Consider the following 115,336-nt stretch of genomic DNA (forward strand, 5'->3'; position numbering starts at 1 on the left):
ACGCACCGCACACGGAAGCCATAGAAGAAGAACCGTTGGATTCGGTAATTTCAGACACTACACGTACGGTGTACGGGAATTTGTCCATATCCGGCATTACTGCCAGCACGCCGCGCTTCGCCAGACGACCGTGACCAATTTCACGACGCTTCGGAGAACCGACCATGCCAGTTTCACCTACGGAATACGGAGGGAAGTTGTAGTGGAACAGGAAGGTGTCAGTACGTTCGCCCATCAGTTCATCAAGAACCTGTGCGTCACGTGCAGTACCCAGCGTTGCGGTAACCAGTGCCTGCGTTTCACCACGGGTGAACAACGCAGAACCGTGAGTACGCGGCAGCACGCCAGTACGCACATCCAGACCACGGATCATATCTTTTTCACGACCGTCGATACGCGGTTCGCCTGCCAGTACGCGGCTACGAACAACATTTTTCTCGATAGCGTGCAGAATTTCACCCAGTTCGTTTTCGTCCAGGGTTTCGTCTTCAGCAAGCAGCGTCGCGATGGTTTCAGATTTGATGACATCAACCTGCGCATAACGCTCTTGTTTGTCGGTGATGCGATAAGCATCGCTCAGACGAGCTTCAGCCAGCGCAGCAACGCGCGCGTTCAGCGCTTCGTTTACCGGCTCCGGCTGCCAATCCCAACGCGGTTTACCGGCTTCTTTCACCAGTTCATTGATGTTCTGAATAACAACTTGCTGTTGTTCATGACCGAACACCACTGCGCCCAGCATCTGGTCTTCGCTCAGCAGTTCAGCTTCAGATTCAACCATCAGCACGGCAGCTTCTGTACCGGCAACAACCAGATCCAGTTTGCTCTCTTTCAGTTCGTCCTGAGTCGGGTTCAGTACGTACTGGTCATTGATGTAACCTACGCGGGCAGCACCAATCGGACCATTGAACGGAATACCAGACAGAGAAAGTGCTGCGGAAGCACCAATCATCGCAACGATATCCGGGTTAACCTGCGGGTTAACAGAAACCACGGTGGCGATAACCTGAACTTCGTTGACGAAGCCTTCCGGGAACAGCGGGCGAATCGGGCGGTCAATCAGACGCGCGATCAGCGTTTCGCCTTCGCTTGGGCGGCCTTCACGACGGAAGAAGCTACCTGGGATACGACCAGCAGCGTAGGTACGCTCCTGATAGTTAACGGTCAGCGGGAAGAAGTCCTGACCTGGTTTGGCTTTTTTCTGACCAACAACGGTAACGAATACCGCGGTGTCATCCATGCTAACCATAACAGCGGCAGTAGCCTGACGAGCCATCATGCCGGTTTCCAGAGTCACGGTGTGTTGGCCGTACTGGAATTTACGAACGATCGGATTAAGCAATGTAATATCCTTTCTCTTTCTTAGACAGCACCTTACGGCACTGGTGTTAATACCCGATCTTCTGCGCATCCTCGCGACTAATGACAACCCTAACCCAGCCCAATGTGGGTAAAGCCTCTCATTAGCCGCGCGAACCTCTGCAACGGAAGATCATTCATAGCAACAATACATTAGTTTCCAGTGAATTGCTGCCGTCAGTTTGAAAAAAGGGGCCACTCAGGCCCCTTTTCTGAAACTCGCAAGAATTAGCGACGCAGACCCAGGCGCTCGATGAGCTGGGTGTAACGTGCTACGTCTTTACGTTTCAGGTAGTCGAGCAGTTTACGACGCTGAGAAACCATGCGCAGCAGACCACGACGGCTGTGGTGATCTTTTTTGTGCTCTGCAAAGTGGCCCTGCAGGTGGTTGATCTGTGCAGTCAGCAGTGCTACCTGAACTTCAGTAGAACCGGTGTCGTTTGCGTCACGACCAAACTCAGAAACGATTTTAGCTGTTGCTTCAGTACTTAGAGACATTTTAAAACTCCAAAGTATATAGAATGAAAGGACGCCGATCTCTAATTCAGCGATCCCAGTGTACGTTACGCAAAGTGTTAAACAATTTACGCGACGTTAAGCGGCAGTATTCTACTCGTAGCGACTTGTTATCGCAAGACGGTTAACATTACGCCGGGTATTCAACCACCAGGCGACGAGGCGCAACGCGGCCTTCATCGTCAATTTCGCCCATACCGATAAACTTGCCGTTCTCACCTTCTGTAACGCGAACCAGTCCTTCCAGCGGCGCACCGGATGTACGAACCGGGTTACCATTTTTGAAGTAAACAGAAGACGTTAACGGAAGATTCACCACCGGATAGTCCGAAGCTGGACTGTCCATTGGCATCAGTAATGGATCAAGTAACTCCGCTGCCGGAATATCCTGCTGTTCGGCTTGCTCAACCCGTTCACGCAGATGTTCCAGAGTCACCATCCGTTCAACCGGATATTTACTTACAGCCAGACGACGCAGGTAAATAACATGCGCGCCACAGCCGAGTTTTTCGCCGAGATCGTCAATGATAGTGCGGATATAGGTGCCTTTTGAGCAGTGAATTTCCAGCTCCAGTTCATTGCCTTCGTGGCGAATAAACAACAATTCATAAACGGTAATCGGGCGTGCTTCACGCGGGACTTCAATTCCCTGACGCGCATATTCGTACAGTTTTTTGCCCTGGTATTTCAGTGCTGAATACATCGAAGGGATCTGTTCGATATCACCACGGAAAGTATCCAGTGCCGCCGCCAGTTGCTCTGCACTAAAGGTTACCGGACGTTCTTCAACGATTTGTCCGTCAGCGTCAGAAGTATCAGTACGCTGTCCAAGACGCGCAATCACCCGATAGCGTTTGTCGGAGTCCAGCAGATACTGGGAAAACTTCGTCGCTTCCCCGAGGCAAATCGGCAACATGCCGGTCGCCAGCGGGTCCAGCGCACCGGTATGCCCGGCACGATTAGCGTTATAAATCCGTTTCACTTTTTGCAGTGCATCGTTGCTGGACATACCCTGTGGTTTATCCAGCAACAAAACGCCGTTAATGTCGCGACCGCGACGACGAGGACGACTCATTAGTCCTCCTTGCTGTCGTCCGGATTAACACGACGTTCTTCGTCATGTTTGACCACGCTGGTCACCAGGTTTGACATACGCATCCCTTCAACCAGCGAGTTGTCGTAGAAGAAGGTCAGTTCCGGCACGATACGCAGGCGCATCGCTTTCCCCAGCAGGCTGCGGATGAAACCAGAGGCTTCCTGCAACGCTTTGATGCCCGCTTTAACCGCGTCTTCATCTTTGTCGTTAAGGAACGTCACATATACTTTTGCATACGCCAGGTCACGAGACATTTCGACACCGGAAACGGTGGTCATCATGCCCAGACGAGGATCTTTAATTTCGCGTTGCAGGATGAGAGCGATCTCTTTTTGCATTTCCTGCGCTACGCGCTGCGGGCGACCAAATTCTTTCGCCATAATAAATTCTCCTGACAAAAAAGGGGCTGTTAGCCCCTTTTTAAAATTAATTTCAGGTGGAAGGGCTGTTCACGTAGCCTGATAAGACGCGCCAGCGTCGCATCAGGCAATCCATGCCGGATGCGGCGTAAACGCCTTATCCCGCATAGAACCCTAAAACCTTAAGCGATGGTACGTTGGATCTCGATGATTTCGAATACTTCGATCACATCGCCAGTGCGGACGTCGTTGTAGTTCTTAACGCCGATACCACATTCCATACCGTTACGGACTTCGTTAACGTCATCTTTGAAGCGGCGCAGGGACTCCAGCTCGCCTTCGTAGATAACCACGTTGTCGCGCAGAACGCGGATCGGATTGTGACGTTTAACCACACCTTCAGTAACCATACAACCTGCGATGGCACCAAATTTCGGTGATTTGAACACATCACGAACTTCCGCCAGACCGATAATCTGCTGTTTCAGTTCCGGAGACAGCATACCGCTCATCGCCGCTTTCACTTCGTCGATCAGGTTATAGATGACGGAGTAGTAACGCAGATCCAGGCTTTCCGCTTCAATCACTTTACGTGCAGAGGCATCAGCACGTACGTTGAAGCCAACCAGGATGGCGTTGGACGCCGCAGCCAGGGTAGCGTCGGTTTCGGTGATACCACCTACGCCAGAACCGATGATCTTCACTTTAACTTCGTCAGTAGACAGTTTCAGCAAGGAGTCGGAGATCGCTTCCACGGAACCCTGAACGTCTGCCTTCAGAACGATGTTCACTTCGTGAACTTCGCCTTCAGTCATGTTGGCAAACATGTTCTCGAGTTTCGATTTCTGCTGACGTGCCAGTTTAACTTCACGGAATTTGCCCTGACGATACAGTGCAACTTCACGTGCTTTCTTCTCGTCACGCACTACGGTAACTTCGTCACCCGCTGCCGGAACACCGGACAAGCCAAGGATTTCAACTGGAATGGACGGACCTGCTTCCAGCACTTCCTGACCCATTTCGTTACGCATTGCGCGAACACGACCGTATTCGAAACCACACAGAACGATGTCGCCCTTGTGCAGAGTACCTTCACGTACCAGAACGGTAGCAACCGGACCACGACCTTTATCGAGGAAGGATTCGATAACCGCACCGCTCGCCATACCTTTACGTACCGCTTTCAGTTCCAGAACTTCTGCCTGCAACAGGATAGCGTCCAGCAGTTCATCGATACCGGTACCTGCTTTCGCAGACACGTGTACGAACTGGCTTTCACCGCCCCACTCTTCCGGCAGGATGCCGTACTGAGAGAGTTCGTTCTTAACGCGATCTGGATCGGCTTCTGGTTTGTCGATCTTGTTCACTGCAACCACGACCGGCACGCCTGCCGCTTTCGCGTGCTGAATTGCTTCGATGGTCTGCGGCATTACGCCGTCGTCGGCAGCAACAACCAGGACTACGATGTCCGTTGCCTGCGCACCACGTGCACGCATTGAAGTAAACGCGGCGTGCCCCGGGGTGTCCAGGAAGGTGATCATGCCGTTTTCAGTTTCAACGTGGTATGCACCAATGTGCTGGGTAATGCCGCCTGCTTCGCCAGAGGCCACTTTCGTTGAACGAATGTAGTCCAGCAAAGAGGTTTTACCGTGGTCAACGTGACCCATGATGGTCACAACCGGCGCGCGCGGTTCAGCCGCAGCACCCGTGTCACGGTCGCTCATTACCGCTTCTTCCAGCTCGTTTTCACGACGCAGGATAACTTTGTGGCCCATCTCTTCAGCAACCAGCTGTGCGGTTTCCTGATCGATAACCTGGTTGATGGTTGCCATTGCGCCCAGTTTCATCATCGCTTTGATGACCTGAGAACCTTTAACTGCCATCTTGTTCGCCAGTTCGCCAACGGTGATGGTTTCGCCAATCACAACGTCACGGTTAACGGCCTGAGCTGGCTTCTGGAAGCCTTGCTGCAGCGAAGAACCTTTACGTTTCCCGCCTTTACCGCCACGTACTGCTGCGCGTGCTTCTTCACGATCAGCTTTTGATTCAGAGTGTTTGTTGCCTTTCTTCGGACGCGCTGCTTTCGCGTTACGACCACGGCCACGGCCGCCTTCGACTTCACGATCGCTTTCGTCTTCTGCCTGGCGAGCATGTTGAGAAGTAGTAACGTGATAATCGCTGGAATCTTCAGTCGGTTCCGCGTTATCAGTCCATTTGTTTTCTTCCGCCATACGACGTGCTTCTTCAGCAACGCGACGTGCTTCTTCTTCGAGTTTACGACGCGCTTCTTCTTCAGCTTTACGCTTGAGCTCTGCAGCTTCCTGCTCACGGCGGGCTTTTTCAGCCTGGGCGTTTTTAGTCATATCGTCTTGTTGATTGCTCACTTTGTCTTTTTCCGCAGCTTCACGTTTCGCTTGTTCAGCGGCTTCACGCTTAGCTTGTTCTGCGGCCTCACGTTCAGCTTTTTGTTGCGCCTCGCGTTTGGCCGATTCTTCTGCCTCACGACGGGCTTGCTCTTCCGCTTCACGCTGCGCCTGCTCTTCCGCAGCAAGGCGTTCAGCCTCTTGCGGATCGCGTTTCACAAAGGTGCGTTTCTTGCGGACTTCGATTTGTACCGATTTGCTTTTTCCACCGGTACCAGGAATGTTAAGGGTGCTGCGGGTTTTACGTTGCAGCGTTAATTTGTCCGGGCCTGAATTTTTCTGATTCAGGTGGTCAATTAAAGTCTGTTTCTCTTGTGCGGACACAGAGTCGTCAGCAGACTTCCGGATACCTGCATCAGCAAATTGCTGTACCAGGCGTTCCACGGAGGTCTGTCGCTCTGCGGCCAGCGTTTTAATCGTTACATCTGTCATGCTGTTCCTTCCTGCTACAGTTTATTACGCTTCGTCACCGAACCAGCAAATATTACGGGCAGCCATAATCAGTGCTCCGGCTTTTTCGTCGGTCAACCCTTCGATATCAGCCAGATCATCAATGCCCTGTTCGGCGAGATCTTCCAGCGTACAAACGCCACGGGCGGCCAGTTTGAATGCCAAATCACGATCTATCCCTTCAAGGTTCAGCAGATCGTCAGCCGGTTTGTTATCACCGAGGCTTTCTTCCTGGGCCTGTGCAATGGTGGCCAGTGCATTTTTAGCACGCTCGCGCAGTGCTTCAACGGTCGGCTCATCAAGGCCTTCGATTTCCAACAGCTCTTTCATCGGCACATAGGCCAGTTCTTCCAGCGTCGAGAAGCCTTCTTCTACCAGGACAGTCGCAAAGTCTTCGTCGATGTCGAGATATTTGGTGAAGGTGTCGATCGCTGCGTGCGCTTCTGCCTGATGCTTAGCCTGCAGGTCGTCAACGGTCATCACGTTGAGTTCCCAACCGCTCAGCTGCGAAGCCAGACGCACGTTCTGACCGTTACGGCCAATCGCCTGCGCCAGATTACCGGCTTCAACGGCGATATCCATGGTGTGTTTATCTTCATCCACCACGATAGAAGCAACATCTGCCGGTGCCATTGCGTTAATCACGAACTGCGCCGGGTTATCATCCCACAGGACGATATCGATACGTTCGCCGCCCAGTTCAGTAGAAACCGCCTGAACACGCGCGCCACGCATACCTACGCAAGCACCTACCGGATCGATACGTTTATCGTTGGTTTTCACCGCGATTTTCGCACGAGAACCCGGGTCGCGAGCCGCTGCTTTAATTTCAATCACTTCTTCGCCGATTTCCGGCACTTCAATGCGGAACAGTTCGATCAGCATTTCCGGCTTGGAACGGGTGACGAACAGTTGCGCGCCACGCGCTTCCGGGCGAACAGAATAGAGCACGCCACGAACGCGGTCGCCAGGGCGGAAGTTTTCACGCGGCAGCATATCTTCACGCAGGATCACGGCTTCAGCGTTGTTGCCCAGATCCAGAGAGATGTTGTCGCGGTTCACTTTTTTCACCACGCCGGTGATGATTTCACCTTCGTGTTCACGGAACTGATCAACCACCATCGCACGTTCGGCTTCACGCACTTTCTGCACAATAACCTGTTTTGCCGTCTGGGTGGTGATACGGTCAAAGGTAACAGACTCAATCTGATCTTCAACGTAATCGCCCAGATTCAGGCTTTCATCTTCAAAGCGCGCAGCTTCAAGAGTGATTTCTTTCGTTGGCTGGGTGACTTCATCAACTACCAGCCAGCGACGGAAGGTGTCAAAATCACCGCTTTTGCGATCGATTTGTACGCGAACGTCGATCTCTTGTTCGTATTTTTTCTTGGTTGCTGTAGCCAGCGCGCTTTCCAACGCTTCGAAAATTTTCTCGCGAGGCAGCGCCTTTTCATTGGAGACGGCTTCAACTACAGCCAAAATTTCTTTGTTCATCGCGGGCTTTTCACCTCATCCAGACTATTAAAAGTGGGGAACCAGGTTCGCCTTCTGGATATTACTCAGCGCGAACACTTCATCTTTACCTTCGACGGTAACTGTGATCATTTCACCGTCTACCGCTTTGATAACGCCCTGCCATTTACGACGGTTTTGTACCGCCATACGGAGAACCAGAGTCACCTCTTCTCCGACGAAACGGGCGTAGTGTTCAGCCGTGAACAGTGGGCGATCGAGACCCGGTGAGGAGACTTCCAGGTTATAAGCAACGGTGATGGGATCTTCGACATCCAGCACAGCACTTACCTGGTGGCTCACATCAGCACAATCATCAACATTGATGCCATCTTCACTATCAATATAGATGCGCAGTGTGGATGTGCGACCGCGAATAAACTCGATGCCAACCAGTTCAAAACCCAGGGCCTCAACTGGCGCAGTAATCATCTCTGTTAATTTTTGCTCTAATGTGGACAAGCCCACCCCCAAGACATAAAAAAAGGGCCTAAAGCCCAGTTATTCTGTAGTCAGATAACAAAAAACCCCGATAAATCGGGGCTTTATATAACTGAACCCTATAACCGCAACTGCGGTCTGGAGCACTTTCCAGAAGGATTTTTTCAAATCCCACTACGAAGGCCGAAGTCTTCACAGTATATTTGAAAAAGGACTCTAAGGGAAAGTGGTTGCGGGGGCCGGATTTGAACCGACGACCTTCGGGTTATGAGCCCGACGAGCTACCAGGCTGCTCCACCCCGCGCCTGAAACGTGGCAAATTCTACTCGTTTTGGGTAAAAAATGCAAATACTGCTGGGATTTGGTGTACCGAGACGGGACGTAAAATCTGCAGGCATTATAGTGATCCACGCCACATTTTGTCAACATTTATTGCTAATCGCGTGAATGAATATCCAGTTCACTTTCGTTTGTCGAATACTTTTGCCCTCTACTGCTCCTCCTTAAGCGCATTATTTTACAAAAAACACACTAAACTCTTCCTGTCATCGATAAAAGGTGATTAAATGAAAACTCATTTATTTTGCATAAAAATTCAGTGAGAGCGGAAATCCAGGCTCATCATCAGTTAATTAAGCAGGGTGTTATTTTATGACGACGATTCTCAAGCATCTCCCGGTAGGTCAACGTATTGGTATCGCTTTTTCCGGCGGTCTGGACACCAGTGCCGCACTGCTGTGGATGCGACAAAAGGGAGCGGTTCCTTATGCATATACTGCAAACCTGGGCCAGCCAGACGAAGAGGATTATGATGCGATCCCTCGTCGTGCCATGGAATACGGCGCGGAGAACGCACGTCTGATCGACTGCCGCAAACAACTGGTTGCCGAAGGTATTGCCGCTATTCAGTGTGGCGCATTTCATAACACCACCGGCGGCCTGACCTATTTCAATACGACGCCGCTGGGCCGCGCCGTGACTGGCACCATGCTGGTTGCTGCCATGAAAGAAGATGGCGTGAATATCTGGGGGGACGGCAGTACCTATAAAGGAAACGATATCGAACGTTTCTATCGTTACGGTCTGCTGACCAATGCTGAACTTCAGATTTACAAACCGTGGCTTGATACTGATTTTATTGATGAACTGGGCGGCCGTCATGAAATGTCTGAATTTATGATTGCCTGCGGTTTCGACTACAAAATGTCTGTCGAAAAAGCCTACTCCACAGACTCCAACATGCTTGGTGCTACACACGAAGCGAAGGATCTGGAATACCTCAACTCCAGCGTCAAAATCGTCAACCCGATTATGGGCGTGAAGTTCTGGGATGAGAGCGTGAAGATCCCGGCAGAAGAAGTCACAGTACGCTTTGAGCAAGGTCATCCAGTGGCGCTGAACGGTAAAACCTTTAGCGACGACGTAGAAATGATGCTGGAAGCTAACCGCATCGGCGGTCGTCACGGCCTGGGCATGAGCGACCAGATTGAAAACCGTATCATCGAAGCGAAGAGCCGTGGTATTTACGAGGCTCCGGGGATGGCGCTGCTGCACATTGCGTATGAACGTCTGCTTACTGGTATTCACAATGAAGACACGATTGAGCAGTATCATGCACATGGTCGTCAGTTGGGCCGTCTGCTGTACCAGGGACGTTGGTTTGATTCCCAGGCGCTGATGCTGCGTGACTCCCTGCAACGCTGGGTTGCCAGCCAGATCACTGGTGAAGTTACCCTGGAACTGCGCCGCGGGAACGATTACTCCATCCTTAATACCGTCTCAGAGAATCTGACCTACAAGCCAGAGCGTCTGACGATGGAAAAAGGCGACTCGGTGTTCTCGCCAGATGATCGTATCGGTCAACTGACCATGCGCAACCTGGATATCACCGATACCCGCGAGAAACTTTTCGGTTATGCCAAAACTGGCCTGCTCTCCTCCTCTGCCGCTTCGGGCGTGCCGCAGGTGGAGAATCTGGAAAATAAAGGCCAGTAATTCGACATCAACCCTGCCCTTCAGGGGTGGGGTTACCTTGCTTATCCTCAGTAAACTCCTTTCTTAGCATCACAAAATCGAAAACATCATGGTTTGCATCTACAACCCGTGAGTCTCCTTTATAGTGTGCAATCACTTCCTCCAGCGTTTGCGGCTGTTCCGGCTTTGTTACCCCCATCCACGCATTAATAAGGTAATTATTGTAAGCAGTGGAAAAGATATCGTTTTCCGTTGTGCGATCCACGCCATCCCCAAGAACGGGGCTATACCAGATAAACATCGGAACATGATATGCCTGCTGGCTGGCCTCCCTGCCTCCATGAAAATAAATGTTCTTCTTCGTCGGGTCGCGTTCCAGGCCATGGTCGGCAAAATACATGACCGAGGCTCGGCGATCTTTTAATAATTCAAAAACCTGACCTAGCAAACTATCTGTGTAATGAATGGAGTTGTCATAGCAGGCATCCTGATCGTCCTGTGGTTGAAACACGGCGCTGGATTGCGGATAGGCGCTACAAGCCGGTTCATGGCTTCCATTTAAATGAAGAACAATCAGTTTCTTTTGCTGCGTCTTTTGCTGTAACGCTTGCGATAAATGCGGCAACAACAATTCATCAAATCCTCTGACATAGACTGTTTCCATGGCGCGCATGGCGATACTGGTAACTGCTGTACCATTCTGCCGAAAAGCGGATTGCGAGCTTAGCCAGAAAGTCTGAAATCCTGCTTGATTAGCCATATTAATAATGTTGTCCGGGTAATTATGAATGTCATGACTCAAAACAGAATCAGCAGTTAAAGAAAGGGGAACCGACAGCGCAGTGTAAGGTGCACCGCTTATTGCTTGATTAAACAGTTTGATCTGTTTTCTTTGTGCTTCGACTTGCGGTGTCGTAGAGCGTGTATATCCATACAAAGACATATTGTCGACACGTACAGACTCCCCCACAATCAACACGTAGGTATCAATACCTGTATCCCTGACTGATAATTGAAAATACGGCACCGTGTTTGCAATTGATAGTAATCTTTGATGCTCTTTCGCTGCTAAAGCAAAATAATTGAGATTGAAAAACGGTGTATAGGTAGCAAATCGCGACGCTAGTATATATGGACTGAACGCTTTTTTATTTTTTGCATCTTTATAAGCAAATTGACAAGCGGAAAATAAACTGCCCGAAATGACAATCAGCAATAATATTCCTGTCACTTTTTTCGTCGGCAAGGAAACATCATATTTTATTATTACTGCCCAAAAAAGAAGGGATAAAAAGGCAAAAGCACATAGATAAGGGATATACATCCCCAGCATTTTGACAACTTCATCTGGATCACTCTGCAGCACACTAATCGCAAATCCATCATTGAAAGTTGTACCAAAGGTACACCATGAATAGAGGCTAATACTCATGTCTGCCGCTGTCAGTAACACAAATGGTGCGGCAACAAGCAGGCGAAGCGGAAGGGATGATATACGTTTAACAACCAGGATGGTCAGAACGAAGAACAGCAATCGCTGAACCATATGCGCTCCGGAAGAGGCGACTAAGTTCGTAATACCAAAAACAATAACACAAAGATACAACAACCAATGAGATTTAAAACTTCTAACAAATTTGTTGAATACTGTCATCCAGAAATCCAAGTTCACAACCAATATAAACAATTATCAACAATGTTCAATTTTATATCAGACATGTTTTTCAACGCTGAGCTATATCAGACCGAAACACTGTTAGTTTTTTCTTTTTAAATGATGCGGCCATTGTTCTCAGTAATTAAATAACATTATCAATGCGTCTCTAAACATTACGCAGAACGTAGCCATCAGTAGTTATACTGACAGGAGCAGGATGGTTTATCGAGAAGTAAACATATCCGTATTCGTACCGGAACTGGAGTTGACACAATAAAGTGCCAATTATGTCAGCAGTAGGGAAAAGTTTATAACTAAGGCGTACCGGCACCATCGTTTCAAAGTACCAGCTACGAGTAAAGCAACTGGACGAGATACAGATACCTGACAACCATTCCTCAGACCAGAACCAAAACGAAAAAAGACGCTTTTCAGCGTCTCTTTTCTGGAATTTGGTACCGAGGACGGGACTTGAACCCGTAAGCCCTATTGGGCACTACCACCTCAAGGTAGCGTGTCTACCAATTCCACCACCTCGGCACGGATACTACTTTTTAGTTCGGGATATCGCTGGTCGGCTTAGCCGGAGCAGCTGGCTGAGTTTGTTCGGTTTTGGCCGGTGCACTCAGGTTTTCCCATTCACTACCTTTATTGGTTTTGTTGCTATTGATGTTACCCAGCACCAGACTGATGATGAAGAATAACGTTGCCAGCAGCGCCGTCATGCGGGTCATGAAGTTACCAGAACCACTTGAACCAAACAGCGTAGCGGAAGCGCCTGCTCCGAAGGAGGCTCCCATATCAGCGCCTTTACCTTGCTGCAGCATGATCAGACCAACAAGGCCAATTGCCACAATAAGGAAAACTACTAAAAGAGCTTCGTACATAATCAACCTGTTCCTTGCGGAGTTGCCGCGTACCAATGCTTCAACCAATAAAGCGGGAATTTCTAATCTTTCCCACTGAAGCGGGTGTGAATACTAACCAAAGCGAATGACCTTCGCAAGGGCAATTTTATCGCATTGTATCAACTGCGGAAAAAAACAGCAAAACCGATATGTTCACCGAGAAAAAAGGCGACAATCGCCGCCTTTTTAGCCAGTTATATAACGCGTTAAACGGCTTTTACTGCATCGGCGATGCGGTGTGCAAATTCAGTCACCTGCGCTTCGTCTTCGCCTTCCACCATCACGCGAATTAATGGTTCGGTGCCGGATTTACGCAACAGCACACGTCCACGGCTACCCAGCGCCGCTTCAACTTCTGCGGTTACAGCTTTGACTGATTCATGCTCCAGCGGATCGCCACTACCTGCGGTGTAACGCACGTTAACCAGAATCTGCGGGAACATTTTCATGCCGCTGCAAAGATCGTGCAGGCTCATATGGTTACGCGCCATCGCCGCCAGCACCTGCAAACCAGCAACGATGCCGTCACCGGTTGTGGTTTTATCCAGCAGGATCACATGACCAGAATTCTCTGCACCGATACGCCAGCCTTTCTCCTGCATTTTTTCCAGTACGTAGCGATCGCCCACTTTCGCACGAGCAAACGGAATTCCTAGCTGTTTCAGGGCGAGTTCCAGCCCCATGTTGCTCATCAATGTACCCACCGCGCCACCACGCAGTTGGCCCTGACGCAGACCTTCGCGCGCGATGATATACATAATCTGGTCGCCATCGACTTTATTGCCTTCATGGTCAACCATAATCACACGGTCGCCGTCACCGTCAAAGGCGATACCAAGATCTGCTTTTTCAGCCAGTACGCGCGCCTGTAACGCACGAACATCAGTTGCCCCCACTTCGGCATTGATGTTTACGCCGTTCGGCTCACAACCGATAGCGATAACGTTCGCCCCCAGTTCACGCAGCACGTTCGGCGCGATGTGATAAGTCGCGCCATTTGCGCAATCCACCACAATCTTCAGTTCACTGAGGCTAAGTTCGTTCGGGAACGTGGCTTTGCAAAACTCGATATAGCGACCCGCAGCATCAACGATACGGCTGGCTTTACCCAGTTCTGCCGAATCAACACAGCTGATCTCTTTTTCCATTTCCGCTTCGATGGCTTCTTCAACTGCATCCGGCAGCTTAGTACCGTCAATAGAAAAGAATTTAATGCCGTTATCGTAGAATGGGTTATGCGATGCAGAAATTACAATCCCGGCCTCTGCGCGGAAGGTACGCGTCAGATAAGCCACGGCAGGTGTAGGCATCGGGCCTGTAAAGAGTGCGGAAAGGCCCGCAGCCGCCAGACCCGCTTCCAGTGCTGACTCCAGCATATAGCCAGAAATACGCGTGTCTTTACCAATAATGATCTTACGAGAACCGTGGCGCGCCAGCACTTTACCCGCGGCCCAACCCAACTTAAGCACAAAATCAGGGGTGATCGGCGCATCCCCTACACGACCACGAATCCCATCGGTACCGAAATATTTACGATTACTCATAGCGTTTGTTTTCCTTTGCAGACAGAGTGGCTTCCACCACCCGCATCGCTTCTACGGTTTCTTTGACGTCATGAACACGAATGATGTGCGCACCTTGCATTGCGGCAATGACCGCACAGGCCAAACTACCGCTCAGGCGCTCGGACGGCCCCACGTTCAGCAATTGCCCAATCATCGATTTTCGTGACATACCCACCAACAGCGGCAGGTTGAAATGGTGAAATTCAGCCAGGCGCGCCAGTAATGAATAGTTATGGGAGAGATTTTTACCGAAACCGAATCCGGGGTCGAGCAACAATTTCTCTTTTGCGATACCCGCCTGCTCGCAACGTGCTATTTGCTCAATAAAGTAGCGATTCACTTCCGCAAAGACATCGTCATACTTCGGGGCTTCCTGCATGGTTTTTGGATTTCCCTGCATATGCATCAGGCAAACTGGCAAACCGGTTTCTGCAGCAGCTTCCAGAGCGCCAGGTTCGGAAAGGGAGCGAATATCGTTAATAATGTGAGCACCAACTTTCGCTGACTCACGGATGACTTCTGGTTTGGAAGTATCTACCGAGATCCAGACTTCGAAGCGTTGAGCAATTGCCTCAACCACAGGAATAACACGCTGCAACTCTTCTTCAACGCTAACTTCCGCCGCCCCTGGGCGCGTGGACTCGCCACCAACGTCAATGATCGTCGCGCCAGCGTTAATCATCAGATTCGCATGTTTCACCGCATCTATCAGCGAGTTATGCGTGCCGCCATCCGAAAAGGAATCAGGCGTAACGTTGAGGATCCCCATTACGTGAGGATGGCTAAGATCCAGTGAAGTGCCCTGGGCAAAGAGTTTCATGATGTTATCCCTGGTATGAATTGATAAGAAAAAACCCCGGAGCACGCCCCGGGGTTTTCGGTACAAATACAGTCATCTAATGCGGGAACTTACTTGTCGCCTAACTGCTCTGACATGGTGTTACCCGGGTTCGGCGTACGCGGTTCATCAACCGGACGCGGAGCCTTTGGACTACCATTGTCGCCAGAATTGTTAGAAGCGCCTGGTTCTTCCCAGCCCGCTGGCGGACGTACATCACGGCGTGCCATCAGGTCATCAATCTGCGGTGCGTCGATAGTCTCATATTTCATGAGAGCATCTTTCATCGCATGCAGAATATCCATGTTGTCGGTCAGAAGCTGACGCGCACGATTATAGTTACGCTCGATCAGTGCTTTCACTTCCTGGTCGATGATGCGTGCCGTTTCATCGGACATATGTTTCGCTTTCGCTACGCTACGACCGAGGAACACTTCACCTTCTTCTTCCGCATACAGCAGCGGACCGAGTTTCTCAGAGAAGCCCCACTGGGTAACCATGTTACGCGCCAGGTTGGTCGCAACTTTAATATCGTTGGACGCCCCGGTAGAAACATGTTCTGGCCCGTAGATGATCTCTTCTGCCAGACGACCGCCGTACAGTGTAGAAATCTGGCTTTCCAGTTTCTGACGGCTGGCGCTGATTGCGTCGCCCTCAGGCAAAAAGAAGGTCACACCCAGCGCACGACCGCGCGGGATAATCGTTACTTTGTGCACCGGATCGTGTTCCGGCACCAGGCGACCGATAATCGCGTGACCTGCTTCGTGGTAAGCAGTCGATTCTTTCTGCGCTTCCGTCATCACCATGGAGCGACGTTCCGCACCCATCATGATTTTGTCTTTCGCTTTCTCGAACTCAACCATCGACACAACACGTTTGTTGCCACGAGCAGCGAACAGTGCCGCTTCGTTCACCAGGTTCGCCAGGTCAGCACCGGAGAAACCAGGAGTACCACGGGCAATGATTGCCGCGTCGATATCGGGTGCCAATGGTACGCGACGCATGTGAACTTTCAGAATCTGCTCACGACCGCGAACATCTGGCAAGCCAACCACAACCTGACGGTCGAAACGGCCAGGACGCAGCAGCGCCGGGTCGAGAACGTCCGGACGGTTAGTCGCAGCGATAACGATGATACCTTCGTTACCTTCGAAGCCATCCATCTCAACCAGCATCTGGTTCAGAGTCTGTTCACGTTCATCGTGACCACCGCCCAGACCTGCGCCACGCTGGCGGCCTACGGCGTCGATTTCATCGATAAAGATGATGCACGGAGCCGCTTTCTTCGCCTGTTCGAACATGTCACGAACACGGGATGCACCCACACCGACGAACATTTCTACGAAGTCAGAACCGGAGATAGTAAAGAACGGAACTTTCGCTTCGCCTGCAATCGCTTTCGCCAGCAGCGTTTTACCGGTACCCGGAGGACCGACCATCAGGACGCCTTTCGGGATCTTACCGCCGAGTTTCTGGAAGCGGCTCGGCTCGCGCAGATACTCAACCAGTTCAGCAACTTCTTCTTTTGCTTCGTCGCAGCCCGCAACGTCAGCAAAGGTCGTTTTGATCTGATCTTCCGTCAGCATGCGCGCTTTGCTCTTACCGAACGACATGGCACCTTTGCCACCGCCGCCCTGCATTTGACGCATGAAGAAGATCCAGACACCAATCAGCAACAGCATCGGGAACCAGGAGATGAAGATAGAAGCCAGCAGGCTTGGTTCTTCAGGCGGTTCACCGACAACCTTGACGTTCTTGGTCAACAGGTTATCCAGTAATTTCGGATCCTGAACCGGAATGTAAGTGGTATAACGGTTACTATCTTTCTTGGTAACGTTGATTTCACGTCCGTTGATACGCGCTTCACGAACCTGGTCGTTATTGACCTCTTGTAGGAAGGTAGAGTAATCCACCTTACGGCCATTAGACTCGCTGGGCCCAAAGCTCTGGAATACTGACATCAGCACAACGGCAATGACCAGCCAGAGAATTAGGTTTTTCGCCATGTCACTCAAGGGATTAACCTCTTATTACAACTGTGTTAAAAACAGCGTCAGGATACTCTATATCCAGCATCTTTCAAACTTTCGTCTGAAATCTCCCGGTTAGGGTTTACGCCCGGTCGCTACAATATACACTTCCCGCGAACGTGCACGAGAAGAGTCCGGCTTACGAACTTTGACCTTCGTAAACAGGGAGCGAATTTCCCTTAGATACTCATCGAAACCTTCGCCCTGGAACACCTTCACTACAAAACTGCCACCTGGCGCTAATACATCACGACACATTTCTAACGCCAGTTCCACCAGATACATGGCACGGGGGATATCCACCGCCGGTGTTCCGCTCATGTTTGGTGCCATATCGGACATGACAACCTGGACTTTGCTGTCGCCAACGCGCTCCAGCAGTGCTTTCATCACCAGTTCATCACGAAAATCGCCCTGAAGAAAGTCCACACCAACGATAGGATCCATAGGTAAAAGATCGCAAGCGATGATGCGGCCTTTGCCGCCAATTTGGGTGACCACATATTGTGACCAACCACCCGGAGCAGCACCAAGGTCGACAACCGTCATTCCCGGTTTAAAGAGTTTGTCACTTTGCTGTATTTCATCAAGTTTAAACCAGGCACGGGAACGTAACCCCTTTTTCTGTGCCTGTTGAACATATTTATCGCTAAAGTGTTCCTGAAGCCAGCGGCTGGAGCTGGCAGAACGCTTCTTACCTGTCATTTAACTTTCCCATGGGGATAACTCATCGTAACCAATTGCGTAAATTTTTACGCGCCTATTTGGTGATATATGGGAGATGGCGGTAGAATGACCCGTTTTCAATCCCAACGTAAGCAAAAAATACGATGAATCTGAGTACTAAACAAAAACAGCACCTGAAAGGTCTGGCACATCCGCTCAAGCCAGTTGTTCTGCTTGGCAGTAATGGTTTGACCGAAGGGGTGCTGGCCGAGATTGAACAAGCGTTAGAGCACCATGAACTCATCAAGGTGAAAATCGCCACCGAAGATCGCGAAACTAAAACCTTGATCGTGGAAGCTATCGTGCGCGAAACCGGCGCCTGTAATGTACAGGTCATCGGTAAAACGCTGGTGCTTTATCGCCCAACTAAAGAACGTAAAATCTCGCTGCCGCGCTAAGATTATCCTAAAGTTACACACATTTGCTGTGTAAAACGAGGGGTTTTCCGCAGGCAGGAGAGCAAAATGCCACGCTCTGTTCGTTGATAAAAGGCCGCATAGCGGCCTTTTTCCTTTCTTTACAATACATCAACATCTTGAGTATTGGGTAATTCTTACAGGTATTCCACCTTAATTACTTCAAATTCTACTTCGCCGCCCGGCGTTTTGATGACCACAACATCATCTTCTTCTTTGCCGATCAGGCCACGAGCAATAGGCGAGTTTACAGAAATCAGGTTCTGTTTAAAGTCAGCCTCATCATCGCCAACGATGCGATAAGTCTGCTCTTCGTCAGAATCCAGATTCAACACCGTTACGGTAGCACCAAAAATAACGCGCCCATTGTTAGGCATTTTGGTGACATCAATCACCTGCGCGTTCGACAGTTTGGCTTCAATATCTTTGATACGACCTTCGCAGAAACCCTGCTGTTCACGAGCTGCGTGGTATTCGGCGTTTTCTTTCAGGTCGCCATGCTCACGCGCTTCCGCGATAGCAGCAATGATTTCAGGACGGCGCACAGATTTCAGAAAATCCAGCTCTTCGCGTAATTTTTCAGCGCCGCGTAAGGTCATCGGAATAGCTTGCATTTGTTATACCTCTTGAATATTCCTGATGGGGCAAGTCTTCACCCACCCCGGCTGTTCGGCCTGCCCGGCAAAACTCCTCACCGGGACCAGAAGCAAAAAAATACCGACCCGGGTACAAGTCCCAGGTCAGCTACAATTCACATTTTGATAGTCATTTTACCCTGAAGTTCCCGAAGGGTCATCGTTTACTTTATAGGGCGTTGCGCCGTAGTATGACGGCTCGATTCCAGGTTGTTAGCGCGAGATTATGCGATTTTCCAGATTTATCATCGGATTGACCAGCTGTATAGCGTTCAGTGTTCAGGCCGCGAATGTTGATGAGTACATTACTCAACTCCCCGCTGGTGCCAACCTTGCCCTGATGGTGCAAAAAGTCGGCGCATCGGCCCCCGCTATTGATTACCACAGCCAGCAGATGGCGCTGCCCGCCAGTACGCAGAAAGTGATTACTGCGCTAGCGGCGTTGATTCAACTCGGCCCCGATTTTCGTTTTACTACTACGCTTGAAACCAAAGGCAATGTGGAAAACGGCGTACTCAAGGGTGACTTAGTGGCGCGATTTGGTGCCGATCCGACATTAAAACGTCAGGATATTCGCAATATGGTCACGACTTTGAAAAAATCTGGCGTCAACCAAATTGATGGTAATGTGTTGATAGACACCTCCATTTTTGCCAGCCACGATAAAGCCCCCGGCTGGCCGTGGAATGACATGACACAATGCTTTAGCGCTCCGCCTGCCGCCGCCATAGTTGACCGCAACTGTTTCTCCGTCTCGCTCTACAGTGCCCAAAAACCCGGTGATATGGCCTTTATACGCGTGGCATCTTATTACCCCGTTACGATGTTCAGCCAGGTACGCACCCTCCCCCGTGGTTCTGCCGAAGCGCAATATTGCGAGCTGGATGTGGTGCCAGGCGACCTGAACCGCTTTACGCTGACCGGATGCCTGCCACAACGTTCTGAGCCGCTCCCGTTGGCTTTTGCCATACAGGATGGAGCCAGCTATGCCGGTGCAATTCTGAAAGATGAGTTAAAACAGGCAGGTATCACCTGGAGCGGAACACTGCTGCGCCAGACTCAGGTTAATGAACCCGGAACGGTAGTTGCCAGTAAACAGTCGGCCCCGTTGCACGATCTGCTTAAGATTATGCTGAAAAAGTCAGACAACATGATTGCCGATACGGTTTTCCGCATGATAGGCCATGCGCGCTTCAATGTGCCCGGAACATGGCGGGCCGGGTCGGACGCCGTACGTCAGATCCTGCGTCAGCAAGCTGGTATCGATATTGGTAACACGATTATTGCCGATGGTTCAGGGCTTTCGCGGCATAACCTGATTGCACCTGCCACCATGATGCAGGTGCTGCAATACATTGCCCAACATGACAATGAACTTAACTTTATCTCTATGCTGCCGCTGGCAGGCTATGACGGCTCTTTGCAGTACCGTGCGGGCCTGCATCAGGCTGGCGTGGACGGAAAAGTCTCAGCAAAAACCGGCTCTTTGCAGGGGGTATATAACCTGGCGGGATTCATTACCACAGCGAGCGGGCAACGAATGGCGTTTGTACAATATCTTTCTGGCTATGCGGTAGAACCCGCGGATCAGCGTAATCGCCGCATTCCGTTAGTGCGTTTTGAAAGCCGTTTGTATAAAGATATTTATCAGAACAATTAGTCAAAAAGAAACCCCGGCACATGGCCGGGGCTTCAGATTATTGACAAAGTGCGCTTTGTTTATGCCGGATGCGGCGTGAACGCCTTATCCGGCCTACAAAATCGTGCAAATTCAACATATTGCAATTCTCTTGTAGGCCTGATAAGCGTAGCGCATCAGGCTTATTTGGCGTTTATCATCAGTGATTAACGCTTGTAAATGAACTCAACGCCTTCTTCGTCGTCTTCGTCCCAGTCGTCATCCCAGTCTTCATCATCCTCTTCAGCAATCTCTTCAAGCTGCTGACGGTGATAATCATCCCACATGAATTCGACTTTCTCTGGCTGTTTCGCTTCTTCGGCCTGCACAACTGGGTTTTCAATGATAAAAGTCATCACATCCCAGCAGAGATCTTTCACGCCCAGTCCGCTCGCCGCAGAGATCAGATAATATTTATCTTCCCAGCCCAGCGCCTCCGCGATCGCTTTGGCTTTCTCTTCAGCTTCTGCCTTATCCAGCAGGTCGATCTTGTTGAAGACTAACCAACGTGGTTTTGCCGCCAAATCCTGGCTGTATTTTTCCAGCTCGCTGATAATAATACGCGCGTTTTCAACCGGATCGGTACCGTCAATCGGATCGATATCGATGAGGTGCAACAAGACGCGGCAACGTTCCAGGTGTTTCAGGAAGCGAATCCCCAGTCCTGCACCTTCCGCAGCGCCTTCAATTAGCCCTGGAATATCGGCAACAACGAAGCTCTTTTCGTTGTCCATTCGTACCACACCCAAGCTCGGTACCAGAGTGGTAAACGGATAATCCGCCACTTTCGGTTTAGCCGCCGAGACCGCGCGGATAAAGGTCGATTTACCCGCATTCGGCATTCCCAGCATACCGACGTCAGCCAGCAGCATCAGCTCCAGCAGCAGCTCGCGCTTATCGCCCGGCGTACCGTTGGTTTTCTGCCGTGGCGTACGGTTAACGGACGATTTGAAGCGGGTATTGCCCAGACCGTGCCAGCCGCCCTTGGCAACCAGCAGACGCTGACCGTGTTTGGTCATATCGCCCATGGTTTCACCGGTACCCTGATCGATAACACGCGTACCTACCGGCACTTTAATCGTGACGTCTTTACCGCGCTTACCGGTACAATCGCGGCTTGCGCCGTTCTGACCGCGTTCTGCACGGAAAGATTTTTCAAAACGATAATCGATCAGCGTGTTCAGGTTCTCGTCGGCTTCCATCCAGACGTCACCACCGTCACCGCCGTCGCCGCCATCCGGGCCGCCTTTCGGAATATATTTTTCGCGGCGGAAACTCACGCAACCATTACCGCCATCACCTGCAACGACCAGAATCGATGCTTCATCAACAAACTTCATTTTATTCTCCGTAAATCATTCGCCTGCGCGGGGTTGCGATACCACCGTTGTATGCTTACGTAATCCGCCCCAAATACGATGACCAATGGCGGAATACATCGCGCCCGCAACCACGACAAACGCACCGAGATAACCTAAAAGGTTTAACATCGGTCTGGCGAAGAAATCGGGCCAGGCCAGTGATAAAAGATCTGAAAAAAACAGCGTAAACAGTGGGGTGAGCGTGATGATCGCGCTCACCTGCGCTGCCTGCCAGCGAGCCATCGCTTCCGCCAGGGCGCCATATCCTACCAATGTATTCAGTCCGCAAAAAATTAAACATGCGAGCTGCCAGTGGCTAAGCTGCGCTATCACTCCAGGATTTGCCAGAGGGAAGAGCGCAATTGTACATAAAGTGTACAGCAAAAACAGGATCTGCGGTGAGGCCAGCCGACGCAATAAAACCTTCTGCGCTACGCCATAACTCACCCAAACCGTCGCCGCACCGACCCCAAAGATAACTCCCCAGGTGTAATCGGTGAGCTTTGTAAATATCTCAACCAGACTGGTGTTAAAAAACATCACCAGGCCGCTCAGGAGCATCAATGCCCCCACTACCTGGGTGCTGCGCATTTTCTCTTTCAGGATAAATACGCTGGCAACCATCATGCCAACTGGCGAGAGTTGCCCAATCACCTGCGAAGCGGTCGGACTCAGGTATTGCAAGGATGAGCTGAACAGGATGAAGTTCCCAAACAGCCCGGCGGTCGCCACTGCCAACAAAATCAACCAGCGTGGCTTACGAAACACGCGTAATGGCGGCAACTTCTTCTTCACCGCAAGAATGGCACCAAGGCCAATACTCGCCATCAAGAAACGGTAAAACACGATTGTCGGAGGTTCCATCACCTCCAGCACCTGCTTCATTGCAATTGGCAACGCCCCCCAGCAAATTGCTGTGGTGAGCGCCAAAAGAATGCCAATGCCTGCCTGCTGCTTCATACCGTATTCCCTACAAAACGCATTTGCGAGTTAACGCCGCACGATGCGAATTTTTACCGGTTATCGAATGTAAAAAGCCCCGCAACGTGTTGCGGGGCTTTCATCCGTTACCGGGACGCGAAAAACTTATTCAGCTTCGATGCTGATAAATTTACGGTTTTTCGGGCCTTTAACTTCGAATTTCACTTTACCGTCTGCTTTAGCAAACAGAGTGTGGTCACGACCGCAACCTACGTTAGCGCCTGCGTGGAATTTGGTACCACGTTGACGAACGATGATGCTACCCGCCAGAACGGATTCGCCACCGAAACGCTTAACGCCCAGGCGTTTAGCTTCTGAATCGCGACCGTTACGTGTGGAGCCGCCAGCCTTTTTATGTGCCATTTGAAATCTCTCCTCAGGTCTTAGGCGCTGATGCCAGTAATTTTCACATCAGTGAACCACTGACGATGGCCCTGCTGCTTACGATAGTGTTTACGACGACGAAACTTAACGATTTTAACTTTCTCGCCACGACCGTGAGCAACAACTTCAGCTTTGATTACGCCGCCATCAACGAAAGGAACGCCGATTTTGACTTCTTCACCGTTTGCGATCATCAGCACTTCAGCGAACTCAACAGTTTCGCCAGTTGCGATGTCCAGCTTTTCCAGGCGAACGGTCTGACCTTCGCTTACTCGGTGTTGTTTACCACCACTTTGGAAAACCGCGTACATATAAAACTCCGCTTCCGCGCACACCTTTTCAATGATTCAGAGTGCGCTATAAATATTCACAATAGGGCGCGAATATTACGCAAAACGCACGCCTTTGACAAGTGCTACAGTCAATACACGAAGAAAAAAAACACAACTTGTACGGTAACGTTTATCTGTGCCATTTTTTCAGTACAATCACCCTATATTCCTAACCATAAACCCTAAGTTGCCTTTGTTCACAGTAAGGTAATCGGGGCGAAAAGCCCGGCTTTTGCGATGAATTTAGAAAAAATCAATGAGTTAACCGCGCAAGATATGGCGGGTGTTAATGCGGCAATCCTTGAGCAGCTTAATTCCGACGTCCAACTGATCAATCAGTTAGGCTATTACATCGTCAGCGGCGGCGGTAAACGTATTCGTCCGATGATTGCTGTACTGGCTGCACGAGCTGTTGGCTATGAGGGAAATGCGCATGTCACCATTGCTGCCCTGATCGAGTTTATCCACACGGCGACTCTGCTGCACGACGACGTTGTGGATGAATCAGATATGCGCAGGGGTAAAGCTACCGCCAACGCCGCATTTGGCAATGCCGCCAGCGTGCTGGTAGGCGATTTTATTTATACCCGCGCGTTCCAGATGATGACCAGCCTCGGTTCGCTCAAAGTGCTGGAAGTGATGTCTGAAGCCGTAAACGTCATCGCAGAAGGTGAAGTTCTGCAACTGATGAACGTTAACGACCCGGACATCACCGAAGAAAACTACATGCGCGTTATCTACAGCAAGACCGCGCGTCTGTTTGAGGCTGCCGCGCAGTGTTCCGGGATTCTGGCAGGTTGTTCGCCGGAGGAGGAGAAAGGCCTGCAAGATTATGGGCGTTATCTCGGCACCGCTTTCCAGTTGATCGACGATTTGCTCGATTACAATGCCGATGGCGAACAGTTAGGTAAAAACGTCGGCGACGATCTGAACGAAGGTAAACCGACGCTGCCGCTGCTGCATGCAATGCATCATGGCACACCAGAACAGGCACAGATGATTCGTACCGCCATCGAACAGGGTAACGGTCGTCATCTTCTGGAACCGGTTCTGGAAGCAATGAACGCTTGTGGCTCTCTTGAATGGACGCGTCAGCGTGCCGAGGAAGAAGCAGACAAAGCCATCGCAGCGTTACAGGTGCTCCCGGACACCCCGTGGCGAGAGGCACTCATCGGCCTCGCGCACATCGCTGTTCAACGCGATCGTTAATCCCCTCCCCCTCATCCCGCGCAGTGCGCGGGATGATTCCAATAAGTTCCATAAAAACACTTATTCAGCGTAATAACGCCTGAAAAACCAGTGTATGTATCTTTATATATTCTGAATATTCACACTCTTTACAGGAACTTTTTAGAGCAATAGGCCATCAGGAGTACAGTGATGCTCGACAGAAGAAGTGTTCTGAATGAAAGCGACTAACTTAAGGAGTGAGGAAAGATGGAAAGTAATTTCATTGACTGGCATCCCGCTGACATCATTGCGGGTTTACGCAAGAAAGGAACGTCAATGGCGGCGGAATCTCGTAGAAATGGTTTGAGTTCCTCAACGCTGGCGAACGCATTATCGCGCCCATGGCCGAAAGGAGAGATGATTATTGCGAAAGCCCTGGGAACTGACCCCTGGGTTATCTGGCCATCACGCTACCATGATCCGCAGACCCATGAGTTTATCGACAGAACGCAGTTGATGCGTAGCTACACTAAACCGAAAAAATGAGTGGTCTGGCGGTAGCCCCGCGAACGGGGCTGCCAGCTCTCGGACGATTACTCGCCTTTCACACGCTCAATATTTGCACCTAAAGCGCGCAGTTTGTCTTCAATACGTTCGTAGCCACGATCGATGTGATAAATACGATCAACCACCGTTGTCCCTTCCGCAATACAACCAGCCAGCACCAGGCTTGCTGAAGCACGTAGATCGGTTGCCATAACCTGTGCGCCAGAAAGTTTTTCAACACCGTGACAAATAACGGTATTACTTTCAATTTCAGCATGCGCGCCCATACGACTCAGCTCTGGTACGTGCATAAAGCGGTTTTCAAAGACCGTTTCGGTGATGAATCCGGTGCCTTCTGCCACCAGGTTCAGCAGTGTGAACTGGGCCTGCATATCGGTCGGGAATGCCGGATGCGGCGCGGTACGTACGTTAACAGCTTTCGGCCGTTTGCCATGCATATCCAGGCTAATCCAGTCTTCGCCGACTTCAATGTCCGCTCCAGCGTCACGCAATTTCGCCAGCACAGCGTCAAGAGTATCTGGCTGTGCGTTACGGCAGATAATTTTGCCGCGAGAGATCGCCGCAGCCACAAGGAAAGTACCGGTTTCGATACGATCCGGCAGCACGCGATAGACACCGCCGCCTAAACGTTCCACACCTTCGATGATGATACGATCGGTGCCCTGACCGCTAATTTTCGCACCCAGCGTAATCAGGAAGTTCGCGGTATCGACGATTTCCGGTTCACGCGCTGCGTTTTCAATAATCGTGGTGCCTTCCGCCAGGGTTGCAGCACACATGATGGTCACCGTTGCGCCAACGCTGACTTTATCCATCACGATATGTGCGCCTTTCAGACGACCGTCGACGGAAGCTTTAACGTAACCTTCTTCCAGTTTGATGGTCGCGCCTAATTGTTCGAGGCCAGAAATGTGTAGATCAACCGGACGCGCACCGATCGTACAACCGCCAGGCAGTGAAACTTGCCCCTGCCCAAAGCGCGCTACCAGCGGCCCCAGTGCCCAGATAGAAGCACGCATGGTTTTAACCAGATCGTAAGGTGCGCAGAATACATTAACCTCGCGGGCATCAATATGCACAGAACCATTACGCTCTACTTTCGCACCCAGCTGGCTTAGCAGCTTCATTGATGTATCAACGTCTTTCAGTTTCGGGACGTTCTGGATCTCTACCGGTTCTTCCGCCAGTAGTGCGGCAAAAAGAATAGGCAGAGCAGCATTTTTAGCGCCGGAAATTGTGACTTCGCCCTGGAGCTTCGTTGGCCCCTGAACACGAAATTTATCCATTTAGTTTGTTCTCAGTTAACAATTCATATCCGCTACCGGCGAATCGCCCATAGCTCAAAAGCCGTTCAGTTTGCGATCGCGCGCCCACTCCGCAGGGGTATACGCTTTGATCGACACAGCATGAATGCGGTTATCCGCAATATATTCCATCAGCGGGCCATAGACCGTCTGCTGTTTTTTAACCCGACTCATGCCGTCAAACAACTCACCCACGGCAATAACCTGAAAGTGGCTGCCATCGCCGGAAACGTGGACTTCCTGGAGGGAGAGAGCGTTCATCAACACGCTCTGAATTTCATTATTTTCCATGGGATCTTCAATCATCAGTTAATAAACCAGCGAAACATCTTAGAGCAAAGTTGCGCTGGCATAAATAAGCAAAAAGCCTCGCTGATAAATCAGACAAGGCTCAACTTGCAGGCAGGTTTGCCGGACAGGCGGTTAACGCCTTATCCGGCCTGAAAAAATTTAACGAGGCAGAACATCAGCAGGCAAATTATACAATTTCGCCAGGGTATACACTTTGTCGTTTACCCCCTGAAGCGTCACATTGTTGCCCTGCTTTTTCGCCAGATCGATAAGATGGAGCAGCAGCGCCAGTCCACCTGTATCAACGCGGGATACACGGCTAAGATCGATGCAGGTAATCCCCTTCACCGCCTCCTCACGCATTTCCCAAAGCGGTAGCAGAACGTCCTGATCCAGCTCTCCGGATAACGCCAGCGTGTCACCCGTCTGCATCCAGCTCAGTGACTCGCTCATTACTTTTTCTCTTCCAGAGTGATTTTCTGTTGAGAAATCGATTTCAGTTGCGCAGTCAGGCCGTCGATACCTTTGGTACGCAGCAGCGTCCCCCACTCATTTTGTTTGGTGGTGATCATGCTGACACCCTCTGCAATCATGTCGTAAGCCTGCCAGTTGCCCGTCTGGGAGTTTTTACGCCATTGGAAGTCCAGACGCACCGGCGGGCGGCCATTCGGGTCAATAATGGTCACGCGAATAGGCACAATGGTTTTATCACCCAGAGGCTGTTCTGGCGCGATCTGATAAGTCTGACCATGATACATCGCCAATGCCTGACCGTAAGCCTGCTTCAGATACTCACGGAAAGCGGCAAAGTAAGCATCACGCTGGGCGGGAGTCGCACTCTTGTAATACTGGCCCAGAACCAGAGCCCCGGCGTATTTCACCTGTACGTATGGCAGCAGTTCCTGATCAACAATGGTACGCAGATAATCCGGGTTGGCCCGAATTTGCGGTTGCTCATTCTTCAGGCGATCGAACGTTTTCTGCGCCGCCTCGTCCATCAGCTTATACGGATTGGTCTGGTCTGCCGCGGTTGCCGCACTCAGCGGTGCAATCACCAGCAAAGCGACCATCATTAAACGTTTAAACATGCGTCGGTTCTCCTGAAATTATTTCGTTGTACCCACAGGTTCAGTGGTTTCATTATTACCTGGCGCAGCAGCTGGCGCATCGCCACTATTCTTATTGTCATCGCCTTTACTACCGTAAAGGAACTGACCAATGAGATCTTCCAGCACCATCGCAGACTTAGTGTCCTGGATTGTATCGCCATCCTTCAGGATAGCAGTCCCCAGTTCCGGGTCTTCAAAACCGACGTTTAATGCCAGATATTGTTCCCCCAGCAGGCCGGAAGTACGGATGCTCAGCGAACTGGTATCAGGAATGTGGTTATAACGTTGTTCAATTTCCAGCGTTACGCGTGGCAGATAGGTTTTCGGGTCCAGCGTAATATCCGCCACCCGGCCCACAACAACGCCACCAATGCTGACCGGAGAGCGCGCTTTCAGGCCGCCAATGTTATCGAACGTCGCATAAAGCGTATAGGTCGGTTCAGTACGTATGGACGTCACGTTCGCCGCCTTCAGGCAAACAAACAGCGCCGCCAGCAGTGCTGCTAATAAAAAGATACCCACCCAAATTTCATTTTTTTTCGTTTGCATGAACTCAATTCCCAAACATCAATGCGGTCAGCACAAAATCCAGCCCCAGAACAGCCAGAGACGAGTGGACAACGGTGCGAGTGGTTGCCCGGCTAATCCCGGCAGACGTCGGGATGGCGTCGTAGCCGTTAAACAACGAAATCCACGTCACCGTGATGGCGAACACCACGCTCTTAATCAGACAATTGACCAGATCCATACGCCAGTCGACGGCATTTTGCATTGCCGACCAGAAGAACCCGCTATCAATGCCTTTCCAACTGACGCCGACCAGAGATCCGCCCCAGATCCCCACGGCGACGAAGATAACCGTCAACAGTGGTAATGAAATAACCCCAGCCCAGAAACGGGGAGAAATAACCCGACGCAACGGATCCACCGCCATCATCTCCATACTGGAGAGTTGCTCTGTAGCGCGCATCAGGCCGATTTCTGCGGTTAGCGCCGAACCAGCACGCCCGGCAAACAACAACGCGGCAACCACCGGCCCCAGTTCACGCAGTAGCGATAACGCCACCAGCATACCCAGACTGGTTTCCGCACTATAAGTGGTCAGAACCAGATAACCTTGCAGCCCCAGCACCATTCCGATGAACACGCCAGAAACCACAATAATCAGCATCGACAGGACGCCGACATTATAGAGCTGGCGCACCAGCAGCGGCGCATGTTTGCGAAATTCCGGTTTGCCGACCAGCGCATTGAATAACATTAACCCGGCCCGCCCGAACGTTCTCAGGGTTTTAATCCCTTTATGTCCGAGCGACGCCAGCGCATTTAACAGCATGAGTGGCTTAACTCCCTGGTAAAAGATCAGCGTGATAATCGCCGGCAGGATAGCGGAACGGAACAGGCCCGTCAGCTATCCCGTCCAGAAACTGACGTACGCGCGGATCAGGATTCGCCTGCAACGCCTGGGCGCTGCCATGAGCGACAATTTTTTTGTCCGCCAGGATCCAGGCGTGATCCGCAATACTTAACACTTCCGGCACATCGTGAGAAACCACCACGCAGGTCACGCCCAGCGCGCTGTTCAGCTCAGAAATCAGCTTCACCAGTACGCCCATGGTGATAGGATCTTGCCCAACAAAGGGTTCATCAAACATGATGAGATCCGGCTCCAGCGCAATTGCTCGCGCCAGCGCTGCACGCCGCGCCATCCCACCGGAAAGTTCAGAAGGCATTAGTTTAGCCGCTCCACGCAGCCCCACGGCCTCCAGCTTCATCATCACCGTACTATGCAACAATGGCGCGGGAAGTTGAGTATGTTCGCGCAGTGGATAGGCAACGTTGTCAAATACGTTCATATCAGTGAACAACGCCCCGGACTGAAATAACATGCTCATCCGTTTGCGCACTGTATACAGGCGCGAACGAGACATCGCCGGAATATTCTCACCATCGAAAAGGATCTCACCATGATCTGGTGCGATTTGCCCGCCAATCAGACGGAGTAGCGTCGTTTTACCGATGCCCGATGGTCCCATGATCGCCGTGATCTTCCCTCGCGGCACGGTCAGGGAAATATTATCGAAGATGCAGCGATTGCCACGCGTAAAACTGACATCGCGCATATCGACTAAATTCGCCACAGACTGCTCCATAATTCACCCTTCGTCTTGCGTTGATTTTCTAAGCATGGCGCTCAATTTAACCTTGAACCCAACATATTTACAGAATATTACCCGCCGTGGTTAGCGAAAGCTGGCATTTGTTTTACTTTTTAGCCGCATAAAGTCAAAATTAAGAATCCGTTACGGCTTTCTGAAAATCTTCAGCGGACCGGCGAGTATACCTGAAGAAAGGACGTTAGATGCTTTTAGCTACGGCACTGTTAATTGTTGGTTTACTTTTGGTCGTTTACAGTGCCGACCGCCTGGTATTTGCCGCGTCCATTCTTTGCCGATCCTTTGGCATACCGCCACTGATCATCGGCATGACGGTGGTCAGTATTGGCACATCGTTACCAGAAATCATCGTTTCGCTTGCCGCATCACTGCACGAACAACGCGATTTAGCCGTTGGTGTAGCCCTCGGATCAAACATTATCAATATTTTGCTGATCCTCGGTCTGGCTGCGCTGGTACGTCCTTTTACCGTCCATTCCGATGTTCTGCGCCGCGAATTACCCTTAATGTTGTTGGTCAGTGTGGTGGCCGGTTCCGTACTCTATGACGGACAACTTAGTCGCAGCGATGGTATCTTTCTCCTCTTTCTGGCTGTGCTATGGCTGCTGTTCATTGTTAAACTTGCACGTCTGGCTGAACGTCAGGGGACTGACAGCCTGACCAGAGAGCAGCTTGCAGAGCTGCCGCGTGAAGGCGGATTGCCCGTCGCGTTTTTATGGCTCGGCATTGCGCTGATCATCATGCCAGTGGCCACGCGGATGGTGGTTGATAACGCCACGGTGCTGGCGAATTACTTTGCCATCAGCGAGTTGACGATGGGTCTGACGGCAATCGCTATCGGAACCAGTCTGCCAGAGCTGGCAACCGCAATCGCGGGGGTTCGCAAAGGTGAAAACGACATTGCTGTCGGGAATATCATTGGCGCAAACATTTTTAATATTGTCATCGTGTTGGGTTTACCCGCGCTGATAACGCCTGGAGAGATTGATCCACTGGCGTACAGCCGTGACTACAGCGTGATGTTGTTGGTGAGCATTATTTTTGCGTTGCTGTGCTGGCGGCGCTCCCCGCAACCGGGCCGTGGTGTAGGGGTATTATTAACTGGCGGATTTATCGTATGGCTGGCGATGTTGTACTGGTTATCGCCAATACTCGTTGAATAACTGGAAACGCATTATGTCGCACGTAGAGTTACAACCGGGTTTTGACTTTCAGCAAGCAGGTAAAGAAGTCCTGGCGATTGAACGTGACTGCCTGGCGGAGCTTGATCAATACATCAATCAGAATTTCACGCTTGCCTGTGAAAAGATGTTCTGGTGTAAAGGGAAAGTTGTCGTCATGGGGATGGGGAAATCGGGGCATATTGGGCGCAAAATGGCGGCAACGTTTGCCAGCACTGGTACACCTTCATTTTTCGTCCATCCAGGTGAAGCTGCTCATGGTGATTTGGGTATGGTCACCCCGCAGGACGTGGTGATTGCTATCTCTAACTCCGGTGAATCCAGCGAAATCACGGCCTTAATTCCAGTGCTTAAGCGTCTTCACGTGCCGTTAATCTGCATCACCGGTCGCCCGGAGAGCAGCATGGCGCGCGCCGCAGATGTGCATCTGTGTGTTAAAGTAGCGAAAGAAGCCTGTCCGTTAGGGCTGGCACCGACCAGCAGCACGACCGCCACGCTGGTTATGGGCGATGCCCTCGCTGTCGCGCTGTTAAAAGCACGCGGCTTTACTGCTGAAGATTTTGCGCTCTCACACCCCGGCGGCGCACTGGGTCGTAAACTTCTGCTGCGCGTAAACGATATTATGCATACGGGCGATGAGATCCCGCATGTTAAGAAAACGGCCAGCCTGCGCGACGCGTTGCTGGAAGTTACCCGCAAAAATCTTGGTATGACGGTCATTTGCGATGACAATATGATGATTGAAGGCATCTTTACCGACGGTGATTTACGCCGTGTCTTCGATATGGGTGTGGATGTTCGTCAGTTAAGTATTGCCGATGTGATGACGCCGGGGGGAATACGTGTACGCCCTGGCATTCTGGCCGTTGAGGCACTGAACTTAATGCAGTCCCGCCATATCACCTCCGTGATGGTTGCCGATGGCGACCATTTACTCGGTGTGTTACATATGCATGATTTACTGCGTGCAGGCGTAGTGTAAAGATTCAAGGATAAACAACAATGAGCAAAGCAGGTGCGTCGCTTGCGACCTGTTACGGCCCTGTCAGCGCCGACGTTATGGCAAAAGCAGAGAACATTCGTCTGCTGATCCTCGACGTTGATGGCGTACTGTCAGATGGCCTGATTTATATGGGTAATAACGGCGAAGAGCTGAAAGCGTTCAACGTTCGTGACGGTTATGGCATTCGTTGTGCGCTCACCTCTGATATTGAAGTCGCTATCATTACCGGGCGAAAGGCTAAACTGGTAGAAGATCGTTGTGCCACATTGGGGATCACTCACTTGTATCAGGGGCAGTCAAACAAACTGATCGCCTTTAGCGATCTGCTGGAAAAACTGGCGATTGCCCCGGAAAATGTGGCTTATGTCGGCGATGATCTCATCGACTGGCCGGTAATGGAAAAAGTGGGTTTAGGCGTCGCCGTGGCCGATGCGCATCCACTGTTGATCCCGCGCGCCGATTACGTAACGCGCATTGCTGGCGGTCGTGGCGCAGTGCGAGAAGTTTGCGACTTATTACTCCTGGCGCAGGGCAAACTGGATGAAGCCAAAGGGCAATCGATATGAGTAAAGCCAGACGTTGGGTTATCATTGTGCTATCACTGGCGGTTCTGGTGATGATCGGCATTAATATGGCCGAAAAAGACGATACCGCCCAGGTGGTCGTCAACAACAATGATCCCACCTATAAAAGCGAGCATACGGACACGCTCGTCTATAACCCAGAAGGGGCACTAAGCTATCGATTGATTGCTCAACACGTTGAATATTATTCCGATCAGGCCGTTTCGTGGTTTACGCAGCCGGTACTTACCACGTTTGATAAGGATAAAATCCCGACATGGTCCGTAAAAGCAGATAAAGCCAAGCTGACCAATGACCGGATGCTCTATTTATATGGACACGTTGAAGTCAACGCACTCGTGCCGGACTCTCAACTTCGCAGAATCACGACGGATAACGCGCAGATCAATCTGGTGACGCAGGATGTTACCTCTGAAGACCTTGTCACGTTATACGGAACAACATTTAACTCCAGCGGTCTGAAAATGCGCGGCAACTTACGCAGCAAGAACGCCGAGCTGATTGAAAAGGTTAGAACATCCTATGAAATTCAAAACAAACAAACTCAGCCTTAATCTTGTGCTTGCCAGCTCACTTCTGGCCGCCAGCATTCCGGCATTTGCCGTAACCGGAGACACTGATCAGCCGATCCACATTGAATCGGACCAGCAATCTCTTGATATGCAAGGCAACGTGGTGACCTTTACCGGTAATGTCATCGTCACCCAGGGCACCATCAAAATTAATGCCGACAAAGTGGTCGTTACCCGTCCGGGCGGCGAACAAGGTAAAGAAGTGATTGACGGCTACGGTAAACCGGCAACGTTCTACCAGATGCAGGACAACGGTAAACCCGTTGAAGGTCACGCTTCCCAGATGCACTACGAACTGGCAAAAGATTTTGTCGTTCTGACGGGTAATGCTTATCTGCAGCAGGTCGATAGCAACATTAAGGGTGATAAGATCACTTACCTGGTGAAAGAGCAGAAAATGCAGGCGTTCAGCGACAAAGGCAAGCGCGTAACTACCGTTCTGGTGCCGTCGCAGCTGCAGGACAAAAACAACAAAGGCCAGACCCCGGCACAGAAGAAGGGTAATTAATTCGTTATGGCAACATTAACTGCAAAGAACCTTGCAAAAGCCTATAAAGGCCGCCGCGTGGTAGAAGACGTCAGCCTGACCGTCAACTCCGGGGAAATTGTCGGTCTGCTGGGGCCAAACGGTGCCGGTAAGACCACCACTTTCTACATGGTTGTTGGCATTGTGCCGCGCGATGCGGGCAATATCATTATTGATGATGACGATATCAGTCTGCTGCCTCTGCATGCGCGCGCGCGCCGCGGTATCGGCTATCTGCCGCAGGAAGCCTCCATTTTTCGTCGCCTCAGCGTTTACGATAACCTGATGGCGGTACTGCAAATTCGTGACGACTTGTCTGCTGAACAACGTGAAGACCGCGCGAACGAGCTGATGGAAGAGTTTCACATCGAACACCTGCGTGACAGCATGGGGCAGTCACTCTCCGGGGGTGAACGTCGCCGTGTAGAAATTGCCCGTGCACTGGCTGCGAATCCGAAATTTATTCTGCTTGATGAACCGTTTGCCGGGGTTGACCCGATCTCGGTTATCGACATCAAACGCATCATTGAGCACTTGCGCGACAGCGGCCTGGGCGTGCTGATCACCGACCATAACGTGCGTGAAACGCTGGCGGTTTGTGAACGCGCTTATATCGTCAGTCAGGGGCATTTGATCGCCCACGGCACGCCTACAGAAATCTTACAAGACGAACATGTTAAGCGTGTATACCTTGGGGAAGACTTCAGACTCTGATAGGGTAGAAGTTTGCGACGTTTTATCAGGAGAGTACGATTCTGAACATGAAGCAAGGTTTGCAACTCAGGCTTAGCCAACAACTGGCGATGACGCCACAGCTCCAACAGGCTATTCGTCTGTTGCAGTTGTCGACGCTGGAACTTCAGCAGGAGCTACAGCAGGCGCTGGAGAGTAATCCGCTGCTTGAGCAAATCGACACTCATGAAGAAATCGACACCCGCGAAACGCAAGACAGTGAAACACTGGACACCGCCGACGCACTCGAACAAAAAGAGATGCCGGAAGAGCTGCCGCTCGATGCCAGTTGGGACACCATTTACACCGCTGGTACACCCTCCGGCACCAGCGGTGACTACATTGACGACGAGCTGCCGGTCTATCAGGGCGAAACAACGCAGACCTTGCAAGATTACCTGATGTGGCAAGTCGAGCTGACACCGTTTTCCGACACAGACCGCGCTATTGCTACCTCTATCGTCGATGCCGTTGATGACACCGGTTATCTGACTGTTCCGCTGGAAGATATTCTCGAAAGTATGGGCGATGAAGAAATCGACATCGATGAAGTTGAAGCCGTCCTGAAGCGGATCCAACGGTTTGATCCGGTCGGCGTAGCGGCGAAAGATCTGCGTGACTGCCTGCTGATCCAACTCTCCCAATTCGACAAAACTACGCCGTGGCTGGAAGAGGCGAGACTGATCATTAGCGATCATCTCGATCTGTTAGCCAATCACGACTTCCGCACCTTAATGCGCGTCACGCGACTGAAAGAAGATGTGCTGAAAGAAGCCGTCAATCTGATCCAGTCGCTCGATCCACGCCCCGGACAGTCGATCCAGACTGGTGAACCGGAGTATGTTATTCCAGATGTACTGGTGCGTAAGCATAACGGTCACTGGACGGTAGAACTCAACAGCGACAGCATTCCGCGTCTGCAAATTAACCAACACTACGCTTCGATGTGCAATAACGCGCGCAACGACGGTGACAGCCAGTTTATCCGCAGCAATCTGCAGGATGCCAAATGGTTGATCAAGAGTCTGGAAAGCCGTAACGATACGCTACTACGCGTGAGTCGCTGTATCGTTGAACAGCAGCAAGCCTTCTTTGAGCAAGGCGAAGAATATATGAAACCGATGGTACTGGCCGATATCGCCCAGGCTGTCGAAATGCATGAATCGACGATATCTCGCGTGACCACGCAAAAATACCTGCATAGTCCACGAGGCATTTTTGAACTGAAGTATTTCTTTTCCAGTCACGTCAATACCGAGGGCGGCGGCGAAGCTTCCTCAACGGCAATTCGTGCGCTGGTGAAGAAATTAATCGCGGCGGAAAACCCAGCGAAACCGCTAAGCGACAGCAAGTTAACCTCTTTGCTGTCAGAACAAGGTATCATGGTGGCACGCCGCACTGTTGCGAAGTACCGAGAGTCTTTATCCATTCCGCCGTCAAACCAGCGTAAACAGCTCGTTTGACCCAACCGATAAGGAAGACACTATGCAGCTCAACATTACCGGAAATAACGTCGAGATCACCGAGGCACTGCGCGAATTTGTTACTGCTAAATTTGCCAAACTTGAGCAATATTTTGACCGAATCAACCAGGTCTATGTTGTTCTGAAAGTGGAGAAAGTCACCCATACCTCAGATGCAACACTGCATGTAAACGGTGGTGAAATTCATGCCAGCGCGGAAGGTCAGGACATGTACGCTGCCATTGATGGCTTAATTGATAAGCTGGCACGCCAGTTGACCAAACATAAAGATAAACTGAAACAACACTAATTGTCCGGGCAATTAGCATGTGCATGGCGGCCTGTTGTGCGGCACAACGGGCCATTTGTACAGTTAATGCTCCGAACCTGTTCCACCGTTTGAGTGAGCAGGTTCTTAGGTGAAATTATGACAAATAATGATACAACTCTACAGCTTAGCACTGTTCTTAACAGGGAATGTACGCGAAGCCGCGTCCACTGTCAGAGCAAAAAACGCGCCCTGGAAATCATCAGCGAGCTGGCGGCGAAACAACTTAGCCTGCCGCCTCAGGTGGTTTTTGAAGCTATCCTGACGCGGGAAAAAATGGGCAGTACCGGTATCGGCAATGGTATAGCCATTCCGCATGGCAAACTGGAAGAAGATACTCTGCGCGCCGTTGGCGTTTTCGTTCAGCTCGAAACGCCCATAGCTTTCGATGCCATTGACAACCAACCAGTAGATTTACTGTTTGCGTTGCTGGTTCCGGCTGACCAAACCAAAACGCACCTGCATACTCTGTCGCTGGTGGCGAAACGTCTGGCGGATAAAACCATCTGCCGCCGTTTACGCGCAGCCCAGAGCGATGAAGAGCTGTATCAAATCATTACGGATACCGAAGGTACTCCGGATGAAGCGTAGTTATTCGGTAATGTCTCTTTTAGACGTTGTGAGGAGAAACAGTACATGGTACTGATGATCGTCAGCGGACGTTCAGGTTCAGGTAAATCTGTCGCCCTTCGTGCGCTGGAAGATATGGGTTTTTACTGCGTGGATAACCTCCCCGTAGTGTTGTTACCCGATCTGGCTCGAACTCTGGCCGATCGCGAGATTTCTGCCGCCGTCAGCATTGATGTTCGTAATATGCCGGAGTCACCAGAAATATTCGAACAGGCGATGAGTAACCTACCTGACGCTTTCTCACCGCAACTCCTGTTCCTGGATGCCGACCGTAATACCTTAATTCGTCGTTACAGTGACACGCGCCGCCTGCATCCGCTTTCCAGCAAAAACCTGTCGCTGGAAAGTGCTATCGACAAAGAAAGCGATCTACTGGAACCACTGCGTTCGCGAGCGGATCTGATTGTCGATACCTCAGAAATGTCCGTTCACGAGCTGGCAGAAATGTTGCGTACCCGTTTACTGGGTAAACGTGAACGCGAACTGACCATGGTCTTTGAGTCTTTCGGCTTCAAACACGGTATCCCTATCGATGCAGATTACGTCTTTGACGTGCGCTTCTTGCCGAACCCGCACTGGGATCCAAAACTGCGTCCGATGACAGGTCTTGATAAGCCTGTCGCCGCGTTCCTCGACCGCCACACAGAAGTACACAATTTTATTTACCAGACGCGAAGCTATCTTGAGCTATGGTTACCTATGCTGGAAACCAACAACCGTAGCTACCTGACGGTCGCCATTGGTTGTACTGGCGGGAAGCACCGTTCGGTGTATATTGCAGAGCAGTTGGCAGACTACTTCCGTTCACGCGGTAAAAACGTCCAGTCACGCCATCGTACGCTGGAAAAACGTAAACCATGACCGTCAAGCAAACTGTTGAAATCACAAACAAGCTGGGCATGCATGCCCGGCCTGCAATGAAGCTGTTTGAATTAATGCAGGGTTTTGACGCTGAAGTGCTGTTACGTAACGATGAAGGCACTGAAGCTGAAGCCAACAGCGTTATTGCGCTGCTGATGCTGGATTCTGCCAAAGGACGGCAGATTGAAGTCGAAGCGACCGGTCCACAGGAAGAGGAAGCACTGGCCGCCGTTATCGCTCTCTTTAACTCTGGTTTTGATGAAGATTAATTTTCATCACTTTGACATACAAATCCCTTCAAGCTCCCCCCGACAATAAAAAAAGCGCGTACTGAAATCGTTATTAATGACGGAAATTGTACATTTTGTGCGCTTTTCACTTTCAGAAGAACCTTAAGAAAACCTTAAGAGGCATTGTTTAGGTTTTGTTTAAGTTATTCGACCATACTGGAGATCGTCAGAAAATATTTCCAGGAGATGGTATGATTCGCTTATCTGAAAAAAATCCCCTGGGCACCGGAAGACATCGGAAATGTTATGCGCATCCGGAAGATGCCCAACGCTGTATCAAGATTGTCTACCACCGTGGTGATGGTGGTGATAAAGAGATCCGCCGTGAGTTAAAGTATTACGCGCATCTTGGTCGCCGGTTAAAAGACTGGAGTGGAATACCGCGCTATCACGGTACCGTGGAGACGGATTGCGGAACGGGTTATGTCTACGATGTGATTGCCGATTTCGACGGTAAGCCCTCCGTTACGCTGACCGAATTTGCAGAACAATGCCGTTACGAAGAAGACGTTGCACAGCTGCGCCAGTTACTGAAACAGCTGAAACGTTATTTGCAGGATAACCATATCGTGACGATGTCGTTGAAGCCGCAGAATATCCTCTGTCACCGCATCAGTGAGTCAGAGGTTATCCCCGTCGTCTGCGACAACATTGGTGAAAGCACGTTGATTCCACTGGCGACCTGGTCAAAGTGGTGTTGTCAGCGAAAGCAAGAGCGGTTATGGAAACGGTTTATCGCCCAGCCGGCACTGGCTATTGCCCTACAGAAAGATCTGCAACCACGTGAGAGCAAAACGCTGGCCCTCACTTCGCGCGAAGCTTAATTCAGCTGGTGTTGTTGCATAAACGACTCACCGCCTAACTGATACATCTGCCGTAAAATCCACGCCTGACGGCTACGCACATAGCCCGATGGCGCGGAGACTTTGAAACGCAGTGGATTAGGTAATACGGCAGCCAGTAACGCAGCTTCCGACCGGGTAAGTTTGCTCGCGGGTTTGTGGAAATAACGTTGTGCCGCAGCTTCGACGCCAAACACACCGTCGCCAAATTCGGCGATATTCAGATAAACCGTCAGGATACGCTTTTTGCTCCAGACTGTTTCTATCCCCAGCGTTAATCCAGCTTCCAGCCCTTTTCGAACCCAGCTACGCCCATCCCATAAAAAGAGATTTTTGGCTGTCTGCTGAGAAATCGTTGAAGCACCGCGAATACGGTTTTCATTGCGCTCGTTGTGCGCCAGGGCTTGCTCAATGGAAGCGACATCAAAGCCCCAGTGCTCAGGAAACTTCTGATCTTCTGCGGCAATCACCGCCAGTCCCATCCACGGCGAGATTTGATCCATACTGACCCAGTCAGAATGTGCCACGTAACGAAAATTGCCATGCAGCCAGGCGCTGACTTGTCGCTCGGCCATTACCGCTGAGAAAGGAACAGGCGCAACGCTAAACAACGCGATGCCCCCGCCCCAGAAAACGGCGAGGACAACCATTAACCGTAGAAGAAAACGGCGAACGAAACTAAACACCGTTAAGCGGCTTTTACTCATTCAGTCAGAACCAGCACGCGGGAAACCAGCTTATCAATGCCGCTCGCCGCTTCTGCAATGTTCTGCGCCAGCATATATGCCGGGGTGGTGACAATCTTATTGTCTTCATCAATCACGATATCATCGACAGGACACGGCACATGCTCCGCGCCCATCTCTTCCAGCACTTCTGCGGTATCGATATCAGTACCAATGGTCAAACGCAGCGGGAAATCGAAAATTTTCGGCAGCATCGCCGGGGCAATACACATAAAACCAAGCGGTTTTCCGGCCTGATGCATCGCTTGTGCCAGCGCCTTTAATTCACGGTCAACGGTGCATTCGCTACCAAGACTGGCAAAATTGCTTAAATTCTTCGCCGCGCCAAACCCCCCCGGCACAATCAACGCATCCAGTTCAGCGGCATCGGCCTGAGCCAGAGGACGGATTTCACCGCGCGTTATTCGTGCCGCTTCAATCAGCACATTGCGCGTTTCCGTCATCGCTTCGCCAGTTAAATGGTTGATAACATCAACCTGCTGCTTATCCGGTGCAAAGCAGACCGCCTGCGCACCGCTGCGTGAAATAGCTAACAACGTCAACACCGCTTCATGAATTTCAGAACCGTCATAGACGCCGCATCCGCTCAGAATTACGCCAATTTTCTTCATTGTGATCATCCTTTCGCAATTGACTGAAACACATTAATTTTTTTAATAAAAATGCTACGCATCACACATTTAACTGATTCATGTAACAAATCATTTAAGTTTTGCTATCTTAACTGCGTGCGGCCTGAAAAAAAGTGCTGTGCCCTTGTAACTCATCATAAAAATTTACGGCGCAGCCAAGATTTCCCTGGTGTTGGCGCAGTATTCGCGCACCCCGGTCTAGCCGGGGTCATTTTTTTGTGGCTTTTGCCACCCACGCTTTCAACACGTCTACGTCGTGACGCCACTCTTCTTTCATCTCTTCAATCCATTCACCGACGTTATCTTCCCACGCAGGAAGGTCAGGAGACTGAATTTGCTGACCCAGCTGTTGCAGATGGCGTAACCCCACTGAACCCGCCGCGCCTTTAATTTTATGCCCTTCCTCGACGATGCCTTTTTTATCCTGCGCCGTCAGGTTCGACTCCAGTACACTCACATAGCCCGGCATCATCTTCTCAAACACCGCTAACCCGTCGGTAATCAGCTTCGGTCCTACAAGTTCGAGATACTGTTCCAGCATGGGAATATCGAGCAATGCTTCTGATTTACTGTTCTCTTCTGTCGTCACCGTGCTCTCCTCATCATCCTGGGTATCCCAGAATTTCTTGATCATCGCGGTTAGCGCTGGAACAGAAAGCGGCTTACTCAGCACATCATCCATTCCAGCATTGAGGTACTCTTGTTTGTCTTTCAGCACGTTAGCGGTTAAGGCTACCAGCGGTGGTAAATCCTCGCGCGGATATCGCTTCGTCAGTTCACGAGAGATATCCAGCCCGGTCATATCTGGCAACTGAATATCCAGCAACACCAGGTCGTATTCGCCCGGTTTAAACATCTCCAGCGCCGTCTTGCCGGTCATGGCGACATCAACGCTGTTACCTAATTTTTCCAGCACAGAGCGTGCGACAATCACGTTCAGTTCAATGTCTTCCACCAGCAGCACATTCAGCGCCGGTAAAGGCATATCGTCTTCATCAAACGCATCATCAACCTCTTCTGCTACCGACGGTGCGTGGATCGTCAACGTAAAGGTGGAACCTTTGCCCTGTTCGCTGGTAACCGTAATATCGCCGCCCATATTTTTCGCCAGACGACGAGAAACGGCCAGACCAATACCGGTGCCAGTGGCGGGCTTACCGCCGTGACTGTCTTTCACCTGGTAATACATGGCGAAGATTTTATCCAGCTCATCCTGCGGAATGCCGATACCAGAGTCTTCCACTTCAAAATGCAGCATATCGCCTTCATCGTAGCGCACGCGCACGGTAACCTGGCCTTGCTGGGTAAATTTGACGGCGTTACTGATGAGGTTCCACAGGATCTGCCGTAAACGCGTCCCGTCGGTAATGACCTGATGCGGTAATGGCAGCGTCGGCTCCAGATTAAAGCGCAATCCTTTCTGTTGCGCCTGCAATGCGGAGAGATTTTCCAGATCGGCAAGGAAGCTGGTGAAATCAACCGGCTGATTATCAAGCTGGACCTTGCGCCGTTCCATCTTATCCATGTCGATAATATCGTTGAAGATATTCCCCAGCGTGACGGCAGAAACATGGATGGTTTTGAGATATTTTTCCTGCTCGGCGGTGAGTTCGGTATCCAGCAGAATGCGGCTCAGGCCGACGATACCGTTCAGCGGTGTACGCAATTCGTGACTGATGGTGGAAATAAACGTCGTTTTGTCGCGGCTGGCGCGTTCAAGTGCATCCTGATACCGCTTACGCTCGGTAATGTCGCGACCAAAGCCCATCAAACCGTGACGTTTACCCACGCGGTCGTAGTACGGCACTTTACGGATTTCAAAGCAGGCTTTGCGTCCGTCGGGATAATCCAGCCACTGCTCATAGGTCAGTGACACATTATGACGGAACACTTTTTCATCGGTTTCAATGACTTTCGCAGCGGCTTCCGGTGAGTAAACATCAGCAGGTTTCAGGTGAACCAGTTGTTTTTCGCTTTTTCCGGTCAGCAGCTCCATCGCGCGGTTACAGCCGGAAAACTCTTTATCTTCGTTACGATAAAAAACCAGGTCGGGTGAAGCATCAAGGAAGGAACGTAAGAATGAGGATTGCTGCTCGAGCTGAATTTGTGTCTCTTCGCGCTCTTTAATTTCAATTTTCAGTTGGCCGAAGGTTTCCTGCAGTTCTGCTTCCGCTTTTTCACGAACGGCAATTTCCTGATTTAGCTGGGCAATATTATCTTTTAACTGAACGTTGAGGCTCAAATCGCGCTCGCGCATCTCCTCCAGTTTTTGCACCAGCCGTGACAGACGTTGTCGTGACTCCTCCAGTTGCTCGACGACCACCGATAGAAAGTAGACCGCCCACGGCGTAATCAGCAAACCAAAGAAGATAGAACGAATAACATCAATGCTTTCGACCTGACCATGCAGCACCATGGTCACTGCCATTTGTACCACAATGGCAAGAACGACGAGGGCCAGCGCCAGCAACATTGAGAAGCGCACCAGACCTAACTTCATCATCAGGTCAACATAATACTGCGCCAGCAGACGAATTTGCTTCATTAGGGAATTCCTTCACGACAACCTGCCCCAATAATACCCAATTCTGACAGTTACGTTATAAATTGTGTGAGAAATGCGGAATTCCCCTCAATGGCCTACGCCGTTGGAGGTAGCCACGGACGTCCCAGCGCCGATCCCTGTACGCCATGTTCATTCAGATAGCGATCCAGCTCGACCATTCCCGTCCATCGATTTTCGCACCACAGCGGAGCAAGCAGCGTCGGGCGACGGGCGCTGGCGGAAATGCGGTGGTAGATCACTTCCGGTGGCGTATGGCGAATCATTTCTCCGGCAGTGAGCGTGTAATCGTCCAGTTCAATACCGTTCAAACGCCCCGCTTCCCAGGCTTTCGCCATAATGCTGCCTTTTACTATATGTAGCGGATGCAGCTTTATGCCGTCCACGCCGGTTTCAACCACTCGCTCCAGCGTTTGCAAACATTCAGTCTGCCCTTCGCCAGGCAGGCCGACAATTAAGTGAGAACACACCTTCAGCCCGCGCTCACGCGCCAACTGCGTCGTGCGCTGATAGCAGGCAAAATCATGACCGCGATTGATGCGATGCAGCGTTTTGTCGTGGGCGGTTTGTAGCCCCAGCTCCAGCCACACTTCGTAGCCCTGGTCCTTATATTCGCAAAGCAGATCCAGCACCGCATCCGGCACGCAGTCCGGGCGGGTACCAACACACAAACCGACAATATTGGCCTGGCTCACCGCCTGCTGATACATAGAACGCAGCACCTGAACTTCCGCAAAGGTGCTGGTATACGCCTGAAAGTAGGCCAGATAGCGTTTAGCGCGGTTAACTAAATTCGCCTGGTGCGCCAGTTGCTCGGCAATGGAATGATGCTGCTGCGCTTCATCGGCAAACGAGGCAACATTACAGAATGTGCAGCCACCACGCCCGATGGTACCGTCACGGTTAGGGCAGCTAAAACCGCCGTGCAGCGTCAGCTTATGCACCTTTTGCCCATAACGACGGGTGAGATCACCACCAAACATATTGACTAATTTCTGTAACTGCATAATCTGATAGACCGCGCCTTGAAAAGAGGCCAAAGCCTGCCATTTTTAGCTCAATTCGGCGATGACCTGGATCAATCGTCCCGGCCTGCCTTTATCAACTGCATAATCAATCAAAATTACCGAAATTTCATTCATAATCACATAAATCACTTTTGCTTATCTTGTGTCAGATTTTTTTATCAGGTTATGGATTTTAGGCAAAAACAGTAGCATGAAACGTCATTACCAATTAATGCAGTATAAAATACTGCCTTTCTCGTCAGTTCAAGGCAGGATAAGGGTTAACACGCCTTTATGACAGTCAGGAATTGACTGTTTCCCTAACGACGCCTCTTTTCAACTTAATTAACAAATCCTTTTTAATTTCAATAAATTAATAAAGAATTTTGCGCTAAAGCACATTTCTGTACCAATAAGCTTGCCATTTGACCTGTATCAGCTTTCCCGATAAGTTGGAAATCCGCTGGAAGCTTTCTGGATGAGCAGCCTGCTCATCATATTTATGCAGTAATTGAGATCCCCTCTTCACCGTATTAATCGATGCGAAAAGGACAACAAGGGGGCGAATGCGAGGCGCGCGTATGAAACGCAAACCCCGTCGCCACGCTCTTTCTGTGCCCGTGCGCAGCGGTTCGGAAGTGGGGTTCCCGCAGAGCCTGGGGGAGGTTCACGATATGTTGTACGATAAATCCCTTGAGAGGGATAACTGTGGTTTCGGCCTGATCGCCCACATAGAAGGCGAACCTAGCCACAAGGTAGTGCGTACTGCAATACACGCACTGGCCCGCATGCAGCACCGTGGCGCGATTCTCGCCGATGGTAAAACCGGTGACGGTTGCGGCTTGCTGTTACAAAAACCGGATCGCTTTTTTCGCATTGTTGCGCAGGAGCGAGGCTGGCGTTTAGCGAAAAACTACGCCGTCGGGATGCTTTTCCTGAATAAAGATCCTGAACTCGCCGCGACCGCACGCCGCATCGTTGAAGAAGAGCTGCAACGCGAAACGTTGTCGATTGTCGGCTGGCGTGATGTCCCCACTAACGAAGGCGTGCTGGGTGAAATCGCCCTCTCCTCTCTGCCACGCATTGAGCAAATTTTTGTGAACGCCCCGGCAGGTTGGCGTCCGCGCGATATGGAGCGCCGTCTGTTTATCGCCCGCCGCCGCATTGAAAAGCGTCTCGAAGCTGACAAAGACTTCTACGTCTGTAGCCTGTCGAATCTGGTGAACATCTATAAAGGTCTGTGTATGCCGGCGGATCTGCCGCGCTTCTACCTGGATCTTGCGGACCTGCGTCTGGAATCGGCCATTTGCCTGTTCCACCAGCGCTTCTCCACTAACACCGTGCCGCGCTGGCCGCTGGCGCAACCGTTCCGCTACCTGGCGCATAACGGTGAAATCAACACCATCACCGGTAACCGCCAATGGGCGCGTGCGCGTACCTATAAATTCCAGACACCGCTAATCCCTGACCTGCACGACGCCGCACCGTTCGTCAACGAAACCGGCTCTGACTCCAGTTCGATGGATAACATGCTGGAACTGCTGCTGGCTGGCGGGATGGATATCATCCGCGCCATGCGTCTGTTAGTGCCACCCGCCTGGCAGAACAACCCGGATATGGACCCGGAACTGCGCGCGTTCTTCGACTTTAACTCCATGCATATGGAGCCGTGGGATGGTCCGGCGGGCATCGTGATGTCCGATGGTCGCTTCGCCGCCTGTAACCTCGACCGTAACGGTCTGCGTCCGGCGCGCTATGTCATCACCAAAGATAAGCTCATCACCTGCGCCTCTGAAGTGGGTATCTGGGATTACCAACCTGACGAAGTGGTGGAAAAAGGCCGCGTTGGCCCTGGCGAACTGATGGTGATCGACACCCGCGGTGGGCGCATTCTGCACTCGGCAGAAACCGATGACGATCTGAAAAGCCGCCACCCTTATAAAGAGTGGATGGAGAAAAACGTCCGCCGCCTGGTGCCGTTTGAAGATCTGCCTGATGAAGAAGTGGGTAGCCGCGAACTGGACGACGACACGCTTGCCAGCTACCAGAAGCAGTTTAATTACAGCGCGGAAGAGCTGGACTCTGTGATCCGCGTGCTGGGCGAAAACGGCCAGGAAGCCGTCGGTTCGATGGGCGATGATACCCCATTCGCCGTGCTCTCCAGCCAGCCGCGCATTATTTACGACTACTTCCGCCAGCAGTTTGCGCAGGTCACTAACCCGCCAATCGACCCGCTACGTGAAGCGCATGTTATGTCGCTCGCCACCAGCATCGGGCGTGAAATGAACGTCTTCTGTGAAGCAGAAGGCCAGGCGCACCGTTTAAGCTTTAAATCGCCGATTCTGCTCTACTCCGATTTCAAACAGCTCACGACGATGAAAGAGGAGCACTACCGCGCAAATACGCTGGATATCACCTTTGACGTCACTAAAACCACGCTCGAAGCGACGGTCAAAGAGCTGTGCGACAAAGCAGAACAGATGGTGCGTAGCGGCACCGTGCTGCTGGTGCTTTCTGACCGGAATATCGCTAAAGATCGCCTGCCGGTTCCGGCCCCAATGGCGGTTGGCGCGATCCAGACCCGTCTGGTCGATCAAAGCCTGCGTTGCGATGCCAACATTATCGTCGAAACCGCCAGCGCCCGCGATCCGCACCACTTCGCCGTGTTGCTGGGCTTCGGCGCGACGGCTATTTATCCATACCTTGCCTATGAAACGCTGGGCCGCCTGGTAGACACCCACGCGATTGCCAAAGATTATCGTACCGTGATGCTCAACTACCGTAACGGCATCAACAAAGGCTTGTACAAAATCATGTCCAAAATGGGCATCTCCACCATCGCGTCTTACCGCTGCTCGAAACTGTTTGAAGCGGTCGGTCTGCACGATGATGTAGTGGGCCTGTGCTTCCAGGGCGCGGTTAGCCGCATTGGTGGGGCAAGCTTTGAAGACTTCCAGCAGGATCTGCTGAATCTGTCGAAACGTGCCTGGCTGGCGCGTAAGCCCATCAGCCAGGGCGGCTTGCTGAAATACGTGCACGGTGGCGAATACCACGCCTACAACCCGGACGTCGTGCGCACACTGCAACAGGCGGTACAAAGCGGCGAGTACAGCGACTATCAGGAATACGCGAAGCTGGTTAATGAGCGTCCGGCAACCACGCTGCGCGATCTGCTGGCAATTACGCCGGGTGAAAACGCAGTCAACATTGCCGATGTTGAACCGGCAAGCGAACTGTTTAAACGCTTCGATACCGCCGCGATGTCTATCGGCGCATTAAGCCCGGAAGCCCACGAGGCGCTGGCGGAAGCGATGAATAGCATCGGCGGTAACTCGAACTCCGGTGAAGGTGGTGAAGATCCGGCGCGCTACGGCACTAACAAAGTGTCGCGCATCAAGCAGGTGGCTTCTGGTCGCTTCGGCGTTACTCCGGCGTACCTGGTCAATGCTGACGTCATTCAGATTAAAGTCGCCCAGGGCGCGAAGCCGGGCGAAGGCGGTCAGTTGCCGGGTGATAAAGTCACTCCTTACATTGCCAAACTGCGCTATTCGGTGCCCGGAGTGACGCTGATCTCCCCGCCGCCGCACCACGATATCTACTCTATCGAGGACTTAGCGCAGCTCATTTTCGACCTCAAGCAGGTTAACCCGAAAGCGATGATCTCCGTGAAGCTGGTTTCTGAACCGGGCGTTGGCACCATCGCGACTGGCGTGGCGAAAGCTTATGCGGACTTGATCACCATCGCAGGCTATGACGGCGGCACCGGCGCAAGTCCGCTTTCATCGGTGAAATACGCAGGCTGCCCGTGGGAACTGGGGCTTGTTGAAACACAACAGGCGCTGGTTGCCAACGGCTTGCGTCATAAGATCCGTTTGCAGGTCGATGGCGGCCTGAAAACAGGTGTCGATATCATCAAAGCGGCGATTCTCGGCGCAGAAAGCTTCGGCTTCGGCACTGGCCCGATGGTGGCGCTCGGCTGTAAATACCTGCGAATCTGCCATCTGAACAACTGCGCCACCGGTGTAGCAACTCAGGATGACAAGCTGCGTAAGAATCACTATCACGGCCTGCCGTTCAAAGTGACCAATTACTTTGAGTTTATCGCCCGTGAAACCCGCGAGCTGATGGCGCAACTGGGCGTAACGCGCCTGGTGGATCTGATTGGCCGTACCGACCTGCTCAAAGAGCTGGACGGTTTCACCGCCAAACAGCAGAAACTGGCGCTGTCGAAGCTGCTGGAGACTGCCGAGCCTAAGGCTGGTAAGGCGCTCTACTGTACCGAAAACAACCCGCCGTTTGATAATGGCCTGCTGAACGCGCAGTTGCTGCAACAGGCAAAACCGTTTGTCGATGAGCGTCAGAGCAAAACCTTCTGGTTCGATATTCGCAACACCGACCGTTCTGTCGGCGCGTCGCTTTCAGGCTATATCGCTCAGACGCACGGCGATCAGGGTCTGGCAGCCGATCCGATCAAAGCGTACTTCAACGGCACCGCAGGCCAGAGCTTCGGCGTGTGGAACGCTGGCGGCGTGGAACTGTATCTGACGGGCGATGCCAACGACTATGTCGGTAAAGGCATGGCGGGCGGCTTAATCGCCATTCGCCCTCCGGTTGGCTCAGCCTTCCGCAGCCATGAAGCAAGTATTATCGGCAACACCTGCCTGTATGGCGCGACCGGTGGTCGTCTGTATGCCGCAGGCCGCGCGGGTGAACGTTTCGGCGTGCGTAATTCCGGTGCTATCACCGTGGTAGAAGGCATTGGCGACAACGGCTGTGAATATATGACGGGCGGTATTGTCTGTATTCTGGGTAAAACCGGCGTTAACTTCGGCGCGGGCATGACCGGCGGCTTCGCTTACGTTCTCGATGAAAGCGGCGATTTCCGCAAACGCGTTAACCCGGAACTGGTCGAGGTCTTAAGCGTTGACTCCCTGGCGATCCATGAAGAGCATCTGCGTGGTCTTATCACCGAGCATGTTCAGCATACCGGTTCCCAGCGTGGTGAAGAGATTCTGGCTAACTGGTCAACCTTCGCCACGAAATTTGCGCTGGTTAAACCGAAGTCCAGTGATGTAAAAGCACTGCTGGGTCACCGTAGTCGTAGCGCAGCAGAGTTGCGCGTGCAGGCGCAGTAAGGGGTAGCAACAATGAGTCAGAATGTTTATCAATTTATCGACCTGCAGCGCGTTGATCCGCCAAAGAAACCGCTGAAGATCCGCAAAATTGAGTTTGTTGAAATTTACGAGCCGTTTTCCGAAGGCCAGGCCAAAGCGCAGGCTGACCGCTGCCTATCGTGCGGCAACCCATACTGCGAGTGGAAATGCCCGGTACACAACTACATCCCGAACTGGCTGAAGCTCGCCAACGAGGGGCGTATTTTTGAAGCGGCGGAACTGTCGCACCAGACCAACACTCTGCCAGAAGTATGCGGACGTGTCTGCCCGCAGGACCGTCTGTGCGAAGGTTCCTGCACGCTGAACGATGAGTTTGGCGCGGTGACCATCGGCAACATTGAGCGTTATATCAATGATAAAGCGTTCGAAATGGGCTGGCGTCCGGATATGTCTGGCGTGAAACAGACCGGTAAAAAAGTGGCGATTATCGGTGCAGGCCCGGCGGGTCTGGCGTGTGCGGATGTCCTGACGCGCAACGGCGTAAAAGCGGTCGTCTTCGACCGTCACCCGGAAATTGGCGGCCTGCTGACCTTCGGTATTCCGGCTTTCAAGCTGGAAAAAGAGGTAATGACGCGCCGCCGTGAAATCTTCACCGGCATGGGTATTGAATTCAAACTCAATACCGAAGTGGGCCGCGACGTGCAGCTGGACGATCTGCTGAGTGATTACGATGCGGTGTTCCTTGGCGTCGGGACTTATCAGTCAATGCGCGGCGGACTGGAAAACGAAGACGCCGATGGCGTGTACGCAGCGCTGCCGTTCCTTATCGCCAACACCAAACAGTTAATGGGCTTTGGTGAAACTCGCGAAGAACCGTTCGTCAGCATGGAAGGCAAACGCGTGGTGGTACTTGGCGGTGGCGATACCGCGATGGACTGCGTGCGTACTTCCGTGCGCCAGGGGGCAAAGCACGTTACCTGTGCCTATCGTCGTGATGAAGAGAACATGCCGGGTTCCCGCCGCGAAGTGAAAAACGCGCGGGAAGAAGGTGTTGAGTTCAAATTCAACGTCCAGCCACTGGGTATTGAAGTGAACGGCAACGGCAAAGTCAGCGGCGTGAAAATGGTGCGCACAGAAATGGGCGAACCGGATGCCAAAGGCCGTCGCCGCGCAGAGATCGTGGCAGGATCCGAACATATCGTTCCGGCAGATGCGGTGATCATGGCGTTTGGTTTCCGCCCACACAGCATGGAATGGCTGGCGAAACACAGCGTCGAGCTGGATTCGCAAGGTCGCATCATCGCCCCAGAAGGCAACGACAATGCCTTCCAGACCAGTAACCCGAAAATCTTTGCTGGTGGCGATATTGTCCGTGGTTCCGATCTGGTGGTGACCGCTATTGCCGAAGGTCGTAAAGCGGCAGATGGGATTATGAACTGGTTGGAAGTTTAAGCTCTGTCCCAGCGCCGCCTCCTCAGAAAAGAGTCGGCGCTGAAATTCTCCTTTCTTTCTGGAAAGCGCCTCGCATAATCTTAAGAAAACCAATGTAATACGCACATCTGGATTGTTACCGGCAGATGCCCGGCGTATAGCTGATTCCATTATTCAACACTGCGCCATATAAAGGGAAAGATAATGGAATCGCTCTCAGAAGGAACCACAGCAGGCTACCAGCAAATCCACGACGGCATTATTCATCTGGTCGATAGCGCCCGAACGGAAACGGTACGTAGCGTTAACGCGCTGATGACCGCGACATACTGGGAAATTGGCCGACGGATTGTCGAATTTGAACAAGGTGGTGAGGCCAGAGCTGCGTATGGTGCGCAGCTAATCAAGCGACTATCAAAGGATTTAAGTCTAAGGTATAAGCGTGGGTTCTCTGCAAAAAACTTACGCCAAATGAGGCTTTTTTACCTCTTTTTTCAACATGTTGAAATTCGCCAGACAGTGTCTGGCGAATTAACACCATTGGGAATTCCGCAGACACCGTCTGCAGAATTCCCATCGGCAAAGATTTGGCAGACGCTGTCTGCCAAATCCTTCCCACTGCCCTGGTCCACCTACGTCCGTCTACTTTCCGTTAAAAACGCTGACGCCCGCAGCTTTTATGAAAAAGAGGCGCTCCGCTGTGGTTGGTCTGTCCGCCAGCTAGAGCGGCAAATTGCGACCCAATTTTATGAGCGGACACTACTGTCATATGACAAATCAGCCATGCTGCAACAACACGCCCCTGCCGAGACGCATATTCTTCCGCAACAGGCGATACGCGATCCCTTTGTGCTCGAATTTTTGGAATTGAAAGATGAATACTCAGAATCCGATTTTGAGGAGGCGCTGATCAACCACCTGATGGATTTCATGCTGGAACTTGGGGATGATTTTGCCTTTGTTGGTCGGCAGCGAAGGTTACGCATTGATGACAACTGGTTTCGTGTCGATCTGCTGTTTTTCCACCGCCGTTTACGCTGCCTGCTAATCGTCGATCTAAAAGTGGGCAAATTCAGCTATAGCGATGCCGGACAGATGAATATGTATCTCAACTACGCCAAAGAGCACTGGACGCTACCGGATGAAAATCCGCCCATCGGTCTGGTTCTCTGTGCAGAAAAAGGAGTCGGAGAAGCGCATTATGCACTGGCTGGTTTGCCTAACACCGTTCTGGCAAGCGAATATAAGATGCAACTACCTGATGAGAAACGACTCGCAGATGAACTCGTTCGAACACAGGCGGTGCTAGAGGAAGGCTATAGACGCCGTTAATTTCAGCGGTTTCGAATTCTGCAGACAGTGTCTGCAGAATCTTTAAAACGAACTAAGTTTTAAGCCATTAAATCAGCCTTAACCTTCACTACCACCTTTTTAATCTCACCCGGCTCGCCGACAACGCATCCCGGCTTATGCGGTTCTCCAGGCATAAACACGGCGAACATTCCCGGTTTCAGGATGATGGTTTGCTCATTCTCAATGGCGCTGCAAAGCTGGTAATCATCTTCATGGTGGAACTCTTCACACTGACGCGCAGTGCCTGCCATGCCAAACAGGATCCGTTCCTCACCGTTTAATAACAGCTGGATATCAATGTATTGCTCGTGCAGCTCCGCTTTTTTCTCAACGGGCGATTGAGTGTTAAACGTCATGACATTCATAAAGATATTGTCGCCCTGTAATTCGTAACGACCCGGTGCTTTTTCTTGCGGCCTGGCGGCTAAGGCTAGTGTTAACGCGTCCTGTAACGCAGGATGCAATCCGGCAGACGGTAATGACTGTACTTCACCCATCATCATAATTTTTCTCCCTGGGCCAACAGCGCAGCCCCAAGTAAACCTGCATCGTGGCGGTAGTGCGCCGCCAGTAAATCAACATGAAATGCCGCTGGCTCCTGCGCCAGATACGTTTCCACCAACGCCAGATACCCTTCTGCCAGACCAACGCTGCCACCGACCACTACGCACTGACAATCAGTTGTGGCTTTAATATCAGCGATCAGCCTTGCCAGCACATGTGCGGAGCGGTGAATCAGTTGCTGCGCCTGCTCATCGCCCTGCCCGGCGTGCGTGAAAATAGTTTTCGCATTCGCACCAGCCAACTCCCCTTGCGCTGCCGCCGCAATGCCGCGACCAGAAGCAATCGCCTCCACGCAACCTGTGCGTCCACAGCCGCAGACTGGACCATGCGGATCGGCAAGCGTATGCCCGATGTGCCCCGCCAGACCTCCAGGGCCGGTAAGCAGTTTGCCGCCGCTCACTACACCGCCGCCGACGCCAGTGGAAACAGTGATAAACACCATCTCAGTTATATCGCCTTCCAGCGCCTGATACTCTGCCCATGCTGCGGCCTGCGCGTCGTTAATGGCAATGGTCGGCAAATCGGTAAGCTGCTCCAGTGTTTTGACTAACGGAAAGTGTAGCAATCCACCGAGATTATGCGGATTTAGCGCCAATAAGCTGCCGTCGCGAATAATTCCGGTTGAAGCGATAGCAACCCTCTGCGCATGAGCTTGCAACGGAGAGACTAATGCGGATAAGGCATCACGCAAGGCTTCTGGTGTCTGGCTGGCTGGCGTAGGAAGTTCACGACGATCGCGGATCTGCCCGTCAGCGCCAATCAGCGCGGCGGCAAGTTTAGTACCGCCGATATCAATCGCCAGTGTGGTCATAGCACCGCCTTTTTCATCGCTGTGTTGTACCACTGGCAAATGTGTTCAAGACGTGTGATAGCAGAACCGACCGTCACCGCCCATGCGCCGTGGCACATCGCATCCGCCGCCTGAGCAGGCGTGTTGTAACGCCCTTCGGCAATCACCCGACATCCGGCGTCGCTCAACGTTTTCACCAGCGCCAGATCCGGCTCTTCTGGCGTTTCAGGTGTGGTATAGCCAGAAAGCGTAGTGCCAATAATTTCGGCTCCCAGCTTTTGGCATGCCAGGCCGTCTTCCGGCGTTGAGCAGTCGGTCATCGCCAGTAAACCGTGATGGTGGATACGTGCCAGTAGCGTTTCAACAGGCACCGGACGCGGTCGGTCGGTGCCGTCAATCGCGATGATATCCGCGCCTGCCTGCGCCAGCGCATCGACATCTTCAATATATGCCGTGATGCGTACCGGAGAATCCTCCAGATCGCGTTTCACAATCCCGATAATCGGCACACTCACCACCGCACGCGTGGCTTGCAGATTTGCCACACCTTCAATACGAATGGCAACCGCTCCCGCCTGCTCTGCCGCTAATGCCATGGCGGCGACGATTTCAGGTTTATCGAGTGGGCTGTCCGGAACCGGCTGGCAGGAGACAATCAGGCCACCGTTAGCAGCGATTTTTTGATCCAGTTGTGCAAGTAACGACATACATCTTCCCTTAGCGAAAGGCCCGGTAGAAGACCGGGCAACAGGATTAACTTTTGGTTTTGACTAAATCGTTTTTAGCGCTGCCAAACGGCACGGCACCGCTAAATGGTTTGCCGTCGATAGCGTCATGAGTACGCAACGCTTCCGGGCGCAACCAACGCTGAACGCGAGAAGGCATATCCAGCCCAATCAGCAGGATCACCACGAACGTCAGGCTAAACGAAAGCGATGCCAGCGCAGTACCCAGATCCAGACGTTGAGCGATCAACGCGCCGATGATTGGGGCCAGTGCGCCGCCCAATGCGCCAACGTTGTAGGTAAAGCCCAGGCCCGCTGCACGCTGGTCGGTATCGAAATAACCGCCAATCAGTTTCGGTAAGATCCCGGCGATCCCTTGTCCAAGCATTTGCTGGAAGAACAGTAACAAACCGAGCACCCAGACGTTTGCGCCACCAATCGCAAATACCGGAATAATCAGCAGTTGCGAGGCCAGCAGGCTACAAACGTACGCTTTGCGGGTTCCCAGCCAGTCACCGAGGAAGCCGCCGACACAGCAACCCACAGCCGCCCCAAAGCCACTAAAGAACAGCACATTGGCGACAGTATGCGGGTCATAAGCAAGATCGGTTTTCAGATACGTTGGCAGCAGTGCCTGAATCGGCCATGAGTAGAGGAAAGCAAATAACACAACCACCATCAGCATTACGCCCGTTGGCCAGCGTTTGCCCGTACTCTGAACCATAAAGCTGATAAAGATTGCGGCACATAACAGCCCGAGAACAGCGACGATTGCGGCATTTTGCAGGTTACCAGCGAAGCAGAACCACAGCGCAGTAGCCGCCGCCAGCGTCATTACGATATTGGCAATGCGATGTTCACCACGGTAAAGAATGTCTACCATCGTGCGTACTGGTGCTTTACCTGCGTGTTTCTCTTTCCAGTCTTCCGCTTCCGGAATGTTTTTACGCAGCCAGAGAGCAAAGATGATTGGCAAAATGCCGATAAAGAACAGCGCTCGCCAGCCCCAGACCGGAACCACCAGGCTGTAGACCTGAGCGGCAACGACGGCACCCACCGAGAAGCCGGAAATCAGAAAGCCACTGGCTTTGTTACGCAGATGTTTTGGCCAGCTTTCAATGACATAGGTGGCGCTGGAGCCGTATTCTCCCGCCATCCCCATGCCGATGACCAGACGAGCAATAAACATGGTGATGTAGCCTGGCGCAAAGCCGCAGGCCAGCGTCCCGGCCGAGAAGAGAACGATACTGGTAACCATTGCCAGACGACGCCCGTAGCGGTCGCCCATAGCGCCAAGCATCAGGCCGCCGAACCAGCGAGAGATAAAGGCTGCGGAGATCAGACTTGCCGCCTGTACCGTCGTCAGCCCGAATTCACCTTGTACTTCGGTGAGTACCAGGGCGATTAAAACGAAATCAAAACCGTCAAGCAGATATCCCAACCAGGCAGCGGAAAATGCGCGCCATTGTGCGCGGTTGAGATGGCGATACCACGGGATATTCTGGGTTGTAGTACTCATTGTGAGTCTCCCGCGGTGGGCGATGCCCACACGCTTTGGTATAAAAATTGTAGGGTACAGATGCGTTTATTTCCCCTCACCCGGTAGGGGCGAGCGAGGGGAAACAACTCACCCGCGCTCTTGCATCAACTGCTGGGCTAGCGCCTTCAGTTCTGGCAGATATTTTTCATCGACCGGACCAAACGGTTTGCGGCACAGCGGCACAGAAACGACATCCATATAGTGCAGGACCGTTTTCAGGCCGCGGAATACGCCCGTTTTGATCAGTAAATCAATGACTTTATTACATTCGGTTTGCAGCTTCTGCGCGGTCTGGATATCGCCTTCTTTCAGCGCCTTCACGATACCCTGATAACGCCAGCCCATAATGTTGTAAGTACTACCGATACCACCATCAGCGCCCGCCAACAAACCAGAAGCAAAGATTTCGTCGTAACCGTTATAGAGCACCAGATCCGGATGTTCACGACGGATCTGCTCCATCTGATAGAGATCGCCAGAGGTCTGTTTCAGCGCGCCGACACCAGGCAACGTAACCAGAGTGTTAATCTGATCCAGGGTCAGTTTAACGCCGCTTAACGCCGGAATGTTGTACACCACCATCGGCAACCCATCCGCCGAATCAATAATTGCCCGATAGTGATCGCAGTGTTCTTCAAAGCTGAAAGGGTAGTAGAACGGCGTGACGGCGGAGACGGCATCGAAGCCATAACGTTTGGCTGAAGATGCAAGCTGTTGGCTTTCAGCAGTGCTGACGCAACCTACATGAGCGATGAGTTTAATCTTGCCTTTCGCCTCTTCGGCGACGATTTCCAGTACCTGTTCACGCTCGGAAAGGCTTTGTACAAAGGCTTCGCCGGTAGAACCACCCACGTATAAACCGTCGATGCCCTGCTGAATATTGAACTGAACCAGGCGACGCAGACTCGCTTTATCCAGTGCTTGTTGTTGATCAAAAGGAGTCAGGAGTGCGGCCATTACGCCACGTAAATTCGTTGCCATAAATACCTCTGAAGTGATGCTTGTCTGATAAACGATATACCTTTATACCTGTTATACCAGATCAATTAAGCAACACCCCATACAGAAAGCTTATAATGCGATCTGCTTCACTAAAGTGGCATTATTTCTTTTTGTTGGTGGTCTGACCGAAGGCGTGCCAGGTAGCAGAGACGCTGTTGAGATGCGATTGCAACGCGCGATCGGCTTCGTCAGGATCATGACGACGTATCGCGTCAACGATCGCAATATGCTGTTGATAGCTAACGTTGTTATGCTCGTGCAGAGCCTGATCAGCTACGGTTGGGCGCGCGGCGATCAGCCAATCGAGCAGGGCAACATGGATCGCCATGAAGATTGGGTTACCGGGGATCTCCGCCAGCACGCGGTGGAAATCAACGTCTGAACGAATGAATGCCGCGTTGTTATCAAGCGACTGACTGTTGATTTCCAGTGCTTTTGCCAGCAAATCGATTTGCTCATCGGTGGCGTGTTCAGCCGCATAGCGCACCAGGCTGGATTCAAAGAACAGACGTAATTGTTCGAAATGGGCAATTCCGCCAGGATGAGAAAGGAAATCTTTCGCCATGCCGGAAAGCTCGCCGATGATGGTGTCCGCTGAAGGACGCGAGACGCGGGCACGTTCGCCGTTGTTTATTTGCACCAGACCTTTGCGTTTTAACGCTGCCAGCGCTTCGCGCACAGAAGGACGCCCGACGTTAAAGAACGCCATCAGTTCGCGTTCAGACGGTAATTGTTCACCTTCGCCAAATTCACGGCGGCGGATCATCTGTTCCAGCTCTTCTTCCACCATTTCGGAGAGTTTCTTACGCGCCAGCGGGCGGCTACGCAAGTTGCGACCAATTGCAGGTGAAGAATCTTCGGTTTGCGAATCAAATGCGTTCATAAGGCCCATTCTGTAAGGTCAGTGTGATTAACATCATCAGTGACATCCTATCACAGGATTGAAAGTAGGGGGAAATGGCGGGATTTTCTCTTTGTGCCTCATCATTACTATAATTAACTGAATAATTAACTATTGCGAAAAATTAATGTAACGCAGATAAAAACATCACGATTGAATTATTCATAAGACTATTAACAAGTATTATGAATATTATGAATGTGTTCTTACAAAATAATCATAAGCGCATATTTTTTAATGAAAAATCACCTCACCTACAATTAAAAACACGACATCCGCACCATAAATAGCCTTGCAAAAAATATAACATCATTGTTTTCAATCTGCCGTTTATGGGATTGACCGTTTTCTTTTGACACGGAGTTCAACAATGTTCGGCATAATTATATCTGTCATCGTATTAATGACGATGGGCTATTTGATCCTGAAAAACTACAAACCTCAAGTGGTGCTGGCTGCCGCAGGTATCTTCCTGATGATGTGCGGTGTCTGGTTAGGATTCGGTGGAGTACTCGATCCCGCCAAAAGCAGCGGCTACTTGATCGTCGATATTTATAATGAAATCCTGCGCATGCTGTCCAACCGCATTGCCGGGTTAGGGTTGTCGATTATGGCGGTGGGCGGGTATGCCCGCTACATGGAGCGCATAGGGGCAAGTCGCGCGATGGTGAGCTTGTTAAGCCGCCCGTTAAAACTCATTCGCTCGCCGTATATTATTCTGTCGGCAACTTACGTCATCGGCCAAATCATGGCGCAGTTTATTACCAGCGCCTCCGGTCTGGGTATGTTGCTGATGGTCACCTTATTTCCGACACTGGTGAGTCTGGGAGTAAGTCGTCTCTCTGCGGTGGCGGTTATCGCAACCACGATGTCCATTGAGTGGGGGATTCTGGAAACGAACTCCATTTTTGCTGCCCAGGTAGCAGGAATGAAAATTGCCACTTACTTCTTCCACTACCAGCTTCCGGTCGCCTCTTGCGTCATTATCTCGGTGGCGATCTCCCACTTTTTCGTGCAACGCGCTTTCGACAAAAAAGATAAAAATATCAATCACGAACAGGCAGAGCAAAAAGCTCTCGATAATGTCCCGCCACTCTATTACGCCATTTTACCGGTGATGCCGTTAATCCTGATGCTCGGCTCGCTGTTCCTCGCCCACGTCGGGCTGATGCAGTCAGAACTGCATCTGGTGGTGGTGATGTTACTGAGTTTGACGGTGACGATGTTTGTTGAGTTCTTCCGCAAGCATAACTTGCGCGAAACAATGGACGATGTGCAGGCGTTTTTTGACGGCATGGGTACGCAGTTTGCCAACGTGGTAACGCTGGTGGTCGCGGGTGAAATATTTGCGAAAGGCTTAACGACGATTGGCACTGTCGATGCGGTTATCAGGGGTGCGGAGCATTCTGGTCTGGGCGGTATTGGCGTGATGATTATTATGGCGCTGGTCATTGCCATTTGTGCCATTGTGATGGGCTCAGGCAATGCGCCGTTTATGTCATTTGCCAGTCTTATTCCGAATATCGCAGCCGGACTACATGTACCAGCGGTTGTAATGATTATGCCGATGCATTTTGCCACGACGCTAGCGCGCGCTGTTTCGCCGATTACTGCGGTGGTGGTCGTTACATCAGGAATTGCAGGTGTTTCGCCTTTTGCAGTGGTGAAGCGGACAGCGATCCCCATGGCAGTCGGTTTCGTGGTGAATATGATTGCCACAATCACGCTATTTTATTAAGCGATAAAGAAGACAAAACAGGCCGCCAGGGCCTGTTTTCATTTTACTTCACAACGCGTAATGCCGGCCGACCACCGCGTGGTGGCTGCGGAGGTTCATCGTCAGGATGCGTTTCATCATCGTGATCTGGCTTGTCACCATCGATAACCGACATAACGGTTTCGTTGTCTGCCGATGCCTCTTCATCATTCATGATGCTGGCATCTTCATCGTAGGCAGCTTCAGGCTCAAACATCGTGCCTGCGCCATTTTCACGGGCGTAGATAGCCAGCACGGCAGCCAGCGGCACAGAAACCTGACGCGGAATGCCACCAAAGCGCGCGTTAAAGCGCACCTCATCATTCGCCAGTTCCAGATTGCCGACAGCACGCGGCGCAATGTTGAGTACGATTTGCCCGTCACGCGCATATTCCATAGGAACCTGCACGCCAGGGAGCGTCACATCCACCACCAGGTGCGGCGTGAGCTGGTTATCCAGCAACCACTCATAGAATGCACGCAGCAGATAGGGACGACGTGGTGTTAGCTGTGACAAATCCATACAGATTAACTCCGGCCCAGACGCATTTCACGTTCTGCTTCAGTTAAAGAAGCAAGGAAAGAGTCACGTTCAAAGACGCGGGTCATATAGCCTTTCAGCTCTTTCGCACCCGGACCGCTGAACTCGATGCCCAGTTGCGGCAGACGCCACAGCAGCGGAGCAAGGTAGCAATCGACCAGGCTGAACTCATCGCTCAGGAAGTACGGCTTCTGACCGAAGACCGGCGCAATCGCCAGCAGTTCTTCGCGCAGTTGCTTACGTGCGGCATCTGCTTCAGAAGCTGAACCGTTGATGATGGTGTTCATCAGCGTGTACCAGTCTTTTTCGATGCGATGCATGTACAGACGGCTTTCACCGCGAGCTACCGGGTAAACAGGCATCAGTGGCGGATGCGGGAAACGCTCATCCAGATATTCCATAATGATGCGAGATTCCCACAGGGTCAGCTCACGATCCACCAGGGTCGGAACGCTCTGATTCGGGTTGAGGTCAATCAGATCCTGAGGCGGATTGTCCTTTTCCACGTGTTCGATCTCGAAACTTACACCTTTCTCAGCCAGCACAATGCGGACCTGATGGCTATAGATGTCAGTAGGACCGGAAAACAGCGTCATTACCGAACGTTTGTTGGCAGCGACAGCCATGAAAACCTCCAGGTATAGTCAGAATTTTTACTGCTACCAGCCACCAGGTGGCCAGTCAGAAGTTGTGTTACCCAGTAAGGAACGACTCTCTTTGTTCGAAAATCAAACAAAAAATGAGCAATACCCGACATTTGGGCAGAAAATTGGATGATAGTTTACCAGATTTTGCGACCTTTGTGGTGAGTCGATGCCGGAAATGGGGAAAAAGAGATGCGCTTTAGTCTGAAATGGTTGACTTAGTCCCTTATCGGCGATGTGGTTTTTGTTTTCTGTCTGTCAGGCGACCGCAAAAATCAACATTCCTTTTTTTACGCTGATTCAGATTTTAGCCATAAAAAAACCCGCCGAAGCGGGTTTTTTCGCAAATTGTTTTCTGCCGGAGCAGAAGCCAATTAACGTTTGGAGAACTGCGGACGACGACGTGCTTTACGCAGACCGACTTTCTTACGTTCAACCTGACGAGCGTCACGAGTAACGAAGCCAGCTTTACGCAGTTCAGAACGCAGGGACTCGTCGTATTCCATCAGAGCGCGGGTGATACCGTGACGGATCGCACCAGCCTGACCAGAGATACCACCACCTTTAACGGTGATGTACAGGTCCAGTTTCTCAACCATGTCGACCAGTTCCAGCGGCTGACGAACTACCATGCGGGCAGTTTCACGACCGAAGTACTGTTCCAGAGAACGTTGGTTGATTACGATTTTACCGTTGCCCGGTTTGATGAAAACGCGAGCTGCGGAACTTTTGCGGCGACCAGTGCCGTAGTATTGATTTTCAGCCATTGCCTATAATCCCGATTAGATGTCAAGAACTTGCGGTTGCTGTGCCGCGTGGTTGTGCTCGTTACCCGCGTAAACTTTCAGTTTACGGAACATAGCACGACCCAGCGGGCCTTTTGGCAACATGCCTTTAACCGCGATTTCAATCACACGCTCAGGACGGCGAGCAATCATCTCTTCAAAGGTCGCTTGTTTGATACCACCGATGTGGCCGGTGTGGTGATAGTACACTTTGTCAGTACGCTTGTTGCCGGTTACAGCAACTTTGTCAGCGTTCAGAACGATGATGTAATCACCGGTATCTACGTGCGGAGTGTATTCCGCTTTGTGCTTACCGCGCAGGCGACGAGCCAGTTCAGTAGCCAGACGGCCCAGAGTTTTACCGGTCGCGTCAACAACATACCAGTCGCGTTTTACGGTTTCTGGTTTAGCTGTAAAAGTTTTCATTAAAAGCTTACCCAATAAATAGTTACACGTTGGTGAACACCCAAACGTCTTCAATTGTTGAGGTTCACACGACAAAGTCCGGCAAACCTACCCCTTCGAATAGCCTATGCCAGCACACAAAAAGTTTTGGGAAAAAAACTTTCTTGTAACGTGGGGTCGCAGGATTATAGAGAAGTCGGGGTCAAAGATCGACCCCTTTTTGTGATTTGTGGTAGGTTTTAACCCGCTAAATGCTCGCGCTTCAGATACTCTTCGCTTTGCATCTCTTGCAGACGTGACAGGCAACGCTGGAACTCAAACTTCAGCCGATCGCCCTGATAAATTTCATACAGCGGCACTTCTGCACTCACCACTAATTTGACATGGCGCTCGTAAAACTCATCCACCAGCGCAATAAAGCGCCGCGCCTCGCTCTCCATCAACCGCGTCATGACCGGCACATCAAACAACATGACCGTGTGAAAGAGACGTGAGAGCGCAATATAGTCATGCTGACTGCGGGCGTCGACGCACAGCGTAGTAAAAGAGACCGCCAGCGTCTGGTTCTCGACGCCCATTGTCGCCAATGGCCGATGGTTGATTTCTAACGTCGGTGAATTTTCTCGTTTCGCCCCCGCCAGCGCCAACCATAGTTTGTCCATTTGCGTCCGGGTTTCATCGTTGAGTGGCGAAAGCCACAGGTGCGCCTGAGTGAGCGTACGCAGTCGATAATCAACACCGGCGTCCACGTTCATTACATCACAATGCTGTTTAATGGCATCGATTGCAGGCAAAAAACGCGCACGTTGCAGGCCATTTCGATAAAGTTCGTCCGGCGGAATATTTGACGTCGCTACCAGGGTAATACCGCGGGCGAACAGGGCTTTCATCAGGCCGCCAAGTAGCATGGCATCGGTAATATCAGAAACAAAAAATTCGTCAAAACAGAGCACGTCAGTTTCTGCTTTAAAGCGATCGGCAATAATTTCCAGCGGATCGGTCTGCCCCTGCAAAGCAGTTAGCTCTTCATGTACCCGCAGCATAAAACGGTGAAAGTGCAGACGCTGTTTCCGCTCTCCCGGCAGGCTTTGATAGAAAAGGTCCATCAGCCAGGTTTTCCCGCGTCCTACCCCGCCCCACATATATAAGCCACGCACTGGCGTATGCTGTGTGTCTTCGCGTTTACCCCACAGCTTACCGACCCGCGCCATTAGCCCACTCGTCCTGGGGGCTGGAGGCGTGCTATTGATGAGTTCCTGATAAATAATTTCCAGGCGGCTGACGGCCTCTTTTTGAACGTCGTCGGGTTGATGGCTGCCTTCATTGAGCGCCTTCAGGTATTGCGATGTTGGGGTAACGCTTTGCATGATCTTATTGTTATTCCTTGAATAATCGGTGCGCCGTTGTTCACGGTTGACGAAAAAAAGGCCGTTCTACACTACGCGATATGCAGTCGGGATTCCACTTCTGTGGAATTAACGGTTATAGTGGCATAATCAGCCGCAGGCATGGAGCCTGAAGCCAACACCCTACGGAAACAAAAGACAACGGGAGATGTTCATGACCTGGGAATATGCGCTAATTGGGTTAGTCGTCGGCATCATTATTGGTGCTGTGGCCATGCGTTTTGGTAATCGTAAACTACGCCAGCAACAGGCGTTGCAGTACGAACTGGAAAAGAATAAAGCTGAACTGGACGAGTATCGCGAAGAGCTGGTTAGCCACTTTGCCCGCAGCGCGGAATTACTGGATACCATGGCGCACGACTATCGCCAGCTGTATCAACACATGGCGAAAAGCTCCAGCAGCCTGCTGCCGGAACTGTCTGCTGAAGCAAACCCGTTCCGTAATCGTCTGGCAGAGTCTGAAGCCAGCAACGATCAGGCACCGGTGCAGATGCCTCGCGACTATTCTGAAGGCGCGTCAGGCCTGCTGCGTACTGGCGCGAAGCGCGACTAATTTATTTTTCGGGCGCAGCCATTGCGCCCTCCTCTTCTTTCCCTCCCCGACTATCATTTAATCTGGTGTCTCATTGTTAGCCGTCTGAAAATTCAATAACATCAAACTGTTTTGAATCTCTTTTCTTATCATTCAGGTACGAGAGCAGGAATAATGAAAAAACAAACCCAGCTGTTGAGTGCATTAGCGTTAAGTGTCGGGTTAACTCTCTCGGCGTCATTTCAGGCCGTTGCGTCGATTCCAGGCCAGGTTGCCGATCAGGCCCCTCTCCCCAGTCTGGCCCCAATGCTGGAAAAAGTGCTTCCGGCAGTGGTGAGCGTACGGGTGGAAGGAACGGCCAGTCAGGGACAGAAAATCCCGGAAGAATTCAAAAAGTTTTTTGGTGATGATTTACCGGATCAACCTGCACAACCCTTCGAAGGTTTAGGCTCCGGTGTCATCATCAACGCCAGTAAAGGCTATGTGCTGACTAACAACCATGTGATTAATCAGGCACAGAAAATCAGTATTCAGCTCAATGATGGGCGCGAGTTTGATGCAAAACTGATTGGTAGCGATGACCAGAGCGATATCGCCCTGTTGCAAATTCAAAACCCGAGCAAATTAACGCAAATCGCTATTGCCGACTCCGATAAATTGCGCGTCGGTGATTTTGCCGTGGCGGTCGGTAACCCATTTGGCCTTGGGCAAACCGCCACCTCTGGCATTGTTTCCGCATTAGGCCGCAGCGGGTTGAATCTTGAAGGTCTTGAAAACTTTATCCAGACAGATGCTTCCATTAACCGCGGTAACTCCGGCGGTGCACTGTTAAACCTTAACGGTGAGTTAATTGGCATCAACACTGCAATCCTTGCGCCTGGCGGTGGGAGCGTCGGGATTGGATTTGCCATCCCCAGTAATATGGCGCGAACACTGGCGCAGCAGCTTATCGACTTTGGTGAAATCAAACGCGGTCTGTTAGGCATCAAAGGCACAGAGATGAGTGCCGATATCGCCAAAGCCTTCAACCTTGACGTACAGCGTGGCGCGTTTGTCAGCGAAGTGCTGCCAGGTTCTGGCTCGGCAAAAGCGGGCGTCAAAGCGGGCGATATTATTACCAGCCTCAACGGCAAACCACTGAATAGCTTTGCTGAGTTGCGCTCTCGTATCGCAACCACCGAGCCGGGCACGAAAGTGAAGCTTGGCCTGCTGCGTAACGGCAAACCACTGGAAGTAGAAGTGACGCTCGATACCAGCACCTCTTCGTCGGCCAGCGCTGAAATGATCACGCCAGCGCTTGAAGGTGCAACGTTGAGCGATGGTCAGCTAAAAGATGGCGGCAAAGGTATTAAGATCGATGAGGTTGTCAAAGGAAGCCCAGCTGCTCAGGCAGGCTTGCAAAAAGACGATGTGATCATTGGCGTCAACCGCGATCGGGTGAACTCAATTGCTGAAATGCGTAAAGTGCTGGCGGCAAAACCGGCCATCATCGCCCTGCAAATTGTACGCGGCAATGAAAGCATCTATTTGCTGATGCGTTAATGTGGTAAACCGGGCATCAGGCTGACGTGTGATGTCCGGTTAACTCGTGGTATGCTGCTGCCGTTCCCTTTTTTAATGACGCCTCCATCATGTTTGTGAAGCTCTTACGTTCCGTTGCGATTGGATTAATTGTCGGCGCTATTCTGCTGGTTGCCATGCCTTCGCTGCGCAGCCTTAACCCGCTTTCCACTCCGCAATTTGACAGTACCGATGAGACGCCTGCCAGCTATAATCTGGCGGTTCGCCGCGCCGCGCCAGCGGTGGTTAACGTTTACAACCGTGGTTTGAACACCAACTCTCACAACCAGCTTGAGATCCGCACCCTGGGATCCGGTGTAATCATGGATCAACGCGGTTATATCATCACCAATAAACACGTCATCAACGACGCCGATCAGATCATCGTCGCCTTACAAGATGGACGTGTATTTGAAGCATTGCTGGTGGGATCTGACTCTCTAACCGATCTGGCGGTACTTAAAATTAATGCCACTGGCGGTTTACCTACCATTCCAATCAATGCACGTCGCGTACCGCACATCGGCGATGTAGTACTGGCGATCGGTAACCCGTACAACCTCGGGCAGACCATTACCCAGGGGATTATTAGTGCCACGGGTCGAATCGGTCTTAATCCGACCGGGCGGCAAAACTTCCTGCAAACCGATGCTTCCATTAACCACGGTAACTCTGGCGGCGCGCTGGTGAACTCGCTGGGCGAACTGATGGGCATTAACACGCTGTCGTTTGATAAGAGTAACGATGGCGAAACGCCGGAAGGTATCGGCTTTGCGATTCCTTTCCAGTTAGCAACCAAAATTATGGATAAGCTGATCCGCGATGGTCGCGTGATCCGCGGCTACATTGGTATCGGCGGACGTGAGATCGCACCACTGCACGCGCAGGGCGGTGGTATAGATCAACTGCAAGGGATCGTGGTTAATGAAGTGTCACCTGACGGCCCGGCGGCGAATGCGGGTATTCAGGTCAATGATTTGATTATTTCGGTGGATAACAAACCGGCCATCTCTGCTCTGGAGACGATGGATCAGGTGGCGGAAATTCGCCCTGGCTCGGTGATCCCGGTTGTAGTGATGCGTGATGATAAGCAGTTAACGCTGCAGGTCACCATTCAGGAATATCCGGCAACCAATTAAGTCGTGCGCTCAAAACAAAAAACCGGAGTCTGTGCTCCGGTTTTTTATTATCCGCTAATCAATTACTTATTAACGAACTCTTCGCCCAGGGCGATATCTTTCTTCAGCGTATCCAGCATACCTTCCAGCGCGTTCTGTTCAAATGCGCTCAGGGTGCCGATAGATTTACGCTCTTCCACGCCGTTTTTACCCAGCAGCAGCGGTTGAGAGAAGAAACGTGCGTACTGACCGTCGCCTTCAACGTAGGCACATTCGACAACGCCTTGTTCGCCCTGTAGTGCGCGAACCAGAGACAGACCAAAACGTGCAGCTGCCTGGCCCATAGACAGGGTTGCAGACCCGCCACCGGCTTTCGCTTCAACCACCTCAGTACCCGCGTTCTGGATACGTTTGGTCAGTTCAGCCACTTCCTGCTCGGTAAAGCTAACACCAGGAACCTGTGACAGCAGCGGCAGAATGGTAACACCAGAGTGACCGCCAATTACCGGCACTTCAACTTCGCCCGGCTGTTTGCCTTTCAGTTCCGCAACAAAGGTGTTGGAACGAATGATATCCAGCGTGGTAACGCCGAACAGTTTGTTTTTGTCATAAACACCGGCTTTTTTCAGCACTTCAGCAGCAATCGCAACTGTGGTGTTAACCGGGTTAGTGATAATACCAATGCACGCTTTTGGGCAGGTTTTCGCAACTTGCTGTACCAGATTTTTCACGATGCCGGCGTTAACGTTAAACAGGTCGGAACGATCCATACCCGGTTTACGCGCTACACCTGCAGAGATAAGAACGACATCTGCGCCTTCCAGCGCCGGAGTCGCATCTTCACCAGAAAAACCTTTGATTTTCACAGCAGTAGGGATATGGCTCAAATCGACAGCCACACCGGGAGTCACTGGAGCGATATCATACAGAGAGAGTTCTGAACCTGAAGGCAGTTGGGTTTTTAACAGTAGTGCAAGCGCCTGGCCAATACCGCCAGCAGCGCCGAGGACTGCGACTTTCATCCTAAACTCCTTATTATATTGATAAACTAAGATATGTTGCTCCGCTGCCGCGACCTTAATCCACAAAATTGCCGTTTACAATGACCACATCTCAAGAATGTGTAGTCACGCAAGTTTAGCGTTTATGCATTTAATTGCCGTAATCAGGAACCTAACTTACGTAATTAACAGTCGCTTATGCATTAGCGCAACATTCCAACAGGTGGTGACAATATACCCTACCGTTCAGCCAAAACAACATCAATTTGATAACAATTAATTTACTTTTAAGCAGAATTTGCATGCCGTGACGCAGGCATGTTTCTCAATAACGAAATTTGATAAAATCCCGCTCTTTCATAACATTATTTCAGCCTTCTTCAGGGCTGACTGTTTGCATAAAAATTCATCTGTATGCACAATAATGTTGTATCAACCACCATATCGGGTGACTTATGCGAAGCTCGGCTAAGCAAGAAGAACTAGTTAAAGCATTTAAAGCATTACTTAAAGAAGAGAAATTTAGCTCCCAGGGCGAAATCGTCGCCGCGTTGCAGGAGCAAGGCTTTGACAATATTAATCAGTCTAAAGTCTCGCGGATGTTGACCAAGTTTGGTGCTGTACGTACACGCAATGCCAAAATGGAAATGGTTTACTGCCTGCCAGCTGAACTGGGTGTACCAACTACCTCCAGTCCATTGAAGAATCTGGTGCTGGATATAGACTACAACGATGCAGTTGTCGTGATTCATACCAGCCCTGGCGCGGCGCAGTTAATTGCTCGCCTGCTGGACTCACTGGGCAAAGCAGAAGGTATTCTGGGCACCATCGCTGGCGATGACACCATCTTTACTACCCCTGCTAACGGTTTCACCGTCAAAGACCTGTACGAAGCGATTTTAGAGCTGTTCGACCAGGAGCTTTAATCTCTGCCCCGTCGCTTCTGGCGGCGGGGAAAATGTTGCTTTTCCCTCTCATCCCCCTGCTTTCTCCTACGATTAATTTAACGAATAGTGCGTTTTAGCGCGACACATCATTCACATAATGAATACATGAGTTAAAAAAAGCACATTATGCAAAATTCATTATCTAATTGAAAATAATAGAATTAATAATAAATAACCGTGTTTTTAATTCTTTTTTGTTATTAAAACTCACACTTTTAACACTTAGTATCAACTGAAACAGTTAGCGTGGTATTAATTAGTTCAATAATTAGTGTATACTTGATTTTGTGATATGGGTCACGAAACAAAGGCCCAGCTAAAAGATTATGTCGAGGTAAAAATCATGAAAATCAAAACCACTGTTGCTGCATTAAGCGTACTTTCTGTTCTCTCTTTCGGTGCATTCGCTGCCGACTCCATTGATGCTGCACAAGCACAAAATCGTGAAGCAATCGGGACCGTATCCGTAAGTGGTGTGGCGTCTTCGCCAATGGATATGCGTGAAATGCTGAACAAAAAAGCGGAAGAGAAAGGCGCAACGGCCTACCAGATTACTGAAGCTCGTAGCGGTGACACCTGGCACGCTACGGCTGAACTGTACAAATAAACCCTCATCGTCTTGTCCGACGATATTGCCCCCGGTTCGGGGGCTTTTTTTTGCGCTAATGACGAACATTAAAACGCAAATGCCCTTCCAGCTCTTCCTCTGCCTCATCAAACAGCAATATTAATGCGCCAAAACGGCGACGCGTTTTCTCTCCCAGATGAACAAATTCAATCTCAAGTGGTAGCGGCAGGACATCGTTCATTAACACATCCCATAGAGAGTCGAGATCGCGTACTTTATCTTTTGCCAGACCAAAGGTTTGGCTAAAGTCGCGATAAAAATCCTCCTGACTCTCAATCTCATCAAAATCAAAGGTATAAATATTCATCTGTTGCCACCGTCACGTTTCGCGGCGAGTTCTGCCGTTCATTGCTAAGTATAGCCATGAAAAAACCGACGCTTTTGGCGTCGGTTTTGACTTAACTATCGGTCAACGCATGTTGATACTTATGGAGCATACCCGTAAGCCGATGTACTGGTTCCGTCACCTGCGGTGGTGCTTGCCAGATGCGTAGCTTTTCCTGGTAGATTTCCAGTTCTTCCAGCAACTGGCCAAAGTACCGACGACGTTTATCATCGCTACGGGCAGATATCACATGGTCTGCTGTGCGGCGCATTTGCCGGTGAAACGCCGATAAATCCTCGTTAACCGGGATCGGCGCATCACGCAGGCGCTGGTGCGCGATAATCATCGTCAGTGCCAGGCGAAATTTCGGCAAATCCCCTGGGAACTTATTCATCAGCAAAAACAGCTGCTGATAAAGTGCCGGGAGGTGATTCTCTTTACGACGTGCCACATTGGTAGTCATCGCGGAAACAGCGGCAGAAACAAACTGATTAAGCAGTACACGTCCAGTCCTGTCGCGCGATTTATCCCGCACCAGCAAAATAACGGTGAACGCGAGCACACAGCCGACGATTTGCCCTAATGCGCTGTCGAGAAACTGACTGAAATGGAAAGTCATCGGGTTATCCAGCACGATAATGTTTATGGTGCTGGCCAGCGCCCCCATCGAGCCCAATCGCCGTTTCTGTACTTCAATGCCAAGGAAGAATCCCAGCACTGCCAGGCTAATACACAGCAATAACATGCTTTGTTGGGTATTAGGGATAATCACCAAAAAGTAGAGTAGCCCTAACGGCAGCGCCGCCAGCGTCCCATAAATAAAGTCGATCGCCACCATGCGTGGATTCGGCAAACGCATTGCCAGTGACGTCACTACCGCAATCATCACCATTGCACCACTGCCGGAAGTCCAGCCCGTCCACAGCCAGAAAAGCGTCCCCAGAATGCAGGAAAGTGTGGTTCGCCAGAAGTTAACCATCGCATGATGACGTTCGGCTGACTCTACTTTGACTTCCGGTTCGCCTTGCAGGATCTCTTCTTCAGTAGCGTTGATTTTTGTGTTACTGATAACGCCGCGCTTGAGAAGCTGATAACGCGTTGCCGCCGCGACCCAGCTATAAATGGTGACAGGCGTTTCCCGTTCCCCGGTCCAGGCGATAACTCTCCGCAGGCGTTTGAGCTGCTTGTGGACGTCCTGCGCGGTTTCTACCGGCGTGTCAAAAAATTCGCGGAAAGTATCAGTGATCAATTCCGGGCGCGTATTCTGAATAAGATAAGTTTCGCAGGATTGGGTAATCAGCGTCAGCGATAGCGTATTGATCGCTTTTAAACGTCGATTGGCCCGCGCCCAGCGGGAAGATTCCATATTCAGGTTGCTGCGCATACCTTGTAACGCCGTGGTGCGTCGCACCAGATCGCCCCAGGCTTTATCGACAACTTCACCATCGCCATGCTTGATACAGAGTTGCATTAATTGATATTGCGCGACCAGCAAACTTTCCAGCTCTCGATCCACTTCTTGTTTGATCGATCGCGGAGAAAAGAGCAAATCCGCCATAATTGCACACACAATACCGATAACGATCTCGCTACAACGTTCGACGGCAAACTGCGGCGTAAGCAATGGTTCCGGCTGAATGGTGATCACAATGATCAGCGCGGTATAACCGGCCAGCCCCCACGCATACGAGTTTTCTATTCGTACCAGCGAGGATATCCAGGTACAAAAACCGGCCCAGATACAGCACACCAGAATCATCAATAATGGTGCGCGGATCATCGCAATGATGATCACCAGTCCGGCAATACAGCCAATAAATGTGCCGATGATGCGCAAAAAGCCACGATAGCGAATAGCGCCAGAATACGGTTCACCTCCCGCAGCAAAGGCCGGACCGGCGGCAACAATCGCCGCTGTCAGTACCGCCCAGCGTGGCGTTTCCAGCTGGAAGTGAAAGCCAACAAACAGCGCCAGTACAATGGCGGTCGCCAGTTTTACCGCAAAGCGAATATGTTGGTTAGCAATGGAGAAAATACCCATCGTGATTAACCAAACTCACGCAGGCGATGGGCCATTTTACGGAAGAACGAATCCTGGCTTTCGTCGCGATCTTGTTTGCCAGTGACTACCACCGTAGCAGTGGTGCCCGCAGGCCAGATGTTCTCTTGCTGGTTGTCGAGACGAATACGTACCGGAACACGTTGCGCCAAACGTACCCATTCAAGGTTAGAATCGATGGTCGCCATCCCTTTGTCGTCACGCGTGCTGCTGGCATTGGTGACCCCTGCGGCAACACTATCAACAGTCCCTTTCAGCACTTTGTTACTGCCAAGCGGCGTGATCTCTGCACGATACCCAGGGCGCACCCCTTCCAGCTTAGTTTCTTCCATATAGGCCAGTACATAGAAGGAGTTCTGTTTCACCAGCGCAACCGCCGTTGATCCACGGGTAATAAACTCACCGGTATAGACGTTGAGGTTGGTCACCCAGCCATCTGCTGGCGCGCGGATCACCGTGCGTTCAAGATCCAGTTTTGCCAGATCGCGGGTCGCCTGCGCTTTCGCTAACTGATGCAGAACCGTTTGTAGTACGTTGTTGGCCTGATCGATCTCTTCGCGAGACATAGCCTGCACACCGAGACGGTTACGACGTCCGGCCTCCTGGCGTTTCTCCTGTGCCAGTACCTGATAATAAGCAACATCGGCTTGCGCTTCCTCAAGCGCCTTTTGATAGCGCGGCTGGTCGATGGTGAACAGTACCTGTCCTTTTTTCACCAGCTGGTTATCATGAACATTCACCTGGGTAATGAGTCCAGAAACGTCCGGCGCGATCGCAACGACGTCAGCGCTAAAGCGCGCGTCACGCGTCCACGGGGATTCGGTGTAATAGACCCAGGCATTAAAAATTGCGATGAAGGCCAGAATGACTAATACGACCGTGATGGCCGTACGGGAGAATTTTCTTATTAGTGTTTTCACTTCAACCTCAAACGAACAGTCGCGATATCAAATAAAACAAGCAGCAATAGAGCGCGGTGTTGAACAACGCCGGATGCCAGACAAAGTCGTAGATACCTGTTGGCACAAGTACCCGGCGCACCAGCCAGAAAATCGCCAGTGATAAAAGCAATTCGAAAAATATCGGTGGGAAGGACAGCCCAAACACCACGATAACGGGAAACAGACTCATGTTGACCTTGGTTGTATAGAGAGAGCAGGCGTTATTATTTTCAGCATCTGTCGCCGCAGAGAAGGGCATGGAAAGCCGGGCGAGAGCAACATTGCTGTAGATTGATATTTAATATATTAACGTAACTGTTATGCTGTTATCTATATTATGTGATCTAAATCACTTTTAAGTCAGAGTGAATAATGGAACGACTAAAACGCATGTCGGTGTTTGCCAAAGTAGTTGAATTTGGCTCTTTTACCGCCGCCGCCAGACAGCTACAGATGAGCGTTTCGTCCATCAGTCAGACGGTGTCAAAACTGGAAGATGAGTTGCAGGTAAAGCTGTTAAACCGTAGCACACGCAGCATTGGCCTGACCGAAGCCGGTAGAATTTACTACCAGGGCTGCCGTCGGATGCTTCATGAAGTGCAGGATGTTCATGAGCAACTGTATGCCTTCAATAACACCCCCATCGGGACGCTGCGCATTGGCTGTTCTTCAACTATGGCACAAAATGTTCTCGCCGGGCTAACAGCCAAAATGCTGAAAGAATACCCAGGTTTGAGCGTTAATCTGGTTACCGGAATTCCTGCCCCCGACCTGATTGCCGACGGTCTGGATGTGGTGATCCGCGTCGGCGCGTTGCAAGATTCCAGCCTGTTTTCCCGCCGTCTGGGCGCGATGCCAATGGTGGTGTGCGCCGCAAAAAGCTATCTCACACAATACGGCATACCGGAAAAACCCGCCGATTTAAGTAGCCATTCATGGCTTGAATACAGCGTGCGGCCCGACAATGAATTTGAACTGATCGCACCGGAAGGGATCTCGACTCGCCTGATCCCGCAAGGGAGATTTGTGACTAATGATCCGATGACGCTGGTGCGCTGGCTGACGGCAGGTGCCGGGATTGCCTACGTGCCACTGATGTGGGTGATCAACGAGATCAATCGCGGGGAACTCGAGATCCTGCTGCCGCGTTACCAGTCAGATCCACGCCCGGTTTATGCGTTGTATACCGAAAAAGATAAGCTGCCGCTGAAGGTACAGGTCGTGATCAACTCACTGACGGATTATTTTGTTGAGGTCGGTAAATTGTTTCAGGAAATGCACGGGCGCGGGAAAGAGAAGTAATTCATATTGTACTGTTACGTTGTACAAACCTGTGCCAACGGGTTCCCCTCACCCTAACCCCAGAGGGGCGAGGGGACCGTTCGTACACGGAGAAGGATTAATTATCCTTCTGAAAATACTGAAATTATTACGCAGTACCGCCAACAGTCAGGTTATCAACTTTCAGCGTTGGCTGGCCCACGCCAACCGGTAAACTTTGCCCTTCTTTACCGCAGACACCCACGCCGTTATCCAGTTTCAGGTCGTTGCCCACCATCGAAATCTGCTGCATGGTTTCGATACCGGAACCAATCAACGTCGCGCCTTTCACCGGCTTCGTTACTTTACCGTTTTCAATCAGATACGCTTCTGATGTGGAGAAAACGAATTTGCCGGATGTAATATCCACCTGACCGCCACCAAAGTTCGGTGCATAGATACCGTACTCAACGGATTCAATAATTTCCTGCGGGGTCGATTTACCCGGCAGCATATAGGTATTGGTCATACGCGGCATAGGCAGATGAGCGTAGGATTCACGGCGACCGTTGCCAGTCGGCGTCATCCCCATCAAACGCGCGTTGAGTTTATCCTGCATGTAGCCTTTCAGAATGCCGTTCTCAATCAGCACGTTGTACTGGCCTGGCGTACCTTCGTCATCAATCGCCACCGAACCACGGCGATCGACCATCGTGCCGTCATCAACCACGGTACACAGTTCTGAAGCCACCAACTCCCCGACCTGTCCACTAAATACTGAAGTGCCACGGCGGTTGAAGTCGCCTTCCAGACCGTGACCCACCGCTTCATGCAACAGCACGCCCGGCCAACCTGCGCCAAGTACTACCGGCATGGTGCCCGCTGGTGCAGCAACGGCAGAAAGATTGACCAACGCCATACGCACTGCTTCTTTTGCCCACGCATCCGCACGGACTTCACCGTCGAGATCGGCAAGGAAGAACTCATAACCAAAACGACCGCCGCCGCCACTGGCACCGCGTTCGCGTTTGCCATCTTCTTCGACCAGAACGCTCACGGAAAGACGCACCAGCGGACGAACATCCGCCGCTAGTGTGCCGTCGGTGGCCGCAACCAGAATTAATTCATAGACACCACTGAGGCTGGCAGTCACTTCCTGTACGCGCTTGTCCGCTTCGCGGGCAACCTTATCGACGCGACGCAGGATATCCAGCTTCTCTTCACGGCTCATGCTTTGCAGCGGATCTACCGAGGTATACAACGGGCTATGCTCTACCGCGCCCAGCGTCTGTACTTTGCCATCACCACTATCACGGACGATGGTGCGCGCCGCTTGCGCACTCTGTTCCAGCGCCAGCAGGCTGATTTGGTCAGCGTAAGCAAATCCGGTTTTTTCACCACTGATTGCACGCACGCCAACGCCCTGATCGATGTTGTAAGAACCATCTTTAATAATGCGGTCTTCTAAAACCCAGGATTCGTGATAGCTCGACTGAAAATAGAGATCGCCATAATCAAGGCGACGTTCGGCCAGTTGACCGAGGATCGCGAACAAGTCCTGATGTTTCAGGCCGTTCGCCGCTAGCAATTGTTCACTTACCAGGTTCAGACTCATCGTTTTTGCTACTCGTTAGTTACTGCAGTAGAGGATTTTTTACGGCTGCCGGATGCGGCGTGAACGCCCTATCCGGCCTACGGTTATGTTCCGGCTCGTTGGCCTTTGGCAACGATTATCATATGAGATTGGGGCAATTACGCGCCCTCGTCAAATCATTGCGCTTTTTCTTTACGCGGTTGGCGCAACACTTCGTTGATTTGCGGATCGTCCAGCGGACCCGAAATGTGATAGCGCAAAATGGAGACTTTGCTCCACAGCGGCCCCAGCACTTTACTGGCTGCAAATACTGCCGCTCCAACAATGGGGTTAACCGCAAAAGCCGCAGCCACGCCCACCGTCGCAGAAATCTCTGGTGCGACAACCGCTTCCATATTCAGGTCGCGACGTACCAGATTTACCGACCCTTTCATAGCGATATCCGCCTCCAGGCCATCCACCAGCGTGTCGTCGGTGTGCATAACGCCGTCTTTAATCCACGCGGTGCTGCGAATGGAGTCAAAATAGAACCCTTCGCCAAAAGTGTCTCTGAAATCAAAACGCAGCTTACGCATCAGGGCATCTACGCTCAATAAGCGCAGCAATTGCCCGGCATGTCCGGTATTGATTTCGGTTATTTCGCCTTTACCCAGTTGAGTATGAATGATGCCATTCAACGTCGCCTCATCTGGCTGCCAGGGTGCTTTGCGCCAGTGTAAATCGTAATCCACATTAAATGACGACTGGCGTATGGGCGTCGTGACACCAAAAAATTCTGCGGCGGCATCAATTTTCTGCCCGCGCAGTTTTCCTTTCAGCGAGGTACGTTCATTCCCCGGATTGTTAACCCATTCACCATCGGCAGTGAGCCGCGAAAAACCAGTATCAATCAGTCCATTGGTCAGCGTTAACGTATCGCCAGAAATGGTGATATCACTGTCAATGCGACCGAATTTTTGCCCCCAGAACCAGCACTCTGCGCATCGTATTTGTGCGTCCGGCCAGCCACGGAAGTTAATGCGCTCCGTTGTCGGGAAAGGTGATGACTGCGTTGAATCACCACGAGTTTTCGCCTCGCTCGGGTTGTAATAAAGATATTTGATATTCGCCAGCCACGGCGCGTTATTACGCATCGCCAGCGTGGCGTTGATTTCACGCCCTTGCGCCTCAACCTGGGTGCCATTTGCCGTCGGTTGCGAAACAATACTCAGGTTATTCCATTGCTGATTTCCCAGCGACAACATAGGCGTACGTAACGTTATGTGTTGTGGGAAACTCGCTGCACCACCGACACTCTCCGCCGCACCTTTCTGGAACAGGGCCAGCCACTCGGCACCATTCATCGGCGGCATATTGAGTTCAACACCACTTTGTTCCGGCAACGGCGGGAGCGTTTTACTGTCTGCCGCCCAAATAGCACGGTCGAGCGTCAGCTTTTGACCGAGCAACCAGCGGCTATTGAAATGGTTATCCGCACCAGCCTGTCCGGTTAAATCAAAACTGTTGAGATTGCCATCAACCTTAACGTTTACCGGCAGTGGTTCACCCGCAGGTTTGGCTAACGGTGAAGGTAAGTGACTGCTCACATTCTTCAAATCGCCGTTTAGCTCTACGTTATACGTCGCGCCAGCATGATAAGGCAGCTCAATGCCCACTTTACCATCCCACGCCACGCTGCCACTTAATGCTTCGTTCACCGCTGCAGGCAGAACGCCGGTTTTCGCTGGTTGCCAGTTACCGTTGAGATTCACCGCGACCTGGTAGGCTTTTGCCCCTTCTTTGGTGGAGAAATCCACGTTCAACGGCTGATTAAACCAGCTTGCTGTCAGTGGTTCACTTTGCAGATCGCCATTGATAAAGCTGAATTTACCGCTCAAATTTTTCAGGGTGCTGTCGAGTGGTTTGATAAACAGACTGTTATTACGCAGCGTCACTTCCCCTTTCGCGGTTACCAACTCGCCGTTCAGCGGGATATCAAGATGTAAGCGAGCATTCACATCGCCGTCGAGCTGGAGTTCTTGCAGGGTCGCACCCAGGGAATCTTTCAGCGGTGTCTCATCAAAGTAAGGGCCAACGGCTTTACCCGGACCTTTAATGTCAGCGTCAATCAGCAGTTTTTCTTTTGAGTAGTCAGGGATCACTGCGGTGAGATTACTCGCGCGCACGCCGCCCAGATTAACGCCATCGGTTTTCATCCATAAACCGTCGTTAATAAAGTCCAGTTCAATATCAAGGTTAGTTAATGCAGGCCAGTCCGGCTGGAAGGCAAACTTCGCGTTGCGCAGCGGCACCAGCACTTCAAACTGACCTTCGTTGTGTTTATAGGGGAAGAGTTGCGGATTGCCACCATAAACCAGCGTCGCGTTATCCGCTTCACCGCCCTGAATCGCGCCACTTAAGTAATCAACCAAGTCTTTACCCATCAAGTTTTCCGGGAAATAGCGCCAGGCTTGTGAACCATCATCGGTACTGATGCCAGCCAGAATACCCAGCCAGGGTTCATCGTTAGCAGGTTGCAGGTAACGGAAACCGCCGTGCGCATGGACGGCTTTGGCTTTGACATCGATATTGCGACCATCCAGCTGAAAACCTTTGTCAGTGTTCAGCCAGCTTATCGTCGCCTGGCCGTCGGCGATTTCCAGTGGCGCACGGAATACCGTTTCGTAAGGCATCTTTGCCTGCTTCATCGACGCGGTAAGCAAACCATTTTCTACGCTGCCGGAAAGCGTCCCGGAGAAGTGTTCCGCACCTGGCAATAATTTCCATTGCCTCCAGGCCAGATCGCTCCACGATGCCTGAAAACGGGTCTTGTCTGCTGCCTGAAGCGGGATATCCAGCGCCAGCGTGTTTATCTTGCCGCTCGGTTGTGTGGCGCGCCAAACCTCACCCAACGCAGGTGAAAGTTTCGCGGCCAGCGGGCGTATGCCTTCCAGTCCAGCCAACTCCAGATTACTGGCGCGAATCCGAAGTTCGTCACTGCGTTTATTGTTTTTGCCGCCAACGTCCTGTTCAGGTATCCAGGCCAGCGTCAATGCTCCACTCGGCCAGGGTTTACCGTCCATCGTGATCCGTGTATCGGGAATAGAGAACTGCCAGCCCGGATTTTCACGCGTAATGTGCGCAGTCAGATTATCCACCGACAGCGTATGCGTTTGCTTCTCACCCAACCAGCTGGCACCGCCCTGTTTCAGCCAGACGTCGCCGCCGGTTACATCGCCTTTATCGATCGTCATCCAGCCTTCAAGGGAGAACTGTGCCGTTTCCAGCGCAATATTGTCCTGCATCCATTTACCCAGCCACGGCTTCAGGTCGATGTCATCCGCCTGGAGCCAGACACGACCGTTGCTTAACAGCCCTTCGTCATCACGCAGATCCATGCGCACCTGCATCACGCCGTGCTGTCCGGTAAGGCTGGAGAGGCTTACCTGGCCTTCCGCACGGTGTCGACGTGGATCGTTTAGCCAGGTGAGTTGTGGAATCGCCAGCTCAGCACGCTGACCGGATGGCGTCAGGAAACTGACTTCGCTGTCACGGAGATCGAAATGGTCGAATTGACGAAGAAACAGATCGCTGATGTGACTGGCTTCCAGGCTATCATTACCACCACCGCTGGTGATAGGAGTGTTGGTGCGAAAGCGCAGCTGCCAGAAAGTGAGATCACGAAACTGCCAGCGCATATGTAACAGGCTTTGCCAGACATCCAGCGCCAGCGTAACGCGTTTAACCGAAAATTCGCCGCCATCTTTTAGTTCTGCACGGATGTCGTGCGCTTCAAGCGTCGGGCCAAAATTCTGCCAGCTGGCTGAGAGCTGACTGGCTTCAACCGGCATGCCAGTCGCGGATTCTATTTTGTTGAGGATTTCCGGACGCCAGGCGTCAAGATGCGGTAAAGCAATACGCAGGCCGCTAACCAGCAGGGCAGCGATCACAACGAGCGCGGCTCCAGTAAGCAGTAAAATCCCCGGCAATCGCCTCACCCGTCACTCCTTGTCTGCTAAAAATGTGACTCAAAAACCCTTTGCCGGATGGCGGCCCAGCATCTGTTTACATCATTACGACGTCAAACTGCTCCTGGTTATAGAGCGGTTCAATTTGAACTTTAACCTGTTTGCCAACGAAAATTTCCACTTCCGCCAGCGAGTGTGACTCTTCGCCTTTCAAGGCTTCGGCTACTGCCGGAGAAGCATAGACCAGGAAACGGTCGGAATCGTAAGCATGGTGTACACGAACAATCTCGCGCATGATTTCATAGCATACCGTTTCCACGGTTTTCACCGTTCCGCGACCGTGGCAGGTTGGGCATTCGTTACATAGTACGTGCTCAATGCTTTCGCGGGTGCGTTTACGCGTCATCTCCACCAGCCCCAGCGCCGAAAAACCATTAACGCTGGTTTTCACCCGGTCTTTGCTCAACGCCTGCTCCAGCGAATGCAACACGCGGCGACGGTGATCTTCATTATTCATGTCGATGAAATCAATAATGATGATCCCGCCCAGATTGCGCAACCGTAACTGGCGAGCGATAGCCTGCGTCGCTTCAATATTGGTATTGAAAATGGTGTCGTCCAGATTGCGATGACCGACAAACGCTCCGGTATTGATGTCCACGGTGGTCATCGCTTCGGTCTGGTCGATAATCAGATAACCACCGGATTTCAGTTCTACTTTGCGTTCCAGCGCTCGCTGGATTTCGTTTTCGACATCAAAGAGATCGAAAATCGGCTGGCGTCCGGTGTAATGCTCCAGCTTGCTGGTCATCTCGGGAATGTACTCCGAGGTAAACTCCAGCAATGCTTCGTAAGTCAGGCGCGAGTCAACGCGAATGCGGTCCAGCTCAGCGTCGGCGAAATCACGCAGAACACGCTGCGCCAACGCCAGTTCGCCGTATAGCTGATAACGGGTCTGCGGGCGCTTTTTACGCTCCATGACTTTGGTCCAGACACGTTTCAGATAAGCGGCATCGGAGGCCAGTTCAGCCTCACCAACACCTTCCGCTGCAGTACGGATGATAAACCCGCCCTGCTCGTCGCAATACTCCGCGACCACTTTTTTCAGGCGTTCACGTTCGGATTCGCTTTCGATACGTTGGGAAACCCCAACATGAGAAGCACCTGGCATAAAAACCAGATAGCGAGATGGCAGAGTGATATCGGTGGTCAGGCGCGCACCTTTAGTACCAAGCGGATCTTTCACCACCTGCACCATCAGATCTTGCCCCTGACGGACCAGTTCCGAGATGTCGCGCACCGTGAATTGCTTTTGCTCTTCACCCGCCACACACTCAGTATGCGGCATGATGTCGGATGCATGAAGAAACGCGGCTTTATCCAGCCCAATATCTACAAAAGCCGCCTGCATACCCGGAAGTACACGACTTACACGACCCTTGTAGATATTGCCTACTATTCCGCGTCGCGCCTCACGTTCAATATGAATTTCCTGCAGAATACCGCCATCAATATACGCCACTCGCGTTTCCGAAGGCGTTACGTTTACCAACAATTCAGCCGTCATGTTTATCCCTTTTCTCACGCAGTGCGTTAAAATTACTTAATAATTCATACGTTTCAACCAGCGGTAAGCCGACTACGGCGTGATAGCTGCCATTTATCTTCCTGACAAAACAGCCACCCAACCCCTGAATACCGTATGCACCTGCTTTATCTAACGGTTCTCCGCTGGCGACATAACCCGCGATGTCTTCGTCTGTTAACGTTCTGAACGTCACATCGGTGACCACCAGGCAATCGAGAATGTGCTGACTGTCGGCCAACGCCACTGCCGTCATCACCTGATGGGTCTGACCCGATAGTTTGCGCAACATCTGCGCCGCATGATCTGCGTCGCGCGGTTTCTCCAGCACTTCTCCATTCAGGATAACGATAGTATCCGCACCCAGCACCGGGAGATCCTGCGCCGTGTGCGTGACACCCGCCTGTGCTTTCTCGCGCGCCAGACGCACAACATACTGTTGCGCGCTCTCCTGCGGCTGACGCTGCTCCTCAATGCCCGTAACAATACGTTCAAAGGTCACGCCAAGTTGCGCAAGTAACTCCTGACGACGCGGAGAACCGGAAGCTAAATACAGAGAAGTCATAGAAACCTTTATTGCACTGCAAACTGCTGACGGACTTTACGCATCAGCAAGAAAATCCACGGCCAGAGCACTCCATTGACTACACTACTCCAGAACACTTCCGGTCTGAAAGAGACGTTAATCACTAAAAACTCTGCCCAGAAAACAATAATATCCACCACCAGCGAAAGCAACATGACGACCAGCGCCTGCTGCCATAATGCGAGGTTGCGGAAAAGCTGGTATTTCAGCGCCACCAGGTAAGCAATGATGCTCATCGCCAATACGCGTACGCCAAGCGTCGAGCCGCTGATCAGATCCAGTATGGCACCCATCACAAAACCTGTGCCCACATTTACGCGATGAGGCAAGGCCAGGATCCAATACAACAAGATGAGTAACACCCAGTTTGGCCGGAAAACAATCAGGTTATCCGGCCAGGGCATGATTTGCAGCAACAGCGCAATGAGGAAAGAGAGCCAGATTACCCAGCGTCCCTGGCTACGATAGCTCGCCACTATTGCCCTCCCGGCGCACGCGCAGGCGGTTGAGCACCACTTTGCGGCGGCGTAGCCCTTTGTGGAGAGCGATTAGCAGCAGGCTGTGTCGGCGCAGCAGGCGCAGTAGCTGCATTTCCTGTCGCCGGTTGCTGCGGAGTCGGCTGAGCGATCCCCGTTGCCGGTTCGGGTAACTTTGGCCCCATCGCGTCTGGCGAAGGCAATACCTGCGGCATCATCTGCATCAGACGTTCATTAGCAACACGATGCACCTCTTCCGGCGTCATCGGGTTAGCGCCGTTACGATCCGCGCCCCACAGCAGCAGCAGATAACGCAAACGTTGCAGTCCCGCAGTCGGACGCGCCTGAATCACAGTATAAGCGCGCTGGGTATCGAGTTTTACGGAAGAGACAACCGCCACCGGATAGCCTTCCGGGAAACGACCGCCCAGACCGGAAGTCACCAGCACATCACCAACACGAATATCCGTATTCGCTGGCAGATGCTCAAGCTGCAAATCATCCGTACAACCGTTACCGGCTGCAATTACGCGGATATCGTTGCGCAGCACCTGGATTGGCAGCGCGTGGGTCGCATCACAAATCAGCAGCACGCGACTGGTCAGTTTAGCGACGGCCACCACCTGACCAACAACACCTTTGTCGCTGATGACCGGCTGGCCTTCATAAACGCCATTAACGCTACCTTTATCGATAACAACTTGATCGCTATAAGGATCGTTAACCGTAGAGATAACCTGAGTCACCATTTTCTGCTCATCCTGACGCAGCGGGGAACCCAGCAGCTCGCGCAGACGCGCGTTCTCCTGTTTGTATTGTCCAAGCATCAGCAGTTCACTGTTTTTCAGCAACAGTTCCTGACGTAACGCCCGGTTTTCAAGTTCTAGTTGGTCACGCGAGGCCAGCGTCTGCGATACGCCATCCAGCAATTCACGAGGAGCATTGGAAACAAAGTAGAAAGGACTGACGGCGGTATCCATATAAGTACGGATTTGACTGAACGTCCCCAGGCGGCTGTCGGCAATAATAATGCCGAGCGCCACCAGCACCGCCAGAATAAGGCGAATCTGTAGCGACGGGCCACGGCTAAAAATTGGCTTCATAAGTTATGCGTATTCTCGTATCAGACCAGGCAGGGTAAACAGACGCTTCCCCTGCCTGTATCCGATTACTCTTCGCTGAACAGGTCGCCGCCGTGCATGTCGATCATTTCCAGTGCTTTGCCGCCACCGCGCGCCACACAGGTCAGCGGGTCTTCAGCAACAACGACTGGAATGCCGGTTTCTTCCATTAACAAACGGTCAAGGTTACGCAGCAGTGCGCCACCACCGGTGAGCACCATGCCGCGCTCGGAGATGTCGGAAGCCAGTTCCGGCGGACACTGTTCCAGTGCAACCATTACTGCGCTCACAATACCGGTCAGCGGTTCCTGCAGTGCTTCGAGGATTTCGTTGGAGTTCAGGGTAAAACCGCGTGGAACACCTTCTGCCAGGTTACGGCCACGAACTTCGATTTCACGGACTTCATCGCCCGGGTAAGCCGAACCGATTTCATGCTTGATACGTTCTGCGGTGGCTTCACCGATCAGAGAACCGTAATTACGACGCACATAGTTGATGATAGCTTCGTCGAAACGGTCACCACCAATGCGCACGGAAGAGGAATAAACCACGCCATTCAAGGAGATAACGGCAACTTCAGTAGTACCACCACCGATATCAACCACCATAGAACCAGTCGCTTCAGAAACCGGCAGACCAGCACCAATTGCGGCAGCCATCGGTTCTTCAATCAGGAACACTTCACGGGCACCAGCGCCCTGCGCGGATTCACGAATTGCGCGGCGTTCAACCTGGGTTGCGCCAACCGGCACACAAACCAGAACGCGCGGGCTTGGACGCATAAAGCTGTTGCTGTGCACTTGTTTGATGAAGTGCTGGAGCATTTTTTCAGTCACGAAGAAGTCGGCGATAACGCCGTCTTTCATTGGGCGAATAGCAGCAATATTGCCCGGCGTACGGCCCAGCATCTGCTTCGCGTCATGACCTACTGCAGCTACGCTTTTCGGTGAACCGGCACGATCCTGACGAATGGCCACCACGGAAGGCTCATTCAATACGATGCCTTGTCCTTTTACATAAATGAGGGTATTCGCAGTACCCAGGTCAATGGACAAGTCATTGGAAAACATGCCACGAAATTTTTTCAACATACTAAGGGATAATCCTGAAAGCTGGGGCGGAAAAGAAAATCCGCTTACTTTACCAACCACACGCAGCAGCGACAAGGCGCAAAAATCATCTGCTACGGTGAAAATTAGTGCAGTTCGTTTCCTTTGTTACAAATCTCTGCCTGAGTCCAGAAAGGCTTAATGCATCAGCAGCATTCCTCGCCTGTTTGCAACCGCGTAAGGTCATTCATCTGCATATGTGCTGCAACAATCTGGCGAGCAGACAAGCACACTCCCATGAGACGCAGCGCGCGTTATTCTACGTGAAAACGGATTAAACGGCAGGTTAAACCGAGTATCTTTGTGAATATTTTTTCACGTTAGTATCAAGTGGCTGTGAGGACGCGAAAAAATCCCCTTGCCCACCTGTAACACCGCGCTGAATCAGGGTCTGCCACTCGCTTCGCGAACGCACGCCGGTGGCGTAAACCTGGGTGCTGGTCCCGGAGCAGGCTTCCACCAGGCTTTGAACCAGCAGCTGATTCTCCGTTCGCTTCTCAATGTTTCTGACCAGCCCCGGATGGAGCTTGAGTAACTCAACATTAAGTTCTTTGATCCAACTGGTGCTTACCAGCGTCAAACCAGCCTGGTTGACGGCTACCCGTACCCCTAAAGCATTCACTAAACGAATAACAGGTTGTAAACGACTGATATGTTGACCTACATCGGCCTCTGCAAGTTCAATAATTATGCGTTTTCGTTGCGATCTTTCACATTGCATTAACGTATCTCGCAGCCAACGCTGAAAACGCGGGCGAATCAGCGACTCAACGGTAACCTGAATCGCCAGATTTTCCTCCGGCCAGTAACGCAATAGTGGAATCAGACGGCTGATTTGCAGGCGGTCATACTCTTCCGATAAGCCAAACTGCAAGACCATCGGCATATACTCCGCCGAGCTAACCTCTTCATTACCATCGAAGATGCGGCACATGAGTTCGCGATGATGAACCTGACCTTCGCGAGTAACCGCAGGTTTTTGATAAAGGCGCGGGCCGCCGCGACTCAGCATTTGCTCGATAAGCGTACGCCAGCGAACATTACCGCGTCCTTTTTCAGGCAACGAGTCATCGTAAATAGCCCAGCTATTGCCGCCCTGCAATCCCGCATTACGCGTGGCAGACTCTGCATGTTCCATTACCTGCTCGGTATCCTGACCACTACGCCAGGCACAGATACCAATGTGGATCATATCGTCGCGATCGAGCATTTTATTGTTCGGCAAGGTATCGACGGCTTTGATTAACTGACTGGCTATGCTCTCAGCCTCTTTTAACGTCCGGTGCGGCAACAGCGCAGCAAAATCACTGCGGTGGTAACGCGCCAGCAGTGCGCCAGGGTAGCGCATCATAAATGTCGACAGCAGATTCGTCAGAGTGAAGAACTGTTCTTCAACCTGGCTGTGCCCCCAGGTATCGCTCAACATATTGAAATCCGGTAGACGAATCATCATCACGATCCCGTGGGTACCTACTTTCTCCTGATCTTCCAGTAACGTTGCTAACTGATTATCGAAGAAGAGTCGGTTATTGAGGCCGGTTTTCATGTCCTGGGCGGCATAAGAGCGGATCAGCGTATCAAGACGGCTGTGTTGTTCGCGTGCGTTCTGAATTTCACGAAGCAGCGTATCCAGCGCACTGCTGGTTCTGGGCGGCCATTCATAGATGGTTCCCAACACATTAGAGCCACGCTCACCGTTTAAGATACGAGTAGCCCGGGTTTCCAGTAATTCTTGCCCGGCAAGTTGCCGTTGTAACCAGCGTACCGCCAGGAAGAGCATAAGAATGATAAAGCCAATCGCCCCCGTGAGCGGCGCGGTGGTCATCAACGAATGGAAATAGTTGCCCATCGGATCCTGATAAACCAGACGCAGCGACATCCCCGGATGCTTTATCAACGGAACGCTCAGTTCGCGAAACAGATCGCTGGTGCCAACCGGACGATAACTACCATTTCTGGCGAGGGTATAAACCTGTTTATCACCATGCAGCAGGTCTACACGAACGATATCTGCTGACATCATTAATTCGGTAATTTGTGGCCTTAATGCGCTGAAGTCATTCGACACAAGGTGGGTATCAATCGCCGTCGCCACCGCCTGAACGCGATGACTAAACTTATACTGAATGGCGTTGTAGAAACTTAGCGAACAGCCCAACAAAGTCACAAAAATTGTTAACCCGGTGAGCAGCGTAACAAAGGCCGAAAATTTCGTCGTTAATCTCATCCTTGTGTTAACTCCGATAGTGAGGAAGCGGGCATACTAGCAAATCAGATTTATCTCGCAATTTATTGCGCTTCATCGGCTTTGCTTTTCCATTAGCGAGTATAGTCTTCAGAAATTATTTTCCAATCCATCATGCACATGAGGACCACTTATGCAGGCGTTACTTTTAGAACAGCAGGACGGCAAAACTCTCGCATCGGTACAGACTCTGGACGAAAGTCGCCTGCCGGAGGGCGATGTCACGGTTGATGTTCACTGGTCGAGCCTGAACTACAAAGATGCGCTGGCAATTACCGGTAAGGGAAAAATCATCCGTAATTTTCCGATGATTCCTGGGATCGATTTTGCCGGAACTGTACGCACCAGCGAAGATCCGCGTTTTCATGCCGGTCAGGACGTATTACTCACTGGCTGGGGCGTTGGTGAAAACCACTGGGGTGGGCTGGCGGAGCAGGCGCGAGTGAAAGGTGACTGGCTGGTTGCCATGCCACAAGGGCTGGACGCGCGTAAAGCAATGATTATCGGTACTGCCGGTTTTACCGCCATGCTGTGTGTGATGGCGCTGGAAGATGCCGGTGTTCGCCCGCAGGACGGCGAGATTGTCGTAACGGGTGCCAGTGGTGGCGTCGGCAGTACCGCCGTGGCGCTGCTACATAAGTTGGGTTATCAGGTCGTTGCCGTTTCCGGTCGCGAAAGTACCCATGAATATCTGAAAAGTTTAGGTGCCAGCCGTATTCTCCCTCGCGATGAGTTTGCCGAATCCCGTCCTCTGGAAAAACAACTCTGGGCTGGAGCAATTGACACCGTCGGCGACAAAGTGCTGGCGAAAGTGCTGGCGCAAATGAATTACGGAGGCTGCGTGGCAGCTTGTGGTCTGGCGGGTGGTTTTACTCTGCCAACAACGGTCATGCCATTTATTCTGCGTAATGTCCGTTTACAGGGGGTGGATTCAGTGATGACGCCACCAGCACGCCGCGCACAAGCCTGGCAGCGACTGGTCGCCGATTTACCGGAATCATTCTATACCCAGGCGGCAAAAGAGATATCTCTGGCAGAGGCACCGAAATTTGCCGAGGCCATCATTAATAACCAGATCCAGGGTCGCACGCTGGTGAAGGTTAACTAACCATTTAGCAGGGAATAATAAGAGAGGGAACTCATTTTGAAATCATTATTCAATCGGTTAACGGGAAAAGCGGTTAGCCGGACAGCTTTCGTCGAACATCTTGGTCATGAAGTTGTACAACATCATCCAAACTGGAAAGTCATGATTTCGACTGACCATAAATTGATGCGCATTGATACGGGTCACCAAACGGTGGAAAACCCCCTTGATACTCCACTAAATAGTCATTATTGATACGTCCCGTCGTCTGTTAGGTTTAAGGCGCTTTGCCTGGGTGACGCTACGCTTAATCTGTACCTTAACTCGGATCCCAGGGGTGAATAATCTGATTTTATTTGATTATAAATTAACCACTCAAAGCTATTTGATGCTGAGCATTGTCAGTTTGTTGATTTTGCGTGCTTTAGCATTGACGTTTATCCAGACGATGCAGTGAAAATTGAGTAATCACCAGCAACCGCTGCGTAATGTCGTCTATCTTGCCGCGATCCTGACATCCCTACATTATTTGTGGTCTGTGAAGATTATCTCATTGCAGCCCCTCATCTTCGCAGGGCTGGCTTTACAGCTTTTAGCCTTACGTTATAAGAAGTTCCGTCGACGATAGCGCTAATTTCGTGAATTGTGCGGCTTGTTGCAAATTACACGGTGTTGAAGGTTATTTACATGTTAGCTGTTGATTATCTTCCCTGATAAGACCAGTATTTAGCTGCCAATTGCTACGAAATCGTTATAATGTGCGACCTCGTCCTCCCTGACGCAGTTTTTGCGCTGCGGAAAAGGTGACATTGGCGCAACGAAGGTATATTTTGTTTTTTGCCGGAGGATAGCAGCAGATCGCTGCACAATGTCCGTCAAGTCTAACATTGACACTCTGGGGCAAAATAGACCGGCGTCCCGGCCTGCTGGAATTTATCGCTATGCATACAGCTGTCGGGGCATACGCTTTACAGACGGCGGTGAAACGCCTGTCACAATCACACTAAACAAAGAGTACGGAACCCACTCATGGATATTCGTAAGATTAAAAAACTGATCGAGCTGGTTGAAGAATCAGGCATCTCCGAACTGGAAATTTCTGAAGGCGAAGAGTCAGTACGCATTAGCCGTGCAGCTCCTGCCGCAAGTTTCCCTGTGATGCAACAAGCTTACGCTGCACCAATGATGCAGCAGCCAGCTCAATCTAACGCAGCCGCTCCGGCGACCGTTCCTTCCATGGAAGCGCCAGCAGCAGCGGAAATCAGTGGTCACATCGTACGTTCCCCGATGGTTGGTACTTTCTACCGCACCCCAAGCCCGGACGCAAAAGCGTTCATCGAAGTGGGTCAGAAAGTCAACGTGGGCGATACCCTGTGCATCGTTGAAGCCATGAAAATGATGAACCAGATCGAAGCGGATAAATCCGGTACCGTGAAAGCAATTCTGGTCGAAAGTGGACAACCGGTAGAATTTGACGAGCCGCTGGTCGTCATCGAGTAACGAGGCGAACATGCTGGATAAAATTGTTATTGCCAACCGCGGCGAGATTGCATTGCGTATTCTTCGTGCCTGTAAAGAACTGGGCATCAAGACTGTCGCTGTGCACTCCAGTGCGGATCGCGATCTAAAACACGTATTACTGGCAGACGAAACGGTCTGTATCGGCCCTGCTCCGTCAGTAAAAAGTTATCTGAACATCCCGGCAATCATCAGCGCCGCTGAAATCACCGGCGCAGTAGCAATCCATCCGGGTTACGGCTTCCTCTCCGAGAACGCCAATTTTGCCGAGCAGGTTGAACGCTCCGGCTTTATCTTCATCGGCCCGAAAGCAGACACCATTCGCCTGATGGGTGACAAAGTATCCGCAATCGCCGCGATGAAAAAAGCGGGCGTTCCTTGCGTACCGGGTTCTGACGGCCCGCTGGGCGACGATATGGATAAAAACCGCGCCATTGCAAAACGCATTGGTTACCCGGTGATTATCAAAGCCTCCGGCGGCGGCGGCGGTCGTGGTATGCGTGTAGTACGCGGCGACGCTGAACTGGCGCAATCCATCTCCATGACCCGTGCGGAAGCGAAAGCCGCTTTCAATAACGACATGGTTTACATGGAGAAATACCTGGAAAATCCTCGCCACGTCGAGATCCAGGTACTGGCGGACGGTCAGGGCAACGCTATCTATCTGGCGGAACGTGACTGCTCTATGCAGCGTCGTCACCAGAAAGTGGTCGAAGAAGCGCCAGCACCGGGCATTACCCCGGAACTGCGTCGCTACATCGGTGAACGTTGTGCTAAAGCGTGTGTTGATATCGGCTATCGCGGTGCAGGTACTTTCGAGTTTCTGTTCGAAAACGGCGAGTTCTATTTCATCGAAATGAACACCCGTATTCAGGTAGAACACCCGGTTACTGAAATGATCACCGGTGTTGACCTGATCAAAGAACAGCTGCGTATCGCTGCCGGTCAACCGCTGTCGATCAAGCAAGAAGAAGTTCACGTTCGCGGCCATGCGGTGGAATGTCGTATCAACGCCGAAGATCCGAACACCTTCCTGCCAAGTCCGGGCAAAATCACCCGTTTCCATGCACCTGGCGGTTTTGGCGTGCGTTGGGAGTCTCATATCTACGCGGGCTACACCGTACCGCCGTACTATGACTCAATGATCGGTAAGCTGATTTGCTACGGTGAAAACCGTGACGTGGCGATTGCCCGCATGAAGAATGCGCTGCAGGAGCTGATCATCGACGGTATCAAAACCAACGTTGATCTGCAGATCCGCATCATGAATGACGAGAACTTCCAGCATGGTGGCACTAACATCCACTATCTGGAGAAAAAACTCGGTCTTCAGGAAAAATAATTTGTGACGCGCGGTGTTTTCATCGCGCTTAGCAAAGAACGTAATCAACGCCGGGCCTGTTAACGCTGCCCGGCGTTTTTATTGCCGTTAGCTAACGGTAGCTTGCAATTTCCGCTTTCAACGCGCTAATTTCAGCATCGCCATCAACAATTCCCAGCTCAAAGCAGTATGTCTTTGTTTCCCCTGGCTCTATAAAGGGCAGACGCCCCTGCGCTCGTTCTTTATCACGACCGTCAGGAAAACTATTGCTGACCTCCAGCCCCATAACATATTCACCCGCGCCTAAATTTTTCCACTGGATAAAGTTGGGTAGCTGCATGGTGTCGAATTTCTCGTAAATTCCCCACCCCAGTTCGGCGTTCACCAGCGCAACTTTACTCATCCCCTGACTGTCGCTATTCAACGTGAGATAGTAAACCTGCTCGTCAAAACTGGGCTGTGGGGTACAAATCTCCAGATGACTGGTTAACCCTTCCGCCGCATGCGGGGTTCGTGGCGTTACGCTTTTAGCCGACAGCAAGATTTCTGCCTGTGGCGATAATAAAGGCCAGCCGTAATTAAAGTGATAAAGAATTTGCAGCGGCTGGCGGGTGAAACCATGATTAGTCACCTTGTCTTCAATGCGCAGCACATTTTCGCCATAACGGCAGCGAATGGTCCTTTCCAGCGTCAGATTTTCACCGAACAATCGTGTTTCCCGTACTTTGCCATTGATGACAAATTCAATGCCGTCGTCGGTCCGTTCTGTGCGATACCCCACCTCTTCTGCTGGAGTCGCAGCCAAACGCCCGTGTAACCCCAGCGTTTCTCCGTTATCCTCACAGGGCGTCCCAATGTAGCTAAGTCCGCAGGTAGTCAGTAACCCCGCGTAGAAGCTACGTAAAAACCCGTTGCCCTGAGACTCAAAAAAAGCGGGGGCAACAATGCCGTTGGGGGTGATAAAAGAGAGCGCAGTGTCCTTGTAGCTGGCCCATGCAATATCCAGCGCGCGATCTTTTACCACCGTAAATGCCAATCCCGCACCAGTACGGACATCAAACGCTTCTGTCCCCTTTGATCTGCCACTACGTAACTCATAGTGTTTAATTCCGGCAACCTGCGAGAGATCGCCAATCCACGACCAAATTTCGTTTTTCATTGTGCTGCTTCCCGAATGGACATGTCATGGCGCTGGATGAACGCTTCGATTTCCGCAAGGCGAGACGTTCCTTCCATGGGGCCACGTCGGGTTACCGCCAGTGCACCGCAGGCGTTGGCATATTGTAATGCCCGATGGGCGTCAAACCCTAGCTGGCGGCAGGCAATCCATGCGCCACCAAAACAGTCTCCCGCACCGGTCGGGTCAACTTCTTCCACCGGATAGCTCTCAACATGAAATTGCTCATTCGCGGAGTAGTAACTGGCACCTTGATTGCCGCGCTTCACAATCACCTCTTTAACACCTTCTTCAAGAAAACCAGCGATTGCACGCTCCGGTGTCGAGTGTGGCGACAAGAGCAACACTTCTCCCTCGCTGGGCATATAGATATCTGTTAACTCAAGAACAAAGTGGAGGGCGTCACGCATTTCTGGAATATCGAGCATCTCTTTCCGAATATTAGGGTCGAAAGAAATAACGCCACCATTCTCCTTTACAATGGTTACCGCTTTCTTTACTGCGTCTACCATATGGAATGAAAACAGGGATGAACCCATAATATGAAAATGGGTACAGTCCTTCAGAATATTTTCATCAACATGCTGCGCCGATAATTTACCGCAAGCGGCATTCTTGATATTAAAAATAAAATCGCGATCGCCAGAGTTATGATAAGTAACAAAGGCACTCCCGGTAGCTTCCAGAGGTAAGACTGAAATCCCCCTGATATCCACACCGTCAGCAGCCAGACGATGTATATTAATATCACCAAAGCCATCATTCCCCACACAGCTAATGATGCCGCACGGAACGCCAAGACGTGTCACCTGGTCGATAAAAATAGCGGGCGCACCACTGGGATAAGGGCCGTTCCAGATACCTGGTTGATCAAATGGCTGGCCGATTTTACTCGCCATAATTTCAACAAGAATTTCTCCAATTGTGAAGACCTTACTCATATAATTAATTCCTTGAAATGATTAGCTACGTTTTCTTTTATTTCTTACGTCAAAATAAACGGCTACAAGAATGACTAATCCTTTAACCACCATCTGATAGAAATAGGGAACGTTCATTAAGTTCATGCCATTATTAATAACGCCGATGGTTAATGCCCCGATTACCGTCCCCACCACCGTTCCATAGCCGCCGTTCAGGCTGGTGCCTCCCAGTACAGCCGCGGCAATAGCATCCAGTTCGTAGCTCAACGCGGAATTCGGTTGCCCGGAATAGAGGCGTGAGGCGAGGATCATCCCGCTGATACCTGCCAGCACGGCTGTAATCATAAAGACTTTAATTTTCAAGCGGGTGACATTTATCCCTGAATAGACTGCCGCTTCTTTATTACCACCAGTGATATAAATTTTTCGTCCAAAGGTTGTTTTAGTAAGGATGAAATGATTAATCAGCAATAAGATCATTAATATCCAGATAGGAATCGGTATATAAAGAAACTCTCCATTCCCCAGCGCCAGAAAAGCATCATCTTTAATCATGATGGGCATACCATCAGTCACTATATAAGCGATACCACGGAAGATCCCCATAGTAGCAACGGTGACAATAAACGAAGGGATACCCGCTATAGCCGTCAAGCCACCATTTATCATCCCCAGAACCAGCGCTGCAATAATGGACAATGGGACCAATAAAATAAATGGAATGCCCCATGAAGCCCCAAGCGCAGCAAATGTGCCAATCAATGCAATGGTTGAACCGACCGATAAATCAATATCGCCAAGCAAAAGCACATAAGTCATTCCATAGGCGGTAATTGCAATTATCGAAACCTGAAGAATAATATTGGTGATGTTATTAGCGGTGAAAAAACTGTCATTAATAAAACTGAACAGAATGATTAACACCACCATTCCACTGAGGATACCGCCATATTGCCTGAAGACTTTTTTAAAATTATTTGCAATGGGAATTTCCGAAGGTTTCGGACTGGCAAGAGTTTTCTCTGTCATTTAACGTACTCCTGTTGCAGCGGTCATTACCTGTGTCTGCGTTAAATTTTCACATGAATAAATATCGGCAATCGTTTTATTACGCATTACCACCAGACGATCGCTAAGTGCCATGACCTCTGGCAGTTCAGAGGACACCAGAATAATTGCTGTCCCTGCCGCAGCCAGTTGACGTATCACGTTATAGATTTCAAATTTTGCGCCGACATCCACTCCGCGCGTTGGCTCATCGAGCAATAAAATACGCGGAGTTTTCTCCAGCCACTTGGATAACACGATTTTCTGTTGATTACCGCCGCTCAGCGCTCCCACTGCCTGATGTACTGAACTCACTTTAGTGTTCATTCTGGCAATAGATTGCAGCGTCTTCGCCTCTTCTTGTCGGTGATTGATGAGTCCCATCCGCGAAGCGTTATATTGAAACGCCACATGGTGCGTGTTCATATTGACGTCGTGCATCAGCACTAACCCTTCTTCCTTGCGGTTTTCGGTCACAAAAGCAATGCCATGATCAATAGCCTGTTTGGGATTAGCGATCCTGACTTCCTTACCATCGATCAACACTGTCCCGTGATACGAAACGAGGCCAAATAGCGCCTTCATCACATCGGAACGCCCGGCCCCCACCAGGCCAAAAAATCCGAGGACTTCCCCCGGACGCACAGCGAAACTGACCTCTTTAAAAAGCGAAGGATGGGAAAGGTTTTTTACTTCCAGTTTTGCAGGAACATTTTCATCCGGCTTTTCCCCAAGACGTGCTGGCCAAATATTTTTCATTTCCCGACCAACCATTTGGGCAATCAAATGCTGGATATCACTGTTTTTCTTTTCATGCGTAGCGATATACTCACCGTCGCGGATCACCGAAATATCATCTGAAATCCGCATAATTTCATCCATGCGATGAGAGATATAAATAACCGCACAACCTCGCTGCTTTAATTTCTCAATAATGTTAAACAGAATCTCTGCTTCATTATCACTTAGCGAAGATGTCGGTTCATCCATAATCACGACATCTGCTGCATAGCTTAAGGCTTTGGCAATTTCTACCAGTTGCCTATGTGCCATCGACATATTGCCGACCATTTCCAGCGGATCCAGTGGGATGCCCAGTTCCGCGAGGAGATTCTGGCAATCTGCGAGCATTTTTTTATCGTTAATAATGCCAAAACGTCGCGGTTCATTATTGGCATAAATATTTTCCGCCACGGTCATATTATTACTCAGGCTCAGTTCCTGAAAAATAATCGCAATCCCTAACTGGCGAGAATGCTGCGGATTATTAATGGTGATGGTTTCACCACGTAGTGTTATCGTTCCCTGGGTTGGCGGATAAACACCGGCGAGTATTTTCATTAATGTCGATTTACCGGCACCATTCTCGCCTAATAAAGTATGCACCCGCCCTTTACGTAAAGAGAGGGTAATATCTTTTAATGCCTGAACATGACCAAATGTCTTCGCAATATGCGAAACATCAAGAATAACATCCGTCATAATGACCTCGGTGTCACAACAAAACGTCGATAACGTTTTGTTGTGAAATGAAGATGTTTATTATTTACCTGTATAAACGCCGGGTTGTACCGGGATCATTTTTTCTACCGGTTTACCATTGAGGTGATCAACAGCGGCATCAATGGCTTTAGCACCCATTTGATCGGGATATTGCCGAATCACGGCCGCAAACGTTTTTTCACTGTCAACGGCATCACGCGCTTCTTTCATGCCGTCAAAACCAATGATTTTGATGTTGTCGTTATGCGCAGATTTCGCTGCGATAACCGCTGCCAACGCCGCATCATCACCAAAGCCAAACAGACCATTCAGGTTGGCGTTGGCCTGCATAATGTTTTGCGCAGTCGTTAACGCTTCAGCCCGCGTTATACCCGGCTGTTCAGCAACAATTTTAATATCCGGTGTCTCGCTTAACCCTTTCTTAAAACCATCAACGCGCGCAACCACCGATTGTAGTGCCGGATAAGAAATAATGGCTACAGTACCTTTACCATTCAAAAGTTTGCCCATTAACTTGCCTGCTTCAACGCCTCCCGCATAGTTATCGGTCGCAACGTGCGATACGACCGGAACGCCTTCCGCAGCGACGTCAACGGTGATAACGGGAATACCGGCCTTATCGGCTTTAATTATCGCCGCCTGGACGCCTTTCGAATCAACCGGAGAGATAATAATGGCATCCACTTTTTTAGTAATAAAATCCTCAACATCAGAAAGTTGTTTGTTTAAATCCTGATTGGCAACAGAGACACTTAAATTGACATTGTCTTTTTTTGCCTCTTCTTTCATGGCATTCGCAAGATCAATATAGAAAGGATGTTGCTGTGTTAATAATGACGCACCAATTTTATACTCTTTTGCCAATGAACTTTGCGAGAATAATGCCAGGCTCACCAACATAGCTGAACCAAGTAATTTAATATTTTTCATAAACAATCCTCATTGTTTTTGTAGGGTACAACGTATTAAATTTTTCCTTCACTACCACAGACGCCAATAATACGAGTTACGACTTCTTTCATGGCGGCCTTTGCGGGCTGCATATAGTGGCGAGGATCATTTGCCGCAGGATTGTTGTAGAAATATCCTTTTAACGCATCGGCAAACGCAATTTTCAATTCTGTCGCGACATTTACTTTACAAATACCGTGGCGAATACAGAGCTGAACGTCCTGTTCCGATAGGCCTGAAGCTCCATGCAACACCAGCGGAATTTCTACCAGCTGGCGAATTTGTTCCAGCCGCACAAAATCCAGACGTGGTTCATGCGCATATAAACCATGTGCAGTGCCTATTGCTACCGCCAGAGAGTCAATTTGGGTACGTTGAACAAACTCTGCAGCTGCGGCTGGTGAGGTATAAGCTGAATCTTTTTCATCCACCAGCAGATCGTCCTCCTGACCGCCAAGACGCCCTAGCTCGGCCTCAACGCTAACATCAAAGCGATGGCAAAAGGCGGTAACTTCTTGCACTCGCGCAATGTTGTCTTCAAATGGCAAATGGGAACCATCAATCATGACAGAACGGATCCCTGCGCGGACCTTGTTAAAAATGTCATCGCACTCTTCATGATGATCGAGATGCAGGACTAACGGTAGGTTGTACTCGCGAGCCAGCGATTGTACTAACGAAATCAAACTTCCCACGCCGCCATAACGATAAGTACCCGGTGTTCCCGCCAGCATAACGGGAGAGCGAAGTTGTGCAGCGCTCTCAACAACTACCTGTAAAGTTTCAAGGTTATGAATGTTGAAAGCAGGGACGGCATATCCCTCTGACTGGGCTTTTTTCAGCATGTTTTTGCTTGAAATGATGTACATCGCAGCTCCTGATATTTGTCGTTCACCTTACAAAATGAAGAAAGAGAATCTTCACTTTCATTTTGAAAGCAAACTAGCACAGCAAAAGCGGTAAAAAGCGTGATGCATGTCGAATATCATCAAAATAACTTACAAAAAATAACTTAATTTGTTTTTCACTTTGAAAATGAAATCAATGATGCCTTTGGATAGATATGGAAATATTCATTTATTTTCAATGCATTAAGCTATTTTTGCTGCAATTTTTGCCCTATGCTTTTATTTTCGAATTGTCGATATTATTGAAGGGTAACTTTCAAAGAAAAATACAAGGGGCTATAGTGTTACGCATTAAAGGCCAATGAAGAGTGTTAACGTGCCGAGAAAATCGTCTAACCTACTGAAACGCAGATTAAAAATTGCAGAAATTGTTGCCGCCCAGGGTGAAATCAAAGTTGATGACTTATCTGCGCAACTTGGTGTCTCTGGCGTGACGATCCGCGGCGATCTCAGTTATCTGGAGCAACAGGGATATTTAAAGCGATCATTTGGCGGTGCTATTGCGACACCACTCTCCTCTGAACCAGAAGCGATACAACCGATCGCGCCATTGTCTCTGGCACAACAAATGGAAATAGCACGACATTGCGCACGGTTAATTCGCGATCGTGACACGCTATTTCTTGGACATGGGACAATCTGCCGTAAGATCATTCCCTTGCTCAGCGAAGTGAAAAAACTGCGTCTGATCACCAACGATCCCGAACATGCGCTGCTGGCAAATCAGTTTATTGATGGCGAAATAATACTGGCTGGCAGTGAAATGCTGCGCCCCGACACCGCACTGGCCGGAAAACCGCTCGAACAGGCACTTCAGCATTTCACCATTACACACAGCATTCTGGAAATCAGCCATCTGGATGCTGATGGTACTTTAAATATCAACGTTCCCAGACTTGCCGCTGCCTGGCAGCTCTGTTTCGATCATGCCCAGAATAAGACAGTTATCGTTGCCGCCGATCCTGCGCCATCAACGGCTGCCATTGGACATTTGCATCAGGCAGAAAATGTGATCGTCAGCCGCAGCATTAACGAACAATATCAGCAACAATTGCAGTCGGCTGATTTCGTTATCCTTTATACCAGTAATGAGTGCTTTACCTGGTCCAATCGCGAAAGGCTTCAGGAATGAGAGGGGTTTTGTGACAATAACTATCTGCGCTATGGGCGAATTGCTGGCCGAGTTTTTGTCCCGCAACCCACATCAAAAATTCACTCAGCCTGGGGAGTTTATCGGGCCATTTCCCAGCGGTGCACCAGCAATTTTTGCTGCTCAGGTGGCAAAACTGTCCCATCGGGCCATCTTCTTCGGATGTGTTGGTAATGATGATTTTGGCCGACTCATTATAGAGCGCCTCCGTCATGAAGGTGTCATTACCGATGGGATCCATGTTATGAACAATGCCGTAACAGGTACGGCATTCGTGAGTTATCAAAATCCCCAGCAGCGGGATTTCGTCTTTAATATCCCTAACAGCGCCTGCGGTTTGTTTACTGCCGAGCAGATTGATAAGGATCTGCTAAAACAGTGTAACCATCTGCATATTGTGGGCTCATCATTGTTCTCATTTCGCATGATCGATGTCATGCGTAAAGCAATAACGACGATCAAATCGGCTGGCGGCACCGTTTCTTTCGATCCCAATATTCGCAAAGAGATGCTGAGTATTCCTGAAATGGCGCAGGCTCTCGATTATTTGATTGAATATACGGATATTTTTATCCCCAGCGAAAGCGAACTCCCTTTCTTCGCGCGTCACAAAAATCTGTCAGAAGAACAGATTGTTAGCGATCTTCTCCACGGCGGCGTAAAACATGTGGCGATAAAACGCGCCCAGCGTGGGGCCAGCTATTACAAGATTAAAAACGGAACATTACACGCCAAGCATGTTGCAGGCCACGATATCGAAATAATCGATCCAACGGGTGCAGGCGACTGCTTTGGCGCAACGTTTGTCACTCTTTTCTTATCCGGTATCCCGGCACACAAGGCGCTGCAATATGCAAATGCCAGCGGCGCGCTCGCGGTAATGCGGCAAGGTCCGATGGAAGGGGTATCCTCACTGGCTGACATTGAAGACTTTTTGCAGGAGCACTGAACGGCAATTTTCTGTCAGATTATTTTCCCTGCCTGAAGACTTGCCGTAGAATTGCCCGTTTCTCGTATCCCCCCATGAGGAGGACCCCTTCCGTGGACACTCGTTTTGTTCAGGCCCATAAAGAGGCGCGCTGGGCGCTGGGGCTGACCCTTTTGTATCTGGCGGTATGGTTAGTATCCGCTTACTTACCTGGCGTTACCCCCGGTTTTACCGGCTTTCCACGCTGGTTTGAGATGGCTTGCATCCTGACGCCGCTGCTGTTTATTGGACTGTGCTGGGCGATGGTGAAATTTATCTATCGCGATATCCCACTGGAGGATGACGATGCAGCTTGAAGTGATTCTACCGCTGGTCGCCTATCTGGTGGTGGTGTTCGGTATCTCTGTTTATGCGATGCGTAAACGGAGCACCGGCACCTTCCTTAATGAGTATTTCCTCGGTAGCCGCTCTATGGGCGGTATTGTGCTGGCGATGACGCTCACCGCGACCTATATCAGTGCCAGTTCGTTTATCGGCGGGCCAGGAGCTGCTTATAAATACGGCCTGGGTTGGGTATTGCTGGCAATGATTCAGCTACCTGCGGTCTGGCTTTCGCTCGGTATTCTCGGCAAGAAGTTCGCGATTCTCGCGCGCCGCTACAATGCGGTGACGCTGAACGATATGCTGTTTGCCCGCTACCAGAGTCGCCTGCTGGTGTGGCTGGCGAGTTTGAGTTTGCTGGTTGCGTTCGTTGGTGCGATGACCGTGCAGTTTATCGGCGGTGCGCGCCTGCTGGAAACCGCGGCGGGTATCCCTTATGAAACAGGTTTGCTGATTTTTGGCATCAGCATTGCGCTCTACACCGCCTTTGGCGGCTTTCGCGCCAGCGTGCTGAACGACACCATGCAAGGGTTGGTGATGCTGATTGGCACCGTTGTGCTGCTTATTGGCGTAGTCCATGCTGCTGGCGGCTTAAGCAATGCAGTAGAGACGCTGCAAACCATCGATCCGCAACTGGTTACGCCACAAGGCGCTGACGATATTCTGTCACCTGCGTTTATGACGTCGTTCTGGGTGCTGGTGTGTTTTGGCGTGATTGGCCTGCCGCATACTGCGGTGCGCTGTATCTCTTATAAAGACAGCAAAGCCGTACATCGGGGGATCATCATCGGTACGATTGTGGTCGCAATCCTGATGTTCGGTATGCACCTGGCCGGAGCGTTAGGTCGGGCGGTGATCCCCGATCTCACCGTACCGGATCTGGTGATCCCGACGTTGATGGTAAAAGTGCTGCCACCGTTTGCTGCCGGGATCTTCCTGGCTGCACCTATGGCTGCGATCATGTCGACGATCAATGCCCAGTTGCTGCAAAGTTCCGCTACGATCATTAAAGATCTCTATCTGAATATCCGTCCGGATCAAATGCAAAACGAGACGCGTCTGAAGCGGATGTCGGCGGTGATCACGTTGGTTCTCGGTGCGTTGCTGCTGCTTGCCGCCTGGAAGCCGCCAGAAATGATCATCTGGCTGAATTTGCTGGCCTTCGGTGGGCTGGAAGCCGTTTTCCTGTGGCCGCTGGTGCTGGGTCTTTACTGGGAACGCGCCAACGCCAAAGGCGCGCTAAGTGCGATGATCGTTGGCGGCGTACTGTATGCCGTACTCGCGACGCTGAATATTCAGTACCTGGGCTTCCACCCTATCGTGCCCTCGTTACTACTAAGTTTGCTGGCTTTCCTGGTCGGAAACCGTTTCGGTACATCCGTCCCGCAAGCTACCGTTTTGACTACTGATAAATAAAGAGTTTTGCCATGCCTTGGATCCAACTGAAACTGAACACTACCGGCGCGAATGCTGAAGAACTTAGCGATGCGCTGATGGAAGCGGGTGCCGTTTCTATCACTTTTCAGGATACCCACGATACGCCTGTATTTGAGCCGCTTCCGGGCGAAACGCGCCTGTGGGGCGACACCGATGTGATTGGTCTGTTCGATGCTGAAACCGACATGAATGAAGTCGTGGCGATTCTGGAGAATCATCCGCTGCTCGGCGCAGGCTTCGCGCACAAAATCGAACAACTGGAAGATAAAGACTGGGAGCGCGAATGGATGGATAATTTCCACCCGATGCGCTTTGGTGAACGACTGTGGATCTGCCCAAGCTGGCGTGATGTGCCGGACGAAAACGCCGTTAACGTGATGTTAGACCCAGGGCTGGCGTTTGGTACAGGGACTCATCCAACCACCTCTCTGTGCCTGCAATGGCTCGACAGCCTCGATTTAACCGGTAAAACAGTCATCGACTTTGGCTGCGGTTCCGGCATTCTGGCTATCGCGGCGCTGAAACTGGGTGCAGCAAAAGCCATTGGTATTGATATTGATCCGCAGGCGATTCAGGCCAGCCGCGACAACGCCGAACGTAATGGCGTTTCTGACCGTCTGGAACTCTACCTACCTAAAGATCAGCCAGAAGAAATGAAAGCCGACGTGGTGGTCGCTAACATCCTTGCAGGCCCATTACGTGAACTGGCACCGTTAATCAGCGTCCTGCCGGTTTCAGGTGGCTTGCTGGGCCTTTCCGGTATTCTGGCAAGCCAGGCAGAGAGCGTTTGTGAAGCTTATGCCGACAGCTTCGCTCTGGACCCGGTCGTGGAAAAAGAAGAGTGGTGCCGCATTACCGGTCGTAAGAATTAACTTTCGCATCACCGTATAGTGATGCAGAGCGAAGTGCGAGCAATATCACAAAAGGCACGTTAATTTGCCGATTATTTACGCAGATTTGCGTGCCAAAATTTTCATTCATAAAGAAAAATTGAGAACTTACTCAAATTTTTTGGAGTGTAAATTTTAGTCACTATTTTCTAATATGATGATTTTTATGAGTAATTATCGCGATACGCTCATTTTAAATGCAATTCTTTGATCCATCTCAGAGGATTGGTCAAAGTTTGGCCTTTCATCTCGTGCAAAAAATGCGTAATATACGCCGCCTTGCAGTCACAGTATGGTCATTTCTTAACTCATGCGCATCGGACAATATCAGCTCAGAAATCGCCTGATCGCAGCGCCCATGGCTGGCATTACAGACAGACCTTTTCGGACGTTGTGCTACGAGATGGGAGCCGGATTGACAGTATCCGAGATGATGTCTTCTAACCCACAGGTTTGGGAAAGCGACAAATCTCGTTTACGGATGGTGCACATTGATGAACCCGGTATTCGCACCGTGCAAATTGCTGGTAGCGATCCGAAAGAAATGGCAGATGCAGCACGTATTAACGTGGAAAGCGGTGCCCAGATTATTGATATCAATATGGGTTGCCCGGCTAAAAAAGTGAATCGCAAGCTCGCAGGTTCAGCCCTCTTGCAGTACCCGGATGTCGTTAAATCGATCCTTACCGAGGTCGTCAATGCAGTGGACGTTCCTGTTACCCTGAAGATTCGCACCGGCTGGGCGCCGGAACACCGTAACTGCGAAGAGATTGCCCAACTGGCTGAAGACTGTGGCATTCAGGCTCTGACCATTCATGGCCGTACACGCGCCTGTTTGTTCAATGGAGAAGCTGAGTACGACAGTATTCGGGCAGTTAAGCAGAAAGTTTCCATTCCGGTTATCGCGAATGGCGACATTACTGACCCGCTTAAAGCCAGAGCTGTGCTCGACTATACAGGGGCGGATGCCCTGATGATAGGCCGCGCAGCTCAGGGAAGACCCTGGATCTTTCGGGAAATCCAGCATTATCTGGACACTGGGGAGTTGCTGCCCCCGCTGCCTTTGGCAGAGGTTAAGCGCTTGCTTTGCGCGCACGTTCGGGAACTGCATGACTTTTATGGTCCGGCAAAAGGGTACCGAATTGCACGTAAACACGTTTCCTGGTATCTCCAGGAACACGCTCCAAATGACCAGTTTCGGCGCACATTCAACGCCATTGAGGATGCCAGCGAACAGCTGGAGGCGTTGGAGGCATACTTCGAAAATTTTGCGTAAACAGAAATAAAGAGCTGACAGAACTATGTTCGAACAACGCGTAAATTCTGACGTACTGACCGTTTCTACCGTTAACTCTCAGGATCAGGTAACCCAAAAACCCCTGCGTGACTCGGTTAAACAGGCACTGAAGAACTATTTTGCTCAACTGAACGGTCAGGATGTGAATGACCTCTATGAGCTGGTACTGGCTGAAGTAGAACAGCCCCTGTTGGACATGGTGATGCAATACACCCGTGGTAACCAGACCCGTGCTGCGCTGATGATGGGCATCAACCGTGGTACGCTGCGTAAAAAATTGAAAAAATACGGCATGAACTAATTCAGGTTAGCTAAATGCTTGATTAAAAAGGCGCTACTCGGCATGGGGAAGCGCCTTTTTTATAGGTGTCACAAAGGGAGTGACCATGAGAACAGGATGTGAACCGACCCGATTTGGTAATGAAGCAAAGATCATCATCCAGGGTGATGCATTAACCGAACTTAAAAAGATCCCCTCCGAAAGTGTAGATCTAATCTTTGCCGACCCACCGTATAACATCGGTAAAAATTTTGATGGTCTGATCGAAGCCTGGAAAGAAGGTCTGTTTATCGACTGGCTGTTTGAAGTGATTGCAGAGTGCCACCGCGTTCTGAAAAAGCAGGGCAGCATGTACATCATGAACAGCACGGAAAACATGCCCTTTATCGATCTCCAGTGCCGCAAGCTTTTTACCATCAAAAGTCGCATCGTCTGGTCATATGACAGTTCTGGAGTGCAGGCGAAAAAACACTACGGCTCCATGTACGAACCCATCCTGATGATGGTGAAAGACGCAAAGAACTACACGTTCAACGGTGATGCTATTCTGGTAGAAGCCAAAACCGGATCGCAGCGCGCGTTGATCGATTATCGCAAAAATCCTCCACAGCCTTACAATCATCAAAAAGTACCGGGTAACGTCTGGGATTTTCCGCGCGTGCGTTATTTGATGGATGAATATGAGAATCACCCGACGCAAAAACCGGAAGCCTTACTGAAACGCATTATTCTCGCCTCTTCCAACCCAGGCGATATCGTTCTCGACCCGTTTGCCGGTAGCTTTACTACCGGTGCCGTAGCCGCCGCCAGCGGGCGAAAATTCATTGGTATTGAGATCAACAGCGAGTACATCAAAATGGGGCTTCGACGGCTGGATGTCGCGTCGCATTACTCTGCGGAAGAACTGGCGAAAGTGAAAAAAAGAAAGACCGGCAACCTGTCAAAACGAAGCCGGTTAAGCGAAGTTGACCCCGATCTCATTGCAAAGTAAAGGAAGTGTAAGCCTGGTTTTCAGATTATTCATTTCGTGTATATTTCCTGCCAGACTTGGTTAAACATGCACAGGCTCAGGTAATGATTCGCAAGTATTGGTGGCTCGTCGTTTTCGCTGTCTTCGTTTTTCTGTTTGATACTTTACTGATGCAGTGGATTGAACTGCTGGCAACAGAAACAGACAAATGCCGCAATATGAACTCAGTTAATCCACTAAAACTGGTTAACTGTGACGAACTGAATTTTCAGGACAGAATGTGAATTTATATGACACTTAATTCATTCGTTTGATGGATTAATTTCGTTATGTTTTCATCTGGCATGAACATTCTTAATACGTTATCGACCAGTGCGGGTGCTTGTTTATAAAGATCATAACCCGCTATATTCATTAACCAGTTTTGAACAATTCCGCTGAAGGCACCATCAATAATAATCATCACAACATCTAAATCGAGATTATTTGCTATACAACCTTGTTGCTGACATGCCTGCAATACTTCGCGGAGAGTCTGCGGATTAAAGCCCATCTTTTCGCGTATCACTCCCTCTGCCAGCATCTCATCATTAAATTCACATTTGTGATATAAGATTTTCAGCAACGCCTGCTGGCGGGGAATTTTGGCAATATATTGCAAGCCAACAATCAATTTTTCACGCAATTGCTGAAACGGGTCATGCTCTAACCCAGCAGTCAAGTGATCCTGGATTAACTCCCGCAATGAAGGCTGTTGCAACCACATCTCATTAAACAGTTGGGTCTTGTTCTCGAAGTGCCAGTAGATAGCGCCACGCGTAACGTTAGCGGCGTCGGCAATGTCGTTGAGCGTCGTCTTGCTTACGCCATGCTGCGCAAACTGGGCGATGGCAGTTTCAATCAGTTCTTGCCGGGTCTTCAGGGCTTCAGCTTTGGTTCTTTTTGCCATGATTAATTATTCAGGAAATAAATATATTCGACACAGGATGAGAAAATAGCGAAGGTTAATCTATCACCTAATGTATATTTATACGAGAGGCTAATATTGAGTTGCTATAAATCGTCAAATAAATAACGTTTATTATTTACCTAAAGTACATTCACTCTATCAATATATATTTCAATTTACGAGGATTTGATTCTACCTCTTTCAACCCGCGTCCAAATAAAACAGTAAAATATTAATCTTTTTTTGTGTTTATGTGCCTTGAGACGCCAGTATTCATAACTATTCCTTACATCGACGAATGATAATTTGTAGGATAGCGAACTGTATTTTTCTTTCTGCGAGTTAACGCGTTGCCTTTTTAGGTAAATAACGCGCTTTTGGTTTTTTGAGGAATAGTAATGACGAAACATGCCAGGTTTTTCCTCCTGCCCTCCTTTATTCTGATCTCCGCGGCTTTAATCGCCGGTTGTAACGATAAGGGAGAAGAGAAAGCTCACGTCGGTGAACCGCAGGTTACCGTTCATATTGTGAAAACGGCCCCGTTAGAAGTTAAGACTGAATTACCAGGCCGCACCAATGCTTACCGTATAGCCGAAGTTCGCCCACAGGTTAGCGGGATCGTACTGAGTCGCAATTTCACTGAAGGCAGCGATGTGCAAGCAGGCCAGTCTCTGTACCAGATCGATCCCGCGACCTATCAGGCAAGTTATGACAGCGCGAAAGGCAAACTGGCGAAAAGTGAAGCAGCCGCCGCCATCGCGCATTTGACGGTAAAACGTTACGTTCCGCTCGTGGGTACGAAATACATCAGTCAGCAGGAGTACGACCAGGCCATTGCTGATGCTCGCCAGGCCGATGCCGCCGTGATTGCCGCAAAAGCCACGGTCGAAAGCGCTCGCATCAATCTCGCTTATACCAAAGTGACTGCGCCAATTAGCGGACGTATCGGCAAATCTACTGTGACCGAAGGCGCTCTTATCACTAATGGGCAAACGACTGAACTGGCGACTGTCCAGCAGCTCGATCCTATCTATGTTGATGTGACCCAATCCAGCAACGATTTTATGAGGCTGAAGCAATCCGTAGAGCAAGGAAATTTGCATAAGGAAAACGCCACCAGCAACGTAGAGTTGGTCATGGAAAACGGTCAAACCTATCCCCTGAAAGGTACGTTGCAATTCTCCGATGTTACCGTTGATGAAAGCACCGGCTCCATAACCCTACGTGCCGTCTTCCCTAACCCGCAACATACGCTTTTGCCAGGTATGTTTGTGCGCGCACGGATTGATGAAGGCGTTCAACCTGACGCCATTCTTATCCCGCAACAGGGCGTTAGTCGCACACCGCGTGGTGATGCTACCGTGCTGATTGTTAACGATAAAAGTCAGGTTGAAGCGCGCCCTGTCGTTGCCAGCCAGGCGATTGGCGATAAGTGGTTGATTAGCGAAGGGCTGAAATCTGGCGATCAAGTCATTGTCAGCGGCCTGCAAAAAGCGCGTCCGGGAGAGCAGGTTAAAGCCACTACCGATACCCCCGCAGATACTGCATCGAAGTAAGGCAATCTGACATGGCAAACTTTTTTATTCGACGACCGATATTTGCATGGGTGCTGGCCATTATTCTGATGATGGCGGGTGTACTGGCGATCCTACAATTGCCCGTCGCCCAATACCCAACCATTGCGCCGCCTGCAGTTTCTGTTTCGGCAAACTATCCGGGCGCTGATGCGCAGACCGTGCAGGATACGGTGACGCAGGTTATCGAACAGAATATGAATGGTATCGATAACCTGATGTATATGTCCTCCACCAGCGATTCCGCCGGTAGCGTGACAATTACCCTTACCTTCCAGTCCGGGACCGATCCAGATATCGCGCAAGTGCAGGTGCAGAACAAACTCCAGCTCGCCACGCCGTTGCTGCCGCAAGAGGTTCAGCAGCAGGGGATCAGTGTTGAAAAGTCCAGTAGCAGCTATTTGATGGTGGCGGGCTTTGTCTCTGATAACCCAGGCACCACACAGGACGATATCTCGGACTATGTGGCCTCTAACGTTAAAGATACGCTTAGCCGTCTGAATGGCGTCGGTGACGTACAGCTTTTCGGCGCACAGTATGCGATGCGTATCTGGTTGGACGCCGATCTGCTAAACAAATATAAACTGACGCCGGTTGATGTGATTAACCAGTTGAAGGTACAGAACGATCAGATCGCTGCCGGACAGTTGGGCGGAACGCCAGCGTTACCAGGGCAACAGTTGAACGCCTCGATTATTGCTCAGACGCGGTTAAAAAATCCGGAAGAATTCGGCAAAGTGACCCTGCGCGTAAACAGTGACGGCTCGGTGGTACGCCTGAAAGATGTCGCACGGGTTGAACTTGGCGGTGAAAACTATAACGTTATCGCTCGCATCAACGGTAAACCGGCGGCGGGCCTGGGTATTAAGCTGGCAACCGGCGCGAATGCTCTCGATACCGCGAAAGCCATTAAGGCAAAACTGGCGGAATTACAGCCATTCTTCCCGCAGGGAATGAAGGTTCTCTACCCTTATGACACCACACCATTCGTCCAGCTTTCTATTCACGAAGTGGTAAAAACGCTGTTCGAAGCCATTATGCTGGTGTTCCTGGTGATGTATCTGTTCTTGCAGAATATGCGAGCAACGCTGATCCCCACCATTGCGGTACCCGTGGTGTTGTTAGGGACGTTTGCCATCCTCGCCGCTTTTGGTTACTCCATCAATACACTAACTATGTTCGGGATGGTGCTTGCCATCGGGCTGCTCGTCGATGATGCGATAGTGGTGGTGGAGAACGTCGAGCGCGTGATGATGGAGGATAAGCTCCCGCCAAAAGAAGCGACGGAAAAATCAATGTCGCAAATCCAGGGCGCACTGGTGGGTATCGCGATGGTGCTGTCAGCGGTATTTATTCCAATGGCATTCTTCGGCGGTTCTACTGGGGCAATTTACCGCCAGTTCTCTATCACCATCGTTTCGGCAATGGCGCTTTCTGTTCTGGTGGCATTGATTCTTACCCCAGCGTTATGTGCAACACTGCTCAAACCCGTCTCTGCTGAGCATCACGAAAATAAGGGCGGTTTCTTCGGCTGGTTTAATACCACCTTCGATCATAGCGTTAACCACTACACCAACAGCGTCGGCAAAATCCTCGGTTCCACAGGACGATATTTACTGATCTATGCACTAATTGTTGCTGGAATGGTGGTGTTGTTTTTACGTCTTCCGTCTTCCTTCTTACCTGAAGAGGATCAGGGTGTCTTTCTGACTATGATTCAGTTACCCGCTGGCGCGACGCAAGAGCGGACGCAAAAAGTGTTGGATCAAGTGACGGATTACTATCTGAAGAACGAGAAAGCGAACGTAGAAAGTGTCTTTACGGTTAACGGCTTTAGCTTCAGCGGCCAGGCACAAAATGCCGGTATGGCTTTCGTCAGTCTGAAACCGTGGGAAGAGCGTAGTGGTGACGAAAACAGTGCGGAAGCGGTAATCCATCGTGCCAAAATGGAATTGGGCAAGATCCGCGACGGTTTTGTCATTCCATTCAATATGCCAGCCATTGTTGAACTGGGCACGGCAACGGGTTTCGACTTTGAGTTAATTGATCAGGCTGGGCTGGGTCACGATGCCCTGACCCAGGCCCGTAACCAGTTGCTTGGCATGGCGGCGCAACATCCTGCCAGCTTAGTCAGCGTGCGTCCTAATGGTCTGGAAGACACCGCGCAGTTTAAACTGGAAGTTGACCAGGAAAAGGCGCAGGCATTAGGTGTTTCACTTTCTGACATCAATCAGACCATTTCAACGGCGTTGGGTGGGACTTACGTTAACGACTTCATTGACCGTGGTCGCGTGAAAAAGGTGTATGTTCAGGCGGATGCCAAATTCCGTATGCTGCCAGAAGATGTCGATAAACTTTATGTCCGCAGCGCCAACGGCGAAATGGTGCCATTCTCTGCCTTTACCACTGCACATTGGGTGTATGGCTCTCCGCGACTGGAGCGCTACAACGGTCTGCCGTCAATGGAGATTCAGGGGGAAGCCGCGCCAGGAACCAGTTCCGGCGATGCCATGGCGTTGATGGAAAACCTTGCATCACAATTACCAGCTGGCATTGGTTATGACTGGACGGGTATGTCATATCAGGAACGCTTATCGGGAAACCAAGCTCCCGCTCTGGTAGCAATTTCCTTTGTGGTTGTTTTCCTGTGCCTTGCTGCACTCTATGAAAGCTGGTCAATTCCTGTCTCGGTTATGTTAGTCGTGCCGTTAGGGATTGTCGGCGTGCTACTGGCGGCGACACTCTTTAATCAAAAAAATGACGTCTACTTTATGGTGGGCTTGCTAACGACAATTGGCTTGTCGGCCAAAAACGCTATTTTGATTGTTGAGTTCGCTAAAGATCTCATGGAGAAAGAGGGTAAAGGTGTTGTTGAAGCGACACTGGTGGCAGTACGTATGCGTCTGCGTCCTATCCTGATGACCTCTCTCGCCTTTATTCTCGGCGTATTACCGCTAGCTATCAGTAACGGTGCCGGCAGTGGCGCGCAGAACGCAGTAGGTATCGGGGTAATGGGCGGGATGGTCTCTGCAACGTTGCTGGCAATCTTCTTCGTGCCGGTGTTCTTTGTGGTTATCCGCCGTTGCTTTAAAGGATAAATCAGAAACATAAAGGCGCTTTCGGGTGCCTTTATTATTTTCAGTGAAACCCATAAAAATTAATAAGATATTCTTCTACTCACTCTTTAAAAACTTTCTATAGTTCCCGCTCCCTTCACTATTTTTACAATTCACATAATTTGTCATTATTCATGCCGCAAGATTTATAACCTCCAGTGATAAAATGGCATTCAGCTCGTTAATAAGAGAGTTAACTTATTAAGCGTTAGCGTTTATTACTGAGGTAACACCATGAAAAGATTAATTCCTGTAGCATTGCTCACCGCATTGCTGGCGGGCTGTGCTCACGATTCGCCCTGCGTTCCGGTTTATGACGATCAGGGTCGACTGGTTCACACCAATACCTGTATGAAAGGCACGACTCAGGATAACTGGGAAACGGCTGGGGCTATTGCTGGCGGGGCAGCAGCTGTTGCTGGCCTGACGATGGGGATCATCGCTCTGTCGAAATAACTGAACAGGGCGCGGAGTACCGCGCTCTGTTTAACGATACAGTATCTCTCCATAAGATAAAATATTGCTATATTCTGCTGGGTAATTCCCTACTGATTTAGCATGTTATATCGCGTTATTTCGCTGCTTTCGAAATAACGCATCAATTTAATTTTCACACTTCCTACCAGAAATATACTCACGCTAACAATCATTATTCTGCTTAGTAAAAATGCGTAAATATTTTGCGCCAAAATGTGGCGCATGTTTCATTTTCGCACCATTGCGGGGCGCTGTTTTTATTATTTCCTGTCTACACTCAGCTTATTGCGACGCGAAATCGTGCGCAAAAGCTGGCACTACTTTTGCTTATAAGAGGATGGCCACAGACAGGTAAAAGACGTTTCCCAAACGTCCTATAACGATAATTTTCGCCTCACAGGAAGCATTATGAAAAAGATGATGATAGCCACACTGGCTGCCGCCAGCGTGCTGCTTGCCGTTGCAAATCAGGCGCATGCTGGCGCGACGCTTGATGCCGTTCAGAAAAAAGGTTTTGTGCAATGCGGGATCAGTGATGGATTACCTGGGTTCTCTTATGCCGATGCTGACGGTAAGTTTTCAGGTATTGATGTAGATGTTTGTCGTGGTGTTGCGGCAGCTGTATTTGGTGACGACACGAAAGTGAAATATACCCCGCTCACTGCAAAAGAACGCTTCACGGCTTTACAGTCAGGGGAGGTGGATTTGCTCTCCCGTAATACGACCTGGACTTCCTCTCGCGATGCCGGTATGGGAATGGCATTTACTGGCGTCACTTATTATGACGGCATTGGTTTCCTGACGCACGATAAAGCGGGATTAAAAAGCGCGAAAGAACTGGATGGCGCAACAGTCTGTATTCAGGCGGGTACTGATACCGAACTCAACGTCGCCGATTACTTCAAGGCAAACAATATGAAGTACACACCAGTGACTTTCGATCGCTCTGACGAATCCGCGAAGGCACTGGAATCTGGTCGCTGCGATACGCTGGCCTCGGATCAATCACAACTGTATGCCCTGCGCATCAAATTAAGCAACCCAGCTGAATGGATTGTTTTACCGGAAGTTATCTCTAAAGAACCGCTTGGCCCGGTAGTTCGTCGTGGCGATGATGAATGGTTCTCTATAGTGCGCTGGACGCTTTTCGCCATGCTGAATGCTGAAGAGATGGGCGTTAATTCGCAAAACGTTGATGAAAAAGCGGCTAATCCTGCAACGCCTGATATGGCACATCTGCTGGGTAAAGAGGGCGATTACGGTAAAGATCTGAAGCTGGATAATAAATGGGCTTACAACATCATCAAACAGGTGGGTAATTACTCGGAAATTTTTGAGCGTAACGTAGGTTCAGAAAGCCCCCTGAAGATTAAACGTGGGCAAAATAATCTCTGGAATAACGGCGGTATTCAGTACGCGCCGCCCGTGCGTTAAGTCGGTGTGAGGTAACGAGCGTCGCTACGGCGGCGCTCTCTTCAGCGTTATGCTTTCCGAGGTTTCTATGTCTCATCGCCGCTCAACCGTTAAAGGCTCACTCTCCTTTGCCAACCCTACGGTTCGCGCCTGGTTATTCCAGATCCTTGCCGTTGTTGCTGTTGTCGGCATTGTTGGTTGGCTATTTCACAACACTGTGACGAATCTCAGTAATCGTGGCATTACTTCGGGTTTTGCCTTTCTGGATCGCGGCGCTGGCTTCGGTATTGTCCAGCATTTGATCGATTACCAGCAGGGTGATACCTACGGACGCGTTTTCATTGTTGGCTTACTCAATACGCTGCTGGTTTCTGCATTGTGTATTGTATTCGCTTCTGTTCTGGGCTTCTTTATCGGTCTGGCACGACTTTCGGATAACTGGCTGCTACGAAAGCTTTCCACAATTTATATTGAGATCTTCCGTAATATTCCGCCCCTGCTGCAAATTTTCTTCTGGTACTTTGCCGTATTGCGCAATTTGCCCGGACCACGCCAGGCAGTGAGTGCATTTGATCTGGCCTTTTTAAGCAATCGTGGGCTTTATATTCCGTCGCCGCAGCTGGGAGACGGGTTCCTTGCGTTTATCCTGGCTGTTGTTATGGCTATAGCCCTTTCTGTTGGGCTATATCGCTTTAATAAAAAACACCAGATAAAGACCGGACAACTGCGCCGAACCTGGCCGTTCGCCGTTGGATTAATCATTGGCTTGCCTTTACTGGCGCAATGGCTTTTTGGCGCGGCACTGCACTGGGATGTTCCAGCCCTACAAGGCTTTAACTTCCGTGGCGGGATGGTTTTAATTCCTGAACTGGCAGCCTTAACGCTGGCGCTTTCGGTTTATACCTCTGCATTTATCGCCGAGATTATCCGCGCCGGGATTCAGGCGGTGCCTTATGGTCAACATGAAGCTGCCAGGTCACTGGGATTGCCCAACCCGGTTACGCTACGCCAGGTCATTATTCCTCAGGCACTGCGAGTGATTATTCCTCCATTAACCAGCCAGTATCTCAACATCGTCAAAAACTCCTCTCTTGCCGCCGCTATTGGCTATCCGGATATGGTTTCGCTGTTTGCTGGCACCGTACTAAACCAGACGGGGCAAGCCATCGAGACTATAGCCATGACCATGTCGGTCTATCTGATTATCAGTCTGACTATCTCGCTGCTGATGAATATTTATAACCGCCGCATCGCGATCGTTGAACGCTAAGGAGTCATGATGACAAAAGTATTGCTGTCTCATCCCCCGCGCCCGGCGAGCCATAACTCAAGCCGCGCGATGGTGTGGGTGCGGAAAAATCTGTTCTCCAGCTGGAGCAATAGCCTGCTGACTATTGGCTGCATATGGTTGATGTGGGAACTGATCCCACCGTTGCTGAACTGGGCATTTTTGCAGGCTAATTGGGTTGGCTCAACGCGTGCCGACTGCACAAAAGCAGGTGCCTGTTGGGTCTTCATCCACGAACGATTTGGTCAGTTTATGTATGGGCTTTACCCACACGACCAACGCTGGCGAATTAACCTGGCATTACTGATTGGCCTTGTTTCTATCGCACCAATGTTCTGGAAAATACTCCCGCATCGCGGTCGCTATATTGCGGTCTGGGCGGTGATTTACCCACTGATTGTCTGGTGGCTGATGTATGGCGGGTTTCTTGGTCTTGAACGGGTTGAAACCAGGCAATGGGGCGGGCTGACGCTCACTTTAATTATTGCATCAGTTGGGATTGCGGGGGCGCTACCGTGGGGGATCCTGTTGGCGTTAGGTCGCCGCTCCCATATGCCGATTGTGCGTATCTTGTCAGTCATTTTTATCGAGTTCTGGCGCGGCGTACCGCTAATCACCGTATTGTTTATGTCTTCGGTCATGCTGCCGTTGTTTATGGCAGAAGGCACCAGTATCGACAAATTGATCCGCGCGCTGGTTGGCGTGATCCTGTTTCAGTCAGCATATGTTGCGGAAGTCGTGCGAGGCGGATTACAGGCGCTGCCTAAAGGGCAATATGAAGCGGCAGAGTCGCTGGCGTTGGGTTACTGGAAAACCCAGGGGCTGGTTATTCTGCCACAGGCGTTGAAGCTGGTGATTCCTGGGCTGGTAAATACCATCATCGCACTCTTCAAAGATACCAGCCTGGTGATCATCATCGGGTTGTTCGATCTTTTCAGTAGCGTTCAGCAGGCAACCGTTGATCCCGCCTGGTTGGGTATGTCGACGGAAGGGTATGTTTTCGCCGCACTGATCTACTGGATCTTCTGTTTCAGCATGTCACGTTATAGCCAACATCTGGAAAAACGTTTTAACACCGGGCGTACACCGCATTGAGGACACTATGAGCCAAATTTTACTGCAACCTGCTAACGCGATGATTACGCTGGAAAACGTCAATAAATGGTATGGGCAATTCCATGTTTTGAAAAATATAAATTTAACCGTGCAACCGGGAGAACGAATCGTTCTGTGTGGCCCTTCTGGTTCGGGGAAATCGACAACCATTCGCTGTATTAATCATCTGGAAGAACATCAACAGGGACGAATCGTGGTAGATGGCATCGAACTTAATGAAGATATCCGCAATATTGAGCGTGTCAGGCAGGAAGTGGGAATGGTCTTTCAGCATTTCAATCTCTTCCCTCATCTGACCGTTCTACAGAACTGTACCCTGGCACCGATTTGGGTACGCAAGATGCCTAAGAAAGAGGCTGAAGCTCTGGCGATGCATTATCTTGAGCGAGTAAGAATTGCCGAACATGCCCAGAAGTTTCCCGGACAGATTTCTGGTGGTCAGCAGCAACGCGTTGCCATAGCACGTTCACTTTGTATGAAACCAAAGATCATGCTGTTTGACGAACCTACGTCTGCGCTCGATCCGGAGATGGTGAAAGAAGTGCTGGATACAATGATTGGGCTGGCGCAGTCAGGTATGACAATGTTGTGCGTAACGCACGAGATGGGGTTTGCGCGAACCGTCGCTGATCGGGTGATTTTTATGGATCGTGGGGAGATAGTGGAACAAGCTACACCTGATGAATTTTTTGCGCATCCTAAATCGGAGCGTACGAGGGCATTTTTATCGCAGGTTATCCATTAAGTTGTACATGGATTCGAAACGCAAAAAGGCCATCCTTTCGGATGGCCTTTCGCTTGATTTGATGTCTGGCAGTTTATGGCGGGCGTCCTGCCCGCCACCCTCCGGGCCGTTGCTTCGCAACGTTCAAATCCGCTCCCGGCGGATTTGTCCTACTCGGGAGAGTGTTCACCGACAAACAACAGATAAAACAAAAGGCCCAGTCTTCCGACTGAGCCTTTTGTTTTATTTGATGTCTGGCAGTTCCCTACTCTCGCATGGGGAGACCCCACACTACCATCGGCGCTACGGCGTTTCACTTCTGAGTTCGGCATGGGGTCAGGTGGGACCACCGCGCTACTGCCGCCAGACAAATTCTTTTCTAATCTGCCGAACTTTAACCTAAAAAGTGGTGCTGATACCCAGAGTCGAACTGGGGACCTCACCCTTACCAAGGGTGCGCTCTACCAACTGAGCCATATCAGCACGCTTAATTTGATGCCTGGCAGTTTATGAATCACTTTGTGATTCACCCTTCGGGCCGTTGCTTCGCAACGTTCAAAAGCTTTCGCTTTTGTCCTACTCTCTTATCGAGTAGTGAACTGCCTCAAAGGTCAGTGCCATTCTTCGTAATTTGATGCCTGGCAGTTCCCTACTCTCGCATGGGGAGACCCCACACTACCATCGGCGCTACGGCGTTTCACTTC

General features: G+C 50.8%; 107 protein-coding genes, 3 tRNA genes and 1 rRNA gene. 47 read left to right on the forward strand and 64 right to left on the reverse strand.

Annotated features, from left to right (window positions below):
* The 8 genes from pnp to ATB02_RS15805 all read right to left on the reverse strand — a co-directional run.
* Nucleotides 1-1,339 (reverse strand): polyribonucleotide nucleotidyltransferase (gene pnp, locus ATB02_RS15770; protein ID WP_105271879.1); only part of this gene is annotated, 1,339 nt, incomplete at its 3' end.
* A 245-nt stretch (nucleotides 1,340-1,584) separates the two neighbouring features.
* Nucleotides 1,585-1,854: a 30S ribosomal protein S15 gene (gene rpsO, locus ATB02_RS15775; RefSeq protein WP_000059466.1), complete on the reverse strand. Its 270-nt coding sequence runs from the start codon at nucleotides 1,852-1,854 to the stop codon at nucleotides 1,585-1,587.
* Between the two features lie 148 nt (nucleotides 1,855-2,002).
* Complete coding sequence (gene truB / locus ATB02_RS15780) at nucleotides 2,003-2,947, reverse strand: tRNA pseudouridine(55) synthase TruB (protein WP_046081278.1); 945 nt, start codon at nucleotides 2,945-2,947, stop codon at nucleotides 2,003-2,005.
* Nucleotides 2,947-3,348 carry a 30S ribosome-binding factor RbfA gene (gene rbfA / locus ATB02_RS15785; protein WP_001040205.1) on the reverse strand — a complete coding sequence of 134 codons (402 nt, stop codon included), beginning with the start codon at nucleotides 3,346-3,348 and terminating at the stop codon, nucleotides 2,947-2,949. The genes truB and rbfA overlap by 1 nt, the downstream gene beginning before the upstream one ends.
* 161 nt (nucleotides 3,349-3,509) lie before the next feature.
* Complete coding sequence (gene infB / locus ATB02_RS15790) at nucleotides 3,510-6,182, reverse strand: translation initiation factor IF-2 (protein ID WP_000133052.1); 2,673 nt, start codon at nucleotides 6,180-6,182, stop codon at nucleotides 3,510-3,512.
* A gap of 24 nt (nucleotides 6,183-6,206) precedes the next feature.
* Complete coding sequence (gene nusA / locus ATB02_RS15795) at nucleotides 6,207-7,694, reverse strand: transcription termination factor NusA (protein ID WP_001031046.1); 1,488 nt, start codon at nucleotides 7,692-7,694, stop codon at nucleotides 6,207-6,209.
* 27 nt (nucleotides 7,695-7,721) lie between these two features.
* A complete protein-coding gene (gene rimP / locus ATB02_RS15800; protein WP_001300397.1) occupies nucleotides 7,722-8,174 on the reverse strand; it encodes a ribosome maturation factor RimP in 453 nt (150 codons plus the stop codon).
* 206 nt (nucleotides 8,175-8,380) lie between these two features.
* A tRNA-Met gene (locus ATB02_RS15805) sits at nucleotides 8,381-8,457 on the reverse strand.
* Nucleotides 8,458-8,804: 347 nt separating this feature from the next.
* On the opposite strand from ATB02_RS15805, the gene argG reads away from it, so the two are divergent.
* Nucleotides 8,805-10,148 (forward strand): argininosuccinate synthase, encoded by a 1,344-nt coding sequence (gene argG / locus ATB02_RS15810; RefSeq protein WP_000207680.1) that lies wholly within the window; start codon nucleotides 8,805-8,807, stop codon nucleotides 10,146-10,148.
* Nucleotides 10,149-10,155: 7 nt separating this feature from the next.
* On the opposite strand, the gene ATB02_RS15815 is transcribed toward argG, so the two are convergent.
* From ATB02_RS15815 to rlmE, 7 genes are all read right to left on the reverse strand, one after another.
* Complete coding sequence (locus ATB02_RS15815; RefSeq protein WP_105271880.1) at nucleotides 10,156-11,781, reverse strand: phosphoethanolamine transferase; 1,626 nt, start codon at nucleotides 11,779-11,781, stop codon at nucleotides 10,156-10,158.
* A 456-nt stretch (nucleotides 11,782-12,237) separates the two neighbouring features.
* Nucleotides 12,238-12,324 (reverse strand) — tRNA-Leu (locus ATB02_RS15820).
* 14 nt (nucleotides 12,325-12,338) lie between these two features.
* Nucleotides 12,339-12,671, reverse strand: a complete 333-nt coding sequence (gene secG / locus ATB02_RS15825) for a preprotein translocase subunit SecG (protein WP_001295556.1) — start codon at nucleotides 12,669-12,671, stop codon at nucleotides 12,339-12,341.
* A gap of 227 nt (nucleotides 12,672-12,898) precedes the next feature.
* A complete protein-coding gene (gene glmM, locus ATB02_RS15830; RefSeq protein WP_000071137.1) occupies nucleotides 12,899-14,236 on the reverse strand; it encodes a phosphoglucosamine mutase in 1,338 nt (445 codons plus the stop codon).
* On the reverse strand, nucleotides 14,229-15,077 hold the full coding sequence (gene folP, locus ATB02_RS15835; RefSeq protein ID WP_000764731.1) for a dihydropteroate synthase: 849 nt from the start codon (nucleotides 15,075-15,077) through the stop codon (nucleotides 14,229-14,231). Before folP ends, glmM begins: the two co-directional genes overlap by 8 nt.
* A gap of 89 nt (nucleotides 15,078-15,166) precedes the next feature.
* Complete coding sequence (gene ftsH / locus ATB02_RS15840) at nucleotides 15,167-17,101, reverse strand: ATP-dependent zinc metalloprotease FtsH (protein WP_001107467.1); 1,935 nt, start codon at nucleotides 17,099-17,101, stop codon at nucleotides 15,167-15,169.
* A 99-nt stretch (nucleotides 17,102-17,200) separates the two neighbouring features.
* Nucleotides 17,201-17,830, reverse strand: coding sequence for a 23S rRNA (uridine(2552)-2'-O)-methyltransferase RlmE (rlmE, locus tag ATB02_RS15845; RefSeq protein ID WP_000145975.1), 630 nt, complete (start codon nucleotides 17,828-17,830; stop codon nucleotides 17,201-17,203).
* A gap of 125 nt (nucleotides 17,831-17,955) precedes the next feature.
* On the opposite strand from rlmE, the gene yhbY reads away from it, so the two are divergent.
* Nucleotides 17,956-18,249: a ribosome assembly RNA-binding protein YhbY gene (yhbY, locus tag ATB02_RS15850; protein WP_001054420.1), complete on the forward strand. Its 294-nt coding sequence runs from the start codon at nucleotides 17,956-17,958 to the stop codon at nucleotides 18,247-18,249.
* Between the two features lie 155 nt (nucleotides 18,250-18,404).
* On the opposite strand, the gene greA is transcribed toward yhbY, so the two are convergent.
* A complete protein-coding gene (gene greA, locus ATB02_RS15855) occupies nucleotides 18,405-18,881 on the reverse strand; it encodes a transcription elongation factor GreA (protein ID WP_001148001.1) in 477 nt (158 codons plus the stop codon).
* 247 nt (nucleotides 18,882-19,128) lie between these two features.
* Here greA and dacB point away from each other — a divergent pair, with 247 nt between their 5' ends.
* Nucleotides 19,129-20,562 carry a serine-type D-Ala-D-Ala carboxypeptidase gene (gene dacB / locus ATB02_RS15860; protein WP_001212632.1) on the forward strand — a complete coding sequence of 478 codons (1,434 nt, stop codon included), beginning with the start codon at nucleotides 19,129-19,131 and terminating at the stop codon, nucleotides 20,560-20,562.
* 185 nt (nucleotides 20,563-20,747) lie between these two features.
* Here the strand turns inward: dacB and cgtA are convergent, their stop codons facing one another.
* The 4 genes from cgtA to rplU form a co-directional block, all read right to left on the reverse strand.
* Nucleotides 20,748-21,920 (reverse strand): Obg family GTPase CgtA, encoded by a 1,173-nt coding sequence (gene cgtA / locus ATB02_RS15865; protein WP_000673561.1) that lies wholly within the window; start codon nucleotides 21,918-21,920, stop codon nucleotides 20,748-20,750.
* 15 nt (nucleotides 21,921-21,935) lie between these two features.
* Nucleotides 21,936-22,901, reverse strand: coding sequence for a DMT family transporter (locus ATB02_RS15870; RefSeq protein WP_105271881.1), 966 nt, complete (start codon nucleotides 22,899-22,901; stop codon nucleotides 21,936-21,938).
* A 126-nt stretch (nucleotides 22,902-23,027) separates the two neighbouring features.
* The gene (rpmA, locus tag ATB02_RS15875; protein ID WP_000940595.1) at nucleotides 23,028-23,285 is read right to left on the reverse strand and encodes a 50S ribosomal protein L27; all 258 of its coding nucleotides are present in this window, start codon (nucleotides 23,283-23,285) and stop codon (nucleotides 23,028-23,030) included.
* A 20-nt stretch (nucleotides 23,286-23,305) separates the two neighbouring features.
* On the reverse strand, nucleotides 23,306-23,617 hold the full coding sequence (rplU, locus tag ATB02_RS15880) for a 50S ribosomal protein L21 (protein ID WP_000271401.1): 312 nt from the start codon (nucleotides 23,615-23,617) through the stop codon (nucleotides 23,306-23,308).
* Between the two features lie 258 nt (nucleotides 23,618-23,875).
* On the opposite strand from rplU, the gene ispB reads away from it, so the two are divergent.
* Together ispB and sfsB are read left to right on the forward strand one after the other, a co-directional pair.
* Entirely contained in the window at nucleotides 23,876-24,847 is a 972-nt protein-coding gene (gene ispB / locus ATB02_RS15885; RefSeq protein ID WP_001047331.1) for an octaprenyl diphosphate synthase, read from the forward strand.
* A 228-nt stretch (nucleotides 24,848-25,075) separates the two neighbouring features.
* Nucleotides 25,076-25,354: a DNA-binding transcriptional regulator SfsB gene (gene sfsB, locus ATB02_RS15890; RefSeq protein ID WP_000445413.1), complete on the forward strand. Its 279-nt coding sequence runs from the start codon at nucleotides 25,076-25,078 to the stop codon at nucleotides 25,352-25,354.
* Nucleotides 25,355-25,401: 47 nt separating this feature from the next.
* Here the strand turns inward: sfsB and murA are convergent, their stop codons facing one another.
* The 7 genes from murA to mlaF all read right to left on the reverse strand — a co-directional run bounded on the left by murA (nucleotide 25,402) and on the right by mlaF (nucleotide 30,232).
* A complete protein-coding gene (gene murA, locus ATB02_RS15895) occupies nucleotides 25,402-26,661 on the reverse strand; it encodes a UDP-N-acetylglucosamine 1-carboxyvinyltransferase (RefSeq protein WP_000357278.1) in 1,260 nt (419 codons plus the stop codon).
* 54 nt (nucleotides 26,662-26,715) lie between these two features.
* Complete coding sequence (ibaG, locus tag ATB02_RS15900) at nucleotides 26,716-26,970, reverse strand: BolA family iron metabolism protein IbaG (RefSeq protein WP_000429656.1); 255 nt, start codon at nucleotides 26,968-26,970, stop codon at nucleotides 26,716-26,718.
* Nucleotides 26,971-27,129: 159 nt separating this feature from the next.
* Nucleotides 27,130-27,423 (reverse strand): lipid asymmetry maintenance protein MlaB, encoded by a 294-nt coding sequence (mlaB, locus tag ATB02_RS15905; protein WP_000004488.1) that lies wholly within the window; start codon nucleotides 27,421-27,423, stop codon nucleotides 27,130-27,132.
* Complete coding sequence (gene mlaC / locus ATB02_RS15910; RefSeq protein WP_000476484.1) at nucleotides 27,423-28,058, reverse strand: phospholipid-binding protein MlaC; 636 nt, start codon at nucleotides 28,056-28,058, stop codon at nucleotides 27,423-27,425. Before mlaC ends, mlaB begins: the two co-directional genes overlap by 1 nt.
* A gap of 18 nt (nucleotides 28,059-28,076) precedes the next feature.
* A complete protein-coding gene (gene mlaD, locus ATB02_RS15915; RefSeq protein WP_001296448.1) occupies nucleotides 28,077-28,628 on the reverse strand; it encodes an outer membrane lipid asymmetry maintenance protein MlaD in 552 nt (183 codons plus the stop codon).
* Nucleotides 28,629-28,632: 4 nt separating this feature from the next.
* Entirely contained in the window at nucleotides 28,633-29,415 is a 783-nt protein-coding gene (gene mlaE, locus ATB02_RS15920; protein ID WP_000925795.1) for a lipid asymmetry maintenance ABC transporter permease subunit MlaE, read from the reverse strand.
* Between the two features lie 7 nt (nucleotides 29,416-29,422).
* On the reverse strand, nucleotides 29,423-30,232 hold the full coding sequence (mlaF, locus tag ATB02_RS15925) for a phospholipid ABC transporter ATP-binding protein MlaF (protein WP_000438245.1): 810 nt from the start codon (nucleotides 30,230-30,232) through the stop codon (nucleotides 29,423-29,425).
* 209 nt (nucleotides 30,233-30,441) lie between these two features.
* Here mlaF and ATB02_RS15930 point away from each other — a divergent pair, with 209 nt between their 5' ends.
* From ATB02_RS15930 to yrbL, 12 genes are all read left to right on the forward strand, one after another.
* On the forward strand, nucleotides 30,442-31,419 hold the full coding sequence (locus ATB02_RS15930; protein WP_032185194.1) for a calcium/sodium antiporter: 978 nt from the start codon (nucleotides 30,442-30,444) through the stop codon (nucleotides 31,417-31,419).
* Between the two features lie 13 nt (nucleotides 31,420-31,432).
* Nucleotides 31,433-32,419, forward strand: a complete 987-nt coding sequence (gene kdsD / locus ATB02_RS15935; protein WP_001352909.1) for an arabinose-5-phosphate isomerase KdsD — start codon at nucleotides 31,433-31,435, stop codon at nucleotides 32,417-32,419.
* Nucleotides 32,420-32,439: 20 nt separating this feature from the next.
* On the forward strand, nucleotides 32,440-33,006 hold the full coding sequence (gene kdsC / locus ATB02_RS15940) for a 3-deoxy-manno-octulosonate-8-phosphatase KdsC (protein ID WP_032185195.1): 567 nt from the start codon (nucleotides 32,440-32,442) through the stop codon (nucleotides 33,004-33,006).
* Nucleotides 33,003-33,578: an LPS export ABC transporter periplasmic protein LptC gene (gene lptC, locus ATB02_RS15945; protein ID WP_000030537.1), complete on the forward strand. Its 576-nt coding sequence runs from the start codon at nucleotides 33,003-33,005 to the stop codon at nucleotides 33,576-33,578. Before kdsC ends, lptC begins: the two co-directional genes overlap by 4 nt.
* Entirely contained in the window at nucleotides 33,547-34,104 is a 558-nt protein-coding gene (lptA, locus tag ATB02_RS15950) for a lipopolysaccharide ABC transporter substrate-binding protein LptA (RefSeq protein ID WP_000669785.1), read from the forward strand. The genes lptC and lptA overlap by 32 nt, the downstream gene beginning before the upstream one ends.
* Nucleotides 34,105-34,110: 6 nt before the next feature.
* Complete coding sequence (gene lptB, locus ATB02_RS15955; protein ID WP_000224099.1) at nucleotides 34,111-34,836, forward strand: LPS export ABC transporter ATP-binding protein; 726 nt, start codon at nucleotides 34,111-34,113, stop codon at nucleotides 34,834-34,836.
* Nucleotides 34,837-34,883: 47 nt separating this feature from the next.
* Nucleotides 34,884-36,317: an RNA polymerase factor sigma-54 gene (rpoN, locus tag ATB02_RS15960; protein ID WP_000809051.1), complete on the forward strand. Its 1,434-nt coding sequence runs from the start codon at nucleotides 34,884-34,886 to the stop codon at nucleotides 36,315-36,317.
* 22 nt (nucleotides 36,318-36,339) lie between these two features.
* Nucleotides 36,340-36,627 (forward strand): ribosome hibernation promoting factor, encoded by a 288-nt coding sequence (gene hpf / locus ATB02_RS15965; protein WP_001176599.1) that lies wholly within the window; start codon nucleotides 36,340-36,342, stop codon nucleotides 36,625-36,627.
* Nucleotides 36,628-36,744: 117 nt separating this feature from the next.
* Nucleotides 36,745-37,236 (forward strand): PTS IIA-like nitrogen regulatory protein PtsN, encoded by a 492-nt coding sequence (ptsN, locus tag ATB02_RS15970; RefSeq protein ID WP_000183679.1) that lies wholly within the window; start codon nucleotides 36,745-36,747, stop codon nucleotides 37,234-37,236.
* 45 nt (nucleotides 37,237-37,281) lie between these two features.
* Entirely contained in the window at nucleotides 37,282-38,136 is an 855-nt protein-coding gene (gene rapZ / locus ATB02_RS15975; RefSeq protein ID WP_000243741.1) for an RNase adapter RapZ, read from the forward strand.
* Nucleotides 38,133-38,405, forward strand: coding sequence for a PTS phosphocarrier protein NPr (gene npr, locus ATB02_RS15980; protein ID WP_000216791.1), 273 nt, complete (start codon nucleotides 38,133-38,135; stop codon nucleotides 38,403-38,405). Before rapZ ends, npr begins: the two co-directional genes overlap by 4 nt.
* Nucleotides 38,406-38,617: 212 nt before the next feature.
* Complete coding sequence (gene yrbL / locus ATB02_RS15985) at nucleotides 38,618-39,250, forward strand: PhoP regulatory network protein YrbL (protein WP_032185196.1); 633 nt, start codon at nucleotides 38,618-38,620, stop codon at nucleotides 39,248-39,250.
* Here yrbL and mtgA read toward each other — a convergent pair.
* From mtgA to ATB02_RS16005, 4 genes are all read right to left on the reverse strand, one after another.
* A complete protein-coding gene (gene mtgA / locus ATB02_RS15990; protein ID WP_000047076.1) occupies nucleotides 39,247-39,975 on the reverse strand; it encodes a monofunctional biosynthetic peptidoglycan transglycosylase in 729 nt (242 codons plus the stop codon). The genes yrbL and mtgA overlap by 4 nt on opposite strands.
* The gene (gene elbB, locus ATB02_RS15995) at nucleotides 39,972-40,625 is read right to left on the reverse strand and encodes an isoprenoid biosynthesis glyoxalase ElbB (RefSeq protein ID WP_105271882.1); all 654 of its coding nucleotides are present in this window, start codon (nucleotides 40,623-40,625) and stop codon (nucleotides 39,972-39,974) included. The genes mtgA and elbB overlap by 4 nt, the downstream gene beginning before the upstream one ends.
* Nucleotides 40,626-40,854: 229 nt before the next feature.
* Nucleotides 40,855-43,191, reverse strand: coding sequence for an aerobic respiration two-component sensor histidine kinase ArcB (arcB, locus tag ATB02_RS16000; protein ID WP_032303845.1), 2,337 nt, complete (start codon nucleotides 43,189-43,191; stop codon nucleotides 40,855-40,857).
* Nucleotides 43,192-43,286: 95 nt separating this feature from the next.
* Nucleotides 43,287-44,216: a TIGR01212 family radical SAM protein gene (locus ATB02_RS16005; protein ID WP_105271894.1), complete on the reverse strand. Its 930-nt coding sequence runs from the start codon at nucleotides 44,214-44,216 to the stop codon at nucleotides 43,287-43,289.
* A gap of 674 nt (nucleotides 44,217-44,890) precedes the next feature.
* Between ATB02_RS16005 and gltB the strand changes: the two genes are divergently transcribed.
* The 3 genes from gltB (at nucleotide 44,891) to ATB02_RS16030 (ending at nucleotide 52,093) form a co-directional block, all read left to right on the forward strand.
* Nucleotides 44,891-49,351 (forward strand): glutamate synthase large subunit, encoded by a 4,461-nt coding sequence (gene gltB, locus ATB02_RS16020; protein ID WP_105271883.1) that lies wholly within the window; start codon nucleotides 44,891-44,893, stop codon nucleotides 49,349-49,351.
* A gap of 12 nt (nucleotides 49,352-49,363) precedes the next feature.
* Nucleotides 49,364-50,782: a glutamate synthase subunit GltD gene (gene gltD, locus ATB02_RS16025; RefSeq protein WP_000081680.1), complete on the forward strand. Its 1,419-nt coding sequence runs from the start codon at nucleotides 49,364-49,366 to the stop codon at nucleotides 50,780-50,782.
* 183 nt (nucleotides 50,783-50,965) lie between these two features.
* Nucleotides 50,966-52,093 carry a PDDEXK nuclease domain-containing protein gene (locus tag ATB02_RS16030; RefSeq protein ID WP_000445121.1) on the forward strand — a complete coding sequence of 376 codons (1,128 nt, stop codon included), beginning with the start codon at nucleotides 50,966-50,968 and terminating at the stop codon, nucleotides 52,091-52,093.
* 59 nt (nucleotides 52,094-52,152) lie between these two features.
* Here the strand turns inward: ATB02_RS16030 and nanQ are convergent, their stop codons facing one another.
* The 6 genes from nanQ to nanR form a co-directional block, all read right to left on the reverse strand.
* Entirely contained in the window at nucleotides 52,153-52,617 is a 465-nt protein-coding gene (nanQ, locus tag ATB02_RS16035) for an N-acetylneuraminate anomerase (RefSeq protein WP_000979880.1), read from the reverse strand.
* Nucleotides 52,614-53,489 (reverse strand): N-acetylmannosamine kinase, encoded by an 876-nt coding sequence (gene nanK / locus ATB02_RS16040; protein WP_001559999.1) that lies wholly within the window; start codon nucleotides 53,487-53,489, stop codon nucleotides 52,614-52,616. Before nanK ends, nanQ begins: the two co-directional genes overlap by 4 nt.
* Nucleotides 53,486-54,175, reverse strand: a complete 690-nt coding sequence (locus ATB02_RS16045; protein ID WP_105271884.1) for an N-acetylmannosamine-6-phosphate 2-epimerase — start codon at nucleotides 54,173-54,175, stop codon at nucleotides 53,486-53,488. Before ATB02_RS16045 ends, nanK begins: the two co-directional genes overlap by 4 nt.
* A 46-nt stretch (nucleotides 54,176-54,221) precedes the next feature.
* Nucleotides 54,222-55,712 (reverse strand): sialic acid transporter NanT, encoded by a 1,491-nt coding sequence (gene nanT, locus ATB02_RS16050; RefSeq protein ID WP_000108455.1) that lies wholly within the window; start codon nucleotides 55,710-55,712, stop codon nucleotides 54,222-54,224.
* A gap of 108 nt (nucleotides 55,713-55,820) precedes the next feature.
* On the reverse strand, nucleotides 55,821-56,714 hold the full coding sequence (gene nanA, locus ATB02_RS16055; RefSeq protein WP_000224719.1) for an N-acetylneuraminate lyase: 894 nt from the start codon (nucleotides 56,712-56,714) through the stop codon (nucleotides 55,821-55,823).
* A 121-nt stretch (nucleotides 56,715-56,835) separates the two neighbouring features.
* Complete coding sequence (gene nanR, locus ATB02_RS16060; protein ID WP_000523844.1) at nucleotides 56,836-57,627, reverse strand: transcriptional regulator NanR; 792 nt, start codon at nucleotides 57,625-57,627, stop codon at nucleotides 56,836-56,838.
* 379 nt (nucleotides 57,628-58,006) lie between these two features.
* On the opposite strand from nanR, the gene dcuC reads away from it, so the two are divergent.
* Complete coding sequence (gene dcuC / locus ATB02_RS16070; protein ID WP_105271885.1) at nucleotides 58,007-59,374, forward strand: anaerobic C4-dicarboxylate transporter DcuC; 1,368 nt, start codon at nucleotides 58,007-58,009, stop codon at nucleotides 59,372-59,374.
* A gap of 43 nt (nucleotides 59,375-59,417) precedes the next feature.
* Here the strand turns inward: dcuC and sspB are convergent, their stop codons facing one another.
* The 5 genes from sspB to zapE form a co-directional block, all read right to left on the reverse strand.
* Nucleotides 59,418-59,915, reverse strand: coding sequence for a ClpXP protease specificity-enhancing factor (gene sspB, locus ATB02_RS16075; protein ID WP_000366127.1), 498 nt, complete (start codon nucleotides 59,913-59,915; stop codon nucleotides 59,418-59,420).
* 5 nt (nucleotides 59,916-59,920) lie between these two features.
* The gene (sspA, locus tag ATB02_RS16080; protein ID WP_000257293.1) at nucleotides 59,921-60,559 is read right to left on the reverse strand and encodes a stringent starvation protein SspA; all 639 of its coding nucleotides are present in this window, start codon (nucleotides 60,557-60,559) and stop codon (nucleotides 59,921-59,923) included.
* A gap of 392 nt (nucleotides 60,560-60,951) precedes the next feature.
* Nucleotides 60,952-61,344 (reverse strand): 30S ribosomal protein S9, encoded by a 393-nt coding sequence (gene rpsI, locus ATB02_RS16090; RefSeq protein ID WP_000829818.1) that lies wholly within the window; start codon nucleotides 61,342-61,344, stop codon nucleotides 60,952-60,954.
* A gap of 15 nt (nucleotides 61,345-61,359) precedes the next feature.
* Nucleotides 61,360-61,788, reverse strand: coding sequence for a 50S ribosomal protein L13 (gene rplM, locus ATB02_RS16095; protein WP_000847559.1), 429 nt, complete (start codon nucleotides 61,786-61,788; stop codon nucleotides 61,360-61,362).
* 218 nt (nucleotides 61,789-62,006) lie between these two features.
* Entirely contained in the window at nucleotides 62,007-63,134 is a 1,128-nt protein-coding gene (gene zapE, locus ATB02_RS16100; RefSeq protein WP_001192355.1) for a cell division protein ZapE, read from the reverse strand.
* A gap of 193 nt (nucleotides 63,135-63,327) precedes the next feature.
* Here zapE and zapG point away from each other — a divergent pair, with 193 nt between their 5' ends.
* The 3 genes from zapG (at nucleotide 63,328) to degS (ending at nucleotide 66,404) form a co-directional block, all read left to right on the forward strand.
* Complete coding sequence (zapG, locus tag ATB02_RS16105; protein WP_001295270.1) at nucleotides 63,328-63,726, forward strand: Z-ring associated protein ZapG; 399 nt, start codon at nucleotides 63,328-63,330, stop codon at nucleotides 63,724-63,726.
* A 153-nt stretch (nucleotides 63,727-63,879) separates the two neighbouring features.
* On the forward strand, nucleotides 63,880-65,247 hold the full coding sequence (gene degQ / locus ATB02_RS16110) for a serine endoprotease DegQ (RefSeq protein WP_001295271.1): 1,368 nt from the start codon (nucleotides 63,880-63,882) through the stop codon (nucleotides 65,245-65,247).
* 89 nt (nucleotides 65,248-65,336) lie between these two features.
* Nucleotides 65,337-66,404: an outer membrane-stress sensor serine endopeptidase DegS gene (gene degS / locus ATB02_RS16115; RefSeq protein ID WP_000497723.1), complete on the forward strand. Its 1,068-nt coding sequence runs from the start codon at nucleotides 65,337-65,339 to the stop codon at nucleotides 66,402-66,404.
* 62 nt (nucleotides 66,405-66,466) lie between these two features.
* On the opposite strand, the gene mdh is transcribed toward degS, so the two are convergent.
* On the reverse strand, nucleotides 66,467-67,405 hold the full coding sequence (mdh, locus tag ATB02_RS16120) for a malate dehydrogenase (RefSeq protein ID WP_001352905.1): 939 nt from the start codon (nucleotides 67,403-67,405) through the stop codon (nucleotides 66,467-66,469).
* Between the two features lie 434 nt (nucleotides 67,406-67,839).
* Between mdh and argR the strand changes: the two genes are divergently transcribed.
* Nucleotides 67,840-68,310 (forward strand): transcriptional regulator ArgR, encoded by a 471-nt coding sequence (gene argR / locus ATB02_RS16125; RefSeq protein ID WP_001257846.1) that lies wholly within the window; start codon nucleotides 67,840-67,842, stop codon nucleotides 68,308-68,310.
* 364 nt (nucleotides 68,311-68,674) lie between these two features.
* Nucleotides 68,675-68,938 carry a peroxide/acid stress response protein YhcN gene (yhcN, locus tag ATB02_RS16130; RefSeq protein ID WP_000695690.1) on the forward strand — a complete coding sequence of 88 codons (264 nt, stop codon included), beginning with the start codon at nucleotides 68,675-68,677 and terminating at the stop codon, nucleotides 68,936-68,938.
* Between the two features lie 55 nt (nucleotides 68,939-68,993).
* Here the strand turns inward: yhcN and ATB02_RS16135 are convergent, their stop codons facing one another.
* From ATB02_RS16135 to aaeX, 4 genes are all read right to left on the reverse strand, one after another.
* Nucleotides 68,994-69,266, reverse strand: a complete 273-nt coding sequence (locus ATB02_RS16135; RefSeq protein ID WP_001029013.1) for a barstar family protein — start codon at nucleotides 69,264-69,266, stop codon at nucleotides 68,994-68,996.
* A 91-nt stretch (nucleotides 69,267-69,357) separates the two neighbouring features.
* The gene (gene aaeB, locus ATB02_RS16140) at nucleotides 69,358-71,325 is read right to left on the reverse strand and encodes a p-hydroxybenzoic acid efflux pump subunit AaeB (protein WP_000510964.1); all 1,968 of its coding nucleotides are present in this window, start codon (nucleotides 71,323-71,325) and stop codon (nucleotides 69,358-69,360) included.
* Between the two features lie 5 nt (nucleotides 71,326-71,330).
* Nucleotides 71,331-72,263: a p-hydroxybenzoic acid efflux pump subunit AaeA gene (aaeA, locus tag ATB02_RS16145; RefSeq protein WP_000854033.1), complete on the reverse strand. Its 933-nt coding sequence runs from the start codon at nucleotides 72,261-72,263 to the stop codon at nucleotides 71,331-71,333.
* 7 nt (nucleotides 72,264-72,270) lie between these two features.
* Nucleotides 72,271-72,474 carry a p-hydroxybenzoic acid efflux pump operon protein AaeX gene (aaeX, locus tag ATB02_RS16150; RefSeq protein WP_000051841.1) on the reverse strand — a complete coding sequence of 68 codons (204 nt, stop codon included), beginning with the start codon at nucleotides 72,472-72,474 and terminating at the stop codon, nucleotides 72,271-72,273.
* Nucleotides 72,475-72,656: 182 nt separating this feature from the next.
* On the opposite strand from aaeX, the gene aaeR reads away from it, so the two are divergent.
* On the forward strand, nucleotides 72,657-73,586 hold the full coding sequence (gene aaeR / locus ATB02_RS16155) for an HTH-type transcriptional activator AaeR (protein ID WP_000440317.1): 930 nt from the start codon (nucleotides 72,657-72,659) through the stop codon (nucleotides 73,584-73,586).
* A 127-nt stretch (nucleotides 73,587-73,713) separates the two neighbouring features.
* Here the strand turns inward: aaeR and tldD are convergent, their stop codons facing one another.
* From tldD to csrD, 8 genes are all read right to left on the reverse strand, one after another.
* On the reverse strand, nucleotides 73,714-75,159 hold the full coding sequence (tldD, locus tag ATB02_RS16160) for a metalloprotease TldD (RefSeq protein ID WP_000055909.1): 1,446 nt from the start codon (nucleotides 75,157-75,159) through the stop codon (nucleotides 73,714-73,716).
* 155 nt (nucleotides 75,160-75,314) lie between these two features.
* Nucleotides 75,315-79,115, reverse strand: coding sequence for an AsmA2 domain-containing protein YhdP (gene yhdP, locus ATB02_RS16165; RefSeq protein WP_105271886.1), 3,801 nt, complete (start codon nucleotides 79,113-79,115; stop codon nucleotides 75,315-75,317).
* 67 nt (nucleotides 79,116-79,182) lie between these two features.
* Complete coding sequence (rng, locus tag ATB02_RS16170; protein ID WP_000123197.1) at nucleotides 79,183-80,652, reverse strand: ribonuclease G; 1,470 nt, start codon at nucleotides 80,650-80,652, stop codon at nucleotides 79,183-79,185.
* Nucleotides 80,642-81,235 carry a nucleoside triphosphate pyrophosphatase YhdE gene (yhdE, locus tag ATB02_RS16175; protein ID WP_000203101.1) on the reverse strand — a complete coding sequence of 198 codons (594 nt, stop codon included), beginning with the start codon at nucleotides 81,233-81,235 and terminating at the stop codon, nucleotides 80,642-80,644. Before yhdE ends, rng begins: the two co-directional genes overlap by 11 nt.
* Before the next feature lie 8 nt (nucleotides 81,236-81,243).
* Nucleotides 81,244-81,732, reverse strand: a complete 489-nt coding sequence (mreD, locus tag ATB02_RS16180; RefSeq protein ID WP_000179409.1) for a rod shape-determining protein MreD — start codon at nucleotides 81,730-81,732, stop codon at nucleotides 81,244-81,246.
* Nucleotides 81,732-82,835 carry a rod shape-determining protein MreC gene (gene mreC / locus ATB02_RS16185; RefSeq protein ID WP_000802511.1) on the reverse strand — a complete coding sequence of 368 codons (1,104 nt, stop codon included), beginning with the start codon at nucleotides 82,833-82,835 and terminating at the stop codon, nucleotides 81,732-81,734. Before mreC ends, mreD begins: the two co-directional genes overlap by 1 nt.
* Nucleotides 82,836-82,900: 65 nt before the next feature.
* Nucleotides 82,901-83,944 carry a rod shape-determining protein MreB gene (gene mreB / locus ATB02_RS16190; protein ID WP_000913396.1) on the reverse strand — a complete coding sequence of 348 codons (1,044 nt, stop codon included), beginning with the start codon at nucleotides 83,942-83,944 and terminating at the stop codon, nucleotides 82,901-82,903.
* A gap of 304 nt (nucleotides 83,945-84,248) precedes the next feature.
* A complete protein-coding gene (csrD, locus tag ATB02_RS16205; protein WP_001241406.1) occupies nucleotides 84,249-86,189 on the reverse strand; it encodes an RNase E specificity factor CsrD in 1,941 nt (646 codons plus the stop codon).
* A 151-nt stretch (nucleotides 86,190-86,340) separates the two neighbouring features.
* Between csrD and acuI the strand changes: the two genes are divergently transcribed.
* From acuI to accC, 4 genes are all read left to right on the forward strand, one after another.
* Nucleotides 86,341-87,315: an acrylyl-CoA reductase (NADPH) gene (gene acuI / locus ATB02_RS16210; RefSeq protein WP_001148460.1), complete on the forward strand. Its 975-nt coding sequence runs from the start codon at nucleotides 86,341-86,343 to the stop codon at nucleotides 87,313-87,315.
* A gap of 36 nt (nucleotides 87,316-87,351) precedes the next feature.
* A complete protein-coding gene (locus tag ATB02_RS16215) occupies nucleotides 87,352-87,549 on the forward strand; it encodes a hypothetical protein (RefSeq protein ID WP_000838298.1) in 198 nt (65 codons plus the stop codon).
* A 774-nt stretch (nucleotides 87,550-88,323) separates the two neighbouring features.
* Nucleotides 88,324-88,794, forward strand: a complete 471-nt coding sequence (accB, locus tag ATB02_RS16225; RefSeq protein ID WP_000354622.1) for an acetyl-CoA carboxylase biotin carboxyl carrier protein — start codon at nucleotides 88,324-88,326, stop codon at nucleotides 88,792-88,794.
* A gap of 10 nt (nucleotides 88,795-88,804) precedes the next feature.
* Nucleotides 88,805-90,154: an acetyl-CoA carboxylase biotin carboxylase subunit gene (gene accC, locus ATB02_RS16230; protein WP_000884620.1), complete on the forward strand. Its 1,350-nt coding sequence runs from the start codon at nucleotides 88,805-88,807 to the stop codon at nucleotides 90,152-90,154.
* Between the two features lie 91 nt (nucleotides 90,155-90,245).
* On the opposite strand, the gene ATB02_RS16235 is transcribed toward accC, so the two are convergent.
* From ATB02_RS16235 to ATB02_RS16260, 6 genes are read right to left on the reverse strand one after another with little or no spacing between them, the layout of a single operon-like run.
* Nucleotides 90,246-91,292 carry an aldose 1-epimerase family protein gene (locus ATB02_RS16235; protein WP_032303857.1) on the reverse strand — a complete coding sequence of 349 codons (1,047 nt, stop codon included), beginning with the start codon at nucleotides 91,290-91,292 and terminating at the stop codon, nucleotides 90,246-90,248.
* The gene (locus ATB02_RS16240) at nucleotides 91,289-92,251 is read right to left on the reverse strand and encodes a sugar kinase (RefSeq protein ID WP_000048617.1); all 963 of its coding nucleotides are present in this window, start codon (nucleotides 92,249-92,251) and stop codon (nucleotides 91,289-91,291) included. Before ATB02_RS16240 ends, ATB02_RS16235 begins: the two co-directional genes overlap by 4 nt.
* 21 nt (nucleotides 92,252-92,272) lie before the next feature.
* Nucleotides 92,273-93,262 (reverse strand): ABC transporter permease, encoded by a 990-nt coding sequence (locus ATB02_RS16245; protein ID WP_105271887.1) that lies wholly within the window; start codon nucleotides 93,260-93,262, stop codon nucleotides 92,273-92,275.
* Nucleotides 93,263-94,762 (reverse strand): sugar ABC transporter ATP-binding protein, encoded by a 1,500-nt coding sequence (locus tag ATB02_RS16250; RefSeq protein WP_000132912.1) that lies wholly within the window; start codon nucleotides 94,760-94,762, stop codon nucleotides 93,263-93,265.
* Between the two features lie 60 nt (nucleotides 94,763-94,822).
* Nucleotides 94,823-95,713 carry a substrate-binding domain-containing protein gene (locus tag ATB02_RS16255; RefSeq protein ID WP_105271888.1) on the reverse strand — a complete coding sequence of 297 codons (891 nt, stop codon included), beginning with the start codon at nucleotides 95,711-95,713 and terminating at the stop codon, nucleotides 94,823-94,825.
* Nucleotides 95,714-95,748: 35 nt separating this feature from the next.
* A complete protein-coding gene (locus ATB02_RS16260) occupies nucleotides 95,749-96,603 on the reverse strand; it encodes a tagatose bisphosphate family class II aldolase (RefSeq protein ID WP_000275531.1) in 855 nt (284 codons plus the stop codon).
* 340 nt (nucleotides 96,604-96,943) lie between these two features.
* On the opposite strand from ATB02_RS16260, the gene ATB02_RS16265 reads away from it, so the two are divergent.
* From ATB02_RS16265 to ATB02_RS16305, 9 genes are all read left to right on the forward strand, one after another.
* Nucleotides 96,944-97,774 (forward strand): DeoR/GlpR family DNA-binding transcription regulator, encoded by an 831-nt coding sequence (locus ATB02_RS16265; RefSeq protein ID WP_000843960.1) that lies wholly within the window; start codon nucleotides 96,944-96,946, stop codon nucleotides 97,772-97,774.
* A 31-nt stretch (nucleotides 97,775-97,805) separates the two neighbouring features.
* Complete coding sequence (locus tag ATB02_RS16270; protein WP_105271889.1) at nucleotides 97,806-98,741, forward strand: sugar kinase; 936 nt, start codon at nucleotides 97,806-97,808, stop codon at nucleotides 98,739-98,741.
* A 92-nt stretch (nucleotides 98,742-98,833) separates the two neighbouring features.
* Nucleotides 98,834-99,076: a YhdT family protein gene (locus tag ATB02_RS16275; RefSeq protein WP_001361189.1), complete on the forward strand. Its 243-nt coding sequence runs from the start codon at nucleotides 98,834-98,836 to the stop codon at nucleotides 99,074-99,076.
* The gene (gene panF / locus ATB02_RS16280) at nucleotides 99,066-100,517 is read left to right on the forward strand and encodes a sodium/pantothenate symporter (RefSeq protein ID WP_001175722.1); all 1,452 of its coding nucleotides are present in this window, start codon (nucleotides 99,066-99,068) and stop codon (nucleotides 100,515-100,517) included. Before ATB02_RS16275 ends, panF begins: the two co-directional genes overlap by 11 nt.
* Nucleotides 100,518-100,528: 11 nt before the next feature.
* Nucleotides 100,529-101,410, forward strand: coding sequence for a 50S ribosomal protein L11 methyltransferase (gene prmA / locus ATB02_RS16285; protein WP_032185218.1), 882 nt, complete (start codon nucleotides 100,529-100,531; stop codon nucleotides 101,408-101,410).
* A gap of 328 nt (nucleotides 101,411-101,738) precedes the next feature.
* Entirely contained in the window at nucleotides 101,739-102,704 is a 966-nt protein-coding gene (dusB, locus tag ATB02_RS16290) for a tRNA dihydrouridine synthase DusB (RefSeq protein WP_001219652.1), read from the forward strand.
* A 25-nt stretch (nucleotides 102,705-102,729) separates the two neighbouring features.
* A complete protein-coding gene (gene fis / locus ATB02_RS16295; RefSeq protein ID WP_000462905.1) occupies nucleotides 102,730-103,026 on the forward strand; it encodes a DNA-binding transcriptional regulator Fis in 297 nt (98 codons plus the stop codon).
* An 85-nt stretch (nucleotides 103,027-103,111) separates the two neighbouring features.
* A complete protein-coding gene (gene yhdJ / locus ATB02_RS16300; protein WP_105271890.1) occupies nucleotides 103,112-103,996 on the forward strand; it encodes an adenine-specific DNA-methyltransferase in 885 nt (294 codons plus the stop codon).
* A gap of 83 nt (nucleotides 103,997-104,079) precedes the next feature.
* Complete coding sequence (locus ATB02_RS16305) at nucleotides 104,080-104,259, forward strand: DUF2556 family protein (RefSeq protein WP_001295275.1); 180 nt, start codon at nucleotides 104,080-104,082, stop codon at nucleotides 104,257-104,259.
* Between the two features lie 2 nt (nucleotides 104,260-104,261).
* On the opposite strand, the gene acrS is transcribed toward ATB02_RS16305, so the two are convergent.
* Entirely contained in the window at nucleotides 104,262-104,924 is a 663-nt protein-coding gene (acrS, locus tag ATB02_RS16310) for a multidrug efflux transporter transcriptional repressor AcrS (protein WP_105271891.1), read from the reverse strand.
* Between the two features lie 398 nt (nucleotides 104,925-105,322).
* Here acrS and acrE point away from each other — a divergent pair, with 398 nt between their 5' ends.
* The 7 genes from acrE to ATB02_RS16355 all read left to right on the forward strand — a co-directional run bounded on the left by acrE (nucleotide 105,323) and on the right by ATB02_RS16355 (nucleotide 114,653).
* Nucleotides 105,323-106,480 carry a multidrug efflux RND transporter periplasmic adaptor subunit AcrE gene (gene acrE / locus ATB02_RS16320; protein WP_105271893.1) on the forward strand — a complete coding sequence of 386 codons (1,158 nt, stop codon included), beginning with the start codon at nucleotides 105,323-105,325 and terminating at the stop codon, nucleotides 106,478-106,480.
* Nucleotides 106,481-106,491: 11 nt separating this feature from the next.
* Entirely contained in the window at nucleotides 106,492-109,596 is a 3,105-nt protein-coding gene (acrF, locus tag ATB02_RS16325) for a multidrug efflux RND transporter permease subunit AcrF (RefSeq protein ID WP_001273306.1), read from the forward strand.
* Nucleotides 109,597-109,848: 252 nt separating this feature from the next.
* Nucleotides 109,849-110,070 (forward strand): membrane protein, encoded by a 222-nt coding sequence (locus ATB02_RS16330; protein ID WP_000825639.1) that lies wholly within the window; start codon nucleotides 109,849-109,851, stop codon nucleotides 110,068-110,070.
* Between the two features lie 429 nt (nucleotides 110,071-110,499).
* Entirely contained in the window at nucleotides 110,500-111,525 is a 1,026-nt protein-coding gene (locus ATB02_RS16340; protein WP_000738584.1) for an amino acid ABC transporter substrate-binding protein, read from the forward strand.
* 67 nt (nucleotides 111,526-111,592) lie between these two features.
* A complete protein-coding gene (locus tag ATB02_RS16345) occupies nucleotides 111,593-112,774 on the forward strand; it encodes an amino acid ABC transporter permease (RefSeq protein WP_032185226.1) in 1,182 nt (393 codons plus the stop codon).
* A gap of 9 nt (nucleotides 112,775-112,783) precedes the next feature.
* Entirely contained in the window at nucleotides 112,784-113,887 is a 1,104-nt protein-coding gene (locus ATB02_RS16350) for an amino acid ABC transporter permease (protein ID WP_001298587.1), read from the forward strand.
* Nucleotides 113,888-113,894: 7 nt separating this feature from the next.
* A complete protein-coding gene (locus tag ATB02_RS16355) occupies nucleotides 113,895-114,653 on the forward strand; it encodes an amino acid ABC transporter ATP-binding protein (RefSeq protein ID WP_000078347.1) in 759 nt (252 codons plus the stop codon).
* Between the two features lie 231 nt (nucleotides 114,654-114,884).
* On the opposite strand, the gene rrf is transcribed toward ATB02_RS16355, so the two are convergent.
* Both rrf and ATB02_RS16365 read right to left on the reverse strand, forming a co-directional pair.
* A 5S ribosomal RNA gene (rrf, locus tag ATB02_RS16360) occupies nucleotides 114,885-115,000 on the reverse strand.
* 39 nt (nucleotides 115,001-115,039) lie between these two features.
* Nucleotides 115,040-115,115 (reverse strand) — tRNA-Thr (locus ATB02_RS16365).
* Nucleotides 115,116-115,336: the final 221 nt, after the last annotated feature.

It is taken from the genome of Escherichia sp. MOD1-EC5189 (assembly GCF_002966045.1).
Taxonomy (GTDB): Bacteria; Pseudomonadota; Gammaproteobacteria; order Enterobacterales; family Enterobacteriaceae; genus Escherichia; species Escherichia coli_F.

Excerpts from the sequence above, each read along its gene's own strand:
- rpsO (WP_000059466.1), bottom strand. The coding sequence starts at position 1,854 with ATGTCTCTAAGTACTGAAGCAACAGCTAAAATCGTTTCTGAGTTTGGT.
- truB (WP_046081278.1), bottom strand. The coding sequence starts at position 2,947 with ATGAGTCGTCCTCGTCGTCGCGGTCGCGACATTAACGGCGTTTTGTTG.
- rbfA (WP_001040205.1), bottom strand. The coding sequence starts at position 3,348 with ATGGCGAAAGAATTTGGTCGCCCGCAGCGCGTAGCGCAGGAAATGCAA.
- infB (WP_000133052.1), bottom strand. The coding sequence starts at position 6,182 with ATGACAGATGTAACGATTAAAACGCTGGCCGCAGAGCGACAGACCTCC.
- nusA (WP_001031046.1), bottom strand. The coding sequence starts at position 7,694 with ATGAACAAAGAAATTTTGGCTGTAGTTGAAGCCGTCTCCAATGAAAAG.
- argG (WP_000207680.1), top strand. The coding sequence starts at position 8,805 with ATGACGACGATTCTCAAGCATCTCCCGGTAGGTCAACGTATTGGTATC.
- ATB02_RS15815 (WP_105271880.1), bottom strand. The coding sequence starts at position 11,781 with ATGACAGTATTCAACAAATTTGTTAGAAGTTTTAAATCTCATTGGTTG.
- secG (WP_001295556.1), bottom strand. The coding sequence starts at position 12,671 with ATGTACGAAGCTCTTTTAGTAGTTTTCCTTATTGTGGCAATTGGCCTT.
- glmM (WP_000071137.1), bottom strand. The coding sequence starts at position 14,236 with ATGAGTAATCGTAAATATTTCGGTACCGATGGGATTCGTGGTCGTGTA.
- folP (WP_000764731.1), bottom strand. The coding sequence starts at position 15,077 with ATGAAACTCTTTGCCCAGGGCACTTCACTGGATCTTAGCCATCCTCAC.
- ftsH (WP_001107467.1), bottom strand. The coding sequence starts at position 17,101 with ATGGCGAAAAACCTAATTCTCTGGCTGGTCATTGCCGTTGTGCTGATG.
- rlmE (WP_000145975.1), bottom strand. The coding sequence starts at position 17,830 with ATGACAGGTAAGAAGCGTTCTGCCAGCTCCAGCCGCTGGCTTCAGGAA.
- yhbY (WP_001054420.1), top strand. The coding sequence starts at position 17,956 with ATGAATCTGAGTACTAAACAAAAACAGCACCTGAAAGGTCTGGCACAT.
- greA (WP_001148001.1), bottom strand. The coding sequence starts at position 18,881 with ATGCAAGCTATTCCGATGACCTTACGCGGCGCTGAAAAATTACGCGAA.
- dacB (WP_001212632.1), top strand. The coding sequence starts at position 19,129 with ATGCGATTTTCCAGATTTATCATCGGATTGACCAGCTGTATAGCGTTC.
- cgtA (WP_000673561.1), bottom strand. The coding sequence starts at position 21,920 with ATGAAGTTTGTTGATGAAGCATCGATTCTGGTCGTTGCAGGTGATGGC.
- ATB02_RS15870 (WP_105271881.1), bottom strand. The coding sequence starts at position 22,901 with ATGAAGCAGCAGGCAGGCATTGGCATTCTTTTGGCGCTCACCACAGCA.
- rpmA (WP_000940595.1), bottom strand. The coding sequence starts at position 23,285 with ATGGCACATAAAAAGGCTGGCGGCTCCACACGTAACGGTCGCGATTCA.
- rplU (WP_000271401.1), bottom strand. The coding sequence starts at position 23,617 with ATGTACGCGGTTTTCCAAAGTGGTGGTAAACAACACCGAGTAAGCGAA.
- ispB (WP_001047331.1), top strand. The coding sequence starts at position 23,876 with ATGAATTTAGAAAAAATCAATGAGTTAACCGCGCAAGATATGGCGGGT.
- sfsB (WP_000445413.1), top strand. The coding sequence starts at position 25,076 with ATGGAAAGTAATTTCATTGACTGGCATCCCGCTGACATCATTGCGGGT.
- murA (WP_000357278.1), bottom strand. The coding sequence starts at position 26,661 with ATGGATAAATTTCGTGTTCAGGGGCCAACGAAGCTCCAGGGCGAAGTC.
- ibaG (WP_000429656.1), bottom strand. The coding sequence starts at position 26,970 with ATGGAAAATAATGAAATTCAGAGCGTGTTGATGAACGCTCTCTCCCTC.
- mlaB (WP_000004488.1), bottom strand. The coding sequence starts at position 27,423 with ATGAGCGAGTCACTGAGCTGGATGCAGACGGGTGACACGCTGGCGTTA.
- mlaC (WP_000476484.1), bottom strand. The coding sequence starts at position 28,058 with ATGTTTAAACGTTTAATGATGGTCGCTTTGCTGGTGATTGCACCGCTG.
- mlaD (WP_001296448.1), bottom strand. The coding sequence starts at position 28,628 with ATGCAAACGAAAAAAAATGAAATTTGGGTGGGTATCTTTTTATTAGCA.
- mlaE (WP_000925795.1), bottom strand. The coding sequence starts at position 29,415 with ATGCTGTTAAATGCGCTGGCGTCGCTCGGACATAAAGGGATTAAAACC.
- mlaF (WP_000438245.1), bottom strand. The coding sequence starts at position 30,232 with ATGGAGCAGTCTGTGGCGAATTTAGTCGATATGCGCGATGTCAGTTTT.
- ATB02_RS15930 (WP_032185194.1), top strand. The coding sequence starts at position 30,442 with ATGCTTTTAGCTACGGCACTGTTAATTGTTGGTTTACTTTTGGTCGTT.
- kdsD (WP_001352909.1), top strand. The coding sequence starts at position 31,433 with ATGTCGCACGTAGAGTTACAACCGGGTTTTGACTTTCAGCAAGCAGGT.
- kdsC (WP_032185195.1), top strand. The coding sequence starts at position 32,440 with ATGAGCAAAGCAGGTGCGTCGCTTGCGACCTGTTACGGCCCTGTCAGC.
- lptC (WP_000030537.1), top strand. The coding sequence starts at position 33,003 with ATGAGTAAAGCCAGACGTTGGGTTATCATTGTGCTATCACTGGCGGTT.
- lptA (WP_000669785.1), top strand. The coding sequence starts at position 33,547 with ATGAAATTCAAAACAAACAAACTCAGCCTTAATCTTGTGCTTGCCAGC.
- lptB (WP_000224099.1), top strand. The coding sequence starts at position 34,111 with ATGGCAACATTAACTGCAAAGAACCTTGCAAAAGCCTATAAAGGCCGC.
- rpoN (WP_000809051.1), top strand. The coding sequence starts at position 34,884 with ATGAAGCAAGGTTTGCAACTCAGGCTTAGCCAACAACTGGCGATGACG.
- hpf (WP_001176599.1), top strand. The coding sequence starts at position 36,340 with ATGCAGCTCAACATTACCGGAAATAACGTCGAGATCACCGAGGCACTG.
- ptsN (WP_000183679.1), top strand. The coding sequence starts at position 36,745 with ATGACAAATAATGATACAACTCTACAGCTTAGCACTGTTCTTAACAGG.
- rapZ (WP_000243741.1), top strand. The coding sequence starts at position 37,282 with ATGGTACTGATGATCGTCAGCGGACGTTCAGGTTCAGGTAAATCTGTC.
- npr (WP_000216791.1), top strand. The coding sequence starts at position 38,133 with ATGACCGTCAAGCAAACTGTTGAAATCACAAACAAGCTGGGCATGCAT.
- yrbL (WP_032185196.1), top strand. The coding sequence starts at position 38,618 with ATGATTCGCTTATCTGAAAAAAATCCCCTGGGCACCGGAAGACATCGG.
- mtgA (WP_000047076.1), bottom strand. The coding sequence starts at position 39,975 with ATGAGTAAAAGCCGCTTAACGGTGTTTAGTTTCGTTCGCCGTTTTCTT.
- elbB (WP_105271882.1), bottom strand. The coding sequence starts at position 40,625 with ATGAAGAAAATTGGCGTAATTCTGAGCGGATGCGGCGTCTATGACGGT.
- arcB (WP_032303845.1), bottom strand. The coding sequence starts at position 43,191 with ATGAAGCAAATTCGTCTGCTGGCGCAGTATTATGTTGACCTGATGATG.
- ATB02_RS16005 (WP_105271894.1), bottom strand. The coding sequence starts at position 44,216 with ATGCAGTTACAGAAATTAGTCAATATGTTTGGTGGTGATCTCACCCGT.
- gltB (WP_105271883.1), top strand. The coding sequence starts at position 44,891 with ATGTTGTACGATAAATCCCTTGAGAGGGATAACTGTGGTTTCGGCCTG.
- gltD (WP_000081680.1), top strand. The coding sequence starts at position 49,364 with ATGAGTCAGAATGTTTATCAATTTATCGACCTGCAGCGCGTTGATCCG.
- ATB02_RS16030 (WP_000445121.1), top strand. The coding sequence starts at position 50,966 with ATGGAATCGCTCTCAGAAGGAACCACAGCAGGCTACCAGCAAATCCAC.
- nanQ (WP_000979880.1), bottom strand. The coding sequence starts at position 52,617 with ATGATGATGGGTGAAGTACAGTCATTACCGTCTGCCGGATTGCATCCT.
- nanK (WP_001559999.1), bottom strand. The coding sequence starts at position 53,489 with ATGACCACACTGGCGATTGATATCGGCGGTACTAAACTTGCCGCCGCG.
- ATB02_RS16045 (WP_105271884.1), bottom strand. The coding sequence starts at position 54,175 with ATGTCGTTACTTGCACAACTGGATCAAAAAATCGCTGCTAACGGTGGC.
- nanT (WP_000108455.1), bottom strand. The coding sequence starts at position 55,712 with ATGAGTACTACAACCCAGAATATCCCGTGGTATCGCCATCTCAACCGC.
- nanA (WP_000224719.1), bottom strand. The coding sequence starts at position 56,714 with ATGGCAACGAATTTACGTGGCGTAATGGCCGCACTCCTGACTCCTTTT.
- nanR (WP_000523844.1), bottom strand. The coding sequence starts at position 57,627 with ATGGGCCTTATGAACGCATTTGATTCGCAAACCGAAGATTCTTCACCT.
- dcuC (WP_105271885.1), top strand. The coding sequence starts at position 58,007 with ATGTTCGGCATAATTATATCTGTCATCGTATTAATGACGATGGGCTAT.
- sspB (WP_000366127.1), bottom strand. The coding sequence starts at position 59,915 with ATGGATTTGTCACAGCTAACACCACGTCGTCCCTATCTGCTGCGTGCA.
- sspA (WP_000257293.1), bottom strand. The coding sequence starts at position 60,559 with ATGGCTGTCGCTGCCAACAAACGTTCGGTAATGACGCTGTTTTCCGGT.
- rpsI (WP_000829818.1), bottom strand. The coding sequence starts at position 61,344 with ATGGCTGAAAATCAATACTACGGCACTGGTCGCCGCAAAAGTTCCGCA.
- rplM (WP_000847559.1), bottom strand. The coding sequence starts at position 61,788 with ATGAAAACTTTTACAGCTAAACCAGAAACCGTAAAACGCGACTGGTAT.
- zapE (WP_001192355.1), bottom strand. The coding sequence starts at position 63,134 with ATGCAAAGCGTTACCCCAACATCGCAATACCTGAAGGCGCTCAATGAA.
- zapG (WP_001295270.1), top strand. The coding sequence starts at position 63,328 with ATGACCTGGGAATATGCGCTAATTGGGTTAGTCGTCGGCATCATTATT.
- degQ (WP_001295271.1), top strand. The coding sequence starts at position 63,880 with ATGAAAAAACAAACCCAGCTGTTGAGTGCATTAGCGTTAAGTGTCGGG.
- degS (WP_000497723.1), top strand. The coding sequence starts at position 65,337 with ATGTTTGTGAAGCTCTTACGTTCCGTTGCGATTGGATTAATTGTCGGC.
- mdh (WP_001352905.1), bottom strand. The coding sequence starts at position 67,405 with ATGAAAGTCGCAGTCCTCGGCGCTGCTGGCGGTATTGGCCAGGCGCTT.
- argR (WP_001257846.1), top strand. The coding sequence starts at position 67,840 with ATGCGAAGCTCGGCTAAGCAAGAAGAACTAGTTAAAGCATTTAAAGCA.
- yhcN (WP_000695690.1), top strand. The coding sequence starts at position 68,675 with ATGAAAATCAAAACCACTGTTGCTGCATTAAGCGTACTTTCTGTTCTC.
- ATB02_RS16135 (WP_001029013.1), bottom strand. The coding sequence starts at position 69,266 with ATGAATATTTATACCTTTGATTTTGATGAGATTGAGAGTCAGGAGGAT.
- aaeB (WP_000510964.1), bottom strand. The coding sequence starts at position 71,325 with ATGGGTATTTTCTCCATTGCTAACCAACATATTCGCTTTGCGGTAAAA.
- aaeX (WP_000051841.1), bottom strand. The coding sequence starts at position 72,474 with ATGAGTCTGTTTCCCGTTATCGTGGTGTTTGGGCTGTCCTTCCCACCG.
- aaeR (WP_000440317.1), top strand. The coding sequence starts at position 72,657 with ATGGAACGACTAAAACGCATGTCGGTGTTTGCCAAAGTAGTTGAATTT.
- tldD (WP_000055909.1), bottom strand. The coding sequence starts at position 75,159 with ATGAGTCTGAACCTGGTAAGTGAACAATTGCTAGCGGCGAACGGCCTG.
- rng (WP_000123197.1), bottom strand. The coding sequence starts at position 80,652 with ATGACGGCTGAATTGTTGGTAAACGTAACGCCTTCGGAAACGCGAGTG.
- yhdE (WP_000203101.1), bottom strand. The coding sequence starts at position 81,235 with ATGACTTCTCTGTATTTAGCTTCCGGTTCTCCGCGTCGTCAGGAGTTA.
- mreC (WP_000802511.1), bottom strand. The coding sequence starts at position 82,835 with ATGAAGCCAATTTTTAGCCGTGGCCCGTCGCTACAGATTCGCCTTATT.
- mreB (WP_000913396.1), bottom strand. The coding sequence starts at position 83,944 with ATGTTGAAAAAATTTCGTGGCATGTTTTCCAATGACTTGTCCATTGAC.
- csrD (WP_001241406.1), bottom strand. The coding sequence starts at position 86,189 with ATGAGATTAACGACGAAATTTTCGGCCTTTGTTACGCTGCTCACCGGG.
- acuI (WP_001148460.1), top strand. The coding sequence starts at position 86,341 with ATGCAGGCGTTACTTTTAGAACAGCAGGACGGCAAAACTCTCGCATCG.
- accB (WP_000354622.1), top strand. The coding sequence starts at position 88,324 with ATGGATATTCGTAAGATTAAAAAACTGATCGAGCTGGTTGAAGAATCA.
- accC (WP_000884620.1), top strand. The coding sequence starts at position 88,805 with ATGCTGGATAAAATTGTTATTGCCAACCGCGGCGAGATTGCATTGCGT.
- ATB02_RS16235 (WP_032303857.1), bottom strand. The coding sequence starts at position 91,292 with ATGAAAAACGAAATTTGGTCGTGGATTGGCGATCTCTCGCAGGTTGCC.
- ATB02_RS16240 (WP_000048617.1), bottom strand. The coding sequence starts at position 92,251 with ATGAGTAAGGTCTTCACAATTGGAGAAATTCTTGTTGAAATTATGGCG.
- ATB02_RS16245 (WP_105271887.1), bottom strand. The coding sequence starts at position 93,262 with ATGACAGAGAAAACTCTTGCCAGTCCGAAACCTTCGGAAATTCCCATT.
- ATB02_RS16250 (WP_000132912.1), bottom strand. The coding sequence starts at position 94,762 with ATGACGGATGTTATTCTTGATGTTTCGCATATTGCGAAGACATTTGGT.
- ATB02_RS16255 (WP_105271888.1), bottom strand. The coding sequence starts at position 95,713 with ATGAAAAATATTAAATTACTTGGTTCAGCTATGTTGGTGAGCCTGGCA.
- ATB02_RS16260 (WP_000275531.1), bottom strand. The coding sequence starts at position 96,603 with ATGTACATCATTTCAAGCAAAAACATGCTGAAAAAAGCCCAGTCAGAG.
- ATB02_RS16265 (WP_000843960.1), top strand. The coding sequence starts at position 96,944 with ATGAAGAGTGTTAACGTGCCGAGAAAATCGTCTAACCTACTGAAACGC.
- ATB02_RS16270 (WP_105271889.1), top strand. The coding sequence starts at position 97,806 with ATGGGCGAATTGCTGGCCGAGTTTTTGTCCCGCAACCCACATCAAAAA.
- panF (WP_001175722.1), top strand. The coding sequence starts at position 99,066 with ATGCAGCTTGAAGTGATTCTACCGCTGGTCGCCTATCTGGTGGTGGTG.
- prmA (WP_032185218.1), top strand. The coding sequence starts at position 100,529 with ATGCCTTGGATCCAACTGAAACTGAACACTACCGGCGCGAATGCTGAA.
- dusB (WP_001219652.1), top strand. The coding sequence starts at position 101,739 with ATGCGCATCGGACAATATCAGCTCAGAAATCGCCTGATCGCAGCGCCC.
- fis (WP_000462905.1), top strand. The coding sequence starts at position 102,730 with ATGTTCGAACAACGCGTAAATTCTGACGTACTGACCGTTTCTACCGTT.
- yhdJ (WP_105271890.1), top strand. The coding sequence starts at position 103,112 with ATGAGAACAGGATGTGAACCGACCCGATTTGGTAATGAAGCAAAGATC.
- ATB02_RS16305 (WP_001295275.1), top strand. The coding sequence starts at position 104,080 with ATGATTCGCAAGTATTGGTGGCTCGTCGTTTTCGCTGTCTTCGTTTTT.
- acrS (WP_105271891.1), bottom strand. The coding sequence starts at position 104,924 with ATGGCAAAAAGAACCAAAGCTGAAGCCCTGAAGACCCGGCAAGAACTG.
- acrE (WP_105271893.1), top strand. The coding sequence starts at position 105,323 with ATGACGAAACATGCCAGGTTTTTCCTCCTGCCCTCCTTTATTCTGATC.
- acrF (WP_001273306.1), top strand. The coding sequence starts at position 106,492 with ATGGCAAACTTTTTTATTCGACGACCGATATTTGCATGGGTGCTGGCC.
- ATB02_RS16330 (WP_000825639.1), top strand. The coding sequence starts at position 109,849 with ATGAAAAGATTAATTCCTGTAGCATTGCTCACCGCATTGCTGGCGGGC.
- ATB02_RS16340 (WP_000738584.1), top strand. The coding sequence starts at position 110,500 with ATGAAAAAGATGATGATAGCCACACTGGCTGCCGCCAGCGTGCTGCTT.
- ATB02_RS16345 (WP_032185226.1), top strand. The coding sequence starts at position 111,593 with ATGTCTCATCGCCGCTCAACCGTTAAAGGCTCACTCTCCTTTGCCAAC.
- ATB02_RS16350 (WP_001298587.1), top strand. The coding sequence starts at position 112,784 with ATGACAAAAGTATTGCTGTCTCATCCCCCGCGCCCGGCGAGCCATAAC.
- ATB02_RS16355 (WP_000078347.1), top strand. The coding sequence starts at position 113,895 with ATGAGCCAAATTTTACTGCAACCTGCTAACGCGATGATTACGCTGGAA.